This window comes from Bordetella sputigena, from assembly GCF_965137885.1.
Lineage (GTDB): Bacteria > Pseudomonadota > Gammaproteobacteria > Burkholderiales > Burkholderiaceae_B > Bordetella_C > Bordetella_C sputigena.
On sequence record NZ_CBCSCA010000002.1, the window covers coordinates 483,134 to 593,430 of the forward strand.

Below are 110,297 nucleotides of genomic sequence, written 5' to 3' on the forward strand. Positions count from 1 at the left end.
TCCAGTCCCGATCCGCACAGGCGATTGACCGTGGCGCCCGGCACTTCCACCGGCAGGCCGGCCAGCAGCAACCCCATGCGCGCCACATTACGATTGTCCTCGCCCGCCTGATTGGCGCAGCCGAAGATCACGTCGTCGAGCTCCTGCCACTGCACGCCCGGGTTGCGCGCCATCAGCGCCTTGATCGGTACGGCGGCCAGGTCATCCGCCCGCACGGAAGACAACGCGCCGCCGTAGCGGCCGAAAGGGGTGCGGATGGCGTCACAGATATAGGCTTGCTCGGTCATGTCTCGCTCGCTAGAAGTTAGAAGCAAAATGGTAGCCCAGGCGCACCATGCCGCCGGAAATGCCGCGGCGGCATGTCCATGCCATGGACGCCGTCTACAGGCTGGACGAAGCGGGCGGCGCGGAGGCCTGTTTGGCGGCCCGGCCGGCGTCTACGATGGCCTGACGGCGGAAACGGCCCGCCGCCAGGTGATAGAAGGCCTGCGGGCAGAATTGCCGCGACACCAGCGACCCGGACAGCGAGCCGAGCAGCAGCCAGAACAGCATGGGCTGGCTGCCGGTCATTTCCATGACTACGACGCTGGCAGTCAGCGGTGCCTGCGTGGCGGCGGCCAGGAAAGCCGCCATGGAGATAAGCACCAGCACCCGCTGATCGACAATGCCGTCCATCAAACGCCAGATGGACTCGCCTATCCCGGCGCCGGCGGTCAGCGCGGGCGTGAAGATACCCCCCGGAATACCGGCCCAGTAGGAGGCCAGCGTGGCCGCCACCTTGGCCAGACCGAAGCCTTGCTGGTCCAACTCGCGCCCCGCGAGCAATTGCGCGGCGGCGCCATAACCGGTGCCGTAGGTCGCACTCCCCATGAACCAGCCCAGCGCGGCCAGCGCGATTCCCAGAACGAAAGCCGTCATGATGGGATGCGCTCGTACGCCGGCCCGCCATTTGGCGGGCACCAGCACGGTGGGGCCCTTGCCCAGCAGGCGGCCGAATATACCGCCGACGATGCCGTTGACCAGGCCGCACAGCAGCACCCAGCCCACCATATTGACGACCGTGCCGCCGCCGAATACGCCGAAGTAGGGATTGTTGCCGGCCAGCGCGACCACCATGAAGCCCGAGGCCAGCACGCCGATCAGCACCAGCCGCTGCCAGCGCAGCGGGGTGCCCCGGCCCAATTCCTCGATCGCGAAAATCACGCCGGCCAGGGGAGCGTTGAATGCGGCGGCCAGACCGCCCGCCGCGCCGGCGGCGATCAATTCGTTATTGTGAAAGCCCCGCAAGGGCAGGCGCCGCTTTTTCCAGAAGCGGCCCCACGCCAGCATGACAGCCGCCCCTACCTGCACCGACGGCCCTTCCCGGCCGATCGAGGCGCCCGCGAGCAGTCCGAAAAAGGTCAGAGGAATCTTCCAGACCGTCTGCCGCAGCGACACCAAGCTGTACTGGCTCGGACCGGCCGGCAAGGAGAGCGCGCCGATCACCTGCGGGATGCCGCTGCCCGACGCATTGGGCGCCAGACGCAATGTCAGCCAGCGTATCGCCGCCAGTCCAAACGGCAGCAGGACGAAAGCCAGCCAAGGGGAGCGCCCTATCCAGGCGGCATTCCAATGCAAGGCCAGGTCGGCCATCTGGGCAAACCCCAGTGAAACCAAGGCCACCAGCGCCGCGCCGCCCAGCAGCAATCCCAATTCCACGGATTTGCGCGAAAGACGGACGAGCTGGTGCGTCTTGCGGCGAGCGATACGCCGGAAACGCGCGGATATGCCTCGCAGGAAAGAAGGCGAAGACTCGGACATCGGGGAACGGACTGGGGACGAGGGCGTAACCATACCACCATCCCGGCGACTATTCCGTCGCATCGCCTCATGTTTTCCCACAGGCATTGAATCAAAAGGAGCCCCCACGCCGCGCCGGTAAACCGGCTTGCTGCCCCCCGNGGGGGCTTTTTGCCTTGGGGCGGCCCGGCGGCAAAAAGGAGCCCCCACGCCGCGCCGGTAAACCGGCTTGCTGCCCCCCGNGGTTTTTTTTGCCTTGGGGCCCCAGGTAAAAAAAAACCGCTGCACCCGGCAGCGGTTTTTCCGATCAGTCCGATCGAAGGGCGATTCAGCCGAAATTCTTGGCCGCGAAGTCCCAGTTCACCAGGTTCCAGAAGTTCTCCAGATACTTGGGGCGGGCATTGCGGTAGTCGATGTAGTAGGCGTGTTCCCACACATCACAGGTCAGCAGCGGCTTGTCCGCGGTGGTCAGCGGCGTGGCGGCGTTGCTGGTGTTGACGATGTCCACCGAGCCGTCGGCCTTCTTCACCAGCCAGGTCCAGCCCGAACCGAAATTACCGGCGGCCGACTTGTTGAATGCTTCCTTGAAGGCGTCGAAGCTGCCCCACTTGGCATTGATGGCGTCCGCCAGCTTGCCGCTGGGCGCGCCACCACCTTGCGGCTTCAGCGAGTTCCAGTAGAACGTGTGGTTCCAGACCTGGGCGGCGTTGTTGAAGATCCCGCCCGAGGATTTCTTGACGATTTCTTCCAGCGGCGCGTTTTCGAACTCCGTGCCGGGGATGAGGTTGTTCAGGTTCGTGACGTAGGTCTGATGGTGCTTGCCGTAGTGGAACTCCAGCGTTTCCTTGGAGATGTGCGGTTGCAGGGCATCCATCGGGTAAGGCAGGGGGGGAAGCGTGTGCGCCATATTCGGGTTCCTTCTTCGTTGAGAGCACGATCGAGCCGATGATTGTATCGGCACTTTCCTCACCGGCGCATTAACCCGGGTCGATTGGCGGGTTAATGCGGGCGTTGCGGCGATCAGGCGTCCGTCCGCACCACGGCGACGTCGGCGCTGCCTTGGCTGAACCTGACCTGCAGCGACTGCCCCGGCGCCAGCGTGCCCGCGTCGCGCACGACATGGCCGCGCTCGTCCCGCACCAGCGAGTATCCCCGCGCCAGCACGTGCTGCGGGTCGAAGGCCCGTAGCTGGGTGGCCAGGGACTCCAGGCGCGCGCGCCGCTGTTCCAGCAAGCGGCTCTGCGCGCGCTGCAGCCGTCGCGCGCGCTCCCGCACCCGGTCGCCGGCCCGCTCCAGGTCGGGGCCTCGGTGCAGAACCTTCGCGAGCAACAGGTCGATGCGCGCCCGGCGCCGAGCCTGCGGAGCGGACCAGGCGTTCATCAGGCGATGCCGCAATGTCGCCAGGCGTTCGCGTTGATGCGCCAGGCGCTGACCCGGCGACGTCAGTTGACCCGCCGCGCGGTCCAGGCGCTGCGCCAACCGCTCCAGGCGTCTTTCCTGCGCTCGCACCAGGCAGCCGGCCAGCTGCATCACCTGGTTGTACAAATCCAGGCGCGGCACGCATGCCAGCTCGGCCGCCGCCGTGGGCGTCGGCGCCCGCACGTCGGCCACGAAGTCGACGATGGTGAAATCGGTTTCGTGCCCGACACCGCTGATCACCGGGATGGCGCTGTCCGCGACGGCGCGCGCCAACCCCTCGTCGTTGAAACTCCACAGATCCTCGATGCTGCCGCCGCCTCGCACGAGCAGCAGGGTATCCACTTCCGCGCGCCGATTCGCCGCGGCCAGGGCGGCAATCAGCCGTGGGGCGGCGTCGGCACCCTGCACCGGCGCGGGATAAAGGATGACCGGGACGTGCGGAGCCCGGCGCGCCAGCGCGGAAAGGACGTCGCGCAGCGCCGCCGCGCGCAGCGAAGTAATTACGCCGATGGCGCGCGGGCGGGAGACCGGCGCGCGCTTGCGATCCGGCAGGAACAGCCCTTCCGACTCCAGTTTCTGCTTAAGCCTCAGGAAGGCTTCGAACAGGTCGCCCAGTCCGGCGCGCCGCATGGCATCGACCTGCAGTTGAAAGTCGCCGCGGGGCTCATACAGGCCGACGCGGGCGCGCACCTCGACGCGATCGCCCGCCCGCGGCATGAAGCCGACCGCCATCGCGCGGCCGCGGAACATGACCGCCCGCACCGCGGCCCGGCTGTCTTTCAGGGTGAAGTACCAGTGACCCGAAGCGGCCTGGGTGAAATTGGAAATCTCGCCTCGGACCCACAGCATCGGGATGTTGCGCTCCAGGAGCTGCCCGACCGCCTGATTGAGCTGGCCGACCGTCAGGATCTCCCTGGAAAATACGGGTTCTTTAACTTGAAATTCAACTGTCATAAGGGTTTCCGGGCAAAACCTGTCCACAGGCCGCGAAAATACGTGGGAGAGCCCACTTGGGGGGCGATTTTTTACACTGCGTCGGCCTCAGCTTTAACATCTGCGCTCAACCGCTTGAAAACAAAGGAAAATATGCCCCATCCCGGCTTTCTGGCCGCCTGCCCGCGCCGACGCAGGCCGACGCAAGCCCAGGCAAAATGGGCCGTCGGCCGGGGTTTTGCACAGAATTATCCACAAAAATTGTGGATAGCTTTGGCCACGGCGGGCTATTGCCAGGGGCGCCTCCGGCCCGTTACAGTGCGCTGATCCGGCGCGGCCCCCTCGCCCCTTCCCCGCTGTCCCGGCGACCTCTGGAGTTCCTTCTTGCTGTCCGTCCTTCGTGATGCGGGCTGGCCGATCTGGCCCCTGCTTGCCACTTCCGTACTTTGCCTGGCGCTGATCATAGAGCGGCTCTTTTCCCTGCGCCGCAGCCAGGTCGCGCCGGCCGGACTTGTCACCCAGGTGCTGGAAATGGTCCGCAACAGGCAGGACTCGCCGGAGGCCGTCACCCGGCTGGAGCGCAATTCGCCGCTGGGACGCGTCCTGGCGGAAGTGCTGCGCCAGCGCCACCTGCCGCGCGAAGAAATGCGCGGCGCCGTCGAAGACACCGGCCGCGCCGTGGCGCACGATCTGAACCGGTATATCGGCGCCATCGGCACCATCGCGGTCGTCGCTCCGCTGCTGGGTCTATTCGGCACCGTGGTCGGCATGATCGATATTTTCGGCTCGTACTCGCCTGCCGGCGGCGATCCGGCGCAGTTGGCCCATGGCATATCGGTGGCCCTCTACAACACCGGCTTCGGCATCCTGATTGCCATTCCCGCCATGATTTTCCATCGCTATCTGCGCGGCCGCGTGGACGATTACATGCACCAGCTGGAAAACGCCGCATCGCGCACGGCGCGCATCCTGACCGCACCGGCGCCGGCGCCCGTGCCGGCACGCCGTCGCGGCGACGAAGACGAAAACCTGTTCAGTCCGCGTGGCGCCGCGCTGCAGGATCCGCTGGCATGAATTTCGGCAATGACCGCAGGCAGGACGAGCTGGAGATCAACCTGATCCCGCTGATCGACGTCCTGCTCGTTATCCTGATTTTCCTGGCCGCGACGACGTCTTTCGCACGGTTCAGCCAGTTGAAGGTCACCCTCCCCCAGGCCACGGCGGAACAGCGGGCCGCCGCGCCCATTGAAGTCGCCATCAGCCAGGATGGCCATTACGCCCTCGACGGCACACTGCTGGAAGCCACCGGCACGGAAGATATCGCCGACGCCTTGCGCCGTGCGGCGGCAGGCAAGGCCGACCCGGTGCTGGTGATCAACGCCGACGCGCTGGCCACCCACCAGACAGTGGTGAACGTGATGGAAGCCGCTCGTCTGGCCGGCATCTCCAGGGTGAACTTCGCCACACAGCTCGCGCGATGAGCCAGGCATTTCGTGCGGTACTGCAAGCCCAATGGCAGCATGGCGGCTGGCTGTCACGCCTGCTCAGCCCGCTGTCCTTTCTGACCCTGCTGGCCGTTCAGGCCAAACGCGCCGCCTACCGCCGCGGCTGGCGGCAATCGTACCGGGCGCCCGTGCCGGTCATCGTCGTCGGCAACATCTATGTGGGCGGCACCGGCAAAACGCCGGTCGTCATCGCGCTCGTTCAAGCCCTGCGCGAACGTGGCTGGACGCCGGGCGTGGTCAGCCGCGGATATGGCGTGAAAATCGGCAACCATCCCCGCACCGGCCAAGGTGAACTGGCCGCCGAGCGTTTTGGCGATGAACCCGCGCTGATTTCGCACGCGACCAATGCGCCCATCAGTATCCATCCGGACCGGCCACGCGCGGTGCGCACGCTGCTGAGCGCCTTCCCCACTGTCGACGTCATCGTGGCCGACGATGGACTGCAGCACCTGGCGCTGGCGCGCGACGTTGAAATCGTGGTGCAGGATGGACGCGGCACCGGCAACGGCCGCCTGCTGCCGGCGGGCCCGCTGCGCGAACCGGCGACCAGGCTGCGACAGGTGCATGCCGTGGTCACCAATGTGGACGGACCGGTGCCCATCGCCCCGGCCCCGCCTGGAGAACCCTACCGCGTCAGCATGTGGATGGAGCCTGGCGCCGCCTGGAACCTGCGCGAGGGGACCTTGCGAACGCTGTGGGAACTGCAGGCGGACTATGCAAGCGCCGGCATCGCCGCGGCGGCGGGCATCGGCAATCCGGAGCGCTTCTTCGCCACGCTCCGATCCGCCGGCGTGTCGCTGAACACCACGGTGCCCTTGCCCGACCACTACAGCTATGCGAAGTCGCCGTTCGCCTCGGTCAAGACCGGCCTTATCCTGGTGACGGCGAAGGACGCGGTCAAATGCAGCGGCCTGGGCGACAACCGCCTGTGGGCGGTGCCCGTGACCCCCCATTTTTCCGACCCCGCGTTCTTCGACCGCATCGTTGAACGGCTGCCAGCCCGCGGAGCGCAAGCCGCCCCCGGGTCGCCCGGGTAAGCGCCTTGCCGTCCCGCGGCAAAACTCCACTAAAATCCGCCCATGGAATCCCGCCTGCTCGATATTCTCGTCTGCCCGATCTGCAAGGGCCCGCTCCGCCACGACCGCCAGCAGGCGGAACTGGTCTGCCCGGCCGACCGCCTGGCCTATCCCGTGCGGGACGGAATCCCCATCATGCTGGAAAGCGAAGCGCGGCCGCTCGAGGCCGAACGCGCCGCGGACGCCAGCTAGCGGCACCGTGGACTTCATTGCACTGATTCCGGCGCGCGTGGCGTCCACGCGCCTGCCCGACAAACCCTTGGCCGATATCGGCGGCAAACCCATGGTGGTCCGCACGGCGGAACGCGCCGCCTTGTCCGGCGCCAGCCGCGTACTGGTGGCTACCGACGATAGCCGCGTGGCCGACGCCGTGCGCCAGCACGGGCACCAGGCGCTGATCACCCGTGGCGACCATCCCACCGGCACCGATCGCCTGGCGGAAGCCGTCGATCTGCTGGGTCTGCCCGACGATGCCATCGTCGTCAATGTGCAGGGGGATGAACCGCTCGTCGAGCCCGAGCTGATCGACGCCGTCGCCGACCTGCTCGGGCGGCGGCCGGACGCGGCCATCGCGACCTGCGCGTCGCCCATCGCCAATGCCGAGTCCCTGTTCAATCCGAATGTCGTCAAGGCCGTCTGCGCCGCGGACGGACGCGCGCTGTATTTCTCCCGCGCGCCCATCCCCTGGGCGCGCGATGCGCTGGCAAACGGCGAAAGGCGTATGGCGGAGGGCCTGCCGGCATGGCACCATGTAGGCCTCTACGCGTATCGCGCCGAGTTCCTGCGCCGCTTCCCCCATCTGCCGCAAGGCACGCTGGAGCGCTACGAAGCGCTCGAACAGCTGCGTGCGCTCGAACATGGCTACACCATCCTGATCCACCAGGTGCGGCAGGCGCCGGCGGCCGGCGTCGACACCCCCGCCGACCTGGAACGGGTCCGTGCGGTGTACGCAAATCGGTTATAAGGGTTCGGCGCTTGTCGTACCCGCGGGCAGGCCCCGCGGGTGATACGGCATAATCGGGCCCAGCACAAAAATGACACTCATCAGGAGCTTCTATGCGTCTCATCCTGCTCGGCCCTCCCGGCGCCGGTAAAGGCACCCAAGCGGGTTTCATCACCCAGCAATTCGGCATCCCGCAAATATCCACGGGGGATATGCTGAGAGCCGCCGTCAAGGCGGGCACTCCCCTGGGACTCGAGGCCAAGAAGATCATGGACACGGGCGGACTGGTTTCCGATGAAATCATCATCGGCCTGGTACGCGACCGCCTGCGACAGCCGGACTGCGCCAATGGCTATCTGTTCGACGGGTTCCCGCGCACGATTCCCCAGGCCGACGCACTCAAGGACGCCGGCGTCAAGCTGGACTACGTCGTCGAAATCGAAGTGCCCGAAGAAGACATCATCGAGCGCATGAGCGGCCGCCGCGTGCATCCCGCCAGCGGCAGGAGCTATCACGTCCGCTTCAACCCGCCGAAGACCGAAGGCCAGGATGACGTCACCGGCGAACCGCTGGTCCAGCGCGACGACGATCGCGAGGAAACCGTGCGCAAGCGGCTGGCGGTCTACCGTGAGCAGACCCGCCCGCTGGTTGACTACTATGCCGGCTGGGCGAAGACGGACGACCAGGCGCCGCGCTACCGCAAGATCTCGGGCGTGGGCGCCGTCGAGGAAATCCGCGCGCGGCTGTTTGCCGCCCTCCAGAACTGAGCTCACCTGACACAGCCTAGCGAATCATGGAAATCGCCAATAAGGTCTTCATCGTCACCGGCGGCGCGTCGGGCCTGGGCGCGGGCACCGCTCGCATGCTCGTGGCCAATGGCGCGCGCGTCATCATCGCCGACGTCCAGGACGAAGCGGGCGAAAAGCTCGCCGCCGAACTGGGGCAGCGCTACGTGCACTGCGACGTTACGCAGGAAGCCGACGCCCAGGCCGCGGTGAACGCCGCTACCGAAGCGGGCGCGCTGTTCGGCCTGGTGAACTGCGCCGGCATCGCGCCGGCCGGCCGCATCGTCGGTAAGAACGGTCCTCATCCGCTGGACCTGTTCCAGAAAGTCATCGGGATCAACCTGATCGGCAGCTTCAACATGATGCGGCTGTGCGCGCAAGCCATGACGGCGAACGCGCCGGAGCCGACGGGCGAACGCGGGGTATTGATCAACACCGCGTCGGTCGCCGCTTTCGACGGGCAGATCGGCCAGGCGGCCTACGCGGCGTCGAAAGCCGGTGTCGCCGGGATGACGCTGCCTATCGCTCGCGACCTTGCCAAGGTTGGCATACGCTGCATGACCATCGCGCCCGGCATCTTCGGCACGCCCATGATCTTCGGCATGCCCCAGGAAGTGCAGGATTCGCTGGCGGCCAGCATTCCGTTCCCGGCTCGCCTGGGCCGGCCGGAGGACTACGCCAAGCTCGTGCACAGCATCATCACGAACGACATGCTGAATGGCGAAACCATCCGTCTGGACGGCGCCATCCGCATGCCGCCCAAGTGATACACCGCATCACCCGCAACACCCTTTCGTCTCCGCCATGAGTCTGCTGCGATCGGCCGCCACGGTCAGCAGTTTTACCTTGCTGTCCCGCATCGCCGGCCTGATTCGCGACGTGCTGGTGGCCCGCGCCTTTGGCGCCGGGCCGCTGACCGACGCATTCTGGGTGGCGTTTCGCATTCCCAACCTCCTGCGCCGGCTGTTCGCCGAGGGTGCGTTCGCGCAAGCCTTCGTGCCCATTCTCGGCACGGTACGCACCCAGCACGGAGAATCCCACGTCCGCACCTTGCTGGACCGGGTCGCCCTGCTGCTGACCTGCGCGCTGATGCTGGTCACGCTGGTCGGCATTGCGCTGGCGCCATGGGTGGTCACCGCGATGGCCAGCGGCTTGCGCGGCGAGGCCGGCGAGCAGGCCTTCGACGCGGCGGTATGGATGACGCGGGTGATGTTCCCCTACATCCTATGCATGTCGCTGGTCGCGTTCGCGTCCGGCGTGTTGAACACCTGGCGCCGCTTCGCGGTGCCGGCGTTCACCCCGGTACTGCTGAATCTGTCCATGATCGCGGCCTGCCTCTGGCTGGCGCCGCGCTATCACCCACCGGTGTACGCGCTGGCCATAGGCGTGATGGCGGGCGGCGTACTGCAACTGGCGATCCAGTGGCTGGCGCTGGCGCGGCTGGGCCTGGTTCCACGCTATAGCCTGCGCGTGAGGGAAGCCTGGACGGACCCCATGGTGCGACGGATCCTCAGGCAAATGCTGCCGGCCATCGTGGGCGTGTCCGTGGGGCAGATCTCGCTTTTGATCAACACCAACATCGCGACCTGGCTGCCGCCAGGCAGCGTCACATGGTTGTCCTACGCGGACCGGCTGATGGAGTTCCCGACCGCGCTGCTGGGCGTAGCCTTGGGCACCGTGCTTCTGCCCAGCCTTTCCGCCGCCAACGCGCGCAAGGACCACGCGGGCTACAGCGCGCTGCTGGATTGGGGCCTGAGGCTGACACTGCTGCTGGGATTGCCCAGCGCGCTGGGCCTGGCGCTGCTTTCCGACGGCCTGGTGGCCACGCTGTTCCACTATGGGGCATTCGCGGCACGCGACGTGATGCAGACACGCATGGCGGTGATGGCCTACTCCGTCGGGCTGATCGGCTTGCTGGCGGTGAAAATCCTTGCGCCTGGCTTCTACGCCCGGCAGGACATCCGCACGCCGGTCAAGATCGCCATCGTCGCCCTGGTCGCCACGCAGGCGCTCAACCTGCTGCTGGTGCCCCGGCTGGCGCACGCGGGCCTGGCGCTGGCAATCGCCCTGGGCGCCTGCCTGAACGCCCTGTTGCTGCTGACAGTACTGCACAAGCGCGGCGTGTACCGTCCCAGCCCTGGCTGGAGTGCTTTCCTGCTGCGCCTGCTGCCCGCCTTGGGCGCCCTGGGGGCCGTGCTGCTCTACGCGGATGCGCGCCTGGACTGGATCACGCTGCAGGCACACAGCTGGACGCGCGTGGCCTTGCTGGCCGCCGTATTGGCCGCCAGCGGCGTCGCCTACTTCGGCGTCCTGTTCCTGTGCGGCTTCCGCCCCCGCGACTTCACCAGACGTTCGCCGGCAGCGCCGGCCGAGACCGCCTGAAGCCGGTGTTGTATCCGCAAGACAGCGATCGCGGAATCCTCTTCACCGTAGAGCAGGCCCCGAGCCGCGTCGCGGACCTGCCGGTTTAGTCCTTACGGGCACCGGGGACAGCCGCCAGTACTGCGCGCTTGCCGGATTTTTTGCTTACTTCACTGGCAAATTGCCCCTCTTCTTGATAAAACGCTTTAATATTTACAATTCGACACCCATGCCGGCCACCGGATCGCCGGCTACTTGGAAACCACTTTGGATCAGGACGCCACCCCGGACAAATCGACGCCCGTCGCAGACCAGGTCGTAAACTGGCTGCTGCTGCTGCGTTCGGGCCGCGCGTCGCAATCGGATTACGCGGATTTCCTGGCGTGGCGCGCCGAGAACCCCATGCACGAAAGCGCATGGCAGCAATTGACGTCCGCGCTGGGCTCGTCCTTCGGGCGCCTGAGCGACTTCTATCCCATCGGCTTTTCCACCTCGAACGCCCGGCCGTCGCTGACGCCGGCGATGGCGGCCTATCGGTCAACGCCGCGCCCGGCGCTGCCTCAGACGCCGATCAATCCCGCGCGGCGGCGCTTCGTGGCCAGCGGCGCGGCGGCGGTGACCGCGGTGCTCGTCGGCTCCGCGGTATTGAACGAGGTCTATCCCCTGCACAACCTGACGGCGGATGCGGCGACCGCCACCGGCGAACGGCGGCTCTACATGCTGTCCGACGGCAGTCAAATGCTGCTGGATGCGCGCTCCCGGGTACAGCTGGACTTCGCGGGTGCCCAGCGCAATGTCCGGTTGCTGGAAGGCGCCATCACCGTGTCGGTCGCTCATGATCCCAACCGGCCTTTCGTCGTCACCACCGAGCAAGGTACGGTGCGCGCCCTGGGCACGCGTTTCATGGTCCGCCAGCAGGCCAGGCGATCCCTGGTGGTCGTGCATGAGCACGAAGTCGAAGTCCAGACGCTGGAGAAAGCACGCGGAGTGATCGGCGCCGGAATGGGTGCACGTTTCGACGATGCGCGCGTCGACTCGCCCCGCGCCGAACTGCTGGCCGACGCCGCCTGGGAAACCGGGTGGATCGCGGTGCGCAACCGCCCGTTGGCGGACGTCATCGCCGCGCTGCGCCCCTACCGCAGCGGCATTCTGCGGGTATCCATGGCGGCCGGCGGCCTGCCCGTCACGGGGCAGTTCCCGCTGGACGATACGGACGCCACCCTGGACACGCTCGAACAGAATATGCCCGTGACCGTCCGGCGCTATACGCCGTGGCTGGTCAGCATAGACGTTGTACAAGCCTGACTTTGGCCGGGTATACCGGCGCAAAGCTTGCGTTTCATGGGGAACTTGTTAGAATATCGAGCTTTGCCGAATTTCTAACACTGACTCTACATGGCCAATACTGCCCAAGCCCGCAAGCGCGCCCGCCAATCGGTGGAACGCAACAAGCACAATTCCAGCCTGCGTTCCATGCTGCGCACCGCCATCAAGCGTGTTCGCCAGGCCGTGGAAGCCGGCGACAAGACGGCCGCCGCCGCTGTGCTGCAGAAGGCGACCAGCGTGATTGACCGCGTCGCCGACAAGAACATCATCCACAAGAACAAGGCTGCTCGCCACAAGAGCCGTCTGGCCGCCGCCGTCAAGGCACTGGCCTGATACGCCTGTTCTGACTGGATAGCCCGCGCCCCTCCCGGCCTTAGCGCCCCTATGCCTTGTCGTTAAGGGGTCAGGGGCGCCGTCGCCTACGCGCCGGATTCGCAGCGCCTGCCAGTCACCATCGGCAAACGAAAAAGGACGCCCCCGGGCGTCCTTTTTCGTTCCGGCGCGGCTTTTACCGAAACGCGTCGCGCAGCGCGAACGTGGCCTGCTTGAATACCCCAAGGTCGGTACCGACCGCGACAAAGTGCATACCCATGTCCAGATAGCGCTTGGCATCGGCCGGAACGGGCGCCAGTATGCCGACGGCCTTGCCATGCGCGCTGGCGCGCTCGTACAGATGCCGGATGGCGGCCTGGACGTCAGGGTGAGATGGATTGCCGATATGGCCCAGCGCCGCGGCCAGATCGGACGGCCCGATGAAAATTCCGTCCACGCCTTCGACCGCGGCGATCTCGTCGACGGCGTCGATGCCTGGGCGGCTCTCGATCTGCAGCAGCACGCAGATATTGTCGTTGATCAACTTCAGGTAATCCGGCACGGTACCGAAGCGGTTGCTGCGCTGCATGCCGGCCACGCCCCGCATGCCGGCGGGCGGATAGCGCGTGGCGGCCACCGCACGGCGCGCCTCGTCCGCCGACTCGATAAAGGGAATCAGCAGGTTGTAGAAGCCAATGTCCAACAGCCGCTTGATCTCCACGGGATCATTGATCGTCGGCCGCCCCACCGGCGCCGAATCGCTGCCCTGCAGCGCCTGCAACTGCTGCAGGAACATCGGCACGTCGTTGGGCGAATGCTCGCCGTCCAGCAGCAGCCAGTCGTAACCGGCCAGCCCGGCAAGCTCGGCGGTAATGTGGCTGGCCATGCTCATCCAGAAACCGATCACGGTCTCGCGGGCGAGAATGCGCTGGCGAAAGCGATTGGGAAACGGTGCGGTCATCCTGATCCTTCCTGAACATGGCCGGCGCGCCGCGCGGGCGCCCCGCCGTGGATGCCGGCGGGTGCCGCCGGCGGCGCGTCCCGGTACGGGACATCAATCATAGGCTGGACGCCACCGGCTCCAGCACATAGCGGGCATTGCAGCGCTCGCAGATCGCGCGCAGGCGCGCATCGAGCGCTCGCGGAATCGGTATGCCCTTGCTTTCCCGATGGGCCCGCGCGCGGGCCTCCGGTTCGCCGGCCACCTGCACGGGCACGTCGGGATGCGCGCGTGGCGTGTCGTGCATGGCATCGATCATTTCATCGAGATCCGCCTCAAAGGAACCGGCGTCGCGGAATGCATCCGGGTTCAAGGCCAGGAAGAAATGCCCGATGTTGTCCGGATCGCGCGGACCGCGGCGCTTCGCATGCAGCGCCGCGAAGCCGCTGCCGCTCAAGGTCGATCCCAGGATCTGAGCCATCATCGCCAGGCCGTAGCCTTTGTGGCTGCTCATGGCCGGCGTACCGCCCAGCGGCGTGAGGCCGCCCTCCGGATGCGTGAAGATGTACGCCATGGCCTGGGCAGCGTCCGTGACCGGTTCGCCGCGCCCATCCATGGCCCAGCCGGGCGGCAATGCCTTGCCGTGAAAGTCGTAGACCTTGACCTTGTTGGCGGCGACCGTGGTGGTCGCCATATCCAGCACGAAAGGTTCGTTCTGGGCCGCCGGCGCCGCGAACGCGATGGGATTGGTACCGAGCATGGGCATGGAGCCCCCGGTCGGTACCATGATGATGCCGTTGGCGCTGCTGGTCACCAGCCCGACGACCCCACGCCGCACGGCGATGCGCGCATAAACACCAGCCGCGCCGAAGTGGTGGGAGTTGCGCACGGCCACCGCGCCCACGCCATGGGCCAATGCCTTGTCCACCGCCAGATGCATGGCCTGGGCCGCCACCGGATAGCCCAGCCCGCCCATGCCATCCAGCAGGGCGGAGGCCACGCCGTCGCGCACGACGCGTGGCCGGGCGCCGATTGCCAGCGTGCCGGCGCGCACTTTGTCTTCATAACTGGGCAGCATGGAAATGCCATGCGAGTCGATGCCCAGGAGATCGGTCTCGGACATCAGTTCCGCGGCGGTATCCGCCAGGTCCGGCTGCATGCCCCAGGCTTTCAGCACCAGCCCGATCTGCTCGCGTACGGATCGCGGCGACGCATTGAAGCCTGATGTATCTTCGCTTCCCACTGCCTGTCTCCTCTCGTATGGCGAGCGGCATTCGCGGGCCGCCGCCCTCCTGCCTTCAGTCGCGTTCGCGATCCACCAGGCGATGGCGTGCCTGTCCCAGATGGAACTGCATGGCGGTACGCGCGCGCTCTCCATCCTGTTCACGTATGGCCGCGAGTATGCTCGCGTGCTCGTCCATCACCCGTTCCGCGCGCTGACGCGAACCGGTACGGGTCAGATTCAGCGATAAACGCATGAAGCCCTGGATGGACTCGTGGATCGTTTCCAATACCCCCGGAAAAAAGTCGTTGCCGCTGGCTTCCGCGATGCTGGCATGGAAGGCCAGATCGAGCTGGGCGGAAACCCGGCCTTGCGCCAGGCCTTCGGCGAATGCCTTGTGCGCCTCGACGATTTTCTTCAGCTGTTCATCGGTACGGCGCAAGGCGGCCAGGCGCGCCGCCTCGCCTTCCAGGGCGACCCGGACTTCCTGCGCCCGCAAATACGCGCCGACGTTCTGCACATCGCCAAAGGTCTTCAGGCGCGGCGCCGGCTGGTGTATGACGAATGTACCCAGCCCCTGATACGCGCTGACCAGTCCGTCGGCGCGAAGCCTGAGCAGGGCCTCGCGCACGACCGGGCGCGACACGCCGAACTGTTCGCAGATTTCATGTTCGGATGGCAGCTTATCGCCAACGTTCAGATCACCCGATGCGATGCGATCGAAGATCTGCCCGTACAGCTGGTCGCCCAGGCGCACGCGCTGGCCGCGGTCCAGCATCCGCGCGCTGTCAATACCGACGACGACATCGACCGGACGAACGCCGCCCGCATCCCGCGGACGTTGTTTCATGGACACGTCGCTCTCCTTTTGACCAAGGATCAATCGTACGCCATCGCCCGTACCGGCGGCCGTGGAATCCGCTGACAAAACGCTCACGCCGCCAGGGCTTCGCGATCGCGCGTGAGCAAGGCTCGCGCGACGGGAGCCACGCGCTCGCGTTCGGCCGGCGTCAAGCCGGTCAGCAATGGCAGCATCGGGCCCATATCCGCGATGCCCGCGAGCGTGACGGCATCATGCAATACGCGGATGGGACTGATGGCGTCGCGGCAGTCCTCCAGCGGCATATACGCGGCGCGCACCCGCTCGGCTTCCGGCAAGCGGCCTTGCTGCAGCAGGCGCAGCAACTGCATGGAGCCGCGCGGCGCGATGCATACCGAACCCGATGTGAAGCTTTGCAAGCCGAAATCGCGGCAATGGACGATGGCCGGGCGCTCGCCGATGCCGCTGACCATAAGCCGCGGATCGACCGCCTTCAGCAAAGCGGACAAATAGGGATCCTGCAGGGGATCCTGCCGCACCACCGCGTATTTCACAGCCACGATGCGGCCTTCTTCCACCAGGCGCCCCAGGGTCGATGGCGCGATGTAGTCGGACGCCTTGATGTAAACCACGACGGGGCGGGAGATGGCGTCGCTGAAACGCCGTACGCCATCGGCCAGCCCCGCGTCCGTAAAGGGAAAGGACATGGGCAGCAGCATGGCCGTCGGAAAACTGCGCGACTTGAGAATGGCGGCCTGGTCCATCAATTTGCCGTAGTCCGGGCCCGCCGACGGCAGGATCCACGTATCCGGACCGGCTGCTTCCGCCAGGAAATCCAGGATGCGGGCGTACTCGCTGACCGCCAGGTTATAGAAGTTCGCATTGCCGCCGTACATGATGCTGCGCACGCCTCCCTCTTCCAGATGGCGTAGCAAGGCCGTGTTCGCATGCGCATTCAGACTCAGATCGACGTTGCGGGCGAGTGGCGGTACCGCGATCACGGAACGACGCAGGTCGTCCACCGTAACTGGGGTGGTCTTCATGGTGCTACTCCTCTGGCGTAAAGAGAGACGCGGATGCCGCAAGGCAGGACACCGCGCGATGCGGCGCGGCGACGTGTTCGACACGACTTGTCGAACAAGCTGGGGCGCCACTGTGCCGGCAGTATACTTGGTTGACATATAGCGGTCCAATACCTATAGTTGTTTTACAAGCATGTAGTCGGACAACTGATAACGGTGGAGGCCGCCGCGGCTCGCTGCGGATCGGCGACTTCACCATAGACCGGAGACAATCATGACCATGCCCTTGCGCGCCCTTGCGGCCGCCACCCTGATCTTTGCCGCCGCCCTCCCCGCCGCCGCCAAATACCCCGACAAGCCGGTCACGGTCATCGTCCCGTTCGTCCCGGGCGGATCATCGGACATTACGGCGCGGGCCGTTCTGCCGGGTATGAACAAGCTGCTGGGCCAGACTTTCGTGGTCGAAAACAAGCCCGGCGCCAACGGCTCGATAGGCGCGCAGGCGCTGGCGCGCTCCACGCCCGACGGCTACACGATGATGGTCGGCTCCATCGGCACCTTCGCGATCAACCAGGCGCTGTACAAGGACTTATCGTACAACCCGAGCAAGGACTTCAAGTATCTGACGATGGCGGTGCGCAACCCCAACGTGCTGGTCGCTTCGCCCAATTTCCCCGCCGCGACGGTGGCCGAACTGATCACGTATGCCAAGAAGAACCCCGGTTCAGTGTCCTACGCATCGTCGGGCACCGGGTCTTCCGATCACCTGTCCGCGGTGCTGTTCCGCCAGAAGACCGATACCTCCGGCGTCGATGTCCCGTATCGCGGCGGCGCCGCGGCCATCAGCGACCTGATGGGCAATCAGGTGAATGTCTCTTTCCAGAACCTGGGCGCCGTGCTCACCCACATCAAGGCCGGCAAGCTCAAGGCCCTGGCGACGACGGGCGACCGGCGTATTCCGGATCTGCCCAACGTACCCACCATGGCGGAAGCGGGCGTCAAGGACATGATCGTCTACTCCTGGCAGGGATTCGCCGTGCCCGCCGCCACGCCGGCCGAGATCGTGAGCCAGTTGTCCGACGGCCTGCGCAAGACGCTGCGCGATCCCGCGGTGGAAAAGACGCTCCATGGCCTGGGTTTCGAAGTGGTCGCCAACAGCCCCGAAGCCTTCACGCAATTCCAGCAGGCCGAGGTCAAGCGCTGGCGGGACGTGATCGCCAAGAGCAATATCAAGTTGGAGTAAATTAGCCGCTCCCGTCTCCACGTGCCCGGCAACGAAGGTATTCCACATCGGGCGCACCCCATCGAGCTTATCCATGACCGCCAAGCATCGCATCATCCAGGTCGGCTCCTATGCCGGTTCTCCCACCGCGAACGAACGGCTCGCGCAGGATTACGACGTCGTCGAACTGTGGAAGTATCCGGACCGGAAGGCCGCCCTGGCCGAGCACGGCAAAGGCGTGGACGTCTTGGTCACGTCCGCCAATTTCGGCTGCTCGGCGGAAATGATCGATGCCTTGCCGGACCTGAAGGCAATCTGCAGTTGGGGCGTGGGCTACGAAACGATAGACATCCAGGCGGCGCAACGCCGCGGCGTGCAGGTCAGCAATACGCCCGATGTACTGACCGACTGCGTCGCGGACCTGGCCTGGGGTTTGATGATCGGTGCCGCCCGCCGTATTGCCTATGGCGATCGCTTCGTACGCAGCGGCGCGTGGGGCCAGGTGCACGGCAGTATTCCGCTGGGCAGCCGGGTCAGCGGCAAAAAGCTGGGCATCGTGGGCTTGGGCCGCATCGGCCAGGCCATCGCCAAACGCGGCGCCGGCTTCGACATGGACGTGCGCTACCACAGCCGCAACAAGCGCGACGACGTTTCCTACACGTACGAAGCTTCGCTGGTGGAGCTGGCGAAGTGGGCCGATTTCCTGGTCGTGGCCACCGTGGGCGGCCCCGGCACGCGTCACCTGATATCGCGGGAAGTCCTGGAGGCGCTCGGCCCGAAAGGCACCATCATCAATATCGCCCGCGGTCCGGTCATCGACGAAGCCGCGCTGGTCGACGCATTGCAATCCGGCAAGCTGGGCAGCGCGGCGCTGGACGTATTCGAGCACGAACCCAAGGTGCCGGATGCGCTGAAAGCCAACGACAACGTGGTGCTGCTGCCCCATATCGGCAGCGCGACGTACGAAACGCGCCGCGAAATGGAAAACCTGATGCTGGAAAACCTGCAGGCGTTTCTGCGGACCGGCAAGGTGATCACCCCTGTCACGGAGTGAAAGGCGCGACGCCCCTCACGACGGGTGAGTGATCTCGCGTTCGTCGGTTTTCAGCTTATTGTCCTTGGCGAAATCCATGACGAACTTCCAGGCCAGCGGTTCGAGCTCGCGCAGACGTTCGTCCACCACGACACTGCTATGGCCCTCGACGATGACGGGCAGCACATAGGGTGAGTAGTAAAGCGGGCTGGCGGGCGCACTGCCCGGGGGTCGGAATTGCGCCATGACGCCTGCAAGCCGCTCGGCCCAATCACTGGGCCGAAAGCGCTGGCCTTCTTCCGTAACACCGAGGATAACGATTTGTCGCACGCGGAATACCGTTGGTTCTGCTATCGGCGACGGGCGCGGCGCGCCGTCAGGTGACCAGCCGCGACACCCGGGTCGCGATGCCGATTGTATATGATTGCTGCTTGGCAACATTGTATTCGGCCAACCACCTCACGGTCGAACAGCCGCCATTCTTGCGGTTTTCCCGCGCTTTTCCATGCATCTTCGCCGTGACCGACGTTTTTAAAAAAGAACGGGCATAATGAGGCGCCCCGCCGCCAGTGGGCGGGACCAACGATGTGCAGACCGACCATGACAACAGCAAGCACCCAGAACGGCCCCCTGCGCCACTTCCTGCAGTTCCGTGATTTTTCCGCGGCTGAGATCGACTACGTGCTGGATCGCGCGCGCCTGATCAAGGACAAGTTCAAGCGCTACGAACCGCACATGACGCTGCATGACCGCACGTTGGCGATGGTGTTCGAAAAGGCCAGCACCCGCACGCGCGTGTCCTTCGAAGCCGGCATGTACCAGCTGGGCGGGTCCGTCATCAATCTGACGTCCAACGATTCCCAGCTTGGCCGCGCGGAACCGATCGAAGATACCGCGCGCGTCATCTCGCGCATGGTCGACATCGTGATGATCCGCACCTTCGAGCAGACCCGCATCGAACGGTTCGCCTCCCATTCGCGTGTCCCCGTCATCAACGGCCTGACCAACGAATTCCACCCCTGCCAGATCCTGGCGGACATCTTCACCTATGTCGAACACCGCGGGCCCATCCGCGGCAAGATCGTGGCCTGGGTGGGCGATGCCAACAACATGTCCTATACCTGGCTGCAGGCGGCCGAAATGCTGGGTTTCACGCTGCATGTGTCGACGCCATCCGGGTATGAACTCGACCCAGTACGCATCGGCACCCCGCCGGCATCGGTGCTGCGGCAATTCAAGGACCCCATGGAAGCCTGCCGCGGCGCGCATCTGGTCACCACGGACGTCTGGACTAGCATGGGCTACGAGGCCGAAAACGAACAGCGCCGCGCGGCCTTCGCGGATTGGTGCGTGGATGCCGACATGATGGCCGTGGCCGCGCCCGACGCCGTCTTCATGCATTGCCTGCCGGCGCACCGCGGCGAGGAAGTCACGGGCGACGTGATCGATGGCCCGCAAAGCGTGGTGTGGGACGAGGCGGAAAACCGCCTGCACGTGCAGAAAGCCTTGATGGAATTCCTGCTGCTGGGCCGCCAGCCCTGAGGCCGTCCCGGTTGCACGGGGTCGCCGCACCGCGCGGCGGCGACCCGGGACGATTCACGCAATAGCCTTGAACATGGTCCGCTTGGTATTGCGGAACGAGGGCCGCACGCGGTCGCTCCATGCCGACGCGCGCACCGCGAGCCAGGGCGGGCTGCCAAAGGTTTCCACCGTCTCCAGGTCATAGCAGGCGTGATAGCGCGGCGACGATTCCTCGCAGGCGTAGCGTTCCGCGCGCACCGTGCCCGGCACGCTGGCCAGGCCAGGAAGGTGTTCCTGGTCATACCAATCGTTCAGGTCCTGTTCGGCCTGCGGCAGCACGTCGGTTTCCACGATGTAGTGCCAGGGGGCGGCGCGCCCGTGTGAAAACCCCGGCAAGCTGGAAATGCGCCGCAGCCACCGGACCGTCGCGTCCGGACGCGCGCGCAGCGCCCGGGCACGGATGGCATCGGCGCCCGCCGGCGCGTCACCGGCCGGCAGGCGGCAGTAAACATAGGTCTGCGGCCCATCGGCGGCATCGGCGGCCGCATAACCCTGGATGACCACGTCATCCCGTCCCTGGCGCAGTTCGTCGCCCAGCGCGCCCAGCTGCGCGGCGGTCAGGCACACGCCCGGAATCTTCAATAAAAGGACGTCGCCCTGCTGTTGCCGTGTATCGCGCGCAGACTGGCCCATGCCTTCCTCGTTAGAAAAAACGCCATGGTCGCCCAGCCCGTGCCGGGCGGCAACACCCCGCGGCAGCGCTTCTCACGTCATGGCCGAAGTGCCGGGATTTACCCTGGGGGTCGGGTCAACCCCGATGCGCCACTACATGAATATAGTATACAAAGTACCGATATTGCATCGCGATTTCGCGCAACCCGATTTCCCGCCGCCCATGGCCGGAGGCCGCCAGCTTGGATACCGCCCTCGATTCCACCGCTTTCCGCATCGAAGATGCGCGCTACCAGCCGCTATGGCGCTGCCTGGAAGCCCTGCGGACGGGGACCATCACGGCGGAACAGCTTGTCGACACCTGCGAAGCGGCCTTCAATGCCGACCACGCGCGCATCAACGCCCTGCCCGTGCACGATTACGCGGCGGCGCGCAGTGCGGCGCGCGCCGCCGATGCCGCCCGCCGTCGCGGCGAGCCCCTGGGTCCGCTGCACGGCATCCCGTTTTCGATCAAGGAAAGCTTTGACGTCGCCGGCTGGCCAACCACCTGCGGCGATCCCGCGCATGCCGGGCGCGTAATCCGGCGCGACGCGGACGCCGTAACCCGGCTGCGGGAAGCCGGCGCCATCCTGGTGGGAAAGTCCAATGTGCCGCTGTATCTGCGAGACTGGCAAAGCTACAACGCGCTATACGGCACGACGCGCAACCCGCACGACCCCTCGCGCACGCCCGGGGGTTCTTCCGGCGGCAGCGCCGCCGCCGTGTGTACCGGCATGAGCGTGTTCGACGTCGGGTCGGACATCGGCTCTTCGCTGCGCAACCCGGCCCACTATTGCGGCGTCTTTTCCCACAAAAGCAGCCACGGCCTGATTTCCCTCCGCGGCCACGGCATTGACGGCACGGACGAGACGCCGGACATCAACGTCGCCGGCCCCATCGCCCGCTCGGCGCGCGACCTCGAACTACTGCTGTATGTCCTGATCGCCGGCCACGGAGCGGGCGGGCCGCTGCTGCACGTGCCGGGACAGGCGCCGCGCGATTTCCGGATCGCGATCCTGCCCACCCATCCCTTTGCGCCGGTCGATGACGCGGTGTCGAGCGTCATCGAGCGCCTAGGCGAACAACTGGAAGCGCGGGGATTGCGCATTACCTGGAATGCACGGCCGGCCATCGACGCGGCGACCTTGTGGCGCACCTATGTCCTGATGCTGCGGGCCGCCACCTCGGTATACGCCAGCGATGCGGCCTATGAGGCCTTGCGCGATCGCGCAAGGCAGGTAGATCCGGCCGACCTTGCCTATGCGTCGCTGCAGTACGTAGGCGCGACGATCGATCATCGGGACTGGCTCAAGCTGGACGGCCTGCGGCGCGGCATCGCCCAGGCATGGAGCGATTTCTTCGCCAGCCACGATGTGCTGCTGTGCCCGGCCGCCGCGACGCCGGCATTCGAATTGAACGAAGCCGGCGAGCCCTGGCAACGCTATCTCGACGTCAACGGCCAACCGCAGCCCATGACCACCCAGTTGTTCTGGGCCGGCCATTCAGGGTTGTGCGGACTGCCCTCCACGGTAGCGCCGGCGGGCCGCACGGCCCAGGGGCTGCCGGTGGGAGTGCAGATCGTCGCCGCCCGGCACCACGACCTGACCTCCCTGCGCTTCGCGCAGTGGCTGGAAACGCAGGGCCACGCATTCCAACCGCCTGCCCGGCCTCGCGTGGACTAGGCGGATTCATATGTCGATCATCATCGGACGCAAAGGGGAAAGCGATGTTCAGCTGGTTTAAGGAACTGACGCGCATGGAGCGCAAAGGGTTCTACGGTGCCTTTCTGGGGCACGCGGTGGACGTGTTCGACTTCATGATCTATTCCTTCCTCATTTCGACCTTGCTCTCGCAATGGAGCATGAGCAAGTCGGAAGCCGGCGCGATCGTCACCTATACGCTGGTGTCGTCCCTGGTGGGCGCGATCCTGGCCGGCATGCTGGCCGACCGCTATGGGCGCGTGCGCGTCCTGCGCTGGACCATCGTGGTATTCGCCGTGGCCTGTTTTCTGTGCGGACTGGCGCAAAGCCCCACGCAGCTGATGGTGTTCCGCATCATCCAGGGCCTGGGCTTCGGCGGCGAATCATCACTGTGCATGGTGCTGGTCACGGAGATGATCCGCAACCCCGCGCATCGCGGCAAATATTCGGGCTTCACCGCCAGCAGCTATTCCTTCGGCTGGGGCGCCGCCGCCCTCGCCTATGCGGCCATGTACGCGATCATGCCGCCTGAATACGCCTGGCGCGCCTGTTTTTTCCTGGGCATTTTCCCGGCGCTCGTGGTCGTCTACCTGCGGCGCAACCTGGTCGAACCGGAGATCTACGTCGCGGCGCGCGCGGCGGCCGAAAACACGCGGACCAAGCGCAATCCGCTGCGGGTGTTCCAAGCGCCGCTGCTTTCCAAGACCATCCTCTGCGGCCTGCTTTCCGGCGGCATGCTGGGCGGCTATTACGCGATCGCGACCTGGCTGCCCACCTACCTGAAGCTGGAACGCGGCCTGTCGATATTCGGCACCAGCTCCTACCTGGTGGTGATGATCCTGGGTTCTTTCCTCGGCTATGTCGCCGGCGCCTACGCCACGGACCGCCTGGGACGCCGCGCCACTTACGTCCTTTTCGCGGTGGGCGCCCTGGCCATGGCGCTGATCTACATGATGATTCCCATCTCCAACACCTCCATGCTCTTCCTGGGCTTCCCCATGGGCATCCTGATGCAGGGCATGTTCTCGGGCATCGGCGCCACGATTTCCGAATCCTATCCGAGCGACGTGCGCGCGACCGGCTACGGCGTCTCGTACAACGTCGGCCGCGTGATCGGCTCCTTTTTCCCCCTGACTGTCGGATGGCTCAGCGGCGGCACGCTGTCCCTGGGTAGCTCCATCGCCCTCGTTGCGGGTGTTGGCTATGCGCTGGTCATTATTTCCGCCCTGCTGCTGCCGGAAACGAATGGCCTGGACCTGTCCCGCATCCAAGAAGACGGCAACGGCCCGGATGGAGGCACCGAACCCGCGCCGGCGGTCCTGCCGCACCGGCCGGCCTAGCGGTGCACGGTCGCCTAAGGCGCGCCTCAAAAGCGGTAAAATCGCAGGTTTTCTCCATCCAGGCGACACCGCAATGGCAACCATCCTTCAGCACATCCCCGTCGGCCAGAAGGTCGGCATCGCGTTCTCAGGCGGCCTGGACACCAGCGCCGCGCTTCACTGGATGCGCGAAAAAGGCGCGGTGCCCTTCGCCTATACCGCCAATCTCGGCCAGCCCGACGAACCGGACTACGACGAAATCCCGCGCCGGGCCATGCAGTACGGCGCCGAGAAAGCCCGCCTGGTGGATTGCCGCAGCCAGTTGGTGGCCGAAGGCATCGCCGCCCTGCAAAGCGGCGCCTTCCATATTTCCACCGCCGGGATAACGTATTTCAATACGACCCCGATCGGCCGTGCCGTCACGGGCACCATGCTGGTCGCCGCCATGAAGGAAGACGACGTCAACATCTGGGGCGACGGCAGCACGTTCAAGGGCAACGACATCGAGCGTTTCTATCGCTACGGCCTGCTCACCAATCCCGAACTCAAAATCTACAAGCCCTGGCTGGACCAGGCCTTCATCGACGAGCTGGGCGGCCGCGCCGAAATGTCCGAGTACATGCGCCAGTCCGGTTTCGAATACCGCATGTCGGCCGAGAAGGCCTATTCCACCGATTCGAACATGCTGGGCGCCACGCACGAAGCGAAGGACCTGGAGCACCTGAACTCCGGCATCCGCATCGTCCAGCCCATCATGGGCGTAGCCTTCTGGCGCGACGACGTCGAGGTCAAGCGCGAAGAGGTCAGCGTGCGCTTCGTCGAAGGCCGCCCCGTGGCGCTGAACGGCGTGGAGTACAACGACCCGGTCGCCCTGATGCTGGAAGCCAACCGCATCGGCGGTCGCCATGGCCTGGGCATGAGCGACCAGATCGAAAACCGCATTATCGAAGCCAAGAGCCGCGGCATCTATGAAGCTCCCGGAATGGCGCTGCTGTTCATCGCCTACGAGCGCCTGGTCACCGGCATCCATAACGAGGACACCATCGAGCAGTATCGCGAAAACGGCCGCAAGCTGGGCCGCCTGCTGTACCAGGGCCGCTGGTTCGACCCGCAGGCCATCATGCTGCGCGAAACCGCGCAGCGCTGGGTGGCGCGCGCCATCACCGGCGAAGTCACGATCGAACTGCGCCGCGGCAACGACTATTCCATCGTCAATACGGAATCGGAAAACCTGACCTACAAGCCCGAGCGCCTGACCATGGAAAAAGGCGAGTCCGTATTCTCGCCGCAGGACCGCATCGGCCAGCTGACCATGCGCAACCTGGACATCGTCGATACGCGCGACAAGCTGTTCACCTACGTCAAGGCCGGCCTGCTGGCGCCGTCGGCGGGCGCCGCGCTGCCGCAGTTGAAAGAAGAAAAGAAGTAAGAAAAGACCCGCCCCCGAAGCGCTGCGCGCTTCCCCCTCAAGGGGGCGACACTAGCGGACCGGAGAAGGGCTGGCCGCCCGCCCGGATCCGCGGTGTCCCCGATCGTGGGGCGCCTGTATTCATGGCGGCTACAGCTCCACCTGCATACCCATCTCCACCACGCGGTTGGGCGGAATCTTGAAGAATTTCGTGCTACGGGTGGAATTGCGCGCCATGAAGGCAAATATCGCGCGGCGCCAGCCCCGCATGGCCGGCCGCTTGGCCGCCACCACCGTCTGCCGCGAAAGATAATAGGACGTGCGCATCGGCTCCAGATCGACTTCCGGATACGCCTCGGCCACTTCACGCAGCGCTTCGGGCACGTCGGGCTCTTCCTTGAAGCCGTAGGTCAGCACGGCCTGCCAGCTGGAAGCGCTCAGCTTGGTCAGCGAAAACCGCTCCTCCGGCGACACGTAGGGTACGTCCGCGCTGCGTATCGTCAGGAACACCACGTGGTCGTGCAACACCTTGTTGTGCTTCAGATTGTGCAGCAGCGCGGGCGGCACATTGCCCGGATTCATCGTCATGAAAATGGCGGTTCCATGCACGCGCGCCGGCGGGAACTGCTCCAGCTGTTCCATGAATTCACCCAAGGGCTGGCGATCGCGCTGCTGCTGCTGGCTAAGCAGATAGCGGCCGCGCCGCCAGGTCAGCATCAGCGTGAACACCACGATCCCCACCAGCAGCGGCAGCCAGCCGCCTTCATGCACTTTCAGCGCATTGGCCGAAAACAGCAATAGATCGAACACCAGCAGGAAACTCAGTATGGCCCACCACATAGCGCGGCGCGGCCCGCTGACCGCGGCGCGCGACATCAGCGACAACAGCAGTACGGACGTCGTCAGCATGGTGCCCGTCACGGCGAAACCATAGGCCGCCGCCAGGTTGTCGGAGCTGCGGAACACCACCACCAGCACCAGCACCGCGACCAGCAGCAGCGCATTGACCTGGGGCAGATAGATCTGGCCTTTCTCGACCGCCGAGGTATGCAGGATTTCCATGCGCGGCCAGTAGCCCAGCTGCACGGCCTGCCGCGTCATCGAATACGCGCCGGAAATCACGGCCTGCGACGCGATGATGGTAGCCACCGTGGCCAGGCATACCAGCGGCACCACACCCCACTCCGGCGCCATCAGGAAAAAGGGATTGGCTATCGCCTTGGGATCGCGCAGCAACAGCGCGCCCTGGCCGAAATAGCACAGCGTCAGGGCAGGCGCGACCATCCAGAACCAGGCGCGGCGGATGGCGCCGCGACCGAAATGGCCCATATCGGCATAGAGCGCTTCCGCGCCGGTCAAGGCCAGCACCACCGAACCCAGCAGCACGAAGCTGGCACGCGGCGATTCGACCACGAAGTGCACGCCCCACATCGGATTCAGGGCCTGCAGGATGGCCGGTGTCTGGAAGATCTGCCACGCGCCCAACACCGCCAGGGTGGCAAACCACAATCCCATGATCGGGCCAAACAACTTGCCCATCATGCCGGTGCCATGCGACTGGACCATGAACAGGCCGATCAGCACGACCAGCGACAAGGGCACTATCCAGTGCTCGAAGCGGTGCGACACGATGCTGATGCCTTCCAGCGCCGACAGGACCGAAATGGCCGGCGTAATCATGCTATCGCCATAGAACAAGGCCGCGCCGAAGATGGCCAGCGCGATGAGCAGCATCCGCACGCGCCCCTGCCGGCCGCGGATGGCCAGCTCCAGCAAGGCCAGCGTGCCACCTTCGCCGCGGTTGTCGGCGCGCAATACCAGCGTGACGTACTTGAACGACACCACCAGCATCAGCATCCAGAACAGGATGGACAGAACACCCAGCACGTGGGCCGGCTGCAGATCCCCATATCCCACCAGGCACTGGCGCAGGGTGTACAGCGGGCTGGTGCCGATATCGCCATAGACGACGCCTAGCGCTCCTATCATCAAGGCGGCCTTGGAGGAAGGCGCGTGGTGCGACGCCGCCACGGGGGGCGCGCTTGCAGTTCCGGTCGTCATACGTGAATGTCGTGTCGGGTCAATTGAGCGCCCTTGCGAGGACCGGGGAATACCACGGTCAGGCGCGTGCCCGGAAACTCGGGGCGGCTGGAAAGCTTCCACCACGCGCCATGCGCGTGTGCGATTTCGCGAACGATGGCCAAGCCCAGGCCGGATCCACCCGCCGTCGCGGCGGGGGACCGGTAAAAAGCCTCGAATACCCGGTCCTGGTCTTCGGCCGGGATGCCCGGACCGTCGTCCATGACGGTCAGGCTGGGGGGATTGCTACCCACGGTCAGGGTGATCCGGCCACCCGGTGGCCCGTACCGCAGGGCATTGTCGATCAGATTACCAAGCAGCTCATCCAGCAACAGTGGATCGGCATCGACCCATACGGGCACATCGGGCGCGTTCAGGTCCAGCTCGAACTGCGCGGCGCGTACCCGGGGTATCCACTCCGCGCCGCTGGCACGGACCCATTCGCACAGATCGATGCGCACGAAGCTGTCCTGCGGCCGTGCATTGGGATCGGCGCGGGCCAGCACCAGCAGTTGCTGCCCCAGCCGGATCATGCGGTCGCTGACTGCCTTGATACGTTCCGCGCGCGCGCGCACGTCGTCCGGCAGCGGGCGGGCAAGCATCAATTCCGACTCCAGACGCAGACCGCTCAACGGCGTGCGCAGCTGGTGCGCCGCATGGCCGATGAAGCGCCGCTGGGCCGCCAGCGACGCATCCAGCCGTGCAAGCAGGTCGTTGGTATGCAACACCAGCGGCTCCATTTCGGCGGGTACGCCGGCCACCTCCAGCGGTTGCATGTCGTCGATGGAACGCTGCCGGATCTCTTCCGAAAGCAGGTTGACGGAGCGCAGCCCGGATCGCACGCCGTGGACGACTACCCAGGCAAACAGCGACATCAATATGATCTGACCGACCACCATCAGCAGGAAGAAGTCTTCCAGCTCCCACAGGGTCATGTCGATTTTGTGCGTCATGACCCAGGTCAGGGCCAGGTCCAGCAGGACCAGCAACAGGATGGCGGGCAGCAGCCGCACCACCAGGTAGCGCGCGAGCGAGCCCCGGGGAAGAAGCAGACCAGACTGGAACGAGCGCTGGATTTGCGGGCTGCTACGGATACGGTCGGACGGGATATCCACGGTCATGTTCGTAGGCAAACCCGGCCGGACGACAGTCCGGGTTCTTGGTCACCGCGCGGAAGCCGCCTTTCAGGCCGCTTCCACATCCAACAGATAGCCGAAGCCGCGCACGGTTTGAATACTGGCGCCCGTGCCTTCCAGGCGCTTGCGCAGGCGGTAAACGTAGACTTCCACCGCGTTTTCGCTGAAATCGGCGTCCCAGGCGGACAAGGAATTGACGATCTGCCGCTTGGTGACGACGCGACCGACGCGCGCCATCAGCATTTCCAGGACGGAAAGTTCACGCACGGAAAGCGACAGGCGTTCACCGTGGACACGGACTTCGCGCCCGACGGTATCGAAAACCAGCGGTCCGACTTCGATCAGCGGCTGGGCCTGCCCGCTGCGCCGCCGGAAGAAGGCGCGTACCCGGGCGGCCAATTCGGGCAGTTCGAAAGGCTTGGTGACATAGTCATCCGCCCCCGCATCCAGCCCGGCCACGCGGTCTTCCAGACCGTCGCGCGCCGTCAGTATGAGAACGGGCACCTGGTTGCCGTCCGCCCGCAGCTGGCGCAGGACGTCCAGGCCGCTCATGCCGGGAAGGTTGAGATCGAGCAGAAGCAGATCGTAAGGTTGACCCGCCAGGGCGCCCAACACCTTGTCGCCGTCGGTGAGCCAATCGACCGCATACCCCTGGTCGGCCAGAAACTCCTGCAGCGCATGGCCCAGGGTTGTGTCGTCTTCGATTACGAGTACTCGCATGGCGCGATTCTAGCGCGATCCGACCCGCAACGCGTCAAGGTTCCACGCCGGCGATGTGAAAAATTTCGCCTATCAACGGGCTGGCGCCGTCGCCGCGCCCTGCCCGGTAACCGGCGCCGCGCCCCGGGCGGGACCGCCCGTCGGCGTGGCCGGCGCCGGGGTAGTCACGAAACCGATACGGCCCAACCCGGAGCGACGCGCCGCGCCCATGACCTTCGCCAGGGTTTCGTAACGGGTATTCAGGTCGGCCCGAATGCGCAGTTCCGGTTGTGGTTGGCCGCCGGCGGCCGCGGCGAAGCGATCCGGCAGCTCGGCTTCCAGGACCGGCTTGTCGTCCCAGAACAACTGGCCGTTGGCGTCGATCGCCAGGTCGATGGTCTTGGGCTCTTCCTTGACCGGCTCCGCGCTGACCTGCGGCATATTGATCCGGATCGAGTGGGCCAGCAGCGGCGCCGTGATGATGAAAATCACCAGCAGCACCAGCATCACGTCGATGAGGGGCACCATGTTGATTTCCGACATCGCATGCCCGCCGGAACCCTTGTTGTCGAATCCGCCGAAAGCCATTTACTCGCTCCCGCGCACCGGGTGCGCGCCGGTGCGGCGCATCGCCCGCACTTTGCTGTCCGACATGGCGACCTGCTGGCCCGTGGTCAGGAATGCAAAAAGATCATGCGCGAAGGCGTCCAGGCGCGACAGGAAAACGCGATTCTTGCGCACGAAAGCGTTATAGGCCAGCACCGCCGGAATGGCCACGGCCAGGCCCAGGCCGGTCATGATCAGGGCTTCCCCCACCGGTCCGGCGATACGGTTGATGGTGACGCCATCGGCCATGCCGATGCCGACCAGCGCGTGATACACGCCCCACACCGTTCCGAACAGGCCGACGAAAGGGGCGGTGGAGCCCACCGACGCCAACACGGTCAGCCCGTTTTCCAGCTTGGCGGTTTCCTCGTCGATCACCTTGCGCATCGTGCGCGTGACGAATTCGCCATTGGATCCGGCTTCGGACAGCGTCACGGCGCCGTACTTGGCATGGTGAGCCTGGGCATGCATGGCGTGGGACGCCAGGTGCGAGAACGGGTCGCGCGCGCCATGCGTGGCGATTTCATGCTCGACCTGCTCCAGCGAACTGGAGCTCCAGAATTTGTTGAGAAAATCGCGCGATCGCTTGCGGATCATGGTGCTGTTGATCGCCTTGACGACGATCAGGTACCACGTGATGAGCGACATCAGCAGCAGGATGACGAACAGCGACTTGCCCACGACGTCGCTCTGCGCGACAAAGTGCATGATGCCCATATCGGGGGTGGGCAAGGGCGCGGACGCGCCCTGCATGGCGGCGGGCGCCTGCAGCGCCGTCCCGGCGGCCTGCCCTGCGCCAGGACCGGCCGGCGCGGCGGGCGTGGCCTGCGCCAGCACCATGGCGATGTGGTGTGCGATGGACATCTCAGTTCCTTATATTGAAATCGAACGGAATTCTTGCCTGGACCGTATAGGCGATGCCGTTGCGCGTGTAGGGCTTGAAGCGGACGCGGCGCACGGCATCCAGCGCGGCCTCATCCAATCGGGGAAAGCCGGAAGACGCCACCACGGTCGCTCTTTCGATCACCCCATGGGCATTGACGACCACCAGTACCGTCACCCGCCCCTCTTCCCGGCGCCGCTTCGACGCCATGGGATAGACCGCGGACGGACCCGGTCCGAGGTATTCGATGTTGGATACGGTTTCGGGCTGGTCGCGCGGCGGCCCCTGGCGCGGCGCCTGGGTGGCCGTGGCGCCATCGGGCGTGCCGGTGGGTGGAGAAGGCGGCGCGGGCGGCTGCTCCACGGGCTTGGGCGGCGGCGTTTCCTTCACCGGCTGCGGCTTGGGCTTGGGCTTGGGCTGCGGCTTGGGTTTCGGCTTGGGCTTGGGCGCGGGTTCGACCGGCTTCTCGATGACCGGCTCCGGTTCCGGTTCCGGCTCGACTTTTTCTGGCGGCGTGGGGTCCGGTTCGGGTTCGGGCTTGACTTGCGGTTCCGGCGGCGTGGGGGGTTGCACCTCCGGCTTGGGCGGCTCCGGGGTCTCGGGCGCCTTGGCCACCTGCGGAACGGGCGCTTCCACCACGCTGACCATGATGGGCTGGCTTTCCGGCGGTAGCGGCACCACTTCCTGCGTCGACAGCATGGCTCCCGCCACGACGGCATGCACGGCTACCACGACGATTCCCGCACCCAGCCTGACGCCCAGGGAAGAATTCGATGACGTGGACCAATTGCTTTTTTTGTTGCTAGGCATGAACCAGCCCAATGCCCTGTCTTGAGTTGAACCGCCACGCGAGACCCGATTGCGCAGCTCAGGATGAGTCCGATATGCTATCTCAAATAGGAATTATTCGCAAAATCATTCGTCTCCCGCCGCAACCGTGCGAAGGAAATCCACCAGCTCGCCGCGGTCGGGATGCGTGGCCAGGCCTATGGAAACCGCCAGCTCGCCACCCTCTTTCAAGGGGCGATAGCTTACGCCCGCCCGCTTCAGGGACATGAACGATCGCGGCAATAGCGCACACGCTTCGCCATTCGCGACGCCGGCGAGCAGCACATGATGGTCTTCCGGTTCGCGCAAGGCGCATGGCTCGAAACCATGCCGCTGAAAGACCGCATGGCAATGGTCGAAGAAAGCCGGCTGGCGGGCCCGCTCGAACATATACATGGTGGTGTCCCGCAGGTCACGCAGCGATATAACCCTGCGACGAGCCAGCGGACTTGCCGAGGACATCGCCACCACCATGGGTTGGTTGTCCAGGATGGTGACCGCCAGCCCTGCGGTCTCGGTCGGCAAAGCGATGAAGGCGGCGTCCAGGCGATGCGCGCGCAGTTGCCGCACCAGGCGCGGCGAAGTGTCGGATACGACCAGTACCGCATCGAAGCGTCCGCTGGATTCGATGCGGCCGGCGATGCCGCTGAACCAGGGCGGTTCCACCGCGCTGGTAAGGCCCAGGCGCAGCCGCGCAGGGAGTGCGGGAGCCGCCACGCTGGCCCGCGCCTGGGCCAGCAAGCGCATGATCCGCCGCGCGTGCGGAAGCAAGCGCTCTCCCGCGGGAGTCAGCCTGACCGCATGCGTGTCGCGGAAGAACAAGGGCGCGCCAAGGCGGTCTTCAAGCTGGCGTATGGCCCGGCTGAGCGGCGGTTGCGACATGTGCAGGCGCTCGGCCGCCTGGCGGAAGCTGAGTGTCTCCGCCACTGCCAGGAACAGCGCGATGCCGCGCGAATCGAGGGCTTCTGTCATACCAAAAAGGTATCACGAAAACGGTCATTCCCCGCCATCTGCGTCCCGCCTAGAGTCACGTCCAGGGCCGTCGCGCATCCCGCGCGTGGCGATGAAGCACCGAAACGGACAAGGAAGGACACCATGGCATCCCAGCGATACATCACAGGCTTGGAACAACTGCACGCGGTCGATGGCGAAGCCGGCATTGCCGTCGTAGAAAGCCTGAGGCAGGCGTTCCCCGATTTCGCCACTTACGTGGTCGAATTTCCATTCGGCGACATCTATGCCCGGCCCGGCGTAGGCCTGCGCGAACGCGAGCTGGCCGTAGTGGCGACGCTTTGCGCATTGGGCAATGCCGCGCCCCAATTGCGCGTGCACCTGCACGCCGCGCTACATGTGGGATGCACGCCAACCGAAATTGTGGAGATCGTCATGCAGACGGCCGTGTATGCCGGCTTTCCAGCGGCGCTGAACGGCTTGGCGGAAGTAAAACAGGTCTTCGGCGAGCTGGGTATCCGGCTACCATTGCAGGAACCGGCTTGAGGCCCTGGACCGGGCTACGCTGCTTTATCGCAGCGAAGGAAGTCTTGTGACGGGCGGTGGAAGTGGTGGGTGCTGAGGGGTTCGAACCCCCGACCTACGCCTTGTAAGGGCGCCGCTCTACCAGCTGAGCTAAGCACCCCAGATTTCGAGTGGGGCCACTCTTGATGCCGATGTCGATGCCGACCGGCAGTCCGCTATTGCCAACCGCGAAGTGCGAATTATAGCGACCGCCCGGCAAGGCCGCAAACGAGTGATCCGCAAACAACGCACACGGCCGATGCCGATTATGCGTTCAATGATCTCTTTGCCGCCGGGCGATCATGACCGAACGATCGATCAGTTCACTGCGTCCTTCAGGGCCTTGCCGGCGCGGAACTTCGGCACCTTGGCCTTTTTGATTTTGATGCTCTCGCCGGTGCGGGGATTGCGACCGGTGCGTGCTGCACGGGAAGACACGGCGAACGTGCCGAAACCAACCAACGTTACGGTGCCACCCTTCTTCAACGTCGACTTCACGGCACCGATCAAGGCGTCGAGCGAACGGCCGGCGGCCGCTTTCGAAATATCGGCCTTGCTGGCGATGTGGTCGATGAGCTCAGTTTTGTTCATGCAGGATTACCCCTCACAGGTATGGTGCCCCGGCGACCGCGCGGCGGTCGGCAAGACTTTCGAACGACTTCTTCTTGAACGGTTTGCACGACAAACCGCGACGCTTAAATTGCTACGCCGCCCATGATGCTGCCCGCGTGAACGCGGGCAAACCAGGAGCGACGTAGAGGCGTATTAGGCCCTGGCGACACAAGGCTGTCAAGAAAAAATCCGCCGAAAACCCGCGCCGTTACTGGCTTTGCGAGACGGCGCGGAAGGCTACACGTCGACCCAGCGGCGCAGCAGATTGTGATAGACGCCAGTCAATTGGATCAGCGAGGGATGCTCCTTGACGTCCTGAGTCAGCCTCTGAATGGCGACGTCGAGTTCCAGCAGCAGCGAGCGCTGCGCGTCCTCGCGCACCAGGCTTTGCAGCCAGAAGAACGAACTGATGCGCGCGCCCCGCGTCACCGCGTTGACGCGATGCAGGCTGGTGCCCGGATAAAGCACCATATGCCCTGCCGGCAGCTTGATGCTGCGCGGACCATACACATCGTCGACCACCAGCTCGCCGCCGTCATAACTGTCCGGCTCCGACAGGAACAGGGTCGCCGACAAATCGGTGCGCACGCGGTCCGAAGTGCCGGTAATAGGCCGCACGGCGTTGTCGACGTGATAGCCGAAATTCTCCCCGCCTTCGTAGCGGTTGAACAACGGGGGGAATATCTTGCGCGGCAGCGCGGCCGCCATGAACAGCGGGTTGCGCGCCAACCGCTGCAGGACCAGATTGCCCATCTCCTGCGCCAGGGGGTCGCTTTCGGGCAATTGGCGGTTCTGCTTGACCTGGGCCGATTGATGGCCCGCGGTCACCTTGCCGTCGACCCATTCGGCCGCTTCGAGCCGGCGCCGCATTTCCGCGGCCTCGGCACTGGTGAAAACTTCGGAGATTTGAATCAGCATCGGAGCTCCCTGCTCAGGTGTTCATACAGGCACGTAGCGCCTGATCGAAATCACCCAGCAGGTCTTCTTCGTCCTCAATGCCTACGGACACGCGTAGGAAGCTGTCGGCAATGCCCATCTGCGCACGCCGTTCCGCACCCATTTCGTAATAGATGGTGTGAGCGGCGGGCAGGGCCAGGGTCCGGGTATCGCCCAGATGCGTCGCCAGAATCACGACCTGCAGGCGATTGAGGAACTCGAAGCAATCGATGCCATCCACCAGCTCCACGCCCATCAGGGCGCCGAAGCAGCCGTCGAACAGCTCCGCCGCGCGCGCATGCTGCGGATGCGACGGCAAACCTGGGTAGAACACCTTTGCCACGCCGGGATGGCCTTCCAGCAGGCGCGCCAGCGCCAGCGCGTTGTCGCAGTGTTTGCGCATGCGCAGCGCCAGCGTTTCGGAACCCACGGCGATGCGGTGCGCCGCGTCGGCCGACAAAGTGCCGCCCATATCGCGCAGCCCTTTCTTTTTGATTTGCAGCAGGCCCCAGCCGGTCGGCGCGCCCTTGCGATAGGAATCAAAAATATTCGGATAGCCCGACCAATCGAACAATCCCGTATCGGTGATCGTGCCGCCCAGCGCATTGCCATGGCCGCCGATGTACTTGGACAGCGAGTTCATGACCAGCGACGCCTGCACGTCGATGCCCCGCAACATCCACGGCGAGGTCAATGTGTTGTCGACCAGATAGACCAGCCCGCGATCCCGGCACAGGGCGCCGATGGCCGCCAGGTCGGCAACCTGCGTACCGGGATTGGCGATGGTTTCGACGAACACCATCCGCGTGTTGGGCCGCAACGCGGCCTGGACCTGCGCGGCGTCGGTAGCGTCGACGAAGGTGATCTCCACGCCCAGCTCGACCAAGGTGCCGAACAGACTATTGGTATTGCCGAAGATGAACTGGCTGGACACCAGGTGGTCACCCGCGCGCAGCAGCGTCGTGAACACGGCCGCCAGCGCTGCCATGCCGGTGGCGAAGCTGACGGTCGCCACGCCTTTTTCCATCCTGGTGACACGCGCCTCCAGCGCGGCCGTGGTGGGCGTGCCCTGCCGCGCGTAGGTATAGCCGGCCTTGCCCTGGAACACCGCCGCCAGCTCCCGCGCGTCGGCATAGCCGTACTCGGAAGAGACATGGATGGGCTTGTGAACGGCTCCGTGCTCGACGTCATCGCGCCGATCGGAGTGGAGAATGGTGGTAGTGAAGCCGGATTTATCCATGATCGCACGGGCGGATACGGGGAAGACCGGGGATTTTACCCCTGGCGCTGGCGCACGGTTTCGTACAGGCAGACGGCGCTGGCGACGCTGACGTTCAAGCTCTCCACCGAACCCAGCATCGGAATATGCACGAGCTCGTCGCAGGTTTCGCGCGTCAGGCGGCGCATGCCCTCGCCTTCCGCGCCCATGACCCAGGCCATGGGACGCTTCGCATCCACGCCATGCATGGGCGTCGTCGCCTGGTCGTCCGTACCCACCAGCCAGACGTCGCGGTCCTTCAGGGCCCGCATGGAGCGCGCCAGGTTGGTGACCATGATGTACGGAACGGTATCGGCCGCGCCGCAGGCGACGCGTTGCACCGTCGCGTTCAAACCGACCGCGCGGTCGCGCGGCGCGATGACGGCATGGACGCCGGCGGCATCCGCCGTACGCAGGCAGGCGCCAAGATTGTGGGGATCCGTCACGCCATCCAGTACCAGCAGAAATGCGGGCCCTTCAATGACGTCCAGCACGTCATCGATGTCCGCGGCCAATTGGGCCGGCTCGGCCAGGGCGATGACGCCTTGATGCCGCGTGCCGCGCGCCAGCCCTTCCAGGCGCTCCGCCGGCACCGGATGGACCTTGCAGCCGGCCTGCCCCGCCTGCTCCACCAGCGCCGCCATGCGTTTGTCGCGCCGCGAGGCCTCGACGTAAATTTCCTTGATGGACGACGGCGCGTGGCGCAGGCGCGCCACGACCGCGTGAAACCCTGCCAGAACCTGGGTCGATGCCATAAAAAATACCTCTCATGTAACTACCCGCCCGTGTCGGGCGGGGCCGTGCTCAGCGGCGCTTGCGAGCGGCCGATTTGGTGGAAGCCTGGGCCTGCCGCGCGGCGACGCGGTCGGCCTTCTTGGCCTCCGCGCGCCTCACCTTGGCGGTCTGGCCCTTCAAGGCCTTGGGCTTGACGCCGGCGGCCTTCTTGATGCGGCGAGGCGGTTCCTCGGGCCCGCGTTGCGCGGCCTTGCGCAGCGATTCGAAGCTGGTGCCCTTGACCAGCCGGAATTCGATGCGGCGGGCTTCCAGATCCACGCGCGCGACCTGGACCTGGACCTTGTCGGTCAGGCGGTAGCGCATGCCGGTGCGTTCGCCGCGCAGCTCATGCAGCGCGTCGTTGAACTGGAAGTACTCGCCACCCAGTTCCGACACATGGACCAGGCCCTCCACGTGAAGCGTGTCCAGCGTGACGAAGATACCGAAGCTGGCCACGCCCGTCACCGTACCGCTGAAGTCCTCGCCAACGCGCTCCTTGACGAACCAGCACTTCAGCCAGGCCTCCACGTCGCGCGAGGCATCGTCGGCGCGGCGCTCGCTGGAAGAAAGCAGCAGACCGAGCTTTTCCCAGATGGCATGCTCGTGCTCTTTATGCGAACGGCCTATCACCACCGGCTCGTCCTGCACGGAAGGCACATAACGCTGGCCCTGCAGCAGCGCCTTGATGACGCGATGGGTCAACAGGTCCGGATACCGCCGGATGGGCGAGGTGAAATGCGTATACGCCGGATAGGCCAGGCCGAAGTGGCCGACGTTCTCCGGGCTGTACATCGCCTGCTGCATGGAGCGCAGGCACATGGTCTGCAGCAGCGGATAATCCGGACGTCCCCGCACGCTGTCGAGGAACTCGCCGTAGTCCTTGGCGGTGGGCGTGTCGCCGCCGCCCAGCGTCAGGCCCAGCGTGCGCAGGAACTCGCGCAGCGATTGCAGGCGGTCGGGCGTGGGGCCTTCATGGATGCGGTACAGGCCGGGATGCTTGCTGCGCGCCATGAAGTCCGCGGCGCAGGTGTTGGCCGCCAGCATGCATTCCTCGATGAGCTTGTGCGCATCGTTGCGCACCACGCCGACGATCTGTTCGATGCGGCCCAGCTCGTTGCAGACGATCTTGGTTTCCACCGTATCGAAATCGATGGCGCCGCGCTTGCGCCGCGCCTGCGACAGCAGCTGGTACAGCATGTACAGATTCTGCACCTGCGGCATTACGCCGGCCATGGCGGCGGCCGCGGGGCCGCCCGGCTGCTGCAGCGCCGCCCAGATGTTGGTGTAGGTGGTGCGCGCATGCGAATGCATGACCGCGTTGTAGAACTGATATGCGGTAACGGTACCGGCCTTGGCACCGCTGGCGGGAATGACCATGTCGCAGACCAGCACCAGCCGGTCCACGTGCGGGTTCAAGGAACAGAGGCCGTTGGACAGCGTCTCCGGCAGCATGGGAATGACCCGCCGCGGGAAATACACGCTGGTGCCGCGCTCCAGCGCGTCGTCGTCCAGCGCGTCATTGGGGCGCACGTAATGGCTGACGTCGGCGATGGCCACCAGAAGGCGCCAGGCCGGCCGCTTGCGCTGACCCGAGCCCAGTTCGACGGCTTCGCAATACACGGCATCGTCGAAATCGCGCGCGTCCTCGCCGTCGATGGTGATGAGCGGCACGTCGCGAAGATCGACACGATCCTTCAGGTCGGTCTTGCGCACCGAGTCCGGCAGACGGGCGGCCTGCTTGCGCGCGGGTTCGGAAAACTCGACCGGCACATCGAACTTGCGCACCGCGATCTCGATCTCCATGCCGGGATCGTCGATCTCGCCCAGCACCTCGGCGACGCGCCCCAAAGGCTGCGTATGCCGCGTCGGCTGCTCGATGATTTCCACGGACACTACCTGCCCGTGCTGCGCGCCATTGGTATCGCCCGGCGGAATCAGGATGTCGTGCTTGATGCGCTGGTCTTCCGGCACGACGATGGACAGGCCATGCTCATGCAGAAAGCGGCCCACCAGCTTGTTGGTGCGGCGCTCGATGACTTCGACGATGGTGCCTTCCGGCTTGCCGCGATACTCGCCACTGGGCTTGACCAGCACGCGGTCCCCATGCAGCACCTTCAGCATTTCGCGCGGCGAAAGGAAAATATCCGGGCCGCCGTCATCGCGGACCAGGAAACCGAAGCCGTCGCGATGTCCCTGCACCCTGCCGGCCACGAAGTCCAGCTTGGTGGCAAGCAACAACACGCCCTTGCGATTCGGCAGCAACTGGCCGTCGCGTTCCATGGCGGCCAGGCGCCGCTCGAAGCCGACCGAAGTCTCCGGCCGGGCTACGCCCATGCGCTCGGCCAGTTCCGTGGGCGAAAGCGGGGAGCCGGCAGACCGCAATGCACGCAGGATGGCTTCGCGGCTGGGAACGTCGGGATCGAAATCGGGTGGCGCCTCGGGCACGACCGTGGGTCTGTTCTTGTTAGCGGCGTCGTCGCTCGATCGTTTTGCCAAAGTCGAAATTCCTGTTTATAATGCACAGCTTCTGTGTTTCGCAGATACCCTCCAGCTCAGAACTAAAGCTCGAAACCAAGTAGAGCGCTGCGCAAAAGCGGTATTCTAACGAAAATACAGTGCCCAGGTGGCGGAATTGGTAGACGCGCATGGTTCAGGTCCATGTGCCGCAAGGTGTGGAGGTTCGAGTCCTCTCCTGGGCACCACCCGATCTTGAGTCGTCACGGCGGAAACGCCGTGGTGGTCAGATAAAGATAGCGTGCACGCATGCACGCCGAAGACAGCAGCGAAAAACCCCGTAGACATGTGCTCACGGGGTTTTTTGTTGCCTGGCACCCTGTTGCCTGGCGCCTTGTTGCCCGCCACCCCGTTGGCCCCGGCCGTGTCGCCCGCCGCCTCTCAGGCGGAAAACGTCCTGACCATGGCGACGTGCGGGATGCCGGCCTCCATGAACTCCTCGCCCTCCACCACAAAGCCCTGCCCTTCGTAGAAGCCGCGCGCGTGCGTCTGCGCATTCAGCATCAATCTGCGATGGCCGGCGGAGCGCCCCGCCTCTATCAAAGCCCGCAGCAGCCGCGCGCCCACTCCCAGACCGCGTGCACGGCGGTGCACCGCCATGCGGCCGATATGGCCATCGGGCAGCAACCTGCCCGTGCCCAGCGCCTGCCCGTCCGCGTCATAGGCCACCGCGTGCACGCAGGCGGCGTCATGTTCGTCCATTTCCAGCTCCGGCGGCACGTTCTGCTCCACCACGAATACCGCATGGCGCACCGCGCCGGCGTCGTCGCGCAGGCGTGCCCAGTCGCCGACGACGACGGTGATCGATGGTTCGCTCATACTGCTTTTCCTTCAGGCAAAACAAAACCTTGATTTTCGCCAGCGCCGGGGAGTGAAGCAAATGCCGTGATGGCGCCGCGCCGCGACATCGGAAATGCCCGATGGGCTTTAGAATGGGCTCCTTTTTTCACTGTCATTCAACATGCATGCCGTCGCCACCGCCGCCCTGCCGGTATTCGCCTTGATCCTGGTGGGATGGCTGGCCGCGCGCAAAAGCCTCATGGGCCCGTCGGCGAGCGACGTGCTGAATCGTTTCGTCGTTTATCTGTCCCTGCCGGCGCTGCTATTTCGCGCCATGTCCCAGGTGACGTGGGATCAGTTGGCGCATGCGGGCTATGTGCTGTCCTTCATCGGCGGCATCGCCGCGGCTTTCGTGGTTGCCCTGGTCGCGCACCGCGGCAAGGGAACGCCATTGACCGACATCAGCATCGAAGCCCTCAGCAACTCCTATGCGAACGTCGGCTTCATGGGCATTCCGCTGTGCCTGGTCGTATTCGGCCAGCAGAGCCTGGCGCCCGCGGTCGTCGCCACGCTCATGACGGCTTGCGTCCTGTTCGGCGCGTCCATCGCCCTGATCGAAGCCGACCAGCGGCAGGGCCACGATATCGCCGGGACCGTCGCCAAGGTGGGCGGCGCGCTGCTACGCAACCCGCTGCTGGCGGCGCCGCTGCTCGGTTTCGCCTGGTCGGCCACCGGCGTGCCGCTGCCCGAATCCATCGACCGCTTCATGGTGCTGCTGGGCAACGCGGCGAGCCCTTGTGCGTTGATCGCCATCGGCCTGTTCCTGGCCCAGACGGAGGCCGGCGCCGATGGCGCCGTCGTTGCGCGCGTCGTCGCCGCCAAGCTGCTGGTGCAGCCGGCCGCCACCGCCTTGCTGGCCTTCGGGGTGTTCTCGATGCCGCCGGTATGGGCCTGGACGGCGGTGCTGCTGGCGGCGCTGCCCATAGGCACCGGCCCGTTCATCCTGGCGCAGTTATACGGCCGGGACGCCCGCGTGGCGTCCAGGACCATATTGCTTTCCACCCTGGTGTCGGTCCTGACGATCTCCGCGCTGGTCGCCTGGATAGAAGCCCACGGCGTACGCTAGCGCCGCGCCCGTTCTCCACCGTGGATGCCGCGCGCATCGCACTGTTCTTCCCTTTCTCACCTGATCCAACATCCAGCCATGCTCGCCGCCTGCATCTTCATACTGACTCTGGCCTTGGTCATCATCCAGCCGCGCGGACTAGGCGTGGGCTGGAGCGCCGCGGGCGGAGCCGCGCTGGCCCTGGCCCTGGGCGTGGTGCATATCGGTGACGTGGCCGAGGTCTGGCACATCGTATGGAATGCGACGGCCACCTTCATCGCCATCATCATCACCAGCCTGATCCTGGACGAAGCCGGCTTCTTCAAATGGTGCGCCTTGCATGTGGCCAAATGGGGCCGTGGTCACGGAAGGCGGCTGTTCGTTTGCATCGTGCTGCTGGGCGCGATGGTCACCGCCCTCTTCGCGAATGATGGAGCGGCATTGATCCTGACGCCCATCGTCATGGAGGTTCTGCTGGCCCTGGGCTTCGGCGCGGGCGCGTCGCTGGCTTTCGTGATGGCGGCCGGCTTCATCGCCGATACGGGCAGCCTGCCCCTGATCGTTTCCAATCTGGTGAACATTGTTTCGGCGGACTTTTTCGACATCAGTTTTGCGCGTTATGCGTCGGTCATGGTGCCGGTGAATTTCGCGGCGGTGGCGGCCTCGCTTGTGATGCTGAGCCTGGTGTACAGGCGCGCCATCCCGCGTCGCTACGACGATAGCCAGCTTCCGGAACCACGCAGCGCGATACGCGATCCGGCCACCTTCCGTGCCGGCTGGATCGTGCTGGCCTTGCTGCTGGCGGGCTTTTTCATCCTGGAACCCATGGGGATACCGGTCAGCGCCATCGCCGCCTGCGGCGCGCTGGGGCTGCTGCTCGTGGCCGGGCGCACCCACATCGTCGGCACCCGGCGCATCATGCGCCACGCGCCCTGGCACATCGTCGTGTTCTCGCTGGGCATGTACCTGGTGGTCTATGGCCTGCGCAACGCCGGCCTGACGGCCTATCTGACCAGTTTCCTGTCATGGTGCGCGCAGGGCGGTGTGTGGGGTGGCGCATTCGGCGCCGGCGTCGCCGCCGCGACACTGTCTTCCATCATGAACAACCTGCCCGCCGTCCTGGTCGGCGCCCTGTCGATTGCCGACGCATCCGCCTCCGGCGCCGTGCGCGATGCCATGATCTACGCGAACGTGATCGGCAGCGATCTCGGCCCCAAGATCACCCCGATAGGCAGCCTGGCCACGCTGTTGTGGCTGCATGTCCTGGAACGCAAGGGTATGCATATCGGCTGGGGCTATTACTTCCGCATCGGTGTCGTCCTTACTGTCCCCGTACTGCTCGCCACCCTGGCGGCGTTGGCGTGGCGTTTAAGTTGAAACGCGTCGCGGACACAGCTTTCTGTTATGGTTGCCCGCGGCTTAATCCCGCGGCCGGCAACACGCGGCCGATATCCCATCAGGAAGGAAAGACATGTCCTGGTTTGCCATACGGTTCTCCACTCTGGCGCTCGTTCTGGTCGGCGCGGTCTGCACAAGCGCCCTGGCCGCGGCGTCCTCGCTGGCATGGCTCTGGGCGGCCGTCCCCCTGGGCGCGCTGGCGCTATTGGGCATCTACGACGTAGTGCAGCCGCATCACGCGATACGGCGCAACTACCCTATCCTCGGCAATCTGCGCTTTCTGTTCGAAGCCATACGGCCGGAGATCCGCCAGTACTTCCTGGAAGACGATACGAACGCAACGCCCTTCTCGAGGGCGCAGCGTTCCATCGTGTACCAGCGCGCCAAGAAGCAGGTCGACAAGCGTCCTTTCGGCACGCAGGAAGAGGTCTACAACGATCGCTACGAATGGATGAACCATTCGCTGGCGCCGACCCACGTCGCCGACAGTGATTTCCGGGTAACCGTGGGCGGGCCGGATTGCAAGCAGCCGTACTCCATGTCGGCGCTGAACATCTCCGCCATGAGTTTCGGCGCCTTGTCCGGCAACGCCATCACCGCCCTGAACGAAGGCGCGCGCATCGGCGGGTTCGCGCACGATACGGGCGAAGGCGGCATCAGCCCCTACCACCGCAAGCCCGGCGGCGCCCTGGTCTGGAATATCGGCTCGGGCTATTTCGGGTGCCGCGACGAGCAAGGCAATTTCTCGGCGGAGGCATTCATCCGCAACGCGCGCGATCCGCAGGTCAAGATGATCGAGATCAAGCTTTCGCAAGGCGCGAAGCCTGGCCATGGCGGCATCCTGCCCGGTCCCAAGGTCACGCCGGAAATCGCCGCGACGCGCGGCGTCGCGCCCTGGAAGGATTGCAACTCGCCGGCGGGACACAGCGCCTTCGACTCGCCCCTGGGCTTGATGCGCTTCGTGGCCCGGCTGCGCGAACTTTCCGAAGGCAAGCCGGTCGGCTTCAAGCTATGCGTCGGCCATCCCTGGGAATGGTTCGCCATCGTCAAGGCCATGCTGGAAACAGGCATCACGCCAGACTTCATCGTGGTCGATGGCGCGGAAGGCGGCACGGGCGCCGCGCCGCCGGAATTCGTCGACCACGTCGGCACGCCGCTGCGCGAAGGCCTGCGCCTGGTGCACAACACGCTGGTGGGCGTCAATCTGCGCGACCGTATCCGCATCGGGGCGTCCGGCAAGATCGTCACGGCCTTCGACATGGCGCGCACCATGGCGCTGGGGGCGGACTGGTGCAACGCGGCGCGGGGGTTCATGTTCGCGATAGGCTGCATACAGGCGCAGTCCTGTCATACGGACAAGTGCCCCACCGGGGTCGCGACACAGGATCCGGTGCGGCAACGGGCGCTGGTGGTCCCGGACAAAGCGCAACGCGTGGCCAATTTCCATGCGAACACGCTGCACGCGCTGGCGGAACTGCTGGGCGCGGCGGGATTGACCCATCCCAAGGCGCTGCGGCCCCATCACATCGCGCGTCGCATTTCGCCGTCGGAAGTGCGCTTGCTGTCCGCCATTTTCCCGGAACTCGCGCCCGGTGAACTGCTGGAAGGCAAATTCCGCCACAAGGTCTTCGAGACGGGTTGGGCGATCGCGCGCGCGCACTCCTTCCAACCGGCGCAGGACATCACCACCGCCCAGGCCCTGGCGGACAGTCCTCCGGAACCGGTGCCGACCTGATAGCCCGAGCTCTCCGCGGCTGGCCAGGTGCGGCCGGCCTGGTGCGGCTGCCCAGATGCGGGGAACGCGGCCGGCGGAGGGCACAGCGCTTGCGTCGAACACGTCATGCGCGGCGTCACCCGCCGCGGCTCGACGCACAGGAGGATCTCATGGCAACACGATATAACCCCGACGCCGATCTCGCCGGCACTTCCCTGCCCGGCCATGGCAACCGCGCGCTCGGCCCGAGCGACTCGTCGGATTCCGCCAGCGATCTGGGGCCCGGTACGCCGGACACCGATACGGACGCCAGCGGCACGGGCGACCGCGCCGACGTCGAAGGCGAGCCGGACGGCCCGGCGGCCGACGATATTGCGGTCGACCGCATCATTGGCGAAGACGAAGCGGGATTGGCCCACACCCGTCCCGACCCCACACGCAACGGCGGCTGACGTCCCTATGGCCGAGCCGTGCGTGACGGACGCCCCGGCTCGGGCGTGACAGACGGGCCGCCTTTACTTGGCGGACCTGCCGACTGCTTCCGGCTTGGCGGGCTCGCCGTTCACTTTGGGAAAATGCCCGGCGGCGGCGTACTCTTCCAGCCGGTTATAGAGGGTCTTGAGGCTGATGCCGAGGATTTCAGCGGCGTGCTTTTTGACCCCGCCGCACTGCTCCAGCGTGGCGAAAATCAAACGTCGATCGGCATCGGCCAGCGGTACCCCGACCGGCACGGTAATCTGTGAACCCGTAGCGGTCTTCTCCGGCGACATCTGCAGCGGCACGATCCCCGCGCGGATTTCATTGTCATCGGCCAGAATGAAGGCGCGATGCACGTAGTTCTTCAGCTCGCGCACATTGCCCGGCCAGGTATGGTTACGCAGGCTTTCCAGCGTATCGACCGCGAATTTCTTGTCCGCACCACGCTCTTTGTTGAGCATGTCGAGATAGCGCTGCGCGATCAGAATGACGTCGTCCCCGCGTTCGCGCAACGGCGGCAGCTCCACCGGGAATACATTCAGCCGATGGTACAAGTCTTCGCGCAGCTTGCCTTCCGCGACCGCTTCCTCCGGCGCACGGTTGGTCGCCGCCACCACGCGGACGTCGCTGGCGATTTCGCGGTTCGTGCCCACCCGCATGAACAGGCCGGTTTCCAACACCCGCAGGAGTTTCACCTGCAGGTCGATGGGCATTTCAGTGATTTCGTCCAGGAACAGCGTCCCGCCGGCCGCACGCTCGAAATAACCCTTGTGCTGCCGGTCCGCGCCGGTAAAGCTGCCGCGCTCATGCCCGAACATCTCGCTTTCGATCAGGTTGGGCGAAATAGCGCCGCAGTTGACCGGCAGGAAAGGCCCTTTGCGCCGTCCGCTGAGCTCGTGAATAGCCTGGGCCGCCAGCTCTTTGCCGGTCCCGCTGTCCCCCATAAGGAATACGGTGGCCTCCGTAGGAGCGACCTTGGCGATCTGGCGATACAGCTGCTTCATCGGCTGCGACCGGCCCAGCATCTTGCCGAAGCGATCTTCGTCCTCGAAGGGGCCGCCCCAGGGCGACAAGTCGGCGTTGCGGGGCATGCGCCCCAGCACCATCTTCAGTCGCTGGATATTCACCGGCTTGAGCAGATAATCGATGGCGCCCAGCCGCAGCGCGTCCACCGCGCTCTCCACGCTGGCGTGGCCGGTAATAAAAACGACATCGACGTTAGGCGAGCTCAGCGCCTGGAAAATGTCCAGGCCGCTGCCGTCCGGCAATTGCAGGTCGGACAGGACCAGATCCGGCGACTGACGCAGGATCTGGATCTTTGCCTCGCGCAAATCGCTGGCTTGGGCTACGGTAAACCCTTCGTCCTTGACGATTTCCGCCAGTGCCGTCCGCACCGGAGATTCGTCATCGACGATCAAAACATGTGGCATGCGCAGTTCCGTGAAGTTCGCGTTTCTTTCTGGTTTCGAAAAGCTGGGGCGCAATGCGCGCGCCGCTAGCCTTTTATTCTAGCCTCCGCCGGGTGCGACCCGCATCGCGTTTAAGACGGAGGACAGTGCATAATGCGGACCATTCGCGGCAGCGAAGCTTATCCTGCCAGGTTTTCTGGAAACGTAATTAATTCGTACAGTTAGCTAAGATTTTCATCTACTTTCAAGTGCTTGCAACGGCGAGTATTCTGGGTAAGTAGGATCATTAGATATGCAGCCCAACCATATAGCGAACGCCGCCCGGCGTCCGACAGCCAAACGAGCAAACAAGGAAATGGGAAGTCTCAACGCCAGCGCGGCAGCGCGCCCCGGGGGCCGCGCCGACCCAGCCGCCTTTCCCGATCCGTCATCCATGGGAAAGTGCGACGCCATGCGCAGGCTGGCGGAACAGATCGATAAAGTGGCCGGAACAGACGCCAGCGTCCTGATCGTGGGCGAAAGCGGTACCGGCAAGGAATTGGTGGCGCGGGCGATCCATGGCGGCAGCGGCCGCGCGGCCCAGCCTTTCGTACCGGTGAACTGCGGCGCCATCCCCGCCACGCTGATCGAAGCCGAATTGTTCGGGCACGAAAAAGGCAGCTTCACCGGCGCCATCGCGCAGAACATCGGCTATTTCGAACACGCCAGCGGCGGCACATTGTTCCTGGATGAAGTCACCGAGATGCCATTGGACATGCAGGTGCAACTGCTGCGCGTGCTGGAAACGGGCACGTTTCATCGCGTCGGCGGCCTGCAGCCGGTAAAGGTCAACGTACGCATCGTGGCGGCGACCAACCGCGACCCCTACACGGCGGTCAACGAAGGCCGTTTCCGCGAGGATCTGCTATACCGCCTGGCCGTCGTGCCCCTGCGCGTTCCGCCTCTGCGGGAACGTCTGGAAGACGTCCCTTATCTGGCGCAGCGCTTCCTGGATAGCTTCAATGCCGCGGAAGGCACCAGCAAGACGTTTTCCAAACGGGCGATGGAGACGCTACAGGCCTACGACTGGCCGGGCAACGTCCGGGAATTGAAGAACACCATCCATCGCGCCTACATTCTGGCCGACAACGTAGTCGAAGTAACGGGTCCCGCGCTGTCCCGCCGCCAGCCCAAGGCCCAGGTCGCCCAAGGCACGCTGAAGATGGCCGTGGGGACTTCGCTGCTGCAGGCCCAGCGCGAACTGATCCTGGCCACACTGGCCCATCACCAGGGCGACAAGCGGCTCACCGCCCGCACGCTGGGTATCAGCCTGAAGACGCTATACAACAGACTGGGGACCTACGACGCCGGCGCCACGACCCACACGGGTTGACCGGGATCAGGACCAGTACGGGGGCTGTCCGTAGTATTCGTGGATATCGGCCGCCCAGGAGGGGTCGGCCATCCGCGGCCAGTTGTCCTTGTCGAAGCCGGTGGCATTACGCAGGCGCTCCAGGTCGATATCCACCAGGAAGCACTTGCGATCGGTATCCAGGGTCAGCGCCCCCCAGGGGATGGCGAACAGCTTGTCGCCTATCCCCATGACGCCGCCCCGCACCAGCACCGCGTAGGCGATCCGTCCGGTCGGCACATCGATCATGATGTCCTGCAGGGTGCCCAGCTTCTCGCCTGACAGGTTCAGGACGTCGTTCCCCTCCAGCGTCGCGGCTGCCATGATCTCCGGCCCTGGCCCACTACCGGATTTCTTCGCGGAACCGACAATGCGCGTTTCGGCCGGCGAACCGGCCGCCGCCGCGCGGGTCAGTGGGGCGGTGTCGCGGGCATGATCCATATTGCTCTCCTGCACTAAACCGTAAGGCCAGTACGCCAGCCTGGAAGTTATTACATGAGCTGGTAATTCCGTCTGGCAAGAAGCTCCCGTCGCGCGGCCGTGGCGCGTGGTCTATTCCGGGGTCAGCATACGGCGTGCCTTGGAAACCCAATAAATACGGGGGTTTGGCGCGAATGGCCCGGACGGCTGGCGACCCGCCGAAAGTTGGCATGCACTTTGCTTTTTGCTTTCTTGAATGGGATGGACGTTTTCATCCCGGCAGTCAAACGGAGACAGCAATTGGCACATCAAGCCACGTACGAACTCAGGGCGCGTCAGCAGACCAGCCTGACGCCGCGGCTCCAGCAATCAGTAAAACTGCTGCAGATGTCCGCGCTGGAATTCACCCGCGAAATCGAGCAAGCGCTCGCAACCAATCCCTTTCTGGAAGAAGGTGACGACGACACGGCCGCCTCGGACGCGGCCAGCGCCACGCCCACGAGCACGGACGCCGTGCTGAACGATACCCTGGCCAGCGCGCCGGATCTGCAGGCGCCGGCGATCACCGAGGCTCCGCCGGAAGTCGTGGTCGAGTTACCGGAGCTGCCGGACATTCAGTCGGAGTATTCCGGGGACTACCCCGCGGCGCGCGCCTCCGGCGACGGCGATAGCGACGTCGGACAGTGGGCGCGCAGCACCGAAGACCTGCGCGACCGGCTCTGCAGCGAACTCTGCAGCTATCGCCTGGCGCCGCGTGACCGGTTGATGGCGGAATACATCATCGAAGGACTGGACGAAGAAGGCTATCTGCGCACGGAACTGACCGAACTCGCCGGAGACGGCGTGTTCGATCCCCCGCCGGAGCGCGAAGAATGGGAAGTCGCATTGAAGCTGGTCCAGCAGTTGGACATTCCCGGCCTGGCGGCGCGCAACCTGGCGGAATGCCTGAAGCTGCAGCTCATCGCGATGGACGGCGACATCCCGGGCCGCGACCTGGCGCTGCATATCGTCGAACATGAACTGGAGCGCCTGGGCAAGCATGACTTCTCGGGGTTGGTGCGTGCTTGCCAATGCAGCGACGACGCCATGCGGGAAGCCTGCGCGCTGATCCGTCGGCTAGATCCCCGCCCCGGTCTGCGCTACGCGCAAGACGACTCCAGCTACGTCGTGCCTGATGTCGTCGTACAGAAATTCAATAACCAATGGATCGTCACGCCCAACCGGGCGGCCATGCCGCGCGCACGCCTGCATCGCGCCTATGCGGACTTGTTCCGCAACGCACGCTACAGCGACCGATCGCCCATGGCGCAGGAACTGCAGGAGGCGCGCTGGCTGATCCGCAACGTCGAGCAGCGCTACAGCACCATCCAGCGCGTCGCGGAAGCCATCGTGCTGCGCCAGCAGACGTTCTTCGAATACGGCGAAATCGCGCTGCGGCCGCTCATGCTGCGCGAGATCGCGGACGAACTGGAAATCCATGAATCGACGGTATCGCGCGCCACCAGCAACAAATACATGGCAACGCCGCGCGGCATCTTCGAGTTCAAGCATTTCTTCTCGCGCGAGCTCTACACCGACACGGGCGGAAGCTGCTCGGCCGCCGCCGTGCGTGCGCTGATCAAGGAAATGATCGATGGCGAAGACGCTGCGACGCCCTTGTCGGACGTGGACCTGGCGCACCTGCTTGGGCAACAGGGCGTGGTCGTCGCGCGCCGCACGGTCTCCAAGTACCGCGGCCAGCTGAAGTATCCGCCCGCGGATATGCGACGCCAATACTGAGGTCGCTCGCCGCATTGCGCGGCAATGAAAATGGGGCGCCGCGGCGCCCCATTTTCATTGCCTTGCGACGCCGGCTGGCATCGCAAGGCGCACCATGCATCAGCGCTTGCCCGTATCGGTGTACGGCGCGCCGCCACCCTGCGTTGGCGACACGTTGGTGTTCTTCATGTCGGAAGGCATGCGTGGTTCGTTTTCCTTGCGCAGGTCGCTGCCGGACGCATCGCGGTTGACCGGCGCGGTGCCGGACGGATGCGAAGCATACGGCGCGGGAGCAGCCGTTCCGGGAGGCACCTTATCGTTGTTCGGCGGCGTCGCGGTCGTATCGTTGGGCGTCGTGCTGGGCGTCGTCGGCGCGTTCTGCTGCGCCAGTGCAGCACCGGAGCCGCAGGCCGCGGCAAGGATCAACATGGAGGTGAGTCGGCTGATCTTCATTCTGCTCTCCTATCAAGTGGGCGAGTAAGGACCCCAAGTACAGCAAACCCTATGCCCATGGGACACCGCTGAAAGAACGATGTGTGGGTACAGCGCTTGCTGAACCGCGGCCAGGCCCATCGTGGGCCAGGCCAGACGCCTGATAGACAACAAAGGAGTAGCGTCATGAACATGATCAAACTTTCGCTGAGCGCCATTGCCTTGAGCATTCCTGCCATCAGCTTCACCGCTTATGCGCAAACGCAAGCGCCGATGACCAACAAGGAAATCGACGCACAGTACCGCGCTGATGAAAAGAAGTGCGATGGCCTGAAGGGCGACCAAAAGGACGTGTGCCAGAAGCAAGCCAAGGCCACGCGCGACAATGCCAAGGCGGACGCCAAGCAGGCCAAGGAACAGGCTGAATCGCGTCACGACGCCACCAAGAAGAAGCGTGAAAGCGACTATGACGTCGCCAAGGCGAAATGCGATACGCTGTCCGGCAATGCCAAGGACGCTTGCATGGCGGATGCCAAGACGCGCTTCGGCAAATAAACCGCGTCGCGCATAAGGAAACGGCCAGCATGATTGCTGGCCGTTCTGCTTTTGACGATGCGATTTCTGGAGATCCGCTTTTGAAGGCGTTTTTATCCTGTTGCGCGATCCGGTACATCAAAGCCAGCGTTCGAACATCCTCGAAATGGACTCCATGAATCGATCGCGGATACCGCGATCTCCCCAGGCTTGCGGATCGATCCGCTCGGCATGCGCGACGTCGTCGGTGAACAAACGCTCCATCTGTTGTCCGAAACGCGGGCCGATGATCACCGAGTTCAATTCATAGTTCAAGGCGAAGCTGCGCCAGTCCATATTGCTCGAACCCACGGTGGACCACACGCCATCGATCACGGCGGTCTTGGCGTGTAAAAGTGCGTCGCGCCGCTCGTAGATTTTCACCCCGGCGTCCAGCAACTCGGTGTAGTAAGAACGACCGGCATGGAACACCAGCGACGAATCGCTGAAGCCCGGCAGCACCATCACCACGTCGACATTACGGCGCGCAGCGTCGGCGAGCGCGCGCACGAACGCCGGGTCCGGCACGAAGTAAGCCATCGTGATGTGTATGGATCGCTGCGCGCTCTGGATCGCCGACATGAAGGTCAGGTAAAGCGTGTAGCCGTCGCGATCCCCTGGCCGGTTGGCGATGATGCGCACCAGCAGATCGCCCTGGCGCTCGACCCGCGGGTAGAACTCGCGCGGATCCAGCGGCGGGCCGTGCTGGCTCTCCCACCCGGCTTGCATGACGCGCTCGATCTCGGCCACGGCGGGCCCTTGCACCCGTATCTGCGTATCCCGCCAGGGCGCCTCTTTGGGATCGGGCACCTTGTCCGCGTCAGCCGAGCTTCCACGCAGTATCGATGCCGACGATCCGGACGAAGGCGATGATTCGTACACGCCGCTGATGTTGATGCCGCCAAGGAATCCGATCCGGCCATCGACAACCAGCAGCTTGCGATGATCGCGATTGTTGGGTGACCATCCCGCGCGTGCCTCTGCCGGATTGATGGGATTGAACACCACCACCTGCACGCCGGCGTCCCTCATGCGATCGAAGAACGCCTTGGATGTGCCGAGAGTGCCGACGCCGTCCACCATCAGTGCAACCGATACACCCTCGCGGCGCTTCTGGATCAGGGCGTCCGCGAACTCCTGGCCAGCCTCGTCGTCATCGAAGATATAGCTTTCCATGTGGACGTACTGGCGCGCGCCACGGATGGCGGCGAGCATGGCGCGGTAGGTGGTGGGCCCGTCGGCCAGCAGGTCCACGCGATTGCCCGCGGTCAACGGCGAGCCGCTGATGGCTTCCTCCACCTGCAGGTGACGCAGCAGGAAGCCGGCGGTCTGGGCGTCCATGTCGCCCGGCTCTACCTGCGTGGAAGGAGGCCCCGCCTTCTCCAGGCCTTTGACGATGGTCTGGCTACGCTGATAGCTGAGCCAGCCGGAGTCCGTCGCGATCCGTATCTGGCTGCGCGGCATTGCACCGTCGCTGGTATCGGGCACGGTAGCGCAGGCGTTCAAGGCGCACGCGAGTACCGCGAGCCAACTGGCTCGCCATAAGCATTTCATATCGTTTTTCTTGTTCTAGGGTTGGCGGCTAGCCGCCTTGCTTTTTGTTGGAGTGGTCGGTGGTAGCGTCGGAAGGAGTGGCCTGGCGTGAGCCGACACGTCGCTCGGCGTCTTCTTTCTTGGGGAAACCGAAATCCCGCGTCTCGTATTTTCCTTGGTCGTAATCGCCTTTGTAGCCGCCCTGGTCTCCGGGCTGGTAGCCACGATCCTGCGCCGCCTTGTCCCAGTCCTGCTGCTTGTCCAGTTCATGCGCGACGCGTTGCGGGCCTTCCCTTCCTTTCGATTGCGGCTGATCGGTCGCCTGAGCGTCCGCGGGCTTGTCGTGTTCATCCGTACGTCCTGCTTTCATCATGGTCTCCCGTGCTTCTTCAAATCGGCAATCCCGTGCGCAGCGAGGTTCTCATATTCTCGCGACCAGGGATCAAATCAGCGGCGATATGGCGCCGCCGCAGGCGCTCCATGCTGCGTCCACCGGCATCACGCAGCAGTTGGGCGCCCTTGTCTTCCTGACCGGCCTGGGTAACCACGGCGACGAACGCGGCCTGCGTGGGCAAGCGCCCCTCGCTGGAACTACGCCGCTCAAAGCGGGTGAGCAATGTAGCGACCAGTGAACCCATCAAGGCGCCCACGGCCGCCACGAGCACGCTGTACGCATCGGGGATGCTCATGGCCACCGCGGTGGCGACGCCCACCGAGGCGCCCGCGGCGCCCAGGGCCGCCGCGCGCGCCATGGCGGCATGAACGAGCTGGCCAGGCCAGCGCTCGCCTTCCGCGGCACGGAAAACGCAGACCGCGTCCTCGCGAAAGCCTTCTCCCACCAGGGCGTGCGCTGCGCTTGCGGCGTCCGGCAGCGTCTCGAATCGTGCGACCAATATCACAGGCATGATGACGTCTCAGGGTCGAAGCAACGACTACGTCAACGACGGTCGCCCCCCGAGGAAAGGCAGGCGCCAAGCAGCAAACCCACCAAGGCCGCGATGCCGATCGACTTCCAGGCGTTCTCGTGGACGTATTCGTCCGTCGCGTCGGCAACGACGCGGTAGCGCTCGGCGGCCGTGCTTTCCCAGGACCCCGCCATGCTGCGCGCATTTTCGAGCTGCGTCTTCAGGCGCTGCCGTGCGCGCTCGACCTCTTCGCCAGTGTAGGAGGCCGTGGAGCGGAGCAGTTCTTCCGTACCGGCCATCAGCTCTCGCAAGCTGGTGGCGACCTTGTCCTTGCTTGCCAGGAGTTCTGCGCTATGGGAGTTCGAGTTCATGGTCTCTCCTTGGAAAAAACCCTTGCAGGTGACAAAGGGGACGGCGTACCGTATGGCCCATTGTCGAGCTTGAAGATGGCCAGAGCCCTTTGCAATCGAAACGAGGGGTAAAGCGCTATTTCAGCGCGACAGTACCGCCGCATTGCAGGCGCGCCCTCCGGGAACGAGGGTTGCTCAATCACGAGCTTGGCCGGCATCGCCCTTAGACAAGGACTTCGCATGCGTTCTCCCTCGTATTCGTCCCCTTCCCTGCCCGAAACGGCCGCGTCCCTCGCGGCGCCGGCGGCGCGATCCGCCGAACCGCGCTTTCACCAGCGCCACGTCGAAACCACCGAAACGGTAAGAAAAGAGTTGCTTGACGGCCTCTCGAGACCTCAAGCAGAGATCAGCCCGAAGTTCCTGTACGACGAACTCGGCTCCAGCCTGTTCACCGCCATCACCCTATTGGACGAGTACTATCCCACCCGCTGCGAGAATGAGATCTTTGCGCGCCATTCGGCCGAGATCGTCGCGCATGCCGGACAGACTCGAACATTGATCGATCTGGGCGCTGGCGACTGTGCCAAGGCGGAACGGCTGTTGGCCCATATCCAGCCCGCGCACTACGTGCCGATCGATATCTCTGTCGATTATCTGAAAGCGGCCGTGAAGCGGATCGCGGATCGTTATTCCGATCTGGACATCACCGCCCTGGGCATGGATTTCTTCAATGACCTGACCCTGTCGGACGATGTACATCCGGAGCAGCGGACTTTCTTTTATCCCGGCTCCAGCATCGGCAATCTGCCGCCGGACCGGGCCGCCGACCTATTGGCCAGTATCCGCCGCCAATGCGTGGACGGCGCCCTGATTATCGGCGTCGATCTCGTCAAGGCGCGCGAGATACTCGAACCCGCTTATGACGATGCGGTAGGCGTCACCGCGGCATTCAACCTGAACCTGCTGCGCCATGTGAACCAGATCCTGGGTTCCGATTTCGATCTGGCGCAGTGGCGCCACGTGGCTTGCTTCAACGAAGCGCGTTCGCGGATGGAAATGCATCTGCGCGCCCGCGTCGCGACGACGGTCACCTGGGCCGGCGGCCAACGGCGCTTCGAAAAAGATGAGAACATCCATACCGAAGACTCGTACAAGTACCGGCCGCACGCTTTCAAGGCCATGCTGGCACGCGCGGGCTTCGGCCAGATCCGCTACTGGACCGACACACGTGAATGGTTCGCGGTGTTCTGTGCCCGAGCCTGACACCCGCCCCGCTGGCAGCTACGCACTTAAGACTATGGACACACCTCAAATCGCGGCGCGAGCGACGCCATCGGCCGATCAAGACGGCGAGCATCTGCTGGCGCAATACCTGATGGTACGGGACGCCAGCCGCGGGCTTGCCGCGCCGCTGAGCGCCGAGGATTGCCAGGCCCAATCCATGCCCGATGCCAGCCCGGTCAAATGGCATCTGGCCCATACGACCTGGTTCTTCGAAACCTTCCTGCTGCAGCCGCATCTGGCGGACTATTCGGTCTTCCATCCGCGTTATGGCTTCCTGTTCAACTCGTACTACAACGCCATCGGCGAACGGCATCCGCGTCCGCAGCGCGGCTTGTTGACCCGGCCGCCCTTGCAGGACGTCCTGGCCTATCGCGCGCATGTCGATGCAGGCATGGCGCGGCTGATTCCCCGCGTCAGCCACGATGCGGAAATCGGCGCCCTGGTGCGTCTGGGTTTGCATCACGAGCAGCAGCATCAGGAATTGATCCTTACCGACGTCAAGCATCTGCTGTCATGCAATGCGCTGCGGCCCGCGTATACCGAAGCGCCCACGGTCTCCATGGCCGCGCGCCCCTCTCTCGAAGCAACCCCGCCGCGGGCATGGGTGGACCATCCCGGCGGTATCGTCACACTCGGCCATCAGGGCGCGGGCTTCTGTTTCGACAACGAGACACCGGCCCACCAGGTGCTGCTGCGGCCTTTCAAGCTGGCGCGTCGGCCCGTCACCCAGGGCGAGTATCTGGAGTTCATCAAGGATGGGGGGTATGGCCGCCCGGAACTCTGGCTGTCGCTGGGCTGGGACACGGTTCGGAGCCAGGGCTGGCAGGCGCCGCTTTACTGGGAGGATATCGACGGCGAGTGGCAGGCCTTCACCTTGCGCGGGATGGAGCCGATCGACCCGCACGCCCCCGTCACGCACATCAGCTATTTCGAAGCCGACGCCTACGCTCGCTGGGCAGGCGCCCGATTGCCCAGGGAAGCGGAATGGGAGCAGATCGCGCGTGGGCTGGATCCGTTGGATCCCCATGCGAACCTGGTGGAATCCGGCCATTTCCACCCGCGTGCCGCCCCCTCTCCCGGCCCCGTGAACGCGCCGCTGCAGATGTACGGCGACGTCTGGGAATGGACCGCCAGCCCCTACGAGCCCTATCCCGGCTTTTCGGCGGCCGCCGGCGCGGTCGGCGAGTACAACGGCAAGTTCATGTGCAACCAATACGTGCTGCGCGGCGGCTCCTGCGCCACGCCCAGATCGCATATCCGCGCGACCTATCGCAACTTTTTCCCGCCGGATGCGCGCTGGCAGTTCTCCGGCCTGCGGCTGGCGCGCGACGCCTGAGGGGATTTGGCAAACGGCAAATCGCCATGCTAGAATCTCGTTCTTTCCTGAGGACGCTGTGCTGCCATTGAGGCCGCCGCAATGTCCTCGGAACGAAGGCGCATTAGCTCAGCCGGTTAGAGCGACGGAATCATAATCCGCAGGTCCCCTGTTCGAATCAGGGATGCGCCACCAGCAAATTCAAAGGCCTCCACGTAAGTGGAGGCTTTTTTCATTGCGACGTTTTGGACCAAATATTGGACGCTTTCTAATATCCACTATGTCGTCCAGTGGATCAGAGATGAGGCCATGCGAGATCTGCTAGCCACCGTGGATATCGAAACACTGGGAAAGTGGGCCATCGCGGCCATATTTGCCGCCTTGGGGGCTTTAGGCACTTTAATAGTCAAATACTATTGGGAGCGACAATCTCGCCGGCGGACTTTCAAAGCGCAGGTGGTCGCCCACACTGCCATCACGGCCAGCAACGTGCCCTCCTTGTCCTCTGGAAAGTGGACTACCTGGGACATCCTGATCACCAACACAGGGCAAGTGCCCATCACAGTAACCAGTATCTTGCTGGTATGCCCGGGGGCGACCGGAGGCGAGTCCAGTTTTGGAATTTGGGACGCATTTGGTGACAAGGATGGGAAGACCATCGCGGCTAGTGCAAGAGCCAAGTTTCCTGGACCTCGAGTCGACGTGCGCTCGGAACCATGGAAGCAACTGTTCTCCATGCCCAAACTCACAAAAGAGCTTTGCCCACGCCTGAGGATTGGGGTTACTGGCGAAGTCCATACGGTCGTGCTGACCCCCGAGGAAGTTCGATCTCTAATCGATCTATCTAGTTGAACCCTTTCGGGTTTCCCTCGCATACGTCGACCTCGAGAGATTGCATATGTGCAGTCACTATTCCGCAGTCAAGAAGGCCGAGCAGTTGGAGCGCTATTTCCGCGCGCGCGGCATCCCGATCCCGGAGCCCGACATGGGGCCGAAGTACCCGGGAGTGTTCGTGCGCCGGCCGCCAGAATGGGAATTGGGCGATGAGGCCGTGCCAGAGCGGGAGGCCGTTGTCGGGCGGCGGGGCCTTATATCGGCCATGACGAAGGCCGACGGCGCCGACAAGGCGCAGGAACTATCTACCTTCAACGCACGGTCGGAGACGGCCGCGAAGTCCTTCACCTTCGGCAACGCCTGGCGCCGCGGGCAGCGCTGCCTGATCCCCGCCGAGAGCGTGTTCGAACCGGACTGGCGCAGCGGAAAGGCGGTGGCCACCAGGTTCACCCGCACCGCTGGGAATCGCAGGCCTGTGGGATCAATGGCCGTCGCCGGAGGGCTAATGGATCGCCAGCTTCACCATGCTGACGATCAATGCCGACCAGCATCCCCTGTTCAAGGAATACCTACCATCGGCCGGGCGATGAAAAGCGCATGGTGGTGATCCTGTCGCCGGGTGCCTACGAAGACTGGCTGACCGGTGCGCATGACATCCGCGACTTCCTGGTCCCATATCCGGCTGAACTGCTGGCGTAGCCACCCCTGTCAAGTAGACAACGGCCGATAGAGATTCGGAGCATGGGTTAGCCGGGGCATGTACTGCACCGGCGGGACGCCACCCAGCGCTTCATGGGGGCAATATTCGTTGTAATCGACCAGCCATTGGTCGGTGACGGCCTGGACCTGCTCCAGGTTGGCGAACAGGTGTGCATCGAGCACTTCCGTGCGGTACGTTCGGTTGAAACGCTCGATAAAGGCGTTTTGATTGGGCTTGCCCGGCTGGATGTATCGAACCGCGATGCCTTTGGCGGCGGCCCATTCGGTGAATGCTTGAGAGACTAGCTCCGGCCCGTTGTCCAGCCGTATCGCATCCGGCGCGCCGTAGTAGTCGACCAAGCGACTCAAGACGCGGATCAGCCTGGCAGATGGGATCGACGTGCCAACCTCGATGGCCAAGCATTCCCGATTGGCTTCGTCGATTACGTTCAACGTTCGGAACCGCCGGCCGCAATACAGGGCGTCGTGCATGAAGTCCAATGCCCAGCAGCGGTTTGGCTCGCTTGCCAGGTCCAGCGGCTGACGAGGGCGGTCTGGCAACCGCTTCTTGCAACGCCGAGGCAAATTCAAACCCATATCGCAGTACACCCGATGCACACGCTTTTTGTTCCAGCAGCGGCCATCAAGCCGCAACCGGGTAAAGCACTTCCAAAATCCCCAGCGCCCATGCCGGCTGACGATGGCATTGAGCGCTTCGATCACATCGGCATCTCGCTCAGATGCCGAGGCTGGCCGCTTGTAGTACGCCGCCCGCGACAGGCCTGCAATGCGACAGGCCTGCAATGCGACAGGCACGCGTGATCGACAAGCGGCCTTGCACCAGCAGCTCGACCACCTCGCGCCTGGCCGACGGCGTCAGGATTTTCGGTTCAGAACATCTTTGATCGCCGAATTCTCCAGGGCAAGATCGGCGTACATGCGCTTGAGCTTGGCGTTCTCGGCTTCCAGCTCACGCAGCCGTTGCAGCTCGGACACCTGCACGCCCGAGTACTTGCTCTTCCACTGGTAATACGTGGCGTTGCTGATGCCGTGCTTGCGGCACAGCTCGGCGACCGGAACTCCCGTCTCGCCTTCCTTCAACACCGCAACCATCTGGCTTTCTGTAAACCTGCTTTTCTTCAAGGGAGTCTCCGACTCTTGGAGGCTCCGAAATTCTACTGGCTGATGTCTACGCAGTGGGGGAGCTTACGAACTGAAGGCGCGGCCGCCAGCATGGCCAGCGTCAACAAAGTAATCCTGGTCGGCAACCTGGCCCGAGATCCGGACATTCGGTATTCCGGCACTGGCGAGGCCGTCTGCAATATCTCTGTCGCCACGACCTCCCACTGGAAAGACAAAGCCACTGGCGCGCCGCGCGAGGAAACGGAGTGGCACCGCGTCGTCATGTATGGCCGACTCGCGGAGATCGCCGGCGAGTATCTAAAAAAGGGCCGGCCGGTCTACATCGAAGGCCGCCTCAGGACGCGGAAATGGCAGGACCGTGACACTGGTGCTGATCGCTACAGCACCGAGATCATCGCCGATCAGATGCAGATGTTGGGGCAGCGCGAATTGGGCGATCAGGGTGGGCACGCCGCTGATGCACCGGACAGTGGACGGCCCAGGCGCCGGAATGACTATCAGGCGGCCCGCGAGGGCGCAGGGCCCGACGGTAGCGCCAATGCCGGCACCCGTGCCCTCACGGACATGGAAGACGACATACCCTTCTAGGCCTAGGGTTTAGGCGAACACGATTCTCGAAGCTCAGGCGCAGCATTGAGCATCTCGATCAATGCGACGATCTCCTTCTTCGCCTTTCGGTAGACATCATTGAATATGGGGTAATACTGCTCAAGCGCCGCAGCGGAAATTTCCGTACCCGCGCTTCGACCTACATTTCCATGCTTTCTAAGCGAGTTGTCATTCGCTACGAAAGCATGGTATTGCTTTGCGAGCTCCGAATTGGCTGCGACTGCAAGGATCAACCCCTCGAACACGGCGTATCCCTTCACGACCGCATTTCTGATTTCTGAATGGGGTATCTCCGCTATACGAGATGCGAGACTTTTGAACACAGGAAACGGATCAAGCGGCATGGGGTTGTACATCGAAAGCATTGGGGTCGATGAGTGCCGCGTCGCATCGATGAAGGCTGGCCCGTAAATGCCCTCGATGTGGGTCCACCGCGCGGCGATCTCGTCCCTTAGTGCCTGCATGACACGACGGACACCCTCCGCATGATCCGCTTTCCGACGACTTTCCTCCGCCTCTCGTGCCTCCCTTTGTAATTTAAGTTCGTTTTCCATTTGCCGCCGGCCAAGTTTGGCCGCCCACCAGATGGCAACAGCAGCGGCTAACGCCTGTACCCAGGCCGCCCATGTCTGGCTGCCGATGTCTGTGATGTCAGGCCAGCCCCGGATCGCGACCACCATCCCTATCGTCACAACGATCACGGCGCTTGCTTCAAGCACATACCCACGCTGCTCATTCACCCTGTTTCTCCCCTTCCGAATGGCGCAAATCATAGACGCCATAGCAGGAGCAATTCAATAATGTGGTTCAAGAACCTGAAGGTGTACCGCCTCGCCAAGCAGGCGCCTGTAGATGTCGCGGCCCTGGAAGGCGCATTCGCAAAACGCGCCCTGGACGCCGCCATCGGCCTGGAATTCCAGAGCCTGGGCTGGGTGCCCCCACTGGAAGGCGGCGGCCTGGCGTATGCGGTCTCAGGCCAGATCCTGGCAACCCTGCACGCGCGGCGCAAGCTGCTGCCCGCCGCGGTCATAAATCAGGCAGCACGCGCCCGCGTGGCGGAACTCGGAGAGCGGCAGAGCTACCGGCCAGGGCGCAAGCAGATGAAGGAGATCAAGGAGCGCGTCATCGACGAGCTGCTGCCGAAGGCCTTCTCCGTTCACCGCGATACGCGCATCTGGATCGATCCGAAGAATCGGTGGCTGGTGGTCGACGCCGGCGCGGACGCCAGGGCGGACGAAGCCCTGGGCCTGCTGGCCAAGACCCTGGACCCGTTTCCCATCGAATCGCTGTTTGTCCGCCAGTCACCAGCGGCGGCAATGACGGTTTGGCTGGAAAGCGACGAGCCGCCAGCCAACTTCTCAATCGACCAGGACACCGAGCTGCGCGCCACCGGCGACAGCCAGGCCAAGATCCGCTACGTCAAGCAATCCATGGATGCGGATGACGCTTCGAAGCACATCCGCGCCGGCAAGCAATGTACGCGGCTGGCAATGACCTGGGCCGACCGCGTTTCCTTCGTCCTGACCGATGCCCTGGACCTGAAGCGCATAGCGCCGCTGGACGTCCTGAAAGAGCCGTCCGACGTGGCCCACAACTACGCGGAGCGCTTCGATTCGGACTTCACGCTCATGACGGCCGAGCTGGCCAAGTTGCTGGGCGACTTGGTGGAAGCGCTGGGCGGAGAACGGCGGCCTGATTAAGCGCCGCCGCCTTGGGGCTCACCGCCCCAGATGCCGCTGAACGTCTTTGACCATCACGCCAACGGCCCTTACCGCCGCACGAAGCTGGTCAGGCGTCACATTGAACTTGCCGCACCAGTAGCTCAGCTCCCACGGCTCATTGACATTCACGCGCGACGCATCAGCGGGACCACGCTTTTGCAGATTGTCAGGCATTTCATCTCCTCTGTTTTGTTATGGCCGGATCGCCATGCCCAGCCGCTGGGCAGCGTAGCACTGCGCCATTGGCAGTTGGCATAAGGAATTACGTTAATGCACAAGCCCGATTTGTCTGGCGTCCAGGACAAAGCCTCAACCCCATCGATTGCTCAATCTCCACTCGACCATAGGGCACTCGTGGTGGCGCTCGCCAACGCCTATGCCATGGCTGCCGAAGACCGGGCCACGATCTCCGCCCTGCAGGACATCGTGGCCCAGCAAGCCGTCGAGATCGCGCAGTTGCGCGCCCATTTATCGTTGCGTGGAGGCCGGGCGACCAATGGTTCCTGACAGTCCTTCACCGCGCGCTCAGCACAGCGGTCACAGCACCAACCGCGAACGCTATCAAACTCAGCCCGGAAAAGGTCACGGCCACCGCGAAAGGTGCCTTATGGCTGTCCTTCTTGGCGGTGCCCGATTTTTCATTGAACAGCGTGTGCTGCGTGAAGTACGACCCGAACATAGCGACCGCGTCGAAAACCAAACCGACCACGAACAGCAGGATCGCCGCCTACAATCCACACATCGCCATGACGTTGGAGAGACGATCGAACGTGGTGAGCATGCCGGCAGCAGCACCACCATTAAGCAACGCCAAGTATTTGAAGCCTTCAACCGAAATCGAAATCATCGATTTGTAGGTTTCGGTCAGATGCCAATCGTCCGCCATACCCCTCTCCCAAGATCGGAACGGGGGAAATCGTACTGCGGCGGCGCTCCGGTGTCAGGCCGGAATGAGCCCGGTATAGGCCCAAATGCGCCGGCAATGCGGTCAGTCGGTCCCGAGAATGCGCGAGACCTGCGCGGCAACCTTGGCGCGGAGGCGCATGAACTCGGCGTTGGAACCTGCGCCGAGTTGCAGAAGCATTTCATTCACATCGATCCCATGCCTATCTGCATCGCTCTGAATTGCGTTGCTGATTTCCAATTCCACAAGCTGCGAATGATCGGTACCCAGGGCGTCGGCTTCATCGAGTGTGAATCGATTCTGCGCAGCATGCACTTCCTTCGGGTTCTCCTTCATCCAGACGAGCCTGCCGCGGCTAAGTGCGGCCGCGACTTCCTGGTCACGGGTCTCGGACATTGCCATGCCTCCAAAGTGGTGCGCCGATCGTACTGCGCCCTGGCCATGAGCCACAACAGCAAGAGCAAAAACCAAAAACCGGCCGCGGACTTCCCCTATCCGGGCCAGGAGGAATCAAGCAGGCAGCACCGTGAAATCCATACGGTGCGTTTTCAGGATGGCGCGCAGCGCTTCATTGATCACTTGTGCGGAAGCTCCATCAATCGGTTCAAGCATATAGCTGCCTCCGACCTTGACCAGGCGAACGCCCCACCCTGGGTTATAGAAGGAGTGCCTTCGCATCTCGTCATTGAGGATTCGTTCGAGCTCTTCTGGGGAGACAGTTGTGTAGTCCATTGTGCGGTTCAGGATCGGGAAGGGTTTAACGGATGAAACTTTATATCATTTCCCTTTCTGGCGGCAAGGACAGCACCGCGACCGCGCTGGTGGCACTGGAACTGCATGGTAAGGACGCCTGCCGCTTCGTGTTCGCCGACACTGGTAATGAGCACGAAGCCACGTATGCCTATGCGCTGAAATATCTGCCAGGCGCCTTAGGCATCACCGTGGATGTAGTGCAGGCCGACTTCACTGACGAGTTCGAGCGGAAGCGAAAGAACCTTGCCCGAATCGCCGCCGGCGAGCCAGAGTCGGCCGTCTATGGGCGCCGTCAGTTCAAATACACCTGGACGCCAGAGGCGGCGGCACGAGCGCTGGAACTGCTGCATCCGACCGGTAATCCGTACCTCGACCTCTACCTGGTGCGTGGCGGGTTCCCCTCCAGGAAGCGCCAGTTCTGCACCGAATGCCTGAAGCGTGATCCCATTACCGAGTACCAGCTCGAACTCATTGACCAGGGACATCAGGTCGAATCTTGGCAGGGCGTGCGCGCCGATGAGTCGGAGGCCCGCCGCTGGCTCCCAGCTTACGAATGGCTGGGAGGCGGACTGTCGATCTACCGGCCGATCCTGCGGTGGAACGTCGGAGATGTGTTCGAAGCCCATCGCGTCACGGGAATCAGACCGAACCCGCTCTATATGCAAGGCCAGACCCGCGTGGGCTGCATGCCATGCATCAACTGCGGCAAAGACGATCTGACAGCGGTAGCACGCCGATTTCCCGAGCACATCGCACGCATCGCCGAATGGGAACGGCTCGTCCAATCCGTCACGCGTCCTGGCTCGAACGCGACGTTCTTCCACAAGCAAAAGAATGGCGCCAACGGCGTATGGGAAGCCGTCCGATGGGCCCGCACCAGCCGCGACGGCCGCCAATTTTCGCTCCTCACCGACTTGGAAGAGCCAACGAGTTGCAGTTCGTCGTATGGCCTTTGCGAATAGGAAAATCCATGGACTGGCTTGTCAACAGGATTATCAAACGCGCCCAGCGCACGCCCTACACCAACATCACATCCGCCGACGGTGACGACGTCTATATGGGACGCTGGTGGCTGTTCAATCCTTACGGGAAGGACGCCTCCGGCGATCCGGTACCGCCGCGCTGGTCGTGGCTACCTTCGATCCGCGTGCACCACATCATGCGGCCCGATGCCGACAGGGATCTGCATGACCGCCCCTGGAACGCGCGCACTGTCATCCTGCGCGGCTGGTACATCGAGGAGCGCCAGGACGGCACCTACGTCCGGCGCGCCGGCGACACGGCGGCGCTTCGCTTCGAACAGTTCCACCGCATCGCCGAGGTCAGCCCCGGCGGTGTCTGGACGCTTTTCATCACCTGGCGCCACCGCGGCCCTTGGGGCTTCATGGTCGACGGCACGAAGGTGCCCTGGCGCGACTACATCGCGCGACGGCCGCCGGAGCAGCCCCTTCCTGCCGGCGACCTGCAGCTGCTCGCCGACAAAGTGGTCATCACCAATGCCACCGGGAACGAAAGATTGTTCCTGGGTGCGGTGCGCGAACTGCTCGCCGCCATTCGTGCCAAACGTCCCAGCAAGGAGGCGCCATGAGCCGAAGCGGATACGATGACGGAGATGGGGACGACGCCCTGGCCTTGGGCCGTTGGCGTGGACGGGTGGCGAGTGCGTTGCGGGGCAAGCGCGGGCAGCAATTCCTCCGAGACCTCGCGGCGAGCCTTGACGCCATGCCGGATAAGCGCCTGATCGCTCATGCACTCAAACGGATGGTCAATTTTGCACCCTTGGTGTGCTTGGTGCCGCGCGCGGCATTGACCTGTCGAAGTTGGACCCGGAGGATTACTACCAGGTGGCCGACGCGTTCGGCATCGCCTCCTGCATGGCCCAGGAAATCGTTTTCGAGAACGATGAGGCTTTCGAAGATACGGAGTGGGTAGAAGTGCCGATCTTCGGGCCCGTGAGGCCTTATTACCCGGAGTACGGCCGGCATTACGTGACTCGCAAGATGCCGCGCAAAGACGCAGAAGCGGAGCGTGGGTCGCACATGCGCGCCTGGGTACAGAAACAGCTGGATGAGGGCGCCAAGCGTGCCGCTGCTCGGGGAGGTGGCGATGAATAACATCCGCGACATCAGCAAGCAGAACTTCACCAGCCAGGACGGTAATACGCTTCAGGCTATCAATGCCGGAAGCTTGCAGCGTATCGCCGACGCTACCGAAAGGATGGCACAGCGCCATACGGAGCTGATCCGCGAGCGCGACAACTACCAGCGGTGGTATCAGCAGGAGGAACAGGCGCACGCCCGCACGAGCAGGCGATTGCGAGCCGCCAGGGGCACCGTCACGAAGTTGCGCAAGCAGCTGGCCGATGCCCCCGCTGCCGCTGCTCAGGGGGACGCGACATGAAAGCGGATCGGCATGTAGCGAACATCATTCCAATAACCGCCATTGGCCCTTTCCGTCTCGCCATCTCAACAAGCGCGTACCACACGCCGTGCACAAGAAAAGGTCCCGCCCAGCTAGAACAGCCATCACCCCTTCACCGTCTACGGGTCGCTTTGGGTTCCGGTTCTTGCCTTCGAACACGATCGGTGTCAGCCGCCCATGTAGTGAAGGCAACTTTTCTACGTTTGCATCGCGGTATGCCTCGCAAGCCTTACATGGAGTCATTCTCACTTCCTCTTGAGTGCGCGCCGGATCATAGCCCCATTCGGCGTCCGGTCGCCACTGATAAACCGTCAAGGTTCCAATCGCATGGCATCGTTAACCCGAACATTTATGCAAGAGTCGAGCTTAGCCGGCCCTTGGGTACGGCATCAGCCCGAGGGGATAGCGATGCCTGACATCAGCGCCGACCTTGGCGCGCTCGTGCAGGCCGGCATTGTGGAACAGACCGACATTCGATACCGGCTCACCGCGACCGGCCGCGACTACGCGTGTGCCCGAGGCCTTGGACGTGGACACACCCAGGCCGCGGCACAGGCTGCGCCCGTCTCCGGCCAGGAAGGGCTGGTCCACGGCGCGTAGGTGCGCCGCCATCATCTACAGTTCCGCCACCCACGGCGGAGTTTCCCCAGAGCACTATGGAAACGACATCACCCGACCTATCGGACGATGAGATCGCGCGTATCTGCGATCCATTGACACAGCCCGCAGCCCAGATCCGGTATCTCCGGAAACTGGGATTGCTGGTCAACAAAAAACCCAGCGGGCGCCCCCTGGTCGCGCGCGCCGAGTATCTGCGGGCCCTGGTCGCAACGCCGGCCGGCGCCAGCGGCCACGGCGACGCTCCAGCGCAGCCGGACCATGCTGCGCTGGCAGCCATTTTCAAACGAGGCAGGAATGGGGCGAAAGCGCAAAGACAGTAGCCTGGGTCTGCCGCCACGGGTGTACATGCGCCACGGCGCCTTCTATTACGTCCACCCCACCGACAGCCGGTGGGAGCATATCGGTACCGACTACCGCGAGGCATGCAAGCGCGGCAATCACTACAACGACCCGGATGGCTGATACGGCACAATGGCGTACTGGCTGGATCAGCTCATCGTCTACTGCGAGCGCCGGGTCGGCCTTCCGAAGTCCCGACGCGGCATGGCCAAACGTACTTTCGAGGATTACCAGAAGGCCGCCGAACCGCTGAAGGCGTTCTTTGGCAAGATGCTGCCGGCGGACGTCAAAGGGCACCACGTGGCCCAATACCTCGACGCCGGCGCCGAGGCTGACCGCCCAGTCAGGGCGAATCGCGAAAAAGCGACACTCTCCCCTGCTTCGGCATCACCCGGAACCCGGAGCGCAAACGCGAACGGTACGTTGAGCACTACGAGTTCAAGGTAGTGTATGACGCCAGCCCGAAGATGGTCCGCGCCTTGATGGACCTTATCTACCGCACGTTGCAGCGGCCAGAAGACATCATCGAATGGGGCCCGGCCAACTTGGTGAACAAGCGGGAATCGGATGAATCAATCCAGCGCGTCATCCGGAACGACCAGGCCAAGACCGGCAAAATGGTCGATATCAGGGTGTCCGCGGATATCGAGCGGATCCTGGCCAGCCTGGTGCCGGAGGGGATCCTGATTGGGCCGGGGATGCCCTTCATCCACACCAGGACCGGTGAGCCCTACACCTATTCCGGCATCTCATCGATGTTCAGGAGAACCGTGTACGCCGCGTACAAGCGCGGCGCGATCAGCGCACCATTCGGGTTCTACGACCTCAAGGGCAAAGGTGCGACTGACATGTGGCGCGCCGGCGTACCGCTGACGCTCATTCAGGTCCTGTGCGGCAACGAGTCCGTCCGGACCACCGAAATCTATGTGAAGGCTCGGTGGCGAGAGACGGTGGAGCCCAACCAGACACCCCTTTTGGCTGTCCAATAAAGACACGGAAGCCAAGGAAAGTAGCGGCTCTGCGGGACGTTCTGATGATGGAAATATTGGACAGTCTAGGACCCAACCGCGAGGATTGGCGCGGGCCGCCCGCCAAATAGGTAGAGGGAATCATAATCCGCAGGTCCCCTGTTCGAATCAGGGATGCGCCACCAAGGAATACTCTGAAAGCCCCACGCACGCGTCGGGGCTTTTTCTTTTTCTCCGTGTCGCGCGACGTTGCCGCCTGTCGAGGGGAACCAACGGCGTCCGTCCCGCACAGACCGCGGCCGTTCGAATGGGCGAGCTGGGCTATCCCCTGCTGGTCCCGCGGCATCGCCCATCGGAGTAGACATGACGACACGGATTTATCAAAGGCGGGCCGGGCTGCGTGCCGCCGTCCTGGCTGGCGCGGCCTGCGCCTTCGCGAGCATATCGGCGACGGCTCAGGAGCTACCTGATTATCACGCCCTGGTGGCCGCGCTTATGGCGGGCCAGTCGGTGACGACCTTGCTGGATCTGGGCCTTTGCAGTCGGGACGGTAGCGATGCGCCCGGCCCACCGGTCCGAGGCGGGATGCGCATTACGCGCTTCCTGATTCCCAACAGCCAGTATGTCGCTTTCGCCGACACGCACCGGACGCTGGATACGGAAGACCGCCCGGTGACTGAATACATACGCTATCGGGCGATGCCCGATGGCAACGTCACGGTGCGTTCAGCCAGACTGGCGGACGCCGGCGCCGAGGTGACGCAGCGCGGGATATTTCATTGCCGGATTGCCCGGGGAATCCGATTTATCGCCGGCGAGGCGCCGCGGGCCCTACCCTTGAGAACCCGGGTAGATAGCCTTGTCGAGCCTGCGGTAAAGGATAGCCACGCAGATACCGAGCAGCCCGCAAAGCGCGGCAATGCGAACCAATAGGTTCAGTTCGATCACGGTCAAGGTATGCGGCAGGTAGCGTTGCACCAAGGCTGGGGGTCCCCACAATCGCAACCCTTGCGGAAGCATCACGATCAGCGTCCACCCCACCAGATTTGCCAGACTCACCAGCGGGCGGGCCTGCCGCGCCCGGCCCAGCAGCCGGGCGGTGGCACCGGCCCAGGCCGCGCCCGCGATGCCCGCCCAGATAGCGGTGCTCAGGGCCGCCCCCAGGGTGCCGCTTGTCATCATCTCCGCGCTCCTTTCGCGACTGAAGAGCACATTATCGCGGAGGATGGGCGCGTCGTCCCAAGCGCACGCCAACAAAAAGCCCCGCACGAGGCGGGGCTTTCTGGTCAAGAATTCATGCCCGCGGCATTACATGACCCTGATCTTCGTAGCTTGCGGACCCTTGGGGCCGGTAGCCACTTCGTATTGCACGCGCTGGTTTTCCTCGAGCGAACGGAAGCCGTTGCCCTGGATTTCGGAGAAGTGCGCGAACAGGTCCTTACCGCCCGACTCGGGGGTGATAAAGCCATAACCTTTTTCAGAGTTGAACCACTTGACGACGCCGGTTTCCATACCGATTTTCCTTGCATTTACAATGGGCACGAGGCCCGGGATACGAGAGATTCAAGCTAGGGCCAAGAACAATAGCGGAGACCGGGAAGAACTCTGAACTGTACACAGATCGCGCTGCTTGAAAACCTCAACGACACTATGAACGGGCCCTTCATTTAAGTCAAAAACATTTTCCCGCGCCGGCCTCGCGATGTGAAACCAATTGCTACATCGCAGCGCATAGGAACCCTTTGCCCTTACGCAGCGTTGCACATGAACATTGTGAAGAAGGAACGAAACGGAATGGATGTGCAGCGGGAGCGCACTTTGCGACTTGAATCTGAATCCGAGGGATCGGCCCTTGATCGCCGGTCCCATATTCTTATACCGGGCCTGGCTCGATTCATACCGCTATAGCCATAAAGGTTAACCATGAGCATTATCAGCGCCCATACCGGCGATTTGGCATCGGGTGTTTGCCTTCGCACCACACTCGACGGCGAATTCATCCGCAGCTATGTCGTCGTCAGCCCGCCAGACCTGGACGTGATCGCCGATATCGTGCCCCGCTCGGAGGTCGAGGCGGGCGGCCAGATCCATGCAACCGCCGTCACGACACCAGGGACGGCCGCGGAACAAGTCGGTGACGTCCTCGACAATATCAATCCTGGCGACATCGCCGTTTTTCTATGCGCCGATGCCCCCGCATACGAAGCCGCGCTGCAGCTTTTAGGCTACGACGCGGCTCGTCACGATACTGAATTGCATTGAATTCAATACAAAGCCGGGGTCGAGGCGGGCACTTGATAAACCCGCACGCCAGCGCGCGGCGTATTTTCCGCCGGCGAATATTGAGGCTTGGCGCCGCCCTGGATCGGCGCCAAACGAAAACCCAGATCCATACCCCAGCGATCGGTTTCGCGTATCCATTGGGTATGGCAGCAAGAGCAGCGAAAACGGTCTTCGCGATGGTTTTCGCGGCGCTTTTCCGTGGGGCGCACAAAGCCTTCATGCACGAGATTCTGGTGGGCCTGCAGTCCCGGCGTGGCTAGCGTAATGCTCTGGCAAGGAAGGCACATCATGGCGCTCATTTTCTTCTCCAATTTTGGGTAATTAAGGCGATAAAAGGCACAAAAAAACAGGGGGCGGCCGGTTCGCCCGCGAGCGGCCCGGCACAAAAAAGTCAGGAATCGACGGGATACGGGGCAGGCTCCAACTCTTCCAGGGCGGCACGGCCATCCAGGATCGTCTCGCTGACCGAGGGAAATCCGACGGGCGATGCGATGCACTGCACGCGCGGCTCGCCTTGGCGGCGATCCTCGATCAGGATCTTCCAGCTGTATCGGCCTTGGCCATCTGGATCCACGGTCAGGGTGGCGCCCCAAGCGTTGAAGGTTTTTGCGAAAACTTCCATTGCGTATCGCCCAACAGGTCGTTGTCGGGGGTATCGCAAGCAGCGTGCCTGCACTCGCCAAGTGGTCGTTTCCCAGGGGCGGCGGGCTTGCCACGGTCGGCAATAAAACAGGGGACGAGCTAGCGCAGGCCTATTTTCCGCGAATCGCACAGACACAAAGCCTTTAGGAAATGCAACGCTCCTGGACAACCATGGCGGATGAGCAAAATAAAAAGGGCCGGCGGACTGCCGGCCCTTTGCATCGACGGATGACTTTTTTACAACGCCCGGGCGAGTTCCGCCGCCAAGCCGGTGTATGAACGGGGCGTCATGTTCAACAGGCGCGCTTTGGCGTCTTCCGGCAGAGCAAGACCCTGGATGAACTCACGCAAGGCAGCCTGCGTGATGCCCTTGCCGCGCGTCAGCGCCTTTAGTTGTTCATAGGGTTGCGGCAAACCGTAGCGGCGCATCACCGTCTGGACGGGCTCGGCGAGGACTTCCCAGCACGCATCGATATCGGCATCGATCGCCGCCGCGTTCACTTCGAGCTTATCCAGGCCGCGCAGGCAGGCATCCCAGGCCACCATGCAGTAGCCGAACGCGACGCCCAGATTGCGCAGCACGGTCGAATCGGTCAGGTCGCGCTGCCAGCGGGAGACGGGCAGCTTGTCCGCCAGATGCCGCAGCATGGCGTTGGCCAGGCCGATATTGCCCTCCGAATTCTCGAAGTCGATCGGATTGACCTTGTGCGGCATGGTCGAGGAACCGACCTCCCCTTCTTTCAGCCGCTGCTTGAAGTAGCCCAGCGACACATAACCCCATACGTCGCGGTCCAGGTCCAGGACGATGATATTGGCGCGCGCCACCGCATCGAACAGCGCGGCCATCCAATCGTGCGGTTCGATCTGGATGGTGTGGCGATTCTGCGTCAATCCCAGCCCCTGGAGCACGCGCTGGCTGAAAGCCGGCCAGTCGACTTCGGGATAGGCGGCCAGGTGGGCGTTGTAATTGCCCGTGGCGCCGTTGAGCTTGGCCAACGGCTGCACGGCGCGGATGGCGTCCAGCGCCCGCCCCAGACGGGCGGCGACGTTGGCGAACTCCTTGCCCAGCGTGGTCGGGCTGGCCGGCTGGCCGTGCGTGCGCGATAGCATGGGCTGATCGGCGTAGGCCACCGCCATCGAGCCCAGCTTGTCGCACACTTTTTGCAACATGGGCACTAGAACACCGTTGCAGGCGCGCGACAACATGAGCGCATGCGAGGTGTTGTTAATATCCTCGGAAGTACAAGCGAAATGAATGAACTCCGCGGCGCGAGAGAGCTCGACGTGATCGGCCACCTTTTCTTTCAGCCAGTACTCCACGGCCTTGACGTCGTGGTTGGTGACGCGCTCGATCTCCTTGATACGGGCCGCGTCGGCTTCGCTGAAGCCGTCGACGATCGCCCGCAGGCGTGCATGAGCATCATCCGAAAAGCGCGGCAGCTCCGGCAGGCCGGCGTCGGCCAGGGCCGCCAGCCATGCCACCTCTACTTCGACGCGGTGCGCCATGAAACCGGCTTCGGACAACAGCCCACGCAGGGCATCGCCGCGCGAGGCGTATCGGCCGTCAAGGGGGGACAGCGCATTGAGCGGACTGAGGGCGGGGGCAATATGCATGAGCTGGGTACAGAACCGAAACGAGTATTGAAAACCGCGGAAAAGCGGCGCGATTTTATCACCCGCTGTTCCTGCCTACGCCGGGCGCGCCGTCGGGCGCGCCAGCTGCGTTCCGCCGTGGCATCATCCTGCTATACTGCCGCCCGCTTTCCGACTATGACCGTGCATCCATGAAACTGATAGGCTCCCTTACTAGCCCGTACGTACGTAAGGTACGGATCGTCATGGCGGAGAAGAAACTGGATTACCGCTTTGAACTGGAGGACGTGTGGTCTCCCGAGACTAAGATCCAGCAATACAACCCGCTGGGCAAAGTGCCCTGCCTGGTCATGGAAGACGGCGGCGCCCTGTTCGATTCCCGCGTCATCGTCGAGTATCTCGATACCCTTTCCCCTGTTGCAAGGCTGATCCCCCAGTCCGGCCGCGAACGCGCCGCCGTCAAGTGCTGGGAAGCCATAGCCGACGGCGTACTGGATGCCGCCGTCGGTATCGTCAAGGAAAGGCAGCGCCCCGATGGTGTCCGCAATGACGAATGGATCGCGCGCCAGTACGGCAAGATCCACGCCAGCCTGGACGCGATGAACAAAAGCCTGGGCGAACATGCCCATTGCATGGGCATCAATCACAGCCTGGCGGACGTCGCGGTGGGCTGTGCCCTGGGTTATCTGGTCCTGCGCTTCCCCGACCTGGATTGGCGCGCCGGCCATCCCAACCTCGCCCGCCTGTTCGACAAGTTGTCGACGCGACAGTCGTTCATCGATACGGCGCCGCCCACCCCCGTATGAACGGCGCCTGCGTTCCTAGCTGAAAGCCCGCCAGGCCTTGTAGGCCATGAAGATGGCCAGGGCGAAAAGCAGATAGGCAAAGATGCGCTTGACCGTCGCCACCGGCAAGGTATGCGCGGCGCGCGCCCCCAAAGGCGCGGTCAATACGCTGGTGCACACCAGCGCCAGCAGCGCCGGCCAGTAGATATAACCCAGCATCCCGGGGGTGTGGCCGGCTTCGCGCAGGCCCGACACCACATAGCCGGTGCTATTTGCCAGGGCGATGGGAAAGCCGAGCGCGGCCGATGTCGCAACCGCGTTGCGCAGCGGGACATTGCACCAGATCATGAAGGGCACGGACAGAAAGCCGCCGCCCGCCCCTACCAGTCCCGAGATAAAACCGATGCCGACCCCGGCCGCCGAGGTCCCGACCACGCCGGGCATCTGGCGCGACGGCTTGGGCTTGGTGTTGCGCAGCATCGAATAACCGGAATACAGCACGAAGGCGGCAAAGAAAGCCGACAACCAGCCGGTATGCAGCGCCGCGAATACCGCGCCGCCCGCCAGCAGGCCGCCCACGATCAGCCCGGGCGCCATGGCGAACGCGATACGCCAGATCACGGCGCGCGCCGCGTGATGCGCACGCACGCTGGAGATCGACGTGAACAGGATCGACGTCATCGACGTGGCGATGGCGGCATGCACGATGAGGTCTTCGCTCATCCCTTGCCAGCCGAAGATCATCGTCAGGAAAGGCACCAGCACCATGCCCCCGCCGATACCCAGCAACCCCGCCGCGAAACCCGCTCCCGCCCCCAGCAGCAACAGGCAAATCAACATAGGAATATCCACATCCCGCTCCCATCGTTATGATCATTGGGACGCGATGATACCGCCTCCCAGGCATATGTCGCCGTCGTAGAGCACAGCCGACTGGCCCGGCGTCACGGCCCATTGCGGTTCGAGGAAGTCCAGCATGAAGGTATCGCCGTCGCCGCCGCGCAACCTGCAGGCCGCATCGGACTGCCGATAGCGCGTCTTCGCGGCATAGTCGCCCGCGGCCGGGGGACTGCCCGCGATCCAGCTGGCGTCCTGCGCGGCCAGGGCACTGGACAGCAGCCATGGATGATCGTGGCCCTGTACCACGTACAGCGTATTGGCGGGCAGATCCTTGCGCGCGGCGTACCAGGCTTCCGCAGTCCCGTCATCGCGCTGCCGGCCTTTGACGCCGCCTATGCCTATGCCCTTGCGCTGACCCAGCGTGTAGAACGACAAGCCCGTATGCGTACCCACGCGCTGCCCTTCCGGCGTCAGGATGGGACCGGGGGCCGTCGGCAGATAACGGTTCAGGAATTCACGGAAAGGCCGCTCGCCGATGAAGCAGATGCCGGTGGAGTCTTTTTTCGCGGCGTTGTGCAGGCCTATTTCGTGGGCAATCCGGCGCACCTGCGTCTTGGGGATTTCACCCAGGGGAAACATGGTGCGGGATAGCTGCGCCTGGTTCAGGCGATGCAGGAAATAGCTCTGGTCCTTGCTGCCATCCAGGGCTTTCAGCAACTGATAGCGGGTGCCGGCCGCGGTATCGACCGCGCGTACGCGCGCGTAGTGGCCAGTGGCGATCAGATCGGCGCCCAGGCTCATGGCGTGATCGAGGAAAGCCTTGAATTTGATCTCGGCGTTGCACAGTACGTCCGGATTGGGCGTACGGCCCGCCGAATACTCGCGCAGGAATTCCGCGAAGACGCGGTCCTTGTACTCCGCCGCGAAGTTGACGGCCTCGATATCGACGCCCACCAGGTCGGCGACACTGGCGGCGTCCAGCCAGTCCTGCCGGGTCGAGCAGTATTCGGAATCGTCATCGTCTTCCCAGTTCTTCATGAAAAGGCCGATGACTTCGTAGCCTTGCTGCTTGAGGAGCCAGGCCGTAACGGAAGAATCGACGCCGCCGGACATGCCGACGACGACGCGGCCTTTGGTTGGAGCTTTGGAGGACATGGAGGATAAGAATTGCATCGGCGTCGGTGCGCCGGACGGAACGACATTTTACCCGGTGGTTTCACTGAGGCCACGGACGGGTAAGTCGTGTATAAGTGTCAGCGGCCCGATATCCGACAAGGAGAACGCATGCGTATCGGTATACCGCGAGAAACCCTGGAGGGGGAAACACGCGTAGCGGCAACCCCGGAGACCGTCAAGAAGTACGTGGCGGGCGGCAATTCCGTCATCGTGGAACGCGGGGCCGGCGATGCCGCGCGCTATCCCGACACGGCTTATGAAGCCGCCGGCGCCACGCTCGGTTCGAGAACCGAGGCCTTGGGCGCGGACCTCGTGCTGTCGGTACGGATGCCAGACGCAAGCGCGTCGGCGGCGCTCAAGCCAGGCGCGGTCCTGGTCGGCATGCTGGACCCTTACGACAGCGAGGGTATCGCACGGCTGGCCACGACCGGGGTCACAGGCTTCGCCCTGGAGGCCGCCCCGCGCATTACCCGGGCGCAAAGCCTGGATGTCCTGTCGTCGCAGGCCAACCTGGCCGGATACAAGGCGGTGTTGCTGGCTGCACACTACTACGGCAGGCTGTTCCCCATGATGATGACCGCCGCCGGCACGCTGAAGGCCGCGCGAGCGGTGGTGCTGGGCGCCGGCGTGGCCGGCTTGCAGGCCATCGCCACGGCGCGGCGGCTCGGCGCGGTCGTGGAAGCCTCCGACGTGCGGCCGGCCGCCAAGGAACAGGTGGAATCGCTGGGCGCCAAATTCATCGACGTACCGTTCGAGAGCGATGAGGAGCGCGAGATCGCACAAGGCGTCGGCGGCTATGCCCGCCCCATGCCGGCGGCATGGATGGCCCGGCAGGCCGCGCTGGTTTCGGAACGCTGCAAGCAGGCCGACATCATCATCACCACAGCGCTCATCCCCGGCCGCCCCGCGCCCATGCTGGTATCCGCCGAAACCGTGCAGGCCATGAAGCCCGGCTCCGTGCTGGTGGACCTGGCGGTGGAGCGTGGCGGCAATTGCCCCTTGTCGGAGAAAGGCCAGGTGGTGGAAAAGCATGGCGTCACGCTGGTCGGCCTGACCAATCTGCCCGCGCTGGTGCCCACGGACGCCTCCGCCCTGTACGCGCGCAACGTGCTGGATTTCCTGAAGCTGCTGGTGGACAAGGATGGTTCGCTGGCCATACAGCGCGAAGACGAAATCGTCGCGGCCTGCCTGGTCTGCGAAGCCGGCAACGTGGTTCGGAGGTCTTGAATGGAAGCCCTGAGTCCTACCCTGATCAATCTGATCATCTTCGTTCTGGCGGTGTACGTGGGCTACCACGTCGTCTGGAACGTCACGCCGGCGCTGCATACACCCCTGATGGCGGTGACCAATGCGATCTCAGCCATCATCATCGTCGGCGCCATGCTGGCCGCCGGGCTGACCGAAGGCGGGCTGGCACGCGGCATGGGCGTGCTGGCCGTGGCGCTGGCCGCGGTGAACGTCTTCGGCGGCTTTCTGGTCACGCGGCGCATGCTGGAGATGTTCAAGAAGAAGGAGCGCCCCAACGCCGGGCCAGCGGCGAAGGAGGAGGCGCGATGATCTCGCTGAACGTCGTTACCCTGCTCTACCTGCTGGCTTCGATCTGCTTCATCCAGGCGCTGAAAGGGCTGTCACATCCCCGCACATCGCGCATCGGCAACGCTTTCGGCATGGCGGGCATGGCGATCGCCGTGCTGACTACCGGGGCCCTCATCGTGGGCCTGGCCGGTCCCGGCATCGCGGGCCTGGGGCTGGGCTGGGTACTGCTGGGCCTGCTGATCGGTGGCACCGCGGGCACCATCATGGCGCGGCGCGTCGAGATGACCAAAATGCCCGAACTGGTCGCCTTCATGCACAGCATGATAGGCCTGGCGGCCGTCGCGATCGCGGTCGCCGTGGTCGCCGAGCCGCATGCCTTCGGCATCGCGCCCATGGGCACCGCGTTGCCCGTGGGCAACCGCGTGGAGATCTTCATCGGCACCTTCGTCGGCGCGATCACGTTTTCAGGGTCCGTCATCGCCTTCGGAAAGCTGTCCGGAAAATACCGCTTCCGCCTGTTCCAGGGCGCGCCGGTGGTATTTCCGGGCCAGCACATCGTCAACCTTGCCCTGGCCCTGATCATGCTGGCCTTCGGCGTGGCTTTTGTATTGAGCGAAGGCTGGACGCCCTTCATCGTGATGACCGCCATCGCGTTCGTGCTGGGCGTGCTGATCATCATCCCCATCGGCGGCGCGGATATGCCGGTCGTGGTCTCGATGTTGAACAGCTATTCGGGTTGGGCAGCCGCAGGTATCGGCTTCTCGTTGAACAACCCCATGCTGATCATCGCCGGATCGCTGGTGGGATCGTCCGGTGCCATCCTGTCCTACATCATGTGCAAGGCGATGAACCGGTCGTTCTTCAACGTGCTGCTGGGCGGCTTCGGCAATGGCGGCGCCGGCGCGGGTGCGAGCGCGGCGACGCAGCAACGCAACGTGAAGTCGGGCAGCGCCGAAGACGCGGCCTTCCTGATGACCAATGCGGAAAGCGTCATTATCGTCCCCGGCTACGGGCTGGCGGTTGCGCGGGCGCAGCACGCGCTGAAGGAACTGGCGGCGAAGCTGACGGCGCAAGGCGTCACGGTGCGCTATGCGATCCACCCCGTGGCGGGCCGCATGCCCGGCCATATGAACGTGCTGCTGGCCGAGGCCGAAGTGCCATACGACCAAGTGTTCGAAATGGACGACATCAACGGCGAGTTCGGCCAGACCGATGTCGTACTGGTGCTGGGCGCGAACGACGTGGTCAATCCCGCCGCCAAGAATGATCCGCAGTCGCCGATCGCCGGGATGCCTATCCTGGAAGCCTACAAGGCGCGGAACATCATCGTGAACAAGCGTTCGATGGCGGCCGGCTATGCCGGCCTGGACAACGAATTGTTCTATATGGACCGCACGATGATGGTTTTCGGCGACGCCAAGAAAGTCATCGAAGATATGGTCAAGGCCGTGGAGTAGCCGCCGCGGCCGGACGGGCGGCATGCAGCCGCTCGTCCAGCGCCTCGATCCAGTGGCGCACCGGCGTCGCGGTACCGCTTTGCAGATGCGTAATGCAGCCGATATTGGCGGACAGGATCACATCGGGCGCGACGGGCGCGATCGCCGCCAGCTTGCGATCCCGCAGCGACGTCGCCATTTCGGGATGCATGACCGAATAGGCGCCCGCCGAACCGCAGCACAGGTGCCGGTCGGCGAAGGGCTGCAGTTCGAAACCAAGATCCGTCAACAGCGTATCGGCCAGGGGCCGCAGGCCCTGCCAATGCTGCAGGGTACACGGCGGATGGAAAGCCGCGCGCGCAGGCGCATGCGGCAGGCGCTCCCGCAGCTCGCGCGCATGGGGAGCGACGATTTCCGAGACGTCGCGGACCATGGACACGATGCGCGCCGCACGGTCGGCATAAGCGGGGTCCTTGCGCAGATGATGGGCGTATTCCTTGACCATGGCGCCGCAACCGGACGCATTCATGACGATGGCCTCGACCCTGCCGCTCTCGACCAGCGGCCACCAGGCGTCGACATTGGCGCGCATCTGCGCCAAGGCGGCATCGCCGTCGTCCAGATGCAGGTTGATGGCGCCGCAGCAGCCGCCTTCCGCCAGCATCATCGCGCCGATGCCCAGCGTGTCCAGCACTCGTATCGTGGCCGCGTCGATGGTGGGCATCATGGAGGGCTGCACGCAGCCGGACAGCATGATCACCTGGCGCGCATGGCCACGCCCATCCGGGAGACCGCCCACGGGGCGCGGCTCGGGCACCTTGGCACGCATGGCGGCCGGCAGCAGCGGACGCAAGGTCTTGCCGAGTTTCATCGCCGGCGCGAACCAACGGGAGGTCAAACCCTTGCGCAGAAGCGCGCGCTTGATGCGTTGTCCCCAGGGTCGGCTGACACGCTCTTCCACCAGGCTGCGGCCGATGTCGATAAGGTGGCCATATTCGACGCCCGACGGACAGGTGGTTTCGCAATTGCGGCAGGTCAGGCAGCGATCCAGGTGCGTCTGGGTGGACTGGGTGGGCTCGGCGCCTTCGAGCATCTGCTTGATCAGGTAGATGCGTCCGCGCGGGCTGTCCAGTTCGTCCCCCAGCACCTGGTAGGTGGGACACGTGGCGGTGCAAAAACCGCAATGTACGCAGCGGCGCAGAATGGCATCGGCCTCTCGACCGTAGTCCGTATCGCGCGCCCAGGAAGCGATTTGGGTTTGCATGATGTCCCTATAGTTCCGGCACCAGCCGGCCCGGGTTGAACAGACCGGAAGGATCGAGCTCCTGCTTCAGCCGCCGCGTCAGGATCGCCACGCCGGGCGTCAAAGGCTGGAAAACGCCGTCGGCGGGCAGGTCCTCGCGTTGCGCGGCGCGGAACAAGGTCGCATGTCCTCCCCGGTCCTGTGCGGCGGCGCGTACCGAGCCCGCGTCATGCCTGCCGCTCAGCCAGCGCTGGCCGCCGCCCCATTCGATGAGCGTGGCGCCCAGTTGCATCGGCGCGGTCGCGGGCGGCACGGCGATACGCCACAACGGCCTGGAACGGTCGAAGAATTCGTGCGTCTGTTCGCGTATGGACAGCCAGAATGCTTCCGCCTGGTCCGCGTCCACCGGCTCGCCGCCGATGCGCACGCGCGCCGCGTCAATGGCGGGCGGCGCCCCGGACAGGCGAACCCGGATATGGCCGTTGCCGGAGGCGTCGGCCGGTATCCAGCACGCCGCGGAGACCGGCATGGGCAGGCGGCGCCAGGTCGCGAACGAGGCAATCGCTTCGCTTTCGGTCGCCGGCAGCGTCAAGGTGGTTTCGGCGACCGGGCGCGGCAGCACTTTCAATGAGACTTCCAGCAACACGCCGAAGATTCCCAGCGAACCCGCCAGCAGCCGCGATACGTCGTAGCCGGCAACATTCTTCATGACCTCGCCACCGAAACCCAGGACCCGCCCATGCGAGTCCAGCACGCGGGCTCCCAGCACGAAGTCACGCACGCTGCCCGCCGCCATGCGGCGCGGTCCCGCCAGCCCGGCGGCCACGCAGCCGCCGACAGTGGCCGACGATTCATAATGCGGTGGCTCGAACGCCAGCATCTGGCCCTGCGCGGCCACCTCGGCTTCGAGCTCGCGCAGCGGCGTGCCGGCGCGCGCGGTCACCACGAGCTCCGGTGGCTGGTAATTGACGATGCCGCGGTATGCGGTGACATCCAGCAGGCAATGCCCGTCTTCCGGCCGCAGCGGCCGATGATTGCCATAGAACGCCTTGCTGCCGCCGCCGCAAATGAACAGCGGCTTGTGCCCGGCGCGCGCCGTCATGACCTGGTCGCACAATTCCGACAGGACGAAATCCATGACTATCCTGTGATCAGAAGCGGGATAGATCCGGGAATCGGAGCTCGCCGCCATGTACGTGCATCTTGCCGTACTCGGCGCATCGAGCCAGGGTGGGAATCACCTTCTGCGGATTGAGCAGGCAGTGCGGGTCGAACGCCCGTTTCACCGCGAGAAACGTGTCCAGTTCCTCGCGCGAGAACTGCACGCACATCTGATTGATTTTCTCCATACCCACACCGTGCTCTCCCGTCACGGTGCCTCCTACTTGTACGCACAGCTCGAGTATCGCCACGCCGAATTTATCGGCGCGCTCGGTCTCGTCCGGCTTGTTGGAATCGAACAGGATCAGCGGGTGCAGATTGCCGTCCCCCGCGTGAAACACATTCGCGCAGCGCAGTCCGAACTCGTCCTCCATTTGCTCGATCGCGCTGAGCACACGGGCAAGATGCCGCCGCGGGATGGTACCGTCCATGCAGTAATAGTCGGGCGATACGCGGCCGGCCGCCGGAAACGCGTTCTTGCGCCCGGCCCAGAACCGCAGGCGTTCCGCGTCGGAGGTGGACACCTGCAGGCGGGTCGCGCCGGCGTCCTGCAGCACGGCTTCCATGCGCGCCATTTCATGCGCCACTTCTTCGCGGGTGCCGTCGGATTCGCACAATAGAATGGCTTGCGCGTCCATGTCGTAACCGGCCTGGACGAAGGGCTCGACCATGTGCACCGCCTGCCGGTCCATCATTTCCAGCCCCGCCGGAATGATGCCCGCGCCGATGACGCGCGTCACCGCGTTGCCGGCGGCCTCGACGCTCGGAAAACTGGCCAGCACGACTTGCGCGCAGACCGGCTTGGGCAGCAGTTTGACCGTGATTTCGGTGACGATGCCCAGCATGCCTTCGGAGCCGATGAAGACGGCCAGCAGATCCAGTCCGGGCGCGTCGGGGGCCTCGCTGCCGAGCTCGACGATGTCTCCATCTATGGTGACCACGCGGACGCGCAGGATGTTGTGTACCGTCAGTCCGTACTTCATGCAGCGCACGCCGCCGGAGTTTTCCGCCACGTTGCCGCCGATCGAACAGGCGATCTGGCTGGAAGGATCAGGCGCGTAGTACAAGCCGTATGCCGCGGCGGCCTCGGAGATCGCCAGGTTGCGCACGCCGGGCTCGACCACCGCCAGGGCATTGTCGGCGTCGATGCGCTTGACCCGATTCAATTTCGACAGGCCCAGCAATACCCCCTGGCTGTGCGGCATCGCCCCGCCCGACAAACCCGTGCCGGCGCCACGCGGGACCACCGGCGCGCTGAGACGGTTGCATACGCGCATGACCTGCTGCACCTGCGCTTCGGTTTCCGGCAGGCACACCACGGCCGGCAAGGCGCGATACAGGGACAAGCCGTCGCACTCGTAGGGCCGCATGTCCTCTTCGCGATACAGCACGCAATGGGCCGGCAGCACGGCCTGCAGGGCGGCCACCAGTTCCGGCACCGCCGGCGGCGCCGCCTGGGCATCCGTAAGGTCAGTCTCTACCAGGGTATTCATGCTTCAAAGATAGCGCGCGCGCGGCGATCGCACAGGCAGGGATTTACCCCAACGAACAACACCCCGTTGCGCGATCGCTACCAAGCGAAGATCTTGCCGGGATTGAGGATATTGTTGGGGTCGAAGGCATGTTTGAGGCTGCGCATCAAGGCCAGTGCGTCCTCGCCATGTTCCTCCAGCAGGAATCCCATCTTGTGCAGTCCGACGCCGTGCTCTCCCGTGCAGGTACCATCGGCGGCGATGGCCCGCCGCACCAGGTCGTGGTTGATGCGTTCCGATATGTCCCATTCTTCCTGGCTGTCCGGATCCAGCAGCATCAGCACATGGAAATTGCCGTCGCCGACGTGGCCAACGATGGTGGTGGGGAATGGCGCATCGGCCAGGTCGCGGGCGGTCTCGCGCACGCAATCAGCCAGGGCGGAAATCGGCACGCACACGTCCGTGGTGCTGGCGCGACAGCCGGGCCGCAATTGCAGGCCGGCGAAGTAGGCATTGTGGCGCGCCGCCCACAGGCGGCTGCGATCTTCCGGGCGGTTCGCCCATTCGAAGTCCATGCCGCCGTGGTCATGGACGATCGCCTGCACGGACGCGGCCTGCTCTTGCACGCCGGCCGCGCTACCGTGGAATTCGAACAACAGCAGCGGCGTTTCACGCAATTCCAGCTTGCTGTACCGGTTCACCGAGCGCACGGCGTGTTCGTCCATGAACTCGACTCGGGCGATCGGGACGCCGGCCTGCATGATTTCGATGACGCTGTCCACGGCGTCGCCCAGCGTGGGGAAATTGCAGACCGCGGCGGACACGGCCTCTGGCTGGGGGTACAGCTTTACCGTCACCTCGGTGATGATGCCCAGCGTACCTTCGCTGCCCACGAAGATCCGAGTCAGATCGTAGCCGGCGGAAGACTTCGGCGCCCGGCGCGCCGTACGCAGCACACGCCCGTCGGCGGTGACCACGGTCAACGACAGCACGTTTTCGCGCATCGTTCCGTAGCGGACGGCATTGGTGCCGGAAGCGCGCGTGGCCGCCATGCCGCCCAGGCTGGCATCGGCGCCCGGATCGACGGGGAAAAACAAACCGCTGTCGCGCAGATGCTCATTCAACTGCTTGCGCGTCACGCCGGCCTGCACCGTGGCGGTGAAATCTTCCGCATGCACGGCCAGTACCGCGTTCATCCCCGAGAAATCCAACGTGATACCGCCTTGGACGGGCAGCAGGTGCCCCTCCAGCGAGGAGCCCGCGCCGTAAGCCACGATGGGCACGCGGTGTTCGTTGCATATGCGCGCCACCGCCGCGACTTCTTCCGTGGTGCGCGCGAAGATCACCGCATCCGGCAGCACATCCGGATAAGGCGATTCATCATGCCCATGGTGTTCGCGCACCGCTTGCGCCGTCGACAGACGGTCGCCGACGACCGCGCGCAGTGCATCAAGACAGGCCGCTGGCACGGGACGGCGCAGCCACGAGGAATCGGTCATGTCGTTCATGTCTTCATCCGAATCGGAGATCCCGCCATTCTACGCCCGCTGCCCCGGCTGCCCTGCCGTGCGCCCGCGGCGTTATTTGCCGCTGCTGGCCGCGCGCCGGCGCTCCTGGACCGCGCCGGCCAGGCCTTCCAGCAGTTCAACGGAGGCCTCCCAATCGATGCAGCCGTCAGTGATGCTTTGCCCATATGTCAGCGGCTTTCCGGGAACCAGGTCCTGCCGCCCCGCCAGCAGATGGCTTTCGACCATCAGACCAACGATGCGTGCGTCGCCGCCGGCGATCTGGCGGCCGATGTCCCGCGCGACCAGCGGCTGGTTCTGCGGATTCTTGCTGCTGTTGGCATGGCTGGTATCGATCATCAGCCGCTGCGCCAGCCCCGACTTCGCCAGGTCCTGGCTGGCCGCGTCGATACTGGCGGCGTCGTAATTCGGCGTTTTGCCGCCGCGCAGGATCACATGGCAGTCCTCGTTGCCGGCAGTGGAGACGATCGCGGAATGACCGCCCTTGGTAACCGACAGGAAATGGTGCGGCTGCGACGCGGCCTTGATCGCGTCCACCGCGATTTTTACATTGCCGTCGGTGCCGTTCTTGAAGCCCACCGGACAAGACAGGCCCGATGCCAGCTCCCGGTGCACCTGGCTTTCCGTCGTGCGGGCGCCGATCGCTCCCCAGGAGACCAGGTCGGCGATATATTGCGGCGTGATCATGTCCAGGAACTCGCAGCCGGCCGGCAAGCCCAGCGTATTGATTTCCAGCAGCAATTCCCGGCCGATTCGGATGCCCTTGTTGATATTGAAGCTGCCGTCCAGGTCGGGATCGTTGATCAATCCCTTCCAGCCCACCGTGGTCCGCGGCTTTTCGAAATAGACCCGCATGATGATTTCCAGGTCTCCCTTCAACCTATCGCGCACCGGCTTCAGCCTGCCGGCGTACTCGATCGCCGCCTTGGGATCATGGATGGAGCACGGGCCGATAACCACGGCCAAGCGGTCATCCATGCCGTGCAGGATGCGGTGCAGGGCCTGACGGGCCGCGTAAACGGTGTCCGACACCGACTGACTGCAAGGGAATTCGCGCATGACGTGCGCTGGCGGGGTTAATTCCTTGATTTCTCGGATACGCAAGTCATCGGTATTGTGTGACACGGTGGAGCTCCTTCCTGGGGTACGTTGCCAGGCTGGCGGACATAAAAAAAGCCGCCAGGTCGCTGGCGGCTTTTTTGAGGGGATTTCGCTTGCTTCAGTTTGCGCGCAACCCTTCCTCCGCCAGCGGCATCGGAAAGCCATAAAAATAAAAATAAAATCGGGCGGCCGGGCCGCGGTTGCAAATGCAGGTCATGAAAAATTCAGCAGGTCATGAAAAACGCAGCGGGCATGCCGCGCAGGGTGACATGGTTGAATGACACGGCGGCAAATCCTAGCATAAAAAGCGCCGGCGGTCATGGCCGGAATGCAGGTTCAAGCGGTGCCGCCCACGGTAAGTCCGTCCATGCGCAGGGTAGGCATGCCCACCCCGACCGGCACGCTCTGGCCTTCCTTGCCGCAGGTACCGACCCCGGAATCGAGCCGCATGTCGTTGCCTATCATGCTGACGCGGGTCATGGCGTCCGGGCCATTGCCGATCAGTGTTGCGCCCTTGACCGGATAGCTGATTTTGCCGTTTTCGATCATGTAGGCTTCGGAAGCCGAAAATACGAACTTGCCGCTGGTGATGTCCACCTGGCCGCCGCCGAAATTCACGGCATACAGGCCGCGCTTCACCGAGGCCAGGATTTCCTCCGGCGGCGTGTCGCCTCCCAGCATATAGGTATTGGTCATGCGCGGCATGGGCAGATGCGCGAAGGATTCGCGCCGTCCGTTTCCGGTGGCGGCCGTCTTCATCAGGCGCGCATTCATGGTGTCCTGCATATACCCGCGCAGAATACCGTCTTCGATCAGGACGTTGCGCTGGGTGGCATTGCCTTCGTCGTCAACGTTGAGTGAACCACGGCGGTCCGGCAAAGTGCCATCGTCGATCACCGTGACGCCCTTGGACGCCACGCGCTCGCCGATGCGACCCGCGAAAACGCTGGAGCCCTTGCGATTGAAATCGCCTTCCAGCCCATGGCCGACCGCCTCATGCAGCAGGATGCCGGGCCAGCCGGAGCCCAGTACGACGGTCATCTCGCCGGCGGGCGCCGGGCGTGCGTCCAGATTCACCAGCGCCTCGTGCACCGCGTGTTCGACATACCCGCGCAGAATCTCGTCGGTGAAATAGTTCAGGCCGGACCGGCCGCCCCCGCCCGCATGCCCCATTTCGCGGCGGCCATTCCTTTCCACGATCACGGTCAGCGACAGGCGCACCAGCGGGCGCACGTCCGCCGCCAGCCGGCCGTCGCTGCCGGCCACCAGAATGACGTCGTATTCGGCTCCCAATCCGGCCATGACCTGTATAACGTGCGGATCGCGCGCCCGTGCCATGCGCTCTATGCGCTCCAGCAACGCCACCTTGTCGGGTGCGCTGAGCGTCAGCAGCGGATCAATGGCCGGATACAGGTCGTGCGCGGCAAGCGAGCCGCCCTGCGCGCGTATTTTGGCCTTGCCGGCGCCCTGCCGCGCAATACCGCGAACCGCGCGGGCCGAGGACAGCAAAGCATCGGGGGACAAGGAGTCGGAATAGGCGAAGGCGGTCTTTTCACCGCTGATCGCGCGCACGCCTACGCCCTGGCCGATGGAGAAGCTGCCGGTCTTGACGATGCCTTCTTCCAGGCTCCAGCCTTCGCTGCGGGTGTACTGGAAATACAGATCGGCGTAATCGACCTTGTGCGTGAATATTTCACCCAGGGCGCGCGCCATGTCGGCTTCGCTCAACCCCCAGGGATCGAGCAATACGGATTTGGCGGTCGCCAGGGCTTGGATGTCAGGGTCGGTTATCTTCATATCGGCAACTCTAAGGATTTACATAACGCGGTGGCGCAACGCGGGTAACGCTGTCCGCACCTCCGATAGCCGTGCGGGATCTATGTTACCCCCTGCCACGCCCGCCCCTTCCGGGAGGACGTCCATGATGTCACCCCAAGGGTCGACCAGCATGGAATGTCCCCAGGTCCGACGTCCATTGGGATGCACCCCTCCCTGGGCGGGCGCCAGCACATAGCACTGGTTTTCGACCGCCCGCGCGCGCAGCAGCAGTTCCCAATGCGCTTTACCTGTCGTATAGGTAAATGCGGCCGGCACGACTATCAGGTCTACCTGCCCAAGCGCCCGGTACAGTTCCGGAAACCGCAGGTCATAGCAAACCGACAGGCCTACCTTGGCGAAAGGCGTATCCACCGTACGCACCTGGCTTCCCGGCCGAATGGCAATGGACTCATCGTACGACTCATCACCGCGCCGGAAATTGAACAAATGGATTTTGTCGTATCGCGCCAGCGCCTTGCCGTCCGGGCCGTATACCAACGAAGTGTTGAACACGCGGGCCTCGTCGGGGCTGACGAACGGCAGCGTTCCCCCCACCAGATATATTCCGTGACTGCGCGCCTGATCCGCCAAAAACTCCTGTATGGGACCGGCGCCTTCGGTTTCCCGGACCGCGAGCTTATCGTGATCTTTTTGTCCCATGAAGCAGAAATATTCCGGCAATGAGACTAATCGGGCACCAGATTGGGCCGCTTTTGCGATTAAATGGGACGCAGCATCCAGATTTTCCCTGACAATCGGCGTGCTAACCATCTGGATTGCCGCCACGCGGGTGGATGTAGAAAGGGGGGTGTAAGGAGTGCTCATCGGAAACAAATAGATTCAAGAATTCCTGGGATTATCCCCAACTCGTTTTGTGCTATTGTCGACAAAATAACTATAATCGGGTCGGAAAATCAATTCCATAATAAGGATCGATATACCATGCCAAGAGAGACCTACTCCGCGCAGCAAGCCAGGATCGAAAAAGAGATCGATAAGCTACGCAAAAAAGCCGAGGCGCTGCAGATGAAGCGCCGCAAGCCCGTAGTAGCCTCCATCATTCGTTCGATGCGCGAATACAGTATCACTCCCGAGGAAATCGCCGCCGCGTTCGGCAAGCCGGCCACGCGCCGCGGCCCCGGCCGCAAGAGCGCCACCGGAAATGCCGCCACGCCCGCAAAGCGCGCCGTCGCGCCGAAATATCGTCACCCCGATACCAAGGAAACCTGGAGCGGCCGGGGCAAGCCGCCGCGTTGGCTTACCGCCGCCGAAGCCGCGGGCGCGACGCGTGAGAGCTTTCTCATTCAATAAGCACCGGGACCCAAGCGGACGGGCTCTAGTGTCCCGTCTCATCAGCCCCGCGCATTACCGCGGGGCTTTTTCTTTCACAGCATAAACCGGCAGCGTTCCGCTTAATGACGCTGCACTCTATCTGCCCATCGTGTATCGGACTTCCCGTTCCGAGCCGTTGTTGGCCGGAAAATTGTCGAAGATCGCGCGCACCAGATAAGGCATCACCCTGAGAAGGCGGTCGCTATCGGAAACGCTATAGGCAGTGGCGCGGTAAACCTCCTTGCCGCCCTGGCTGGAATCGCGTATTTCCACGGTCAAGGCATTGCGATATGCGACCGAAGGCATATCGACCCAATCGGGTCCCCAGAATCCCGGGCCCGGGCCCCAGGGGCTGCCCCAGTACCGGCCGCCGTAGAACCCCGGGCCGTAGCCGCCATAGAAATACGGATCGACGGGCCGCCGGACATTCACCTGCGTCTGCGTCACGCCGTACTTGAACGAAACATCGAATCGCGCCGGCTGGCCCGCTTGCGCCTCTACCAGTCCGGTCGGGCTGATCCCGCTGCGCACCATGTCCTGGAAACTCTGGTATTCCAGGTTGTTATTCTGACCAGGGTCGGCCGCGACAAAACGATAGCGCTGCCCGGTCGCACCCGCCGGCCAATCCTGGAACGACGTCACCCGCGCCGACACAGTAGGCGTAGTCGCGCATCCGGCAACCAGGCCCACGAAGAGCAGCATGGCCAACGCCTGAGCAAAGCGGCGGACGCGGGACGGATCGGCTCGGTACATAAAATCTCCTGCATAACGACGAGGCATCGTCGGCCTCGGACAAGCATCATAATGGCTGTCCATGCCGTTGGACAGGAAACCCGAAGCAAAGTTTTGCCGATCGCGGCAAGGCCGCGGTCGCGGCCCGACCTACAATAATGTTCAACCCACCACGATAGGCAAGGCCATGCGTACCGAAAGCTCCGTTACCGTCTACCGCAAGGATTACCAGCCCTACCCTTTCGACATCCCGGAGGTCGCGCTGGCCTTCGATCTGGACCCGGACGCGACGACAGTGACATCGCGGCTGGCGGTGCGGCGTCGCGCCGGCCACGAAAGCGCGCCGCTGCAGCTTGACGGTAGCGAGCTCGAGCTGGTGTCGGTGGCCGTGGATGGCCGCCTCCTGGGCAAGGACGAATATAGTGTCGACGACCATACGCTGACGCTGCCGGGTCTGGGCGCCAGCGCGTCGATCGATATCGTCAGCCGCTGCCGGCCTTCGGCGAATTCAACCCTGATGGGTCTGTATGTGTCCGGGGGCAACTTCTTCACGCAATGCGAAGCCGAAGGCTTCCGACGCATCACCTGGTTCGCCGACCGTCCCGATGTCATGTCGCGCTACCGCGTGACTCTGCGTGCCGGCGCCGAGTATCCGGTCCTGCTCAGCAATGGCAATCTGCTGGAGCAGCGCACGTTGCCCGATGGCCGCGCCGAAGCCATATGGGAAGACCCTTTTCCCAAGCCTTGCTACCTTTTCGCGCTGGTGGCGGGGCGCCTGACTCATCGGGAAACCAGGCTGAAAACCGCATCCGGGCGGGACGTCCTGCTGCAAGTCTATAGCGACCCCGGCGCCGAATCGAAAACTGAATGGGCGCTCGAATCCCTGGTGCGCTCGGTACGCTGGGATGAAACCCGGTTCGGCCTGGAACTGGACCTGGACCGCTTCATGGTGGTTGCGGTGCGCGATTTCAATATGGGAGCCATGGAAAACAAAGGCTTGAACATATTCAACGCCGCGTATGTCCTGGCCGATCCCGACACCGCCACCGATGCCAACTATGAAGCCATCGAAGCCGTCATCGGGCACGAGTACTTTCATAATTGGACAGGCAACCGGGTAACTTGCCGCGACTGGTTTCAGTTGAGCTTGAAGGAAGGGCTGACGGTATTCCGCGATCAGGAGTTCAGCGCCGACATGATGGCCAGTGGCCTGGATGCGCAGGCGGCCGCCAGCGCACGCGCCGTCAAGCGCATCGACGACGTCGTGACACTACGCGCGGCGCAGTTTCCAGAGGATGCGGGGCCGATGGCGCACCCCATCCGTCCCGAGAGCTACCAGGAAATCGGCAATTTCTATACGGCTACGGTCTACGAAAAAGGCGCCGAAGTCATCCGCATGCAGCACACTTTGCTTGGTGAGGCGGGATTCCGCGCCGGCATGGACGAATACTTCCGCCGGCACGACGGCCAGGCCGTCACGTGCGACGATTTTGTCGCCGCCATGGAATCCGTATATAGCCGCCAGCATCCCGGGCGCGATCTGCGGGTATTTCGCCGCTGGTACAGCCAGGCGGGCACGCCCCGCGTCACGGTGGATCTGCGGTATGACGCGGCCGCGCAGCGTTGCACCGTGACGCTGGCGCAGCGGTGCGCGCCGGTAGGCGTCGAAAAGAACTCGACGGCGGCCGGTTCGAAACAGCCTTTCCACATCCCTTTCGCCATGGGCTTGCTCGGCCGCGATGGGCGGCCCATGGAGCTGCGCCTGGACGGAAAGGCAAGCTCGACGGTCTTGTTGGAGCTGACTCAGGAACGGCAACAGTGGGTATTCGAGGATATTCCCACCGCTCCCGTGCCGTCGCTGCTGCGCGGCTTTTCCGCGCCGGTTATCGTGGAATATCCGTGGAGCGATGAAGAGCTGGCCTTGTTGTCGGCACACGATACCGACCCGTTCGCCCGCTGGGAAGCGGGACAGGAACTGGCTACCCGCGAAATCCTGCGCCTGACCGAAGCCCGACAGGCCGGCGCGCAAATGCAGTGCAACCCCGCCTTTATCGCCGCCTGGCGCGCGCTGCTGGAAGATCCCCGGTTGGACGTGGCCTATCGTGCCCGCGCCCTGTCCCTGCCCTCGGAGAAAACACTGGCCGAACGCATGACGGCCATGGATCCGCCCTCGCTGGCCGCCGCCCGGGACTACCTGCGCGATGAAATCGGCACTCAGCTGGCCGACCTGTGGCGACAGGCTTTCGCCGCCAGCCAGACGCCAGGCCCCTACACGCCCGCGCCGGAACCGGCCGGCAAGCGCGCGCTGAAGAATATGGCCCTAAGCCATCTTATGGCAAGCGGCGACGCCCAGGCCACGCAATGGGCGCTGAGCCAGTATGAAAAAGCCGGGAACATGACCGACCGCCTGGGCGCCATGACCGCATTGGTCAACTATGGCGACGAAGACGTCGCCACGCGCACGCTCAGCCACTTCTACGAGCAATGGCAGCATGACCCGCTGGTTATCGATAAATGGTTTGCGCTGCAGGCCACCGCGCGTTCCACCACGGTGGAAACAGTACGGGGATTGATGGCTCATCCCGCATTTACGCTGCGCAATCCGAATCGCGCCCGCGCGCTGGTATTCCAATTCTGCTTGAATAACGCGCGCGGCTTGCACGCGGCCGACGGCTCCGGTTACCGCTATTGGCAGGAACAGGTGCTGGCCCTGGACGCCTTGAATCCGGAAGTCGCTGCCCGCCTGGCGCGCGCCATGGATAACTGGGCGCGCTTTGTACCGGCCTTGCGCGCGCCGATGCGCGCAGCGTTGGAGGCGGTGCGGGCGCATACCGGCCTATCGCGCAACGTAAGCGAAATCGTATCCAAGGCGCTGGAACTGGCTGCCTGAAAATTGTGTGCTTGAGGAGAAACTTTTGAAACGCAAAACCCTAACCCAGTATCTGGTCGAGCAGCAGCGCCAGGCTCAAGCCGTCGGTCCGGAAGTGCGCCTGCTTATCGAAGTGGTGGCGCGCGCCTGCAAGGCCATCAGCCACGCGGTCAGTAAAGGCGCGCTGGGGGGCGTGCTGGGCAGCCTGGAATCCGAAAATGTGCAGGGGGAAGTCCAGAAGAAGCTGGACGTGTTGTCCAACGAAATCCTGCTTGAAGCCAATGAATGGGGCGGCCACCTGGCCGCCATGGCTTCGGAGGAAATGGAAACCATCCACCTGATTCCCAACCGTTATCCCAAGGGCGAATATCTGCTGCTATTCGATCCGCTGGATGGCTCGTCCAATATCGATGTCAATGTTTCCATCGGCACCATCTTCTCGGTGCTGCATGCCCCGCACGACGCGCATGGCCGGCCGGTCACGGAACAGGATTTCCTGCAAACCGGCAGCAAGCAGGTTGCCGCCGGCTATGCGGTCTACGGACCGCAGACCATGCTGGTATTGACGGTAGGCAACGGCGTGGTCGGCTTTACCCTGGACCGGGAAATGGGGTCGTGGGTGTTGACGCATGAAAACATGCAGATTCCCGCCGACACCAAGGAATTCGCCATCAATATGTCCAATATGCGTCACTGGGCGCCGCCGGTGAAACGCTATGTCGATGATTGCCTGGCCGGGAAGACAGGTCCGCGCGGCAAGGATTTCAATATGCGCTGGGTGGCCTCCATGGTGGCCGACGTCCACCGTATCCTGACGCGCGGCGGTATTTTCATGTATCCCTGGGACGCGCGCGAGCCGTCCAAGCCTGGCAAACTGCGGCTGATGTATGAAGCGAACCCCATGAGCTTCATCGTCGAACAGGCCGGCGGGGCTTCCATCAATGGCACGCAGCGTATCCTGGATATCGAACCGGCGCAGTTGCACGAGCGGGTAAGCGTGATATTGGGCTCGCGCAACGAGGTGGAAATGGTCGCAAAATACCATCGCGAGGCAGCCGCGCAATAACCTCCGCGGCATCAAGCAAAAAACCGGCGCCTGGGGCGCCGGTTTTGCTGGCGGGCGGACATACGCTGGCAGCCCGCCCCGATATGGCTATATAGCCGTTACTTGACCTGCTCGATCGACTTCACATCGTCCTTATTGATCTGGACGTCCTTGCCGTTCTGCTCGTATTGGTACATGCCGGACTTCTTATCGTAGTCCGGTTTGTCCGGCGTTACGATCTGCGAGCCGTCCCGGGTATTCACGACCGAAGGCGAAGAGCATCCAGCCAGGATGGCGAAGGTGGCCAGCGATATAGCGCTCAGTTTCAGAGTCATGTCATCTCCTTGCGTGATGGACACGACCAATTTATCGAACGCTGCACCCGGTTGCGGTGACCGGATGTGCAGAAAGTGCGAGCATCTGTTAATCGAGATGCAACGATGCCCGCAACTTTCCCAACGGCTCAGTTATTCAGGGTCAGCACCGTAGCGCCCGTGGTCTTGCGTGAAGCAAGCGCCGTGTGTGCCTCCGCCGCCTGCTCCAGGGGATAGCGCTGGTCGATACGCATGCGTATCTTCTTTTTCAGCACCAGATCGAACAACTCGTCTGAAGCGGCCTTCAGCTTGGCCGGCGTATTGACGTGCAGCGCCAGGGAAGGCCGGGTCAGATAAAGGCAACCTTTCTGATTCAGGATACCGATATTGACGCCGGTGACGGGACCGGACGCATTGCCGAAGCTCACCATGAGGCCGCGCGGCTCGATGCAGTCCAGGGACATTTCCCAGGTATCCTTGCCCACGCCGTCATACACCACGGGCACTTTCTTGCCGCCGGTCAATTCGAGCACGCGCTCCACCACGTTTTCGCGCGAATAATCGATGGTCTGCCAGGCGCCATGTTCGCGCGCGAGTTCGGCCTTTTCCGGGCTGGACACCGTGCCGATCAGCTTGACGCCCAAGGCCTTGGCCCACTGGCAGGCGATCAACCCCACACCCCCGGCGGCCGCATGGAACAGGATGGTTTCCCCACCTTGCAGGCGGTATGTCTGGCGGAACAAGTATTGGACGGTCAAGCCCTTCAGCATCATCGCCGCCGCTTCATCGAAACTGATGCGCTTGGGCAGCTGGACTACATTGGCCGCCGGCACATTGCGCATTTCCGCATAAGCGCCCAGGGGGCTTTGGCCATACGCAACGCGATCGCCTTTCTTGATATGCGTGACATCGCTGCCTACTGCTTCGACCACGCCCGCCCCTTCGAAACCCAGGCCGTGCGGCAATGGATGCGGATACAGGCCGGTGCGGTAATAGATGTCGATGAAATTCAATCCGGCGGCATGCTGGCGCACCGTCACTTCGCTGGGACCGGGCGGCGGCACCTCCACGTCAACCAACTTCAGGACTTCCGGGCCGCCGTGTGCCTCCAGTCGGATTGCCTTGACAGTATTGCTGGCCATACAACGCTCCTTTCTTTGTGTTCGTCGTGGGTAAGGTTGATTAATCGGAAAGTGCCGAGGTTGCGCGGCTTTTCAGTTCCGTTTCGATAAAGCCGGGCGAGGCGCTGTCAGCACGAACATGCCCGCCAGCACGAAAGCCGTGCCCGCCAGCTGCCATGCGGTCACCGGTTCACCCAGAAACCAGAATGCGAGGAACAGCACCGACACAGGGCCCAGCATGCCCAACTGCGCGGCCAGCGGCGGCCCGATGCGGGACACCGCCGCCATGATCATGAAAACCGGCAGAACGGTATTGACGACGGCATGGATCAGCGACAAGCCATAAAAGCCGAGTGGCTGGATCAGCAGCGCGGGCGGATGCACCAGGAAAAACTGGATGAGGCAGGCGATGCTGGACACCGACATCGCGTAGGCGGTCAAGCGCATCGCGCCGACCCGTTTGACCAGCTCGCCTGAACCGATCAGATACAGGGCATAGGAAAACGCGGACGCAAAAACGAATGCGGAGCCGAGCAGCACCGCGCTGCCGCCGGTCTGCGCCATGTCATGGGCGAAGACCAGCACCACGCCCAGATAGGACAGCAGCAGCGCCAGCCACTGGCGGCCGGCGATGGGACGTTTCAACCAGAAAGCGGTGATCAGCAGCACCAGGGTGGGCGCCAGGAACAGGATCAGGCGCTCCAATCCGACGCTGATGTAGCGCAACCCAAGAAAATCCAGAAAGCTCGACAAGTAGTAGCCGATCAGGCCCAGCAACACGACTCTGACGCATTCTTTGCGGGTCAACACCGGAATTTCGCCGCGTACGGCCCGCCGCGACTGCCGCCAGGCGATGAAGGCAAAAAAGGGCAAGGAAAACAACATGCGAAACGCGATGAGCGTGACTGCGTCAACACCGTATTCGTAGGTGAACTTGACGACGATGGCCTTGCCGGAAAACAGGATGGCGCCCAGGGCCGCGAGGGAAAAGCCCGCGGCTCGGTTGGAGAACGCGGGAGCGGCGGATGTTGCGACGATGGAATTCATGCCCGGATTTTATGTGGCGGGCACAGGTCTGTGCACGGCATTTCTCGTGCGCGACGGCGGCCGTTTCCACAGCGCTGGGCGCTGGCCCGCCTCCACGGCCTTGGCCACCCAACGGTCAGCCTTTTGTCAGGAAGGTTAACTTGACAATAACTGCCTAAACAGCTAATCTGGGGTACATGAACACAGAATCCATTGCTCCGTCAGATGAATCGCCACCTTACCGGTGCGACCGGGCGCGGCTTGAGGAAAACCCCGGCTACCTTATCCGCCTGGTCTTCAATTCCCTGAATCGGGCCCTGGATCAAGAGATGGCTCCGCTGGGTTTGACGGCGACACAATGGCGTCCCGTCGCCATGGTGGCCATGGGCCGCGCCGACACCGCGGCTGAGCTCGCGCGCCTGAACGAAGTGGATACCGGTGCGATGACGCGCACGCTCGACAGGCTGGAAGCCAAGAAGCTGCTGCGCCGCAAGCGCAGCGAGCAGGACCGCCGCGTCATCAAGATCGAGATTACGGAAGAAGGCCAGGCGATGATGCGGGAGATTCCCATAAACATCGCTCGCACCATCAATCACTATCTGCGCGGTTTTTCCGAACATGAAGTCGAACTGTTGACGCACTTCCTTCGCCGCATGCTGGCCAACGGGTCCGCCCCCGTACCTCCAGGCAAGGGCTAGCGAGCGACAGCACCTGTTTTTTCGCCCTAATAGCTGCCTAGTCAATTAATAACTGGTCAATAAAATGACAATCCGCTTAATCCCCCTACTTCACCGCGAAACGACTATCCGGTTTTCCACCGCGGGCTGATCGCTATGAAACGCCTCTCTACTTTGCTATTGGTGATCGCCCTGAGCGGTTGCGCCCTCATGGAGAAAGGCCCTACACCCGTGGCCGAGCTTACGGAGCAGAAGCTGGGCCTGAAGGATCAGGCCGCGGCATGGCCGACGACGCAGTGGTGGCAACGCTACGGCGACCCGCAACTGGACACCCTGGTGCAGGAAGCCCTGGCGAACAATCCGTCGATCACCGCGGCCCAGGCGCGGCTGGCGCAGGCCAACGCGGCCGTCAGCGGCGCTCGTGCCCCTCTGCTGCCCCGCGTGGACGCGAACTATTCGCTGCAGCGCGAGCACATCTCCAAGACGTATATCTATCCGGAGCCGCTGGCGGGCTCGGTGCAGAGCGACAACCGCCTTGGACTGGACTTCAGCTATGAGCTGGACTTCTGGGGCAAGAACCGCTCCGCCCTGCAGTCCGCCCTGTCGCGCGAACAGGCGGCCGAGGCGGACAGCCAGGCAGCGCGCACCATGTTGTCCAGCGCCATGGTACAGAGCTATCTGAGCCTGCAGAACGCCTTCGCGCAGCGCGCCGTGCTCCAGCGCATCATCACGCAGCGCGACGAAGCCCTGTCCATCACGCGGCAACGCTTCAGCGCCGGGCTGGACACGCAGGTGGAGGTCAAGCAGGCGGAGTCGCAGCTTGCCTCCGCCAAGGTACAGCTGACGCAGGTGGAGACCACACTGGCCCAGCTACGCAATCAGGTGGCCGCGCTCGCGGGCGCGGGTCCGGAACGCGGACTGAACCTGCACGAGGCGAACCTGACGGTGCCGCCAGGCGGTATCCCTGTTTCCGTTCCGCTGGAGTTGCTGGGCCATCGCGCCGACGTCGTAGCCGCCCGCTGGCGCGCCGAAGCCGCGCGCAAGACGATCGACGTCGCCAAGGCCGACTTCTATCCCAACGTGAACATCACCGCCTTCATCGGCTTCCAGGCGCTGGGCACCAACAACCTGCTGCAGGCGGCCAGCCGCACCGCCAATATCGGCCCGGCGATTTCGCTGCCGATCTTCCATGGCGGGGAACTGAACGCCAATCTGGCCGGACGCCGCGCCGACGCCGACCTGGCCGTATCGGACTACAACCAAACGGTGCTCGACGCGGTACGGCAGGTCGCGGATGCGCTGGACGCCTTGCGTCTGATCGGTCGCGAGACGGCGGAACAGCGCCAGGCGCGCCAGTCCATCGACGCGGCATACGAACTGGCGGTCAACCGCTACAAGGCCGGACTGGGCAATTACCTGATCGTGCTGGTCGCGCAGAACGATGTGCTGACGCAGGCACGCCTGGAAACGGATCTGCGCTTCCGCGCCTACAAGCTGGATGCCGAGCTGGCCAATGCACTGGGCGGCGGCTATGTGCCGGCCCCCGCAAATGCGGAGATCGCCCAGCAGGACACCTCGAACACCACTCATTGAAGAACATCGGATTGACGTCATGAACGCTCCTCAAACTTCCAATCCCAAACGCAAGCGCCTGATGCTGACCGCAACGGGTATCTTCGTGCTGATCGCCATCGCCTACGGCGCCTGGTGGTGGCTGGTCGGCTCGCATTTCGAAAGCACGGACGATGCCTATGTCCACGGCAATCTGGTGCAAATCACGCCCCAGGTCCCCGGCACCGTGGTGGCCATCGAAGCGGACGATACCGAGATGATCGAGGCGGGCGCGCCGCTGGTCCGCCTGGACCCGTCGGATACCGACATCGCCCTGCGCCAGGCCGAAGCCAAGCTGGCGCAGACCGTGCGCCAGGTTCGCACGCTGTACGTGCAGAACGATGCCCTGGCCGCCGACGTGGCGGTACGCAAGGCCGACCTCGAACGTGCGCAGGCCGACCTGACGCGGGCGCGCAGCGACCTGGCGCGCCGCCAGACGCTGGCCAAGTCGGGCGGCGTCAGCGGCGAAGAAATCCTGCACGCGCAGACGACGCTGAAGTCGGCGGAATCCGGCGTGGCGCAGGCACAGGCCGCGTTGGAGGCGTCCAAGGCCAAGCTGGCCACCAACCAGGCCCTGACGCACGGCACCACGGTGGAAAAGCACCCCGACGTACGCGAAGCGGAAGCCGAGCTGCGCAACGCGTGGCTGGCGCAATCGCGCACCGTGCTGCCCGCGCCGGTGACCGGCATGGTGGCGCGCCGCAGCGTGCAGGTCGGCCAACGCGTGGCCCCGGGCAACACCTTGATGAACGTCGTGCCGCTGGACCAGGTATGGGTGGAAGCGAACTTCAAGGAAGGCCAGCTGCGCGAAATGCGCGTGGGCCAGCCCGCCACGCTGACCGCCGATCTGTACGGCAGCAGTGTTACCTACCACGGCAAGGTCATCGGCCTGGATGCGGGCACGGGCAGCGCCTTCGCCCTGTTGCCGGCGCAGAACGCCACCGGCAACTGGATTAAGGTCGTGCAGCGCGTTCCGGTGCGCATCGCGCTGGATCCGCAGGAACTGAAAGCGCATCCGCTGCGCATCGGGCTCTCGATGGACGTTGAAGTCGACCTGAGCAAGAAGGATGGCACCGCGGTGACCGAGCAGACGCCGCGCGCGCAGCCCGCACTGGCGACCAAGGCCTTCGAACCTGACGACAATCAGGTCGACGCCACGATCCAGAAAATCGTCGAAGAGAACCTCGCGCAATGAATCCCGCCAGCAATGCCGCCCCGGCCGGCGCGGGCCAGCAGGCTGCCCCGGCTCCGCAACGGCCTTCCAGCTATCCTCCGCTGGAAGGCGGCCTGCGCGTGGTCGGCTCGATCGCGCTGTCGACCGCGGTGTTCATGAATGTGCTGGACACCTCGATCGCCAACGTCTCCATTCCGACCATCTCCGGCGATCTTGGCGTCAGCACCAGCCAGGGCACCTGGGTCATCACCTCGTTCGCGGTCGCCAACGCCATTACCGTACCGCTGACGGGATGGCTGACGCAGCGCTTCGGCCAGGTGCGCCTGTTCGTGACGTCCACGCTGCTGTTCGTCATTGCGTCGTGGCTGTGCGGATTCGCACCGACGCTGGAAGCCCTGATCGCCTTCCGCGTGCTGCAGGGCGCGGTGGCGGGCCCGATGATTCCTTTGTCGCAGACGCTGATGCTCGCCAGCTTTCCCAAGCAGAAGGCCGGCATGGCCCTGGCGGTATGGTCGATGACCACACTGGTCGCGCCGGTGGCCGGGCCGCTGCTAGGCGGATGGATATCCGACAATTACTCCTGGCCCTGGATTTTCTATATCAATGTCCCGGTGGGCTTGATCGCGGCCTGGTTCAGCTGGCGCATCTACAAGGACCGTGAATCGGTCACCCACAAATTGCCCATCGACAAGGTCGGCCTGGTGCTGTTGGTGGTCTGGGTCGGCGCCCTGCAAATCATGTTGGACAAGGGCAAGGAACTGGACTGGTTCCAAAGCTCCACCATCATCGGGCTGGCCGTGGTCACCGCGGTTGCCTTTGTGTTCTTCATTATCTGGGAGCTGACCGAGGCCCATCCCATCGTCGAGCTGAGGCTCTTCAAGGGGCGCAACTTCACCATAGGCGCCGCGACGCTGGCGATCGCCTATGGGGTGTTCTTCGGCAATGTGGTGCTGCTGCCCTTGTGGCTGCAAAGCAATATGAACTACACCGCGACCGACGCCGGCATCGTCACCGCGCCGGTGGGCATACTGGCCATCGTCCTGACGCCCGTGGTGGGCCGCATGCTGGCGACACGCGATCCGCGGCAGATCGTCACCTTCGCCTTCTGCATCTTTGCGCTGGTGTGCTATATGCGCGCCAGCTTTACGCCGCAGACCGACATGGGCGCGCTGATGATCCCCACGATTATCCAGGGCGCGGCCATGGCGGCCTTCTTCGTGCCGCTGACGTCCATCACGCTGTCGGGCCTGGAACCGTGGCGCATCCCGGCCGCCGCGGGACTGTCGAACTTCTGCCGCCTCACCGCGGGCGCATTCGGCACATCCATCTCCACCACGTTGTGGGAGAACCGCGCGACCTTGCACCATGCGCGCCTGACCGAGACCGCCCTGCCCGGTTCGCAGGCCTACGATCAGGTGATGCACGGACTGTCGTCATTGGGCATGTCGGTGGAACAAGCACTGCATACTTTGAACGGCATGCTGGATACCCAGGCCTTCACGATGTCGGCACTGGATGTCTTCTATGGCTCGGCCATCGTGTTCCTGCTGCTGACCGGCCTGGTATGGTTCGCCCGTCCTGTCCGCGCCAAGGATGCCGGCGCGGCGGAAGCCGCCGCGGGAGCCCACTAAGGCGAAGCCCCGGCGGGGCACCACAAAACAAAGGCCCCCGGTCGCATATCGCGGCTGAACTGACCCCCGAAAGTTGGACGTTGATCCAACCTTCGGGGGTTTTGCATGACGAAGTACGACGAGCACTTCAAGCTGGCCGCGGTTAAGAGATATCTAGTGCAAGGAGAGGGCAGCGAGGCAATTGCTGCTTCGTTGGGGATTGACCACTCGCATTTACGTCGCTGGGTCGCGGCATACCAGAGCCATGGGTAAGCCGGCCTGGCCAAGAAGGTCAGTCAGTATGACGCGCAGTTCAAGAGAGCCCCAAAAGGAGCTGGCGTATCTGCGCGCGGAGAACGACTACCTAAAAAAATGAAGGCCTTGATCGAAGCGGAAAAGACCACAGCGCGCGTCGGAAAGCGCAATTGGTCCAAGGATTAAGGCCCAAGCATCCGCTCGAACTGTTACTGCGCGCGGCCCAGCTCTCGCGCAGCACGTTCTACTACCATTTGAAGGCGTTGGGCGCCGTGGACTCGTACGCCGAGCTCAAGCAGCGCATCGGCGCAATCTACGCTCGTCACAAGGGCCGCTATGGTTACCGCCGCATCACGTGGCGGCCAATGTGTTGGCACGCGACTTCGAGGCCGAACGTCCGAACCAGAAATGGGTCACCGACGTGACCGAGTTCAACGTACGTGGCGAGAAGTTGTACCAGTCGCCGGCCGATGTTCAAGCTCGTGGGCAGCATGCTAAAAAAAGCGCTCGCTCGGCTACGCCCCACGGAGCGTCCCGTTCTGCATTCAGACCAAGGCTGGCACTACCAGCAACCCAGCTACCGGCGCATGCTAGGCGCCCGATCCGTGACGCAGAGCATGTCACGCAAAGGGAACTGCCTGGACAATGCCGCCATGGAAAGCTTCTTCGGTACGCTAAAGGCCGAGTTCTTCCACCTGAACCGCTTCGAGAGCATCAAGCAGTTGCAGGCTGGGATCAGGCAGTACATCCGTTACTACAATCACGACCGCATCAAGCTCAAGCTAAAAGGCCTGAGCCCGGCGCAATACCGAGCTCAGGCCTTCGGGCTTCAGCTTCTGACCGTCCAACTTATGGGGAGCAGTTCAGGCCGGGGGCCTTTTCATTCCAGGGGAATTCAGGAAACCAGCGTCCGCCAGTCCAGCTTGGGCATGATGCGATCCGGCAAGGCGCTGTTGAGCGACAGATTGAACACGTCGACGCCGCGCGCCTTCAGCAAGGCGGCCGCGTGGGAAAAGGACGGCTCGATCAGTCGATCGAAATTGCGCACCAGGCGGCTGTTCTCCGGCTGGGCTTCCTTGTAGAAGCGGCGCGCCCCGGAAAATCCCAGGTCCAGGCCGTGCATGTAGATACGGCCGACGCCTCCCGCCACGAGGATTTGCAACGCGGCATAGGCAACCGTGTCGGCGTCGAACACGCCGCTGGCCAGGTCGAAGCTATAGCCCAGCGAACGCTGCGAGTCGAACAGCGACAGCGCCGGGTTTGCCTGGGCCATGGCGGAGAGTTCGTCCGGATTGAAATGCGGCAGATAAGCGCGTTCGGACACGACTTCGATCACACAGATGCGGCAGCGGTAGCGCTCCGGCCAGGGCATGCCTTGCACCATGTAGCGCAGCACGTCCGGCGTGACGAATAAAGTCAGATCGCGTTCGACAACCTCGCGCATCAGGTCGATGCGGCGGCGCACGAAGTTCTGGTCGATCACGCAGTAGTAGCGGAACGGGATATCGAACTGGCGCGCCAGGGAAATCGATCCGTTGACACCCATCGCCGCCTGTATCGGCAGCTTGTCGTACTGGATTTCCGCCACGGAAGGGCCGCTGAGAATCACGTGTACGGTGTCGTGGCGCTCATCGAAGGCGTCCTGCAACGGCGTAACGGGAACGGCATGGCGGAACGCCGAAAACGCATTGATCGCGCCCCGCTCATCGCGGCCTATGGACACATAGGGCCACAGATGGCGGTTGTGCTGCATGCGGCGGCTGCGGAACAGCGTGTAGAACTTGCGCCAGAAGCGGTCAAGCGGCTTGTCACCCACCGTGCCATCGCCGGCGACAGCAACGCTACCGCCTTCGGGAAGCAGTGGCGCCTTCCCCGCAACCAGGGAATCCGCGTTGTCGGCAGCCAAACTTGTGGAAGATAACAATGCCAAACTCGAACGTGAGGGCGCAAAGGTACAAAAATGTACAGCGCTATCTGGAAGTACAGGGGACGTAGCACGGAGTTCCGTACTCGACCGTAGTCAAACTATACCTTCGCGCAGCCGTCAATAGTTTGAAATTCCGCAGGAATTTACAAAGTTCTGACCGACGAGTCGGAAGGCGCGGAGCCTGAGCCGCCGAAAAAAAGGGACGGCGTAACCATAGCATGGATCGTCCCCTGATGCCGGCGGAACATCCTCAGGCGGAATATTTACATTTGCTTGCTGTACCCGTAATTTCCGCGCCCACGATGCCCCGAGGATGCTTACTGGGACATCAATCGTTCCGCCACCGCACGGCCCACGTCCTGCGTGCGTGCCTGCCCCTTCATATCCGGGGTGCGCGGCCCGTTCGCCAGCACATGTTCGATCGCCGCGACCACGGCGGCGGAAGCTTCCGGATAGCCCAGGAAATCCAGCATCAGCGCACCGCTCCAGATCTGGCCGATGGGATTGGCGATACCTTTGCCGTAGATATCGGGCGCCGACCCGTGGACCGGCTCGAACAGCGAGGGGAATTTGCGCTCCGGATTCAGATTGGCGGACGGCGCGATGCCGATGGTCCCGGTGCACGCGGGCCCCAGATCGGAAAGGATGTCGCCGAACAGGTTGGATGCCACGACAACGTCGAACATATCCGGCCGCTGGACGAAGTGGGCGCACAGGATGTCGATGTGGTACTTGTCCCAGCGCACGTCCGGATAGCGCTGTCCCATTTCGGCAACCCGCTCATCCCACCACGGCATGGAAATGGAAATGCCGTTGGACTTGGTGGCCGCCGTCAGGTGCTTGCCCCGCTTGCGCGCCAACTCGAAGGCGAACTTCAGGACGCGTTCCGCGCCGACGCGGGTGAAGACGCTTTCCTGGATAACGACTTCACGCTCGGTGCCGGCGAACAGCTTGCCGCCGCTGTTGGAATACTCCCCTTCCGTATTTTCGCGGACGATAAAGAAATCGATGTCACCCGGCTTGCGGTTGGCGAGGGGCGAAACCACGCCCGGCATCAGGCGGACCGGACGCAGATTGATGTACTGGTCGAAATCGCGCCGGAACCGGAACAGCGAACCCCACAAGGCTTCGTGGTCGGGCACCGCGTCGGGCCAGCCGATCGCGCCGAAGAAGATGGCCTCGTGACCGCCGATCTGGGTGGCCCAGTCGTCCGGCATCATCTTGCCGTGTTTGGCGTAGTAATCGCAGCTCCAGTCAAAATGGTCCCACTGGAATTCGATGCCGAACTTTGCGGCGGCGGCGTCCAGCACGCGCAAGCCTTCGGGGACTACCTCTTTACCAATACCGTCGCCGGGAATTACCGCGATCCTGTGTTTTTTAGCCACGCCGGGTCTCCATGATGAATGTGTTGTCGTTGATGTGGTCAGGTCCGCCCATTATCGACCAAAGCGCGGGCGGCTGGGTCAGCGGCGCCGCGAACCCAGCAAAGAACCCAGTACGCCTCGCACCAGTTCTCGAGCGACCGAGCGCATCGCGGTTTTCGCCATGGTCTGCACCACGCCGTCGCGGCGGCCGCCACGCGGGCCGGTGGAACCGAACAGGACGTCGTTCAGTCCACCCATCAGTCCGCCGCCGCTTTCGGGCGGCGCGCCGCCTTCGGTGCGCCGCCCGGGCTCCGCGCGTGGAATGCCGCGCCGGTTATCCGGCCGGTCCGGCGAATCCGCCGGACCGGCGGGCTTGGCCGCGCGGCCGGCCAGGACCTCATAAGCCGAGTCTCTATCCACCGCGTGCTCATATTTTCCTTTCATCGGGGAGGCCGCGCGCAGGGCCTCGCGCTCCGCGGCCGTGGCGGGTCCGATGCGGCTGGCGGGCGGCGCGATCCAGGCGCGCTGCGTGACGCCGGGACGCCCTTTTTCGTCCAGCAGCGAAATCAAGGCCTCGCCCACGGCCAGCTCCGTAATGGCCCGCTCCAGATCCAGTCGCGGATTTGCCCGCATGGTTTGCGCCGCCGTGCGCACCGCCTTCTGATCGCGCGGCGTGAATGCGCGCAGGCCGTGCTGGATGCGGTTGCCCAGCTGTCCCAGAACGGTTTCCGGAATATCCAGGGGGTTCTGCGTCACGAAGTACACCCCCACCCCCTTGGACCGGACCAGCCGGACGACCTGCTCGATCCTGTCCAGCAGCGCTTTGGGCGCGTCCTCGAACAGCAGGTGGGCCTCGTCGAAGAAAAACACCAGGCGCGGCTTTTCCGGATCGCCGACTTCAGGCAGCGTTTCATAGAGCTCGGCCAGCAGCCAAAGCAGGAAAATGGCGTACAACCGCGGCGCCTGCATCAGCTTGTCCGCCGCCAGGATGTTGACGATGCCGCGGCCGTCGCCGTCCACGCGCATGAGGTCGGCAATGTCCAGCATCGGTTCGCCGAAGAAGGCGTCGGCCCCTTGCGACTCCAGGCGCAGCAGGCCACGCTGGATAGCGCCCACGGTCGCGGCCGACACGTTGCCGTAGCGCGTCTTCAGCTCGGCGGCGCGGTCCGCGACGTCCTGCAGCATCGCCCGCAAGTCTTTCAGGTCCAGCAACAGCAGGCCTTCGTCGTCGGCGACCTTGAAGACCATGGAAAGCACGCCTTCCTGCGTGTCGTTGAGCTCCAGCATGCGGGACAGCAAAAGCGGCCCCAGGTCCGAAACGGTGGCACGCACCGGGTGGCCCTGCTGCCCGAACACGTCCCAGAGGACGGCCGGCGCGGCGCCCCAGGCCGGTTCGTCCAGGCCCAGCGCCTCCAGGCGCTGGCGCAGCTTGGGGCTGGACGCGCCGGCCTGCGAGATACCGGTCAGGTCGCCTTTGACATCGGCCAGGAAGACCGGCGTGCCGATGCGCGAGAACTGCTCGGCCAGCACCTGCAGCGTGACGGTCTTGCCGGTGCCGGTGGCGCCCGTGATGCAGCCGTGCCGATTGGCCAGGCCGGGCAGCAGCCCCAGGTCCTGGCCATCGTGCCGTGCAACCCGCAGGGCTGGCGGCGATGAGGCGGTATCTGGCATGGCGGTCTCCCGTTGAATATGGCGCGGCCCAGGCCCGGGCTGCCCGGGCATTCTCCGCCGCGCCGTGCAACGACGCAACACGCAAGCAGCACCGCAAGGGGACGGCACGGTAAAATGGCCGTCTTTGCCTCAACCTTATTCGGAAAGCCATGGCCGGACACAGTAAATGGGCCAATATTCAGCACCGCAAGGGCCGCCAGGACGCCAAGCGCGGCAAGCTGTGGACCAAGATCATCCGTGAAATCACCGTTGCCGCGCGGGCGGGCGGTGCCGATCCGGAAAGCAACCCGCGCCTGCGGCTGGCCTGGGACAAGGCCACCGACGCCAACATGCCCAAGGACAATATCCAGCGCGCGATCCAGCGCGGCGCCGGGGGCGCGGACGGCGACAACTACGAAGAAGTGCGCTACGAAGGCTACGGCGTGGGCGGCGCGGCGGTGATCGTCGATTGCATGACGGACAACCGCACCCGCACAGTGGCCGAAGTGCGCCATGCGTTCTCCAAGAACGGCGGGAATCTCGGCCAGGAAGGCTCCGTCGCCTTCATGTTCAAGCACTGCGGCCAGTTCATCTTCGCTCCCGGCACGCCGGAAGACAAAGTCATGGAAACCGCATTGGAAGCCGGCGCGGAAGACGTCCTGACGGACGGCGAAGGCGTGATCGAGGTCATCTGCGCTCCGGCCGACTATGCTGCTTTGCGGCAGGCCTTCGAGGCGGCCGGCTTGAAGGCGGAAATGGACGGCGTCATCATGAAAGCCTTGAACGAAACCGAGCTCACCGGCGAGGACGCCGTCAAGATGCAAAAGCTGCTCGACGCCCTGGAAGGGCTGGACGACGTGCAGGAGGTCTACACCACCGCCGTCCTCGATGAAACCGACGCCTGATGCTTCCGGACCCGCCATGCGCGGGTCCCACCTTGCCGGGCGCCGTTGCGGCCGCTCACGGCGCACTCCTTGCGCGTTTATCCACCTACCCCATTCATTATGAAACTCCTGGTTATCGGCTCGGGCGGCCGCGAACATGCCCTCGCGTGGCGGTTGGCGCAGTCGCCACGCGTGCACAAAGTATTCGTGGCCCCCGGCAACGGCGGCACGCAGCACGACAGCCTGCAGAACATCGCCCTGACCAACGCGGAAGAATTGGCCGACTTCGTCCAGCGTGAAGGCGTATCGCTGACGGTGGTGGGCCCCGAAGCTCCCCTGGCCGCTGGCGTCGTGGACGTGTTCCGCGCCCGCGGCCTGAAGATTTTCGGTCCCACCAAGGCGGCCGCCCAGCTGGAAAGCTCCAAGGACTACGCCAAGGCCTTCATGGTGCGGCACAACATCCCCACCGCCCGCTACCAGACCTTCACCGACCCGGCGCTGGCGCATGCGTATATCGACCAGGAAGGCGCGCCCATCGTCATCAAAGCCGATGGCCTGGCCGCCGGCAAAGGCGTCGTGGTCGCCACCAGCGTCGACGAAGCGCACGCGGCGGTGGACGCCATGCTGGGGGACGGTTCGCTGGGAGCAGCCGGCGCGCGCGTCGTGATCGAGGAATGCCTGCAAGGCGAAGAAGCCAGCTTCATCGTCATGGTCGACGGACGCAACGTGCTGGCGCTGGCCACCAGCCAGGACCACAAGCGGCTGCAGGATGGCGACCAGGGTCCCAATACCGGCGGCATGGGCGCCTACTCGCCGGCGCCCGTCGTGACGCCGGAGCTGCATCACCGCATCATGCGCGAAGTCATCCTGCCCACGGTGCAGGGCATGGCGCGCGACGGGTTGCCCTACACCGGCTTTCTGTACGCCGGCCTGATGATCGCGCCGGGCGACGATCCGGACCGTCCCATCAAAGTCCTGGAATACAACTGCCGCATGGGCGATCCGGAAACGCAGCCGATCATGATGCGGATCAAAAGCGACTTTGTCGATGTAGTGGAACATGCAATCGCCGGCACGCTGAACCAGGCGGACATCGTCTGGGACCGGCGCACCGCCCTGGGCGTGGTGCTCGCGGCGCACAATTACCCCGGCACGCCTCGAACCGGGGATGTGATCTCCGGCTTGCCGGAAGACGCCGCGGACTGCATGGTCTTCCATGCCGCCACGCGCCTGGACGGTGATCAGGTCAAGACCACAGGCGGACGCGTCCTGTGCGTAACGGCCCTTGGGGATTCGGTGCGCATGGCGCGCGAACGCGCGTACGAAACCGTGGATCGTATCGCGTTCGATGGCCGCCAGTACCGTACCGATATCGGCTGGCGCGCCCTCAAGCGCGTACCGCCCAAACCGAAGACGAATACCTAAATGAACGCCGAACCTGCCTCCCTGCTTTCCTTCGAATCCGCCGTCGAATCGGCGCGGGACTATTTTGCCAACCTGCAGGCGCGCATCGTCGCCGGCCTGGAACAGGTGGATGGCACCGCATTCCGCACGGATACCTGGGAACGGGCGGAAGGCGGCGGCGGTGTGTCGCGCATGCTGGAAGGCGGCCGCGTCTTCGAACGCGCCGCCGTGCTGTTCAGTCACGTGATGGGCAGCAACCTGCCGCCTTCGGCCAGCGCCCGGCGGCCGGACCTGGCCGGCCGGCCCTGGCAGGCGATGGGCGTGTCCCTGGTCATCCATCCGCGCAACCCCTATGTGCCTACCGTGCACATGAATGTGCGGCTGTTCGTCGCGCCCGCGCGCCACAGCGGCGAAACCTCGGCTTACTGGTTTGGCGGCGGCATGGACCTGACGCCTTACTACGCCTTCGAAGACGATGCGCGGCACTTCCACCGCACCTGCCGCGACGCGCTCGCCGCGCATGGCGACGAGTACTATCCGCGCTTCAAGAAGTGGTGCGACGAGTATTTCTACCTGAAGCATCGCGGCGAAGCCCGTGGCATCGGCGGCATATTCTTCGATGACCTGGCCGAGCCGGGCTTCGATGCCTGCTTTTCGCTGGTGCGCGACGTCGGCGACGCCTTCCTGCCTGCCTACATCCCTATCGTAGAGCTGCGCAACAACGAGCCGTATGGCGAACGCGAGCGTTCCTTCCAGGCCTATCGCCGGGGCCGCTACGTTGAATTCAATCTGGTCTACGACCGCGGAACGCTGTTCGGCCTGCAATCCGGCGGCCGTACCGAATCCATCCTGCTGTCCATGCCGCCCGTCGCCAACTGGCGATATGACTGGAAGCCCGAACCCGGGACGCCGGAAGCCGCGCTGGCAGGATTTCTCGTGCCACGGGATTGGCTTTGAAACGCATAGGCCTGCTCGGCGGAAGCTTCGATCCCATCCATGTCGCCCATATCGCGCTGGCACGTGCCGCGCTGCATGAACTCGACCTGTCGCAGGTCCAACTGATTCCCGCTGCCGCGCCCTGGCAGCGGCAACCGCTGCAGGCAACTGCCGCGCAACGCTGCGAGATGGTTCGCCTGGCGATTGCCGATGAGCCGGACATCGCGCTGAACACCGCCGAAATCGATCGCGGCGGCCCCACCTATACCGTCGACACCGTCAGCGCCTTGCCCGCCGGGCACCGTTATGTGTGGCTGTTGGGATCGGACCAGCTGGCCAACTTTTGTACGTGGCGCGATTGGCAAACCATCGCCGATCGGGTGGATCTCGCCGTGGCGACGCGTCCGGGAACCCCGCTGGATCCGCCGCCGGCCCTGCAAGATCTCCTGGCCGCTCAAGGCCGGCGCGTAGAGATTTTGCCCTTCGCGGAGATCCCGGTCTCCGCCTCGGCCATCCGCGACCGCCTGGCACACGGTTTGCCGGTGGACGGCATGTTGCCAGAGACGGTTTACCGATATATCCGGACCCATCAGCTCTACCGTGACTGAGCGCGCCCCCAGCGGCGCGTGTGTCGTGTGCGAACACCGGTTCCCACGATGTAGCGGCATCCGTGCACCCCGAAACCCACGACCGGGGGTTATAGTTGCGACATGGAAATACAGAAATTGCAGCGCGCCGTTATTGACGCCCTAGAGGACGTCAAGGCGCAGGACATCAAGATCTTCAACGTCACGCATTTAACCAGTCTGTTCGACCGTGTCGTCATTGCCAGCGCCACGTCGAACCGGCAGACCCGTGCGCTGGCCTCCAGCGTGGCCGATCGCGGCCGCGCCCTGAAATTGTCCGTCACGGTCGAAGGGGAAGACACTGGCGAATGGGTGGTCGTCGACCTGGGCGACATCGTCGTGCACGTCATGCAGCCGGCGATCCGCGAGTACTACAACCTGGAAGAAATCTGGGGCGGAAAACCGGTGCGCGTCAAGTTATTGCCGCAATCCTCGCGTACGGTGTTATCCGGCGCGACCTACGACGAAGACGATCTTTGAGGCCACGGCGCCGGGCACATGACGAAGCGACTGCCGGCGTCCGACCCCTGAACCCGTGAAGCTGATTGTTATCGCTGTCGGCAACCGCATGCCTGGCTGGGTGGAAACGGCGTGGGACGACTACGCACGCCGCCTGCCGCCCGATTGCGCGCTGGAGCTGCGGGAGATCAAGCCGGAACCGCGCACCAGCGGCAAGACACCGGCGCAGATGATGGCCGCGGAGGCCAAACGCATTGAAGCAGCCACTCCATCCGGCGCACTGCGAATTGCGCTGGATGAGCGAGGTCGCGACCTGACTACGGCCGCGCTTTCCAAGAACCTGGAGCAATGGCGCGGACTGGGGCGCGACGTCGCCTTTGTGGTGGGTGGGCCCGACGGATTGGACGCGGCGCTGAAGTCTTCCTGCGATGGCCTGATCCGACTGTCGTCGTTGACACTGCCCCACCCCATGGTGCGCGTGCTGCTGGCCGAGCAGCTCTATCGGGCCTGGGCGATCCTGACGAATCACCCGTATCATCGCGCCTGAACCGTCCCGTGTCGCCGGCCGGGTCCAGGCGCCGCGCCATCCCTGCCTGCGCATTCACTTGCCTACGCATTTCACTTGCACGCCATGCCAGCCGATTCCCATCCCTATCCACGTCTATATCTTGCGTCGGCCAGCCCACGCCGCCGCGAGCTGCTGAACCAGATGGGTTTGGCGCACCGGGTGCTGGACGTGCCGGCGCCGCCGGGCGAAGACGAGCCGAGGCACGCGGGCGAACCGGCGGCGGATTATGTCCGCCGGACGGCGCGCGAGAAAGCCGTGCGCGGGGAAAACCATAGGCGTACGCAGGGCTTGCCGGCGCTGCCGCTGCTCGCCGCCGATACCACGGTTATTCTGGACGGCGATGTACTGGGCAAACCAGCGGACCGCGATCATGCCATCGAGATGCTCAGCCGCCTGTCGGGATCGTGCCACGAGGTCCATACCGCCATTGCGCTGGCCGCGCATGACCGGCTGCATGAGAAGGTCTCGGTTACCCAGGTGCGTATGCGCGCGCTTGCGGCCGACGAAATCGCGCGTTACTGCGATAGCGGCGAACCCTATGGGAAAGCAGGCGCCTATGGGATACAGGGGTTGGCGGCCGCCTTCATCGAACGGATAGAAGGCAGCTACACCGGCGTGATGGGATTGCCCTTGTTTGAAACCGCGGCGTTGCTGCGCCGGGTCGATATCGTCCTGCCCTGAAAAGCAGAATGCCTCGACGCCATCAGGCATCGAGGCATGTCGGCGCAAGTCGAAAGCCGGCGATAAAGCGTCAGCGACCCGCGACGGCGGGTTGCGCCACCGGAGGGGGAGCCGGATGTCCATTCAGTGCGGCATCCAGCGCCGCCTTGTCCAGCTGACCTTCCCAACGGGCTACCACCACGGAGGCCGTCGCATTGCCGACCAGATTTGTCAGCGCGCGGCATTCGGACATGAAACGATCCACGCCCAGGATCAAAGCCATGCCGGCGATCGGCAGGCTGGGCACCACCGAGAGCGTTGCGGCCAATGTGATAAAGCCGGAACCCGTCACGCCAGCCGCGCCCTTGGAACTGAGCATGGCCACCAGC

General features: G+C 64.0%; 117 protein-coding genes, 3 tRNA genes and 2 pseudogenes (2 of these 122 running past the window's edge). 61 read left to right on the plus strand and 61 right to left on the minus strand.

What is annotated here, in order from left to right; all coding sequences use genetic code 11:
- The 4 genes from pcaF to xseA all read right to left on the minus strand — a co-directional run.
- Positions 1-287 carry the 5' end (the start) of a 3-oxoadipyl-CoA thiolase gene (pcaF, locus tag ACNA0R_RS05320; protein ID WP_415824896.1) on the minus strand. Its footprint begins 919 nt before the window's first position, so only the first 287 of its 1,206 coding nucleotides appear in the window; the start codon lies at positions 285-287; its stop codon lies beyond the left edge, outside the window.
- Positions 288-381: 94 nt separating this feature from the next.
- Positions 382-1,800 carry a chloride channel protein gene (locus ACNA0R_RS05325; RefSeq protein ID WP_415824897.1) on the minus strand — a complete coding sequence of 473 codons (1,419 nt, stop codon included), beginning with the start codon at positions 1,798-1,800 and terminating at the stop codon, positions 382-384.
- A gap of 307 nt (positions 1,801-2,107) precedes the next feature.
- On the minus strand, positions 2,108-2,686 hold the full coding sequence (gene sodB, locus ACNA0R_RS05330) for a superoxide dismutase [Fe] (protein ID WP_415824898.1): 579 nt from the start codon (positions 2,684-2,686) through the stop codon (positions 2,108-2,110).
- Between the two features lie 113 nt (positions 2,687-2,799).
- Positions 2,800-4,152 (minus strand): exodeoxyribonuclease VII large subunit, encoded by a 1,353-nt coding sequence (gene xseA, locus ACNA0R_RS05335; protein ID WP_415824899.1) that lies wholly within the window; start codon positions 4,150-4,152, stop codon positions 2,800-2,802.
- Between the two features lie 363 nt (positions 4,153-4,515).
- On the opposite strand from xseA, the gene ACNA0R_RS05340 reads away from it, so the two are divergent.
- The 10 genes from ACNA0R_RS05340 to rpsT all read left to right on the plus strand — a co-directional run bounded on the left by ACNA0R_RS05340 (position 4,516) and on the right by rpsT (position 12,460).
- Entirely contained in the window at positions 4,516-5,205 is a 690-nt protein-coding gene (locus tag ACNA0R_RS05340) for a MotA/TolQ/ExbB proton channel family protein (RefSeq protein WP_415824900.1), read from the plus strand.
- Positions 5,202-5,612, plus strand: coding sequence for an ExbD/TolR family protein (locus ACNA0R_RS05345; protein WP_415824901.1), 411 nt, complete (start codon positions 5,202-5,204; stop codon positions 5,610-5,612). The genes ACNA0R_RS05340 and ACNA0R_RS05345 overlap by 4 nt, the downstream gene beginning before the upstream one ends.
- Complete coding sequence (gene lpxK / locus ACNA0R_RS05350; protein WP_415824902.1) at positions 5,609-6,673, plus strand: tetraacyldisaccharide 4'-kinase; 1,065 nt, start codon at positions 5,609-5,611, stop codon at positions 6,671-6,673. The genes ACNA0R_RS05345 and lpxK overlap by 4 nt, the downstream gene beginning before the upstream one ends.
- Before the next feature lie 42 nt (positions 6,674-6,715).
- On the plus strand, positions 6,716-6,904 hold the full coding sequence (locus ACNA0R_RS05355; RefSeq protein WP_415824903.1) for a Trm112 family protein: 189 nt from the start codon (positions 6,716-6,718) through the stop codon (positions 6,902-6,904).
- A 7-nt stretch (positions 6,905-6,911) separates the two neighbouring features.
- Positions 6,912-7,676 carry a 3-deoxy-manno-octulosonate cytidylyltransferase gene (gene kdsB, locus ACNA0R_RS05360; protein WP_415824904.1) on the plus strand — a complete coding sequence of 255 codons (765 nt, stop codon included), beginning with the start codon at positions 6,912-6,914 and terminating at the stop codon, positions 7,674-7,676.
- 92 nt (positions 7,677-7,768) lie between these two features.
- On the plus strand, positions 7,769-8,422 hold the full coding sequence (gene adk, locus ACNA0R_RS05365) for an adenylate kinase (protein WP_415824905.1): 654 nt from the start codon (positions 7,769-7,771) through the stop codon (positions 8,420-8,422).
- A gap of 26 nt (positions 8,423-8,448) precedes the next feature.
- Entirely contained in the window at positions 8,449-9,207 is a 759-nt protein-coding gene (locus ACNA0R_RS05370) for a 3-hydroxyacyl-CoA dehydrogenase (protein ID WP_415824906.1), read from the plus strand.
- 37 nt (positions 9,208-9,244) lie between these two features.
- Complete coding sequence (gene murJ, locus ACNA0R_RS05375; RefSeq protein WP_415824907.1) at positions 9,245-10,822, plus strand: murein biosynthesis integral membrane protein MurJ; 1,578 nt, start codon at positions 9,245-9,247, stop codon at positions 10,820-10,822.
- Between the two features lie 234 nt (positions 10,823-11,056).
- Entirely contained in the window at positions 11,057-12,106 is a 1,050-nt protein-coding gene (locus ACNA0R_RS05380) for a FecR family protein (RefSeq protein ID WP_415824908.1), read from the plus strand.
- Positions 12,107-12,196: 90 nt separating this feature from the next.
- A complete protein-coding gene (gene rpsT, locus ACNA0R_RS05385; protein WP_086065801.1) occupies positions 12,197-12,460 on the plus strand; it encodes a 30S ribosomal protein S20 in 264 nt (87 codons plus the stop codon).
- Positions 12,461-12,635: 175 nt separating this feature from the next.
- Here rpsT and garL read toward each other — a convergent pair whose 3' ends face one another.
- The 4 genes from garL to ACNA0R_RS05405 all read right to left on the minus strand — a co-directional run bounded on the left by garL (position 12,636) and on the right by ACNA0R_RS05405 (position 16,464).
- Positions 12,636-13,400, minus strand: coding sequence for a 2-dehydro-3-deoxyglucarate aldolase (garL, locus tag ACNA0R_RS05390; protein WP_415824909.1), 765 nt, complete (start codon positions 13,398-13,400; stop codon positions 12,636-12,638).
- 97 nt (positions 13,401-13,497) lie between these two features.
- A complete protein-coding gene (locus tag ACNA0R_RS05395; RefSeq protein ID WP_415824910.1) occupies positions 13,498-14,622 on the minus strand; it encodes an Ldh family oxidoreductase in 1,125 nt (374 codons plus the stop codon).
- A gap of 55 nt (positions 14,623-14,677) precedes the next feature.
- The gene (locus tag ACNA0R_RS05400; protein ID WP_415825029.1) at positions 14,678-15,379 is read right to left on the minus strand and encodes a FadR/GntR family transcriptional regulator; all 702 of its coding nucleotides are present in this window, start codon (positions 15,377-15,379) and stop codon (positions 14,678-14,680) included.
- A gap of 155 nt (positions 15,380-15,534) precedes the next feature.
- The gene (locus ACNA0R_RS05405) at positions 15,535-16,464 is read right to left on the minus strand and encodes a dihydrodipicolinate synthase family protein (protein WP_415824911.1); all 930 of its coding nucleotides are present in this window, start codon (positions 16,462-16,464) and stop codon (positions 15,535-15,537) included.
- A 259-nt stretch (positions 16,465-16,723) separates the two neighbouring features.
- Here ACNA0R_RS05405 and ACNA0R_RS05410 point away from each other — a divergent pair, with 259 nt between their 5' ends.
- Complete coding sequence (locus tag ACNA0R_RS05410) at positions 16,724-17,686, plus strand: Bug family tripartite tricarboxylate transporter substrate binding protein (RefSeq protein ID WP_415825030.1); 963 nt, start codon at positions 16,724-16,726, stop codon at positions 17,684-17,686.
- Between the two features lie 73 nt (positions 17,687-17,759).
- On the plus strand, positions 17,760-18,719 hold the full coding sequence (locus tag ACNA0R_RS05415) for a 2-hydroxyacid dehydrogenase (protein WP_415824912.1): 960 nt from the start codon (positions 17,760-17,762) through the stop codon (positions 18,717-18,719).
- 15 nt (positions 18,720-18,734) lie between these two features.
- On the opposite strand, the gene ACNA0R_RS05420 is transcribed toward ACNA0R_RS05415, so the two are convergent.
- The gene (locus ACNA0R_RS05420) at positions 18,735-19,052 is read right to left on the minus strand and encodes a DUF3579 domain-containing protein (protein ID WP_415825031.1); all 318 of its coding nucleotides are present in this window, start codon (positions 19,050-19,052) and stop codon (positions 18,735-18,737) included.
- 246 nt (positions 19,053-19,298) lie between these two features.
- Here ACNA0R_RS05420 and argF point away from each other — a divergent pair, with 246 nt between their 5' ends.
- Entirely contained in the window at positions 19,299-20,240 is a 942-nt protein-coding gene (gene argF, locus ACNA0R_RS05425; RefSeq protein WP_415824913.1) for an ornithine carbamoyltransferase, read from the plus strand.
- A 54-nt stretch (positions 20,241-20,294) separates the two neighbouring features.
- Here the strand turns inward: argF and ACNA0R_RS05430 are convergent, their stop codons facing one another.
- Positions 20,295-20,912 carry a hypothetical protein gene (locus tag ACNA0R_RS05430; protein WP_415824914.1) on the minus strand — a complete coding sequence of 206 codons (618 nt, stop codon included), beginning with the start codon at positions 20,910-20,912 and terminating at the stop codon, positions 20,295-20,297.
- A gap of 221 nt (positions 20,913-21,133) precedes the next feature.
- Here ACNA0R_RS05430 and ACNA0R_RS05435 point away from each other — a divergent pair, with 221 nt between their 5' ends.
- The 3 genes from ACNA0R_RS05435 to argG all read left to right on the plus strand — a co-directional run bounded on the left by ACNA0R_RS05435 (position 21,134) and on the right by argG (position 25,378).
- Positions 21,134-22,612, plus strand: coding sequence for an amidase (locus tag ACNA0R_RS05435; RefSeq protein ID WP_415824915.1), 1,479 nt, complete (start codon positions 21,134-21,136; stop codon positions 22,610-22,612).
- 44 nt (positions 22,613-22,656) lie between these two features.
- Positions 22,657-23,970: an MFS transporter gene (locus ACNA0R_RS05440; protein WP_415824916.1), complete on the plus strand. Its 1,314-nt coding sequence runs from the start codon at positions 22,657-22,659 to the stop codon at positions 23,968-23,970.
- Between the two features lie 73 nt (positions 23,971-24,043).
- Entirely contained in the window at positions 24,044-25,378 is a 1,335-nt protein-coding gene (argG, locus tag ACNA0R_RS05445; RefSeq protein ID WP_415824917.1) for an argininosuccinate synthase, read from the plus strand.
- 129 nt (positions 25,379-25,507) lie between these two features.
- On the opposite strand, the gene ACNA0R_RS05450 is transcribed toward argG, so the two are convergent.
- The 7 genes from ACNA0R_RS05450 to ACNA0R_RS05480 form a co-directional block, all read right to left on the minus strand.
- Positions 25,508-27,418: a potassium transporter Kup gene (locus tag ACNA0R_RS05450; protein WP_415824918.1), complete on the minus strand. Its 1,911-nt coding sequence runs from the start codon at positions 27,416-27,418 to the stop codon at positions 25,508-25,510.
- A complete protein-coding gene (locus tag ACNA0R_RS05455; protein WP_415825032.1) occupies positions 27,415-28,440 on the minus strand; it encodes a sensor histidine kinase in 1,026 nt (341 codons plus the stop codon). Before ACNA0R_RS05455 ends, ACNA0R_RS05450 begins: the two co-directional genes overlap by 4 nt.
- 180 nt (positions 28,441-28,620) lie before the next feature.
- Entirely contained in the window at positions 28,621-29,292 is a 672-nt protein-coding gene (locus tag ACNA0R_RS05460; RefSeq protein WP_066637933.1) for a response regulator transcription factor, read from the minus strand.
- A 72-nt stretch (positions 29,293-29,364) separates the two neighbouring features.
- Positions 29,365-29,859: an ExbD/TolR family protein gene (locus ACNA0R_RS05465; protein WP_415824919.1), complete on the minus strand. Its 495-nt coding sequence runs from the start codon at positions 29,857-29,859 to the stop codon at positions 29,365-29,367.
- Positions 29,860-30,741, minus strand: coding sequence for a MotA/TolQ/ExbB proton channel family protein (locus tag ACNA0R_RS05470; RefSeq protein ID WP_415824920.1), 882 nt, complete (start codon positions 30,739-30,741; stop codon positions 29,860-29,862).
- 1 nt (position 30,742) lies between these two features.
- Positions 30,743-31,570, minus strand: a complete 828-nt coding sequence (locus tag ACNA0R_RS05475) for an energy transducer TonB (protein WP_415824921.1) — start codon at positions 31,568-31,570, stop codon at positions 30,743-30,745.
- 105 nt (positions 31,571-31,675) lie between these two features.
- Positions 31,676-32,560 (minus strand): LysR family transcriptional regulator, encoded by an 885-nt coding sequence (locus ACNA0R_RS05480; RefSeq protein WP_415824922.1) that lies wholly within the window; start codon positions 32,558-32,560, stop codon positions 31,676-31,678.
- 123 nt (positions 32,561-32,683) lie between these two features.
- Here ACNA0R_RS05480 and ACNA0R_RS05485 point away from each other — a divergent pair, with 123 nt between their 5' ends.
- Positions 32,684-33,085, plus strand: a complete 402-nt coding sequence (locus tag ACNA0R_RS05485) for a carboxymuconolactone decarboxylase family protein (RefSeq protein ID WP_415824923.1) — start codon at positions 32,684-32,686, stop codon at positions 33,083-33,085.
- 63 nt (positions 33,086-33,148) lie between these two features.
- On the opposite strand, the gene ACNA0R_RS05490 is transcribed toward ACNA0R_RS05485, so the two are convergent.
- The 6 genes from ACNA0R_RS05490 to rnr all read right to left on the minus strand — a co-directional run bounded on the left by ACNA0R_RS05490 (position 33,149) and on the right by rnr (position 39,128).
- Positions 33,149-33,224: transfer RNA gene (locus ACNA0R_RS05490), tRNA-Val, on the minus strand.
- Between the two features lie 197 nt (positions 33,225-33,421).
- Positions 33,422-33,694 carry an HU family DNA-binding protein gene (locus tag ACNA0R_RS05495; RefSeq protein ID WP_066637942.1) on the minus strand — a complete coding sequence of 91 codons (273 nt, stop codon included), beginning with the start codon at positions 33,692-33,694 and terminating at the stop codon, positions 33,422-33,424.
- 258 nt (positions 33,695-33,952) lie between these two features.
- Entirely contained in the window at positions 33,953-34,633 is a 681-nt protein-coding gene (locus ACNA0R_RS05500; RefSeq protein ID WP_415824924.1) for a Fe2+-dependent dioxygenase, read from the minus strand.
- A gap of 13 nt (positions 34,634-34,646) precedes the next feature.
- Positions 34,647-35,891, minus strand: a complete 1,245-nt coding sequence (locus tag ACNA0R_RS05505; RefSeq protein WP_415824925.1) for a cystathionine gamma-synthase family protein — start codon at positions 35,889-35,891, stop codon at positions 34,647-34,649.
- Positions 35,892-35,926: 35 nt separating this feature from the next.
- The gene (gene rlmB, locus ACNA0R_RS05510) at positions 35,927-36,664 is read right to left on the minus strand and encodes a 23S rRNA (guanosine(2251)-2'-O)-methyltransferase RlmB (RefSeq protein ID WP_415824926.1); all 738 of its coding nucleotides are present in this window, start codon (positions 36,662-36,664) and stop codon (positions 35,927-35,929) included.
- A 49-nt stretch (positions 36,665-36,713) separates the two neighbouring features.
- Complete coding sequence (gene rnr, locus ACNA0R_RS05515) at positions 36,714-39,128, minus strand: ribonuclease R (protein ID WP_415825033.1); 2,415 nt, start codon at positions 39,126-39,128, stop codon at positions 36,714-36,716.
- A gap of 172 nt (positions 39,129-39,300) precedes the next feature.
- Between rnr and ACNA0R_RS05520 the strand changes: the two genes are divergently transcribed.
- Positions 39,301-39,385 (plus strand) — tRNA-Leu (locus tag ACNA0R_RS05520).
- A gap of 193 nt (positions 39,386-39,578) precedes the next feature.
- On the opposite strand, the gene ACNA0R_RS05525 is transcribed toward ACNA0R_RS05520, so the two are convergent.
- Complete coding sequence (locus ACNA0R_RS05525) at positions 39,579-40,016, minus strand: GNAT family N-acetyltransferase (RefSeq protein ID WP_415824927.1); 438 nt, start codon at positions 40,014-40,016, stop codon at positions 39,579-39,581.
- Positions 40,013-40,153, minus strand: a complete 141-nt coding sequence (locus tag ACNA0R_RS05530) for a hypothetical protein (RefSeq protein ID WP_415824928.1) — start codon at positions 40,151-40,153, stop codon at positions 40,013-40,015. Before ACNA0R_RS05530 ends, ACNA0R_RS05525 begins: the two co-directional genes overlap by 4 nt.
- Positions 40,154-40,158: 5 nt before the next feature.
- Between ACNA0R_RS05530 and ACNA0R_RS05535 the strand changes: the two genes are divergently transcribed.
- The 4 genes from ACNA0R_RS05535 (at position 40,159) to ACNA0R_RS05550 (ending at position 44,646) form a co-directional block, all read left to right on the plus strand.
- Positions 40,159-41,103: an AEC family transporter gene (locus ACNA0R_RS05535; protein WP_415824929.1), complete on the plus strand. Its 945-nt coding sequence runs from the start codon at positions 40,159-40,161 to the stop codon at positions 41,101-41,103.
- A 78-nt stretch (positions 41,104-41,181) separates the two neighbouring features.
- On the plus strand, positions 41,182-42,459 hold the full coding sequence (locus ACNA0R_RS05540; RefSeq protein WP_415824930.1) for an arsenic transporter: 1,278 nt from the start codon (positions 41,182-41,184) through the stop codon (positions 42,457-42,459).
- 94 nt (positions 42,460-42,553) lie between these two features.
- Positions 42,554-44,215, plus strand: coding sequence for an FMN-binding glutamate synthase family protein (locus ACNA0R_RS05545; protein ID WP_415824931.1), 1,662 nt, complete (start codon positions 42,554-42,556; stop codon positions 44,213-44,215).
- A 149-nt stretch (positions 44,216-44,364) separates the two neighbouring features.
- Positions 44,365-44,646 (plus strand): MatE family transporter, encoded by a 282-nt coding sequence (locus ACNA0R_RS05550; RefSeq protein ID WP_415824932.1) that lies wholly within the window; start codon positions 44,365-44,367, stop codon positions 44,644-44,646.
- Positions 44,647-44,709: 63 nt separating this feature from the next.
- Here the strand turns inward: ACNA0R_RS05550 and ACNA0R_RS05555 are convergent, their stop codons facing one another.
- Positions 44,710-46,101, minus strand: a complete 1,392-nt coding sequence (locus tag ACNA0R_RS05555) for a sigma-54-dependent transcriptional regulator (protein WP_415824933.1) — start codon at positions 46,099-46,101, stop codon at positions 44,710-44,712.
- A gap of 334 nt (positions 46,102-46,435) precedes the next feature.
- On the opposite strand from ACNA0R_RS05555, the gene ACNA0R_RS05560 reads away from it, so the two are divergent.
- Complete coding sequence (locus ACNA0R_RS05560) at positions 46,436-47,452, plus strand: sigma-54 interaction domain-containing protein (RefSeq protein ID WP_415824934.1); 1,017 nt, start codon at positions 46,436-46,438, stop codon at positions 47,450-47,452.
- A 6-nt stretch (positions 47,453-47,458) separates the two neighbouring features.
- On the opposite strand, the gene ACNA0R_RS05565 is transcribed toward ACNA0R_RS05560, so the two are convergent.
- Positions 47,459-47,911: a PRC-barrel domain-containing protein gene (locus ACNA0R_RS05565; protein ID WP_415824935.1), complete on the minus strand. Its 453-nt coding sequence runs from the start codon at positions 47,909-47,911 to the stop codon at positions 47,459-47,461.
- 279 nt (positions 47,912-48,190) lie between these two features.
- On the opposite strand from ACNA0R_RS05565, the gene ACNA0R_RS05570 reads away from it, so the two are divergent.
- Positions 48,191-49,669, plus strand: coding sequence for an RNA polymerase factor sigma-54 (locus tag ACNA0R_RS05570; RefSeq protein WP_462935910.1), 1,479 nt, complete (start codon positions 48,191-48,193; stop codon positions 49,667-49,669).
- Positions 49,670-49,768: 99 nt separating this feature from the next.
- Here the strand turns inward: ACNA0R_RS05570 and ACNA0R_RS05575 are convergent, their stop codons facing one another.
- Positions 49,769-50,101 (minus strand): hypothetical protein, encoded by a 333-nt coding sequence (locus tag ACNA0R_RS05575; protein WP_415824937.1) that lies wholly within the window; start codon positions 50,099-50,101, stop codon positions 49,769-49,771.
- Positions 50,102-50,266: 165 nt separating this feature from the next.
- On the opposite strand from ACNA0R_RS05575, the gene ACNA0R_RS05580 reads away from it, so the two are divergent.
- Positions 50,267-50,635, plus strand: coding sequence for a hypothetical protein (locus tag ACNA0R_RS05580; protein WP_415824938.1), 369 nt, complete (start codon positions 50,267-50,269; stop codon positions 50,633-50,635).
- A gap of 117 nt (positions 50,636-50,752) precedes the next feature.
- On the opposite strand, the gene ACNA0R_RS05585 is transcribed toward ACNA0R_RS05580, so the two are convergent.
- The 4 genes from ACNA0R_RS05585 to ACNA0R_RS05600 are packed head-to-tail and all read right to left on the minus strand — an operon-like array spanning position 50,753 to position 53,462.
- A complete protein-coding gene (locus tag ACNA0R_RS05585) occupies positions 50,753-52,207 on the minus strand; it encodes a phospholipase D-like domain-containing protein (protein ID WP_415824939.1) in 1,455 nt (484 codons plus the stop codon).
- Between the two features lie 28 nt (positions 52,208-52,235).
- Complete coding sequence (locus ACNA0R_RS05590; protein ID WP_415824940.1) at positions 52,236-52,559, minus strand: hypothetical protein; 324 nt, start codon at positions 52,557-52,559, stop codon at positions 52,236-52,238.
- A gap of 16 nt (positions 52,560-52,575) precedes the next feature.
- Complete coding sequence (locus ACNA0R_RS05595; protein WP_415824942.1) at positions 52,576-53,091, minus strand: hypothetical protein; 516 nt, start codon at positions 53,089-53,091, stop codon at positions 52,576-52,578.
- 32 nt (positions 53,092-53,123) lie between these two features.
- The gene (locus ACNA0R_RS05600) at positions 53,124-53,462 is read right to left on the minus strand and encodes an ElaB/YgaM/YqjD family protein (RefSeq protein ID WP_415824943.1); all 339 of its coding nucleotides are present in this window, start codon (positions 53,460-53,462) and stop codon (positions 53,124-53,126) included.
- Between the two features lie 219 nt (positions 53,463-53,681).
- Between ACNA0R_RS05600 and egtD the strand changes: the two genes are divergently transcribed.
- From egtD to ACNA0R_RS05620, 4 genes are all read left to right on the plus strand, one after another.
- Complete coding sequence (gene egtD / locus ACNA0R_RS05605) at positions 53,682-54,704, plus strand: L-histidine N(alpha)-methyltransferase (RefSeq protein WP_415824944.1); 1,023 nt, start codon at positions 53,682-53,684, stop codon at positions 54,702-54,704.
- Positions 54,705-54,738: 34 nt separating this feature from the next.
- The gene (gene egtB / locus ACNA0R_RS05610) at positions 54,739-56,061 is read left to right on the plus strand and encodes an ergothioneine biosynthesis protein EgtB (RefSeq protein WP_415824946.1); all 1,323 of its coding nucleotides are present in this window, start codon (positions 54,739-54,741) and stop codon (positions 56,059-56,061) included.
- A 97-nt stretch (positions 56,062-56,158) separates the two neighbouring features.
- A tRNA-Met gene (locus ACNA0R_RS05615) sits at positions 56,159-56,235 on the plus strand.
- A gap of 703 nt (positions 56,236-56,938) precedes the next feature.
- Positions 56,939-57,481, plus strand: coding sequence for an SOS response-associated peptidase family protein (locus tag ACNA0R_RS05620; protein ID WP_415824947.1), 543 nt, complete (start codon positions 56,939-56,941; stop codon positions 57,479-57,481).
- 101 nt (positions 57,482-57,582) lie between these two features.
- Here the strand turns inward: ACNA0R_RS05620 and ACNA0R_RS05625 are convergent.
- A pseudogene (locus ACNA0R_RS05625) lies at positions 57,583-58,716 on the minus strand (IS3 family transposase).
- 90 nt (positions 58,717-58,806) lie between these two features.
- Here ACNA0R_RS05625 and ssb point away from each other — a divergent pair.
- On the plus strand, positions 58,807-59,304 hold the full coding sequence (gene ssb / locus ACNA0R_RS05635; RefSeq protein WP_415824949.1) for a single-stranded DNA-binding protein: 498 nt from the start codon (positions 58,807-58,809) through the stop codon (positions 59,302-59,304).
- A gap of 2 nt (positions 59,305-59,306) precedes the next feature.
- Here the strand turns inward: ssb and ACNA0R_RS05640 are convergent, their stop codons facing one another.
- Positions 59,307-60,065, minus strand: a complete 759-nt coding sequence (locus tag ACNA0R_RS05640) for a hypothetical protein (protein WP_415824950.1) — start codon at positions 60,063-60,065, stop codon at positions 59,307-59,309.
- A gap of 60 nt (positions 60,066-60,125) precedes the next feature.
- Between ACNA0R_RS05640 and ACNA0R_RS05645 the strand changes: the two genes are divergently transcribed.
- Complete coding sequence (locus ACNA0R_RS05645) at positions 60,126-61,025, plus strand: recombination-associated protein RdgC (RefSeq protein ID WP_415824951.1); 900 nt, start codon at positions 60,126-60,128, stop codon at positions 61,023-61,025.
- A gap of 18 nt (positions 61,026-61,043) precedes the next feature.
- Here the strand turns inward: ACNA0R_RS05645 and ACNA0R_RS05650 are convergent, their stop codons facing one another.
- Positions 61,044-61,220, minus strand: a complete 177-nt coding sequence (locus ACNA0R_RS05650; protein WP_415824952.1) for a DUF3606 domain-containing protein — start codon at positions 61,218-61,220, stop codon at positions 61,044-61,046.
- Between the two features lie 96 nt (positions 61,221-61,316).
- Here ACNA0R_RS05650 and ACNA0R_RS05655 point away from each other — a divergent pair, with 96 nt between their 5' ends.
- Positions 61,317-61,553: a hypothetical protein gene (locus ACNA0R_RS05655; protein WP_415824953.1), complete on the plus strand. Its 237-nt coding sequence runs from the start codon at positions 61,317-61,319 to the stop codon at positions 61,551-61,553.
- A 7-nt stretch (positions 61,554-61,560) separates the two neighbouring features.
- Here ACNA0R_RS05655 and ACNA0R_RS05660 read toward each other — a convergent pair whose 3' ends face one another.
- From ACNA0R_RS05660 to ACNA0R_RS05675, 4 genes are all read right to left on the minus strand, one after another.
- Positions 61,561-61,755, minus strand: coding sequence for a hypothetical protein (locus tag ACNA0R_RS05660; protein ID WP_415824954.1), 195 nt, complete (start codon positions 61,753-61,755; stop codon positions 61,561-61,563).
- 18 nt (positions 61,756-61,773) lie between these two features.
- The gene (locus tag ACNA0R_RS05665) at positions 61,774-61,932 is read right to left on the minus strand and encodes a hypothetical protein (protein ID WP_415824955.1); all 159 of its coding nucleotides are present in this window, start codon (positions 61,930-61,932) and stop codon (positions 61,774-61,776) included.
- Between the two features lie 102 nt (positions 61,933-62,034).
- Entirely contained in the window at positions 62,035-62,346 is a 312-nt protein-coding gene (locus ACNA0R_RS05670; protein WP_415824956.1) for a hypothetical protein, read from the minus strand.
- A 114-nt stretch (positions 62,347-62,460) separates the two neighbouring features.
- Positions 62,461-62,682 (minus strand): hypothetical protein, encoded by a 222-nt coding sequence (locus ACNA0R_RS05675; protein ID WP_415824957.1) that lies wholly within the window; start codon positions 62,680-62,682, stop codon positions 62,461-62,463.
- Positions 62,683-62,714: 32 nt separating this feature from the next.
- On the opposite strand from ACNA0R_RS05675, the gene ACNA0R_RS05680 reads away from it, so the two are divergent.
- The 4 genes from ACNA0R_RS05680 (at position 62,715) to ACNA0R_RS05695 (ending at position 65,103) form a co-directional block, all read left to right on the plus strand.
- A complete protein-coding gene (locus ACNA0R_RS05680; RefSeq protein ID WP_415824958.1) occupies positions 62,715-63,665 on the plus strand; it encodes a phosphoadenosine phosphosulfate reductase domain-containing protein in 951 nt (316 codons plus the stop codon).
- Between the two features lie 8 nt (positions 63,666-63,673).
- Positions 63,674-64,291 carry a hypothetical protein gene (locus ACNA0R_RS05685; RefSeq protein ID WP_415824959.1) on the plus strand — a complete coding sequence of 206 codons (618 nt, stop codon included), beginning with the start codon at positions 63,674-63,676 and terminating at the stop codon, positions 64,289-64,291.
- 196 nt (positions 64,292-64,487) lie between these two features.
- The gene (locus ACNA0R_RS05690) at positions 64,488-64,817 is read left to right on the plus strand and encodes a hypothetical protein (protein ID WP_415824960.1); all 330 of its coding nucleotides are present in this window, start codon (positions 64,488-64,490) and stop codon (positions 64,815-64,817) included.
- A complete protein-coding gene (locus ACNA0R_RS05695; protein ID WP_415824961.1) occupies positions 64,810-65,103 on the plus strand; it encodes a hypothetical protein in 294 nt (97 codons plus the stop codon). The genes ACNA0R_RS05690 and ACNA0R_RS05695 overlap by 8 nt, the downstream gene beginning before the upstream one ends.
- Before the next feature lie 387 nt (positions 65,104-65,490).
- On the opposite strand, the gene ACNA0R_RS05700 is transcribed toward ACNA0R_RS05695, so the two are convergent.
- Entirely contained in the window at positions 65,491-65,739 is a 249-nt protein-coding gene (locus ACNA0R_RS05700; protein ID WP_415824962.1) for a hypothetical protein, read from the minus strand.
- A gap of 300 nt (positions 65,740-66,039) precedes the next feature.
- Here ACNA0R_RS05700 and ACNA0R_RS05705 point away from each other — a divergent pair, with 300 nt between their 5' ends.
- The 4 genes from ACNA0R_RS05705 (at position 66,040) to ACNA0R_RS05720 (ending at position 67,985) form a co-directional block, all read left to right on the plus strand.
- A complete protein-coding gene (locus ACNA0R_RS05705) occupies positions 66,040-66,207 on the plus strand; it encodes a hypothetical protein (RefSeq protein WP_415824963.1) in 168 nt (55 codons plus the stop codon).
- 9 nt (positions 66,208-66,216) lie between these two features.
- Entirely contained in the window at positions 66,217-66,531 is a 315-nt protein-coding gene (locus ACNA0R_RS05710; protein ID WP_415824964.1) for a hypothetical protein, read from the plus strand.
- A complete protein-coding gene (locus ACNA0R_RS05715) occupies positions 66,531-67,073 on the plus strand; it encodes a tyrosine-type recombinase/integrase (RefSeq protein WP_415824965.1) in 543 nt (180 codons plus the stop codon). Before ACNA0R_RS05710 ends, ACNA0R_RS05715 begins: the two co-directional genes overlap by 1 nt.
- A gap of 342 nt (positions 67,074-67,415) precedes the next feature.
- Positions 67,416-67,985 (plus strand): VirK family protein, encoded by a 570-nt coding sequence (locus ACNA0R_RS05720; RefSeq protein ID WP_415824966.1) that lies wholly within the window; start codon positions 67,416-67,418, stop codon positions 67,983-67,985.
- Positions 67,986-68,360: 375 nt separating this feature from the next.
- Here ACNA0R_RS05720 and ACNA0R_RS05725 read toward each other — a convergent pair whose 3' ends face one another.
- Positions 68,361-68,564, minus strand: a complete 204-nt coding sequence (locus ACNA0R_RS05725) for a cold-shock protein (protein WP_086065836.1) — start codon at positions 68,562-68,564, stop codon at positions 68,361-68,363.
- A 411-nt stretch (positions 68,565-68,975) separates the two neighbouring features.
- Here ACNA0R_RS05725 and ACNA0R_RS05730 point away from each other — a divergent pair, with 411 nt between their 5' ends.
- Positions 68,976-69,314, plus strand: a complete 339-nt coding sequence (locus ACNA0R_RS05730; RefSeq protein ID WP_415824967.1) for a hypothetical protein — start codon at positions 68,976-68,978, stop codon at positions 69,312-69,314.
- A gap of 2 nt (positions 69,315-69,316) precedes the next feature.
- Here ACNA0R_RS05730 and ACNA0R_RS05735 read toward each other — a convergent pair whose 3' ends face one another.
- The 3 genes from ACNA0R_RS05735 to purB all read right to left on the minus strand — a co-directional run bounded on the left by ACNA0R_RS05735 (position 69,317) and on the right by purB (position 71,591).
- Entirely contained in the window at positions 69,317-69,634 is a 318-nt protein-coding gene (locus ACNA0R_RS05735) for a hypothetical protein (protein ID WP_415824968.1), read from the minus strand.
- 92 nt (positions 69,635-69,726) lie between these two features.
- Positions 69,727-69,957, minus strand: coding sequence for a hypothetical protein (locus tag ACNA0R_RS05740; RefSeq protein WP_415824969.1), 231 nt, complete (start codon positions 69,955-69,957; stop codon positions 69,727-69,729).
- A 257-nt stretch (positions 69,958-70,214) separates the two neighbouring features.
- The gene (gene purB, locus ACNA0R_RS05745; protein ID WP_415824970.1) at positions 70,215-71,591 is read right to left on the minus strand and encodes an adenylosuccinate lyase; all 1,377 of its coding nucleotides are present in this window, start codon (positions 71,589-71,591) and stop codon (positions 70,215-70,217) included.
- Positions 71,592-71,761: 170 nt separating this feature from the next.
- Here purB and ACNA0R_RS05750 point away from each other — a divergent pair, with 170 nt between their 5' ends.
- Positions 71,762-72,376, plus strand: a complete 615-nt coding sequence (locus ACNA0R_RS05750; protein WP_415824971.1) for a glutathione S-transferase — start codon at positions 71,762-71,764, stop codon at positions 72,374-72,376.
- A gap of 15 nt (positions 72,377-72,391) precedes the next feature.
- On the opposite strand, the gene ACNA0R_RS05755 is transcribed toward ACNA0R_RS05750, so the two are convergent.
- The gene (locus ACNA0R_RS05755; RefSeq protein ID WP_415824972.1) at positions 72,392-73,207 is read right to left on the minus strand and encodes a sulfite exporter TauE/SafE family protein; all 816 of its coding nucleotides are present in this window, start codon (positions 73,205-73,207) and stop codon (positions 72,392-72,394) included.
- A gap of 21 nt (positions 73,208-73,228) precedes the next feature.
- Positions 73,229-74,368: a tRNA 2-thiouridine(34) synthase MnmA gene (mnmA, locus tag ACNA0R_RS05760; protein WP_415824973.1), complete on the minus strand. Its 1,140-nt coding sequence runs from the start codon at positions 74,366-74,368 to the stop codon at positions 73,229-73,231.
- Between the two features lie 111 nt (positions 74,369-74,479).
- Here mnmA and ACNA0R_RS05765 point away from each other — a divergent pair, with 111 nt between their 5' ends.
- Genes ACNA0R_RS05765 through ACNA0R_RS05775 form a run of 3 tightly spaced genes read left to right on the plus strand, consistent with a single transcriptional unit; the run spans position 74,480 to position 77,364 of the window.
- On the plus strand, positions 74,480-75,598 hold the full coding sequence (locus ACNA0R_RS05765; protein ID WP_415824974.1) for a Re/Si-specific NAD(P)(+) transhydrogenase subunit alpha: 1,119 nt from the start codon (positions 74,480-74,482) through the stop codon (positions 75,596-75,598).
- Positions 75,599-75,928 carry an NAD(P) transhydrogenase subunit alpha part 2 gene (locus tag ACNA0R_RS05770; protein ID WP_415824975.1) on the plus strand — a complete coding sequence of 110 codons (330 nt, stop codon included), beginning with the start codon at positions 75,599-75,601 and terminating at the stop codon, positions 75,926-75,928. It begins immediately after the preceding gene.
- Positions 75,925-77,364, plus strand: a complete 1,440-nt coding sequence (locus ACNA0R_RS05775; protein WP_415824976.1) for an NAD(P)(+) transhydrogenase (Re/Si-specific) subunit beta — start codon at positions 75,925-75,927, stop codon at positions 77,362-77,364. Before ACNA0R_RS05770 ends, ACNA0R_RS05775 begins: the two co-directional genes overlap by 4 nt.
- Here ACNA0R_RS05775 and glcF read toward each other — a convergent pair.
- The 7 genes from glcF to ACNA0R_RS05810 form a co-directional block, all read right to left on the minus strand.
- A complete protein-coding gene (glcF, locus tag ACNA0R_RS05780; RefSeq protein ID WP_415824977.1) occupies positions 77,348-78,607 on the minus strand; it encodes a glycolate oxidase subunit GlcF in 1,260 nt (419 codons plus the stop codon). The genes ACNA0R_RS05775 and glcF overlap by 17 nt on opposite strands.
- Positions 78,608-78,614: 7 nt before the next feature.
- A complete protein-coding gene (gene glcE / locus ACNA0R_RS05785) occupies positions 78,615-79,724 on the minus strand; it encodes a glycolate oxidase subunit GlcE (RefSeq protein ID WP_415824978.1) in 1,110 nt (369 codons plus the stop codon).
- Positions 79,725-79,737: 13 nt separating this feature from the next.
- Positions 79,738-81,240 (minus strand): FAD-linked oxidase C-terminal domain-containing protein, encoded by a 1,503-nt coding sequence (locus ACNA0R_RS05790; RefSeq protein ID WP_415824979.1) that lies wholly within the window; start codon positions 81,238-81,240, stop codon positions 79,738-79,740.
- Between the two features lie 77 nt (positions 81,241-81,317).
- Positions 81,318-82,727 (minus strand): FAD-binding oxidoreductase, encoded by a 1,410-nt coding sequence (locus ACNA0R_RS05795; protein ID WP_415824980.1) that lies wholly within the window; start codon positions 82,725-82,727, stop codon positions 81,318-81,320.
- A gap of 72 nt (positions 82,728-82,799) precedes the next feature.
- Positions 82,800-83,870 carry a 3-deoxy-7-phosphoheptulonate synthase AroG gene (aroG, locus tag ACNA0R_RS05800; RefSeq protein WP_415824981.1) on the minus strand — a complete coding sequence of 357 codons (1,071 nt, stop codon included), beginning with the start codon at positions 83,868-83,870 and terminating at the stop codon, positions 82,800-82,802.
- Positions 83,871-84,182: 312 nt separating this feature from the next.
- Complete coding sequence (gene tldD / locus ACNA0R_RS05805; RefSeq protein ID WP_415824982.1) at positions 84,183-85,643, minus strand: metalloprotease TldD; 1,461 nt, start codon at positions 85,641-85,643, stop codon at positions 84,183-84,185.
- Positions 85,644-85,661: 18 nt separating this feature from the next.
- Positions 85,662-86,489 (minus strand): carbon-nitrogen hydrolase family protein, encoded by an 828-nt coding sequence (locus tag ACNA0R_RS05810; protein ID WP_415824983.1) that lies wholly within the window; start codon positions 86,487-86,489, stop codon positions 85,662-85,664.
- 117 nt (positions 86,490-86,606) lie between these two features.
- On the opposite strand from ACNA0R_RS05810, the gene ACNA0R_RS05815 reads away from it, so the two are divergent.
- Positions 86,607-86,975 (plus strand): H-NS histone family protein, encoded by a 369-nt coding sequence (locus ACNA0R_RS05815; protein WP_415824984.1) that lies wholly within the window; start codon positions 86,607-86,609, stop codon positions 86,973-86,975.
- A 117-nt stretch (positions 86,976-87,092) separates the two neighbouring features.
- Here the strand turns inward: ACNA0R_RS05815 and ACNA0R_RS05820 are convergent, their stop codons facing one another.
- Positions 87,093-87,749, minus strand: coding sequence for a DUF4136 domain-containing protein (locus ACNA0R_RS05820; RefSeq protein WP_415824985.1), 657 nt, complete (start codon positions 87,747-87,749; stop codon positions 87,093-87,095).
- A gap of 166 nt (positions 87,750-87,915) precedes the next feature.
- Between ACNA0R_RS05820 and pepN the strand changes: the two genes are divergently transcribed.
- Positions 87,916-90,618, plus strand: coding sequence for an aminopeptidase N (gene pepN, locus ACNA0R_RS05825; RefSeq protein WP_415824986.1), 2,703 nt, complete (start codon positions 87,916-87,918; stop codon positions 90,616-90,618).
- 25 nt (positions 90,619-90,643) lie between these two features.
- Positions 90,644-91,663, plus strand: a complete 1,020-nt coding sequence (locus tag ACNA0R_RS05830) for a class 1 fructose-bisphosphatase (protein ID WP_415824987.1) — start codon at positions 90,644-90,646, stop codon at positions 91,661-91,663.
- A gap of 98 nt (positions 91,664-91,761) precedes the next feature.
- Here ACNA0R_RS05830 and ACNA0R_RS05835 read toward each other — a convergent pair whose 3' ends face one another.
- From ACNA0R_RS05835 to ACNA0R_RS05845, 3 genes are all read right to left on the minus strand, one after another.
- Positions 91,762-91,977: a YgdI/YgdR family lipoprotein gene (locus ACNA0R_RS05835; protein WP_415824988.1), complete on the minus strand. Its 216-nt coding sequence runs from the start codon at positions 91,975-91,977 to the stop codon at positions 91,762-91,764.
- 128 nt (positions 91,978-92,105) lie between these two features.
- Positions 92,106-93,098, minus strand: a complete 993-nt coding sequence (locus tag ACNA0R_RS05840; protein WP_415824989.1) for a quinone oxidoreductase family protein — start codon at positions 93,096-93,098, stop codon at positions 92,106-92,108.
- 72 nt (positions 93,099-93,170) lie between these two features.
- Positions 93,171-94,124: a DMT family transporter gene (locus ACNA0R_RS05845; RefSeq protein ID WP_415824990.1), complete on the minus strand. Its 954-nt coding sequence runs from the start codon at positions 94,122-94,124 to the stop codon at positions 93,171-93,173.
- 176 nt (positions 94,125-94,300) lie between these two features.
- On the opposite strand from ACNA0R_RS05845, the gene ACNA0R_RS05850 reads away from it, so the two are divergent.
- From ACNA0R_RS05850 to ACNA0R_RS05875, 6 genes and pseudogenes are all read left to right on the plus strand, one after another.
- Entirely contained in the window at positions 94,301-94,801 is a 501-nt protein-coding gene (locus ACNA0R_RS05850; protein ID WP_415824991.1) for a MarR family winged helix-turn-helix transcriptional regulator, read from the plus strand.
- 135 nt (positions 94,802-94,936) lie between these two features.
- Complete coding sequence (locus tag ACNA0R_RS05855) at positions 94,937-96,373, plus strand: efflux transporter outer membrane subunit (protein WP_415824992.1); 1,437 nt, start codon at positions 94,937-94,939, stop codon at positions 96,371-96,373.
- A gap of 19 nt (positions 96,374-96,392) precedes the next feature.
- Positions 96,393-97,586 carry an HlyD family secretion protein gene (locus ACNA0R_RS05860; protein WP_415824993.1) on the plus strand — a complete coding sequence of 398 codons (1,194 nt, stop codon included), beginning with the start codon at positions 96,393-96,395 and terminating at the stop codon, positions 97,584-97,586.
- On the plus strand, positions 97,583-99,196 hold the full coding sequence (locus ACNA0R_RS05865) for a DHA2 family efflux MFS transporter permease subunit (protein WP_415824994.1): 1,614 nt from the start codon (positions 97,583-97,585) through the stop codon (positions 99,194-99,196). Before ACNA0R_RS05860 ends, ACNA0R_RS05865 begins: the two co-directional genes overlap by 4 nt.
- A gap of 105 nt (positions 99,197-99,301) precedes the next feature.
- Positions 99,302-99,448 carry a transposase gene (locus ACNA0R_RS05870; protein ID WP_415824995.1) on the plus strand — a complete coding sequence of 49 codons (147 nt, stop codon included), beginning with the start codon at positions 99,302-99,304 and terminating at the stop codon, positions 99,446-99,448.
- Between the two features lie 31 nt (positions 99,449-99,479).
- Positions 99,480-100,257 (plus strand): annotated as a pseudogene (locus ACNA0R_RS05875) (IS3 family transposase); the annotation flags it as partial.
- A 68-nt stretch (positions 100,258-100,325) separates the two neighbouring features.
- Here the strand turns inward: ACNA0R_RS05875 and ACNA0R_RS05880 are convergent.
- The 3 genes from ACNA0R_RS05880 to ACNA0R_RS05890 form a co-directional block, all read right to left on the minus strand.
- On the minus strand, positions 100,326-101,246 hold the full coding sequence (locus ACNA0R_RS05880) for a hypothetical protein (protein WP_415824997.1): 921 nt from the start codon (positions 101,244-101,246) through the stop codon (positions 100,326-100,328).
- 428 nt (positions 101,247-101,674) lie between these two features.
- A complete protein-coding gene (locus tag ACNA0R_RS05885; protein ID WP_415824998.1) occupies positions 101,675-102,742 on the minus strand; it encodes a tartrate dehydrogenase in 1,068 nt (355 codons plus the stop codon).
- Positions 102,743-102,820: 78 nt separating this feature from the next.
- Positions 102,821-104,392, minus strand: a complete 1,572-nt coding sequence (locus ACNA0R_RS05890) for a helicase HerA-like domain-containing protein (protein WP_415824999.1) — start codon at positions 104,390-104,392, stop codon at positions 102,821-102,823.
- Positions 104,393-104,541: 149 nt separating this feature from the next.
- On the opposite strand from ACNA0R_RS05890, the gene ACNA0R_RS05895 reads away from it, so the two are divergent.
- From ACNA0R_RS05895 to ACNA0R_RS05925, 7 genes are all read left to right on the plus strand, one after another.
- Positions 104,542-105,276 carry a YebC/PmpR family DNA-binding transcriptional regulator gene (locus tag ACNA0R_RS05895; RefSeq protein WP_415825000.1) on the plus strand — a complete coding sequence of 245 codons (735 nt, stop codon included), beginning with the start codon at positions 104,542-104,544 and terminating at the stop codon, positions 105,274-105,276.
- Between the two features lie 99 nt (positions 105,277-105,375).
- Positions 105,376-106,680 (plus strand): phosphoribosylamine--glycine ligase, encoded by a 1,305-nt coding sequence (gene purD, locus ACNA0R_RS05900; RefSeq protein ID WP_415825001.1) that lies wholly within the window; start codon positions 105,376-105,378, stop codon positions 106,678-106,680.
- Positions 106,681-107,616, plus strand: a complete 936-nt coding sequence (gene hemF, locus ACNA0R_RS05905) for an oxygen-dependent coproporphyrinogen oxidase (RefSeq protein WP_415825002.1) — start codon at positions 106,681-106,683, stop codon at positions 107,614-107,616. It begins immediately after the preceding gene.
- Positions 107,613-108,203 (plus strand): nicotinate (nicotinamide) nucleotide adenylyltransferase, encoded by a 591-nt coding sequence (gene nadD / locus ACNA0R_RS05910; protein WP_415825003.1) that lies wholly within the window; start codon positions 107,613-107,615, stop codon positions 108,201-108,203. The genes hemF and nadD overlap by 4 nt, the downstream gene beginning before the upstream one ends.
- Positions 108,204-108,305: 102 nt before the next feature.
- On the plus strand, positions 108,306-108,701 hold the full coding sequence (rsfS, locus tag ACNA0R_RS05915) for a ribosome silencing factor (RefSeq protein WP_415825004.1): 396 nt from the start codon (positions 108,306-108,308) through the stop codon (positions 108,699-108,701).
- A gap of 55 nt (positions 108,702-108,756) precedes the next feature.
- Positions 108,757-109,227, plus strand: a complete 471-nt coding sequence (rlmH, locus tag ACNA0R_RS05920) for a 23S rRNA (pseudouridine(1915)-N(3))-methyltransferase RlmH (protein ID WP_415825005.1) — start codon at positions 108,757-108,759, stop codon at positions 109,225-109,227.
- 84 nt (positions 109,228-109,311) lie between these two features.
- Positions 109,312-109,929 (plus strand): Maf family protein, encoded by a 618-nt coding sequence (locus ACNA0R_RS05925; protein ID WP_415825006.1) that lies wholly within the window; start codon positions 109,312-109,314, stop codon positions 109,927-109,929.
- A gap of 70 nt (positions 109,930-109,999) precedes the next feature.
- Here the strand turns inward: ACNA0R_RS05925 and ACNA0R_RS05930 are convergent, their stop codons facing one another.
- Positions 110,000-110,297, minus strand: partial view of a dicarboxylate/amino acid:cation symporter gene (locus tag ACNA0R_RS05930; protein WP_415825007.1) — the 3' end only. It continues 1,028 nt past the right edge of the window; only the last 298 of its 1,326 coding nucleotides appear in the window; the start codon falls outside the window, past its right edge — the gene reads right to left on this strand; the stop codon is at positions 110,000-110,002.

Bases quoted from the DNA above. Each gene is read 5' to 3' on its own strand.
- ACNA0R_RS05725 (WP_086065836.1), bottom strand. From the start codon at position 68,564: ATGGAAACCGGCGTCGTCAAGTGGTTCAACTCTGAAAAAGGTTATGGC.
- sodB (WP_415824898.1), bottom strand. From the start codon at position 2,686: ATGGCGCACACGCTTCCCCCCCTGCCTTACCCGATGGATGCCCTGCAA.
- murJ (WP_415824907.1), top strand. From the start codon at position 9,245: ATGAGTCTGCTGCGATCGGCCGCCACGGTCAGCAGTTTTACCTTGCTG.
- ACNA0R_RS05705 (WP_415824963.1), top strand. From the start codon at position 66,040: ATGGGGCGAAAGCGCAAAGACAGTAGCCTGGGTCTGCCGCCACGGGTG.
- ACNA0R_RS05895 (WP_415825000.1), top strand. From the start codon at position 104,542: ATGGCCGGACACAGTAAATGGGCCAATATTCAGCACCGCAAGGGCCGC.
- ACNA0R_RS05370 (WP_415824906.1), top strand. From the start codon at position 8,449: ATGGAAATCGCCAATAAGGTCTTCATCGTCACCGGCGGCGCGTCGGGC.
- egtB (WP_415824946.1), top strand. From the start codon at position 54,739: ATGGACACACCTCAAATCGCGGCGCGAGCGACGCCATCGGCCGATCAA.
- ACNA0R_RS05540 (WP_415824930.1), top strand. From the start codon at position 41,182: ATGCTCGCCGCCTGCATCTTCATACTGACTCTGGCCTTGGTCATCATC.
- ACNA0R_RS05560 (WP_415824934.1), top strand. From the start codon at position 46,436: ATGGGAAGTCTCAACGCCAGCGCGGCAGCGCGCCCCGGGGGCCGCGCC.
- argG (WP_415824917.1), top strand. From the start codon at position 24,044: ATGGCAACCATCCTTCAGCACATCCCCGTCGGCCAGAAGGTCGGCATC.
- rlmB (WP_415824926.1), bottom strand. From the start codon at position 36,664: ATGGCATCGACCCAGGTTCTGGCAGGGTTTCACGCGGTCGTGGCGCGC.
- garL (WP_415824909.1), bottom strand. From the start codon at position 13,400: ATGACCGCACCGTTTCCCAATCGCTTTCGCCAGCGCATTCTCGCCCGC.
- ACNA0R_RS05325 (WP_415824897.1), bottom strand. From the start codon at position 1,800: ATGTCCGAGTCTTCGCCTTCTTTCCTGCGAGGCATATCCGCGCGTTTC.
- rsfS (WP_415825004.1), top strand. From the start codon at position 108,306: ATGGAAATACAGAAATTGCAGCGCGCCGTTATTGACGCCCTAGAGGAC.
- ACNA0R_RS05480 (WP_415824922.1), bottom strand. From the start codon at position 32,560: ATGACAGAAGCCCTCGATTCGCGCGGCATCGCGCTGTTCCTGGCAGTG.
- ACNA0R_RS05710 (WP_415824964.1), top strand. From the start codon at position 66,217: ATGGCGTACTGGCTGGATCAGCTCATCGTCTACTGCGAGCGCCGGGTC.
- ACNA0R_RS05700 (WP_415824962.1), bottom strand. From the start codon at position 65,739: ATGATGGCGGCGCACCTACGCGCCGTGGACCAGCCCTTCCTGGCCGGA.
- ACNA0R_RS05485 (WP_415824923.1), top strand. From the start codon at position 32,684: ATGGCATCCCAGCGATACATCACAGGCTTGGAACAACTGCACGCGGTC.
- ACNA0R_RS05675 (WP_415824957.1), bottom strand. From the start codon at position 62,682: ATGGACTACACAACTGTCTCCCCAGAAGAGCTCGAACGAATCCTCAAT.
- ACNA0R_RS05665 (WP_415824955.1), bottom strand. From the start codon at position 61,932: ATGGCGGACGATTGGCATCTGACCGAAACCTACAAATCGATGATTTCG.
- argF (WP_415824913.1), top strand. From the start codon at position 19,299: ATGACAACAGCAAGCACCCAGAACGGCCCCCTGCGCCACTTCCTGCAG.
- ACNA0R_RS05840 (WP_415824989.1), bottom strand. From the start codon at position 93,098: ATGGCCAGCAATACTGTCAAGGCAATCCGACTGGAGGCACACGGCGGC.
- ACNA0R_RS05500 (WP_415824924.1), bottom strand. From the start codon at position 34,633: ATGCTGATTCAAATCTCCGAAGTTTTCACCAGTGCCGAGGCCGCGGAA.
- ACNA0R_RS05550 (WP_415824932.1), top strand. From the start codon at position 44,365: ATGGCAACACGATATAACCCCGACGCCGATCTCGCCGGCACTTCCCTG.
- ACNA0R_RS05505 (WP_415824925.1), bottom strand. From the start codon at position 35,891: ATGGATAAATCCGGCTTCACTACCACCATTCTCCACTCCGATCGGCGC.
- ACNA0R_RS05925 (WP_415825006.1), top strand. From the start codon at position 109,312: ATGCCAGCCGATTCCCATCCCTATCCACGTCTATATCTTGCGTCGGCC.
- ACNA0R_RS05600 (WP_415824943.1), bottom strand. From the start codon at position 53,462: ATGAACTCGAACTCCCATAGCGCAGAACTCCTGGCAAGCAAGGACAAG.
- ACNA0R_RS05620 (WP_415824947.1), top strand. From the start codon at position 56,939: ATGTGCAGTCACTATTCCGCAGTCAAGAAGGCCGAGCAGTTGGAGCGC.
- rpsT (WP_086065801.1), top strand. From the start codon at position 12,197: ATGGCCAATACTGCCCAAGCCCGCAAGCGCGCCCGCCAATCGGTGGAA.
- mnmA (WP_415824973.1), bottom strand. From the start codon at position 74,368: ATGCAATTCTTATCCTCCATGTCCTCCAAAGCTCCAACCAAAGGCCGC.
- hemF (WP_415825002.1), top strand. From the start codon at position 106,681: ATGAACGCCGAACCTGCCTCCCTGCTTTCCTTCGAATCCGCCGTCGAA.
- pepN (WP_415824986.1), top strand. From the start codon at position 87,916: ATGCGTACCGAAAGCTCCGTTACCGTCTACCGCAAGGATTACCAGCCC.
- ACNA0R_RS05440 (WP_415824916.1), top strand. From the start codon at position 22,657: ATGTTCAGCTGGTTTAAGGAACTGACGCGCATGGAGCGCAAAGGGTTC.
- ACNA0R_RS05595 (WP_415824942.1), bottom strand. From the start codon at position 53,091: ATGCCTGTGATATTGGTCGCACGATTCGAGACGCTGCCGGACGCCGCA.
- ACNA0R_RS05535 (WP_415824929.1), top strand. From the start codon at position 40,159: ATGCATGCCGTCGCCACCGCCGCCCTGCCGGTATTCGCCTTGATCCTG.
- ACNA0R_RS05670 (WP_415824956.1), bottom strand. From the start codon at position 62,346: ATGTCCGAGACCCGTGACCAGGAAGTCGCGGCCGCACTTAGCCGCGGC.
- ACNA0R_RS05735 (WP_415824968.1), bottom strand. From the start codon at position 69,634: ATGAGCGCCATGATGTGCCTTCCTTGCCAGAGCATTACGCTAGCCACG.
- ACNA0R_RS05680 (WP_415824958.1), top strand. From the start codon at position 62,715: ATGAAACTTTATATCATTTCCCTTTCTGGCGGCAAGGACAGCACCGCG.
- ACNA0R_RS05870 (WP_415824995.1), top strand. From the start codon at position 99,302: ATGACGAAGTACGACGAGCACTTCAAGCTGGCCGCGGTTAAGAGATAT.
- ACNA0R_RS05450 (WP_415824918.1), bottom strand. From the start codon at position 27,418: ATGACGACCGGAACTGCAAGCGCGCCCCCCGTGGCGGCGTCGCACCAC.
- ACNA0R_RS05695 (WP_415824961.1), top strand. From the start codon at position 64,810: ATGAATAACATCCGCGACATCAGCAAGCAGAACTTCACCAGCCAGGAC.
- ACNA0R_RS05525 (WP_415824927.1), bottom strand. From the start codon at position 40,016: ATGAGCGAACCATCGATCACCGTCGTCGTCGGCGACTGGGCACGCCTG.
- ACNA0R_RS05775 (WP_415824976.1), top strand. From the start codon at position 75,925: ATGATCTCGCTGAACGTCGTTACCCTGCTCTACCTGCTGGCTTCGATC.
- ACNA0R_RS05685 (WP_415824959.1), top strand. From the start codon at position 63,674: ATGGACTGGCTTGTCAACAGGATTATCAAACGCGCCCAGCGCACGCCC.
- ACNA0R_RS05585 (WP_415824939.1), bottom strand. From the start codon at position 52,207: ATGAAATGCTTATGGCGAGCCAGTTGGCTCGCGGTACTCGCGTGCGCC.
- ACNA0R_RS05655 (WP_415824953.1), top strand. From the start codon at position 61,317: ATGCACAAGCCCGATTTGTCTGGCGTCCAGGACAAAGCCTCAACCCCA.
- ACNA0R_RS05565 (WP_415824935.1), bottom strand. From the start codon at position 47,911: ATGGATCATGCCCGCGACACCGCCCCACTGACCCGCGCGGCGGCGGCC.
- ACNA0R_RS05750 (WP_415824971.1), top strand. From the start codon at position 71,762: ATGAAACTGATAGGCTCCCTTACTAGCCCGTACGTACGTAAGGTACGG.
- ACNA0R_RS05845 (WP_415824990.1), bottom strand. From the start codon at position 94,124: ATGAATTCCATCGTCGCAACATCCGCCGCTCCCGCGTTCTCCAACCGA.
- ACNA0R_RS05555 (WP_415824933.1), bottom strand. From the start codon at position 46,101: ATGCCACATGTTTTGATCGTCGATGACGAATCTCCGGTGCGGACGGCA.
- ACNA0R_RS05860 (WP_415824993.1), top strand. From the start codon at position 96,393: ATGAACGCTCCTCAAACTTCCAATCCCAAACGCAAGCGCCTGATGCTG.
- purD (WP_415825001.1), top strand. From the start codon at position 105,376: ATGAAACTCCTGGTTATCGGCTCGGGCGGCCGCGAACATGCCCTCGCG.
- purB (WP_415824970.1), bottom strand. From the start codon at position 71,591: ATGCATATTGCCCCCGCCCTCAGTCCGCTCAATGCGCTGTCCCCCCTT.
- ACNA0R_RS05545 (WP_415824931.1), top strand. From the start codon at position 42,554: ATGTCCTGGTTTGCCATACGGTTCTCCACTCTGGCGCTCGTTCTGGTC.
- tldD (WP_415824982.1), bottom strand. From the start codon at position 85,643: ATGAAGATAACCGACCCTGACATCCAAGCCCTGGCGACCGCCAAATCC.
- ACNA0R_RS05765 (WP_415824974.1), top strand. From the start codon at position 74,480: ATGCGTATCGGTATACCGCGAGAAACCCTGGAGGGGGAAACACGCGTA.
- ACNA0R_RS05730 (WP_415824967.1), top strand. From the start codon at position 68,976: ATGAGCATTATCAGCGCCCATACCGGCGATTTGGCATCGGGTGTTTGC.
- ACNA0R_RS05650 (WP_415824952.1), bottom strand. From the start codon at position 61,220: ATGCCTGACAATCTGCAAAAGCGTGGTCCCGCTGATGCGTCGCGCGTG.
- glcF (WP_415824977.1), bottom strand. From the start codon at position 78,607: ATGCAAACCCAAATCGCTTCCTGGGCGCGCGATACGGACTACGGTCGA.
- adk (WP_415824905.1), top strand. From the start codon at position 7,769: ATGCGTCTCATCCTGCTCGGCCCTCCCGGCGCCGGTAAAGGCACCCAA.
- ACNA0R_RS05575 (WP_415824937.1), bottom strand. From the start codon at position 50,101: ATGAAGATCAGCCGACTCACCTCCATGTTGATCCTTGCCGCGGCCTGC.
- ACNA0R_RS05770 (WP_415824975.1), top strand. From the start codon at position 75,599: ATGGAAGCCCTGAGTCCTACCCTGATCAATCTGATCATCTTCGTTCTG.
- xseA (WP_415824899.1), bottom strand. From the start codon at position 4,152: ATGACAGTTGAATTTCAAGTTAAAGAACCCGTATTTTCCAGGGAGATC.
- ACNA0R_RS05850 (WP_415824991.1), top strand. From the start codon at position 94,301: ATGAACACAGAATCCATTGCTCCGTCAGATGAATCGCCACCTTACCGG.
- ssb (WP_415824949.1), top strand. From the start codon at position 58,807: ATGGCCAGCGTCAACAAAGTAATCCTGGTCGGCAACCTGGCCCGAGAT.
- ACNA0R_RS05430 (WP_415824914.1), bottom strand. From the start codon at position 20,912: ATGGGCCAGTCTGCGCGCGATACACGGCAACAGCAGGGCGACGTCCTT.
- ACNA0R_RS05530 (WP_415824928.1), bottom strand. From the start codon at position 40,153: ATGACAGTGAAAAAAGGAGCCCATTCTAAAGCCCATCGGGCATTTCCG.
- ACNA0R_RS05355 (WP_415824903.1), top strand. From the start codon at position 6,716: ATGGAATCCCGCCTGCTCGATATTCTCGTCTGCCCGATCTGCAAGGGC.
- ACNA0R_RS05415 (WP_415824912.1), top strand. From the start codon at position 17,760: ATGACCGCCAAGCATCGCATCATCCAGGTCGGCTCCTATGCCGGTTCT.
- ACNA0R_RS05820 (WP_415824985.1), bottom strand. From the start codon at position 87,749: ATGTACCGAGCCGATCCGTCCCGCGTCCGCCGCTTTGCTCAGGCGTTG.
- ACNA0R_RS05495 (WP_066637942.1), bottom strand. From the start codon at position 33,694: ATGAACAAAACTGAGCTCATCGACCACATCGCCAGCAAGGCCGATATT.
- ACNA0R_RS05345 (WP_415824901.1), top strand. From the start codon at position 5,202: ATGAATTTCGGCAATGACCGCAGGCAGGACGAGCTGGAGATCAACCTG.
- egtD (WP_415824944.1), top strand. From the start codon at position 53,682: ATGCGTTCTCCCTCGTATTCGTCCCCTTCCCTGCCCGAAACGGCCGCG.
- ACNA0R_RS05855 (WP_415824992.1), top strand. From the start codon at position 94,937: ATGAAACGCCTCTCTACTTTGCTATTGGTGATCGCCCTGAGCGGTTGC.
- ACNA0R_RS05740 (WP_415824969.1), bottom strand. From the start codon at position 69,957: ATGGAAGTTTTCGCAAAAACCTTCAACGCTTGGGGCGCCACCCTGACC.
- ACNA0R_RS05795 (WP_415824980.1), bottom strand. From the start codon at position 82,727: ATGAACGACATGACCGATTCCTCGTGGCTGCGCCGTCCCGTGCCAGCG.
- ACNA0R_RS05810 (WP_415824983.1), bottom strand. From the start codon at position 86,489: ATGAGCACTCCTTACACCCCCCTTTCTACATCCACCCGCGTGGCGGCA.
- ACNA0R_RS05580 (WP_415824938.1), top strand. From the start codon at position 50,267: ATGAACATGATCAAACTTTCGCTGAGCGCCATTGCCTTGAGCATTCCT.
- ACNA0R_RS05865 (WP_415824994.1), top strand. From the start codon at position 97,583: ATGAATCCCGCCAGCAATGCCGCCCCGGCCGGCGCGGGCCAGCAGGCT.
- ACNA0R_RS05460 (WP_066637933.1), bottom strand. From the start codon at position 29,292: ATGCGAGTACTCGTAATCGAAGACGACACAACCCTGGGCCATGCGCTG.
- ACNA0R_RS05645 (WP_415824951.1), top strand. From the start codon at position 60,126: ATGTGGTTCAAGAACCTGAAGGTGTACCGCCTCGCCAAGCAGGCGCCT.
- ACNA0R_RS05475 (WP_415824921.1), bottom strand. From the start codon at position 31,570: ATGCCTAGCAACAAAAAAAGCAATTGGTCCACGTCATCGAATTCTTCC.
- lpxK (WP_415824902.1), top strand. From the start codon at position 5,609: ATGAGCCAGGCATTTCGTGCGGTACTGCAAGCCCAATGGCAGCATGGC.
- ACNA0R_RS05465 (WP_415824919.1), bottom strand. From the start codon at position 29,859: ATGGCTTTCGGCGGATTCGACAACAAGGGTTCCGGCGGGCATGCGATG.
- ACNA0R_RS05790 (WP_415824979.1), bottom strand. From the start codon at position 81,240: ATGAATACCCTGGTAGAGACTGACCTTACGGATGCCCAGGCGGCGCCG.
- ACNA0R_RS05890 (WP_415824999.1), bottom strand. From the start codon at position 104,392: ATGCCAGATACCGCCTCATCGCCGCCAGCCCTGCGGGTTGCACGGCAC.
- ACNA0R_RS05405 (WP_415824911.1), bottom strand. From the start codon at position 16,464: ATGAAGACCACCCCAGTTACGGTGGACGACCTGCGTCGTTCCGTGATC.
- glcE (WP_415824978.1), bottom strand. From the start codon at position 79,724: ATGGATTTCGTCCTGTCGGAATTGTGCGACCAGGTCATGACGGCGCGC.
- ACNA0R_RS05590 (WP_415824940.1), bottom strand. From the start codon at position 52,559: ATGATGAAAGCAGGACGTACGGATGAACACGACAAGCCCGCGGACGCT.
- ACNA0R_RS05720 (WP_415824966.1), top strand. From the start codon at position 67,416: ATGACGACACGGATTTATCAAAGGCGGGCCGGGCTGCGTGCCGCCGTC.
- ACNA0R_RS05835 (WP_415824988.1), bottom strand. From the start codon at position 91,977: ATGACTCTGAAACTGAGCGCTATATCGCTGGCCACCTTCGCCATCCTG.
- ACNA0R_RS05815 (WP_415824984.1), top strand. From the start codon at position 86,607: ATGCCAAGAGAGACCTACTCCGCGCAGCAAGCCAGGATCGAAAAAGAG.
- ACNA0R_RS05400 (WP_415825029.1), bottom strand. From the start codon at position 15,379: ATGCTGGACCGCGGCCAGCGCGTGCGCCTGGGCGACCAGCTGTACGGG.
- ACNA0R_RS05470 (WP_415824920.1), bottom strand. From the start codon at position 30,741: ATGTCCATCGCACACCACATCGCCATGGTGCTGGCGCAGGCCACGCCC.
- ACNA0R_RS05410 (WP_415825030.1), top strand. From the start codon at position 16,724: ATGCCCTTGCGCGCCCTTGCGGCCGCCACCCTGATCTTTGCCGCCGCC.